Consider the following 115343-nt stretch of genomic DNA (forward strand, 5'->3'; position numbering starts at 1 on the left):
ACAACGCGCCGCCGGTGGCTGCGAGCGGCGAGGCGACCGTCACCTCGAGTGCCACCGATGCGATCTCGGAGGAGGCCGCGAAGGCTCGCAGTGTATGCGCTCCCGCCGCCGCATCCGCAGGGATGGTGACCGTCGTTTGGAAGGATCCGTCAGCCCCGGCGGTCGTGTTGCCCAGAACCACGGGCACCGAGTGCAGCTCCAGTCGCAGCTGAGCGCCCGGAGCGAAGCCGGCGCCGCTCACCGTCACCGGGTCACCCGCCTTGACGGTCTGTGCCGACAGAGACAGCACCGCTGTGGCAGCCGGAGGCTCCTCGCCGCCGGGCTCCTCCCCGCCGGGCTCTTCCCCGCCACCGGGGGCGTCGCCCGCGACGGTGACCTCGAGCGCATCCGTCGTCGTCTTCACGCCTCCCGCATCCGTCACCACGGCCGTGAAGGCGACCTTGGTGCCCTTGTCGACCTCGGCGGCCTGCCAAGAGAAGGCGTAGGGCGAGACACCCGTCCGGCCGACCGACTGTCCGTTGGCGAACAGCTCGACGGACATGACCGCGAAGTCGTCCTTCGCCCGCACGAGCGGAGTGACGGTGTCGCCGACCTCGATCGTGAGGCCTGCACCCGGGTCAACGATCGCCGCCACCGGCGCCGCGTTGTCCACGGCGCCCACGGTGGTGGGTACGCCGGCCGGCTCGACCGCCTTCGGGTCGAGGACCGTCACAGTCGACCCGTCGGCCGAGAGACCGTCGACGAGGCTGCCGCGCACCGTGACGGGCGCTTCGGTACGCGGAGCCGTCCCCGACGCGTCGCGGTTCGCCACGCCCACACCGTTGCCGGTCACGACCGATCCGCGCACCTCGACGGCGCCCGAGTCACGCAGTTCGACCCCGACAGCCGACGTGGGCGCCGCGTCGAAACGGTGTCCGGTGACGCGACTCGACGCGACGAACCCGTCGAATCCGCTCGTGTAGCGCACGCCTACCTGGGGCTGACCCGCGTTCGAGGCGCCCTCGATGACGGTGCCGGTCACATACCCGTGCTGGCGGATACCCGCCCGCAGCAGATTCGCCGCGTCGCCATCGGCCCCGCGCGCACCGTCGAACAGGATGCCGCCCGACTGGAAGCCACTCACACGGCTGTCCGCAATCGTGAGTTCGGTCTCCACCGTCCCGGCGCCGGCTCCCTGCAGGAAGTTGGTCTTCACGACGCCCCAGCCGTGCGGGTGCGCAGCGCGCTCTTCGGGGGTCGTGGCCGTCTTCAGCGGCCCGATCACGCTGTCGCTGATCCGACCGGCCGTGTTGACGAAGGCGACGCCCGCCTCGGCCCACACCGAACCCGAGGTGATCGTGACGCCGGAGATGTCGACGAACAGCTCGTTGGTGTCCGTCGAGCCCAACGACTGCCGCGACACTGTGATGACGTTGCCGCCCGTGTCGCGCAGATACGGCGTCGAGCCCTCCAGCGTTGCGAGCGATTGAACAGGCATGATCGTCACTTTGTCGGCACCTGCACCCTTGATCTTGAGCGACTTGGCGATCGTCAGACCGTTGATAGCCCCGGGTGCGAGCGCAGAGACGGGATTACGCCCGGCGATGGTAGGCGTCGAGCGCTCCTGGTACGTCCCCTCGCACACCACGATCGTGTCCCAGGGCGATGCGAAGTCGACCGCATCCTGGATCTTCGTGAAGTTGGCGTTCGGGCACTGCACCTTGTCGTCGTCGACGACCCACGTCACGTTCGACGCGGGATCGGCCACGGTATCGGGCAGCGCGAGGGCGCCTGCGGTGATGTCCGTCATCTCGAGGAAGGCCTTCGGGCTCGGCCCCGAGGCGGGCTCACCGAATCCGGCACCCGTGTTCTTCGCCGTGCCGTCCGAGAGGATCATCGGCGCGGCCGTGGCCGCCTCCTGGAACCGCACGTCGGCCAGCTGGATCGATCCCGATTCCGGCGTACCGTCGACTCCGAATCGCAGTTCGAGCTTCGCGAGTGAGGACACATCCACACCCTGCGCGGTGAACTCCGTGAGCGGCACGCGGATCTGCTCCAGCACGATGTGGGTCGACGGTGTCATCGTGCCCGTCGCCATGTGGAGTGCGTTGCCCCAGCGCGGGTCGCCGGCGTGCACCGACGCCGCCTTGCCCGCGGTGTCGGTCAGCACGATGTCGAAGTCCTGGCTGGATGCGGAGGGGTTCCACATCACATCCGCCGCCGGCGCTCCGGGCTCTCGTGACGCGTAGCCGGGGTTGCGCGGATCGAAGAAGTTGACGTCCGCCGACAGCGCGAGGGACTTCATGCCGCTGACGTCCTTCGAGGCCGCCGGGATCTGGGCGGTCAGCGTCGCCGACGAGCCCTTCTCCCACGCGAGCGAGAGCTGACGGCCGTAGGACTGGTTGATCGGCGAGTTCTCACGAGTGCCGTTCTGTCCGCCGACCTCCGCCTTCCCGGGCAGCGGGCAGGCCTTGGCGCCGGTCGGCTGACCTGCGATGCCGAGCACGCTCGTCGAGAACTGGTTCGGCTCAGGGTTGCACCAGTCGTAGCCCAGCGTCGGCTGAGGACGCGGGCTCACGCCGTCGTTGTCGAGGTACGGGTTCGCAAATCCCGTCCCGCTGAGCGAGCCGCCCAGCGCGTTGAGCGTGAGCGGGTTCTCGACCTCGGGCCGGATGATGTCGATGCGCTCGTTGGACGGAGCGAAGTACGTCGTCGACACACGATCGGCGCAGGAGATCGCCGTGTCGCCCGCGGTGATGCTCGGACACGCGGATGCGGGCACCTGGTTGTGCGTGGTCGTGTTCGACAGCTCGCCGGTCATGTACGGCTCGAAAGCGCCCTCACCACCGACGTAGCGACGGAAGAAGGCGGCCATCGTCGCGAGCCCCAGCTTCTCTTGGGCTCCCATGCGCGCCGGGTCGCCGGAGATCTTCGTGTTCACGAGGGGGTTGTAGGTGTCGGAGTTGTCGACCCGGTACGACCACGGGTCGTAGCTGGCGGCACCGCTGAGACGGTGGTTGGTGGGCGCGACTTTGCTGGTGCTGGAGGGTCGCGTGTCACCGCATCCGGCGTCGCCGCTGGTGTTGCCGTCCTGGCCGTCGGCGAACCACACGGAGTTGTACCAGTTGTGGTTGGCGCCCAGGTGCGAGACCTGGATCGATGGGAAGGGGTTCTCGCCGTTGATGTACTGGCTGCGCTCGAAGAATCGGGCGCCCTGGAGGTTGGAGACGTCACCGTCGCACCAGGGAAGAACGGACATGAAGGGCACGCCGTAGGGCGCCTTGCGCTCGTAGTCCACGGGCGCGAGCGCAATGACGCCGCGCAACGGGTACCGCGGCCCATCGGTGCGGATGCGGTTGTAGTCGATGAAGCTCGTGACGGCGTCGCCGCCGCGGGAGTGACCCATGAGCCCGATGCGGGTCATGTCGAGCTTGCCGACGAGGGTCGTACCGAGCGTGGTGTGCTCGTCGGCGGGCAGGCCCCCCGGCTGGTTGGCCGCGGTGAGCGCGTCGAGCGTCGCGGCGATGAGGAGCCGACGCTGGTGCATGCCTTTGCCGCTCGTGTTGTCCTGGCGCATCATGAGCTGGTCCTGAGACACCGAGAAGACCGTGTACCCCCAGGTCGCCAGGTTCTCACCGAGGTACGCGTATCCCGCCTCGTTGCGCTTGAACTGGTTGCACGAGAGCGTCGCGTTCGAGCCGGCGATGTCGCATGAACCGTGGTTGCCGTGCACCAGGACGAGAACGGGCGAGGGCTCCCGGCGGTCGCTCGGGTAGTACAACGCTCCCCGGATCTCCATCTCCTCGGCCGCCTGCGCAGAGCCGGCCGTCGGCGCGTTGCCCTGGGAGTTGGGCTCCTGCAGCGCGACGGTACCCAGCTTCGTCTCCTGGATCGTCGCGGGGGCGAACGGCCCGCGCGCGGTGGGGTCCGGCAGCGTGTCCGGATCGAGCATGTCCCCCGCAGCGGCCGGAACGACCGCCGGAGCGGAGGCAGCGACCGCGGGCGCGGCGGGGAGAAGCAAAGCGGCGATGATGGGGATCGTGGCGAGCGCGCGCCAGCGCGCGGAGCCGAGTGCCTTCACGGCGTCCTCTTCCTGCGTTCGGGTGACGGACGGATACGTCCACCCCGGAACTTAGAGAGGCGGTGTTTCTCGGATGCGCTCCTGTGTTTCCGCTGTGTAAAGGCTCAGCGCAGGCTGAGTATTTACACTCAATCGGAATGCTCGATCCCGTTCACGATGAGGTCGATCGCGAAGGCGCGGCGAGCGTCCTCCCCCGGACCGGTCAGCAGCGCGGCGGACCGCGTGACCCGGGGGAACCGGTCGGGGTCGGCCTCCTGGTACGCCGCCCGCACCCGCCCCCGCTGCACAGCCCCGCGAGGATCCTCGTGACGCACAGCACGCTCGATCGCGGTGGATGCCGCGAACTGGGCGATGAGGTCGACTGCCAACGCGGCGCGATCGTCCGGCACGCCCCCCGCCTCCATGAGAGTCAGCTCGTGCTCTGCGAGCCGCAGCGCACCCGGCAGCGTCGGAATGGTCCCGAGCGCGACGGCTCCGAGTCCCGGGTAGTGGCCGAGAGCGTCGATGGTGTTGCCGATCGTGGCGGCGAGCGCCTTCTTCCACCCGTCGCCCGCGATCTCGACAAGCTCCACCTCGCCGTAGGCCGCATCGAGAAGGTGTTCCAGCAGCACGTCACGGTTGGCGAAGTACGCGTACAGGGATGCGGGCCCCGTCTCGACGCGATCCGCGACCTGCCGAAGGGTCAGCGCGTCGACCCCGTGATCGCGCACCAATTCCTTCGCCGCATCCAGAATCGCCTGCCGAGAAAGGGGAGCCTTGGCGGATCTGCCGCGGCGGGTTCGCCCATCGCCTGTCGAAGCCATACGCCGAGAGTATCAGTTGACACGAACATCGTTCGTAACGAATACTGTTCGCGAACAATGTTCGTGATCGAGAGGGGTACGTGATGTCGGTTCTGGTGGTGGGTGCGAGCGGCGCCGTGGGCGGCGCGGTGGTCGAAGGCCTCCTCGAGCGCGGAGCGGAGGTTCGTGCCACCAGTCGTTCGCCCGAGAGGCTGGCTCTGCCCGCCTCTGTGCCGACCTTCGCCGCGGACCTCGACGATCCCGCATCCTTCGCCGACGCTCTCGTGAACGTCGATCGGGTGTTCCTCTACGCAGACCTCGCTGCGCCGAAGCCGCTGCTGGACACGCTTGCCGCCTGCCGCGTGCAGCATGTGGTGCTGCTGTCATCCAGCGCCGTCACCCTGCCGGGGGCTGCGGAGGACTTCAACGGCGGCCGCTTCCTTCGCGTCGAACGAGCAGTGGAAGAGTCGGGACTCGCCTACACGTTGCTCCGGCCGGGCGGCTTCGCCAGCAATGCGGCGCGGTGGAGCTGGAGCATCAAGAGCGACGGAGCCGTCCCGCTCCCCTATCCGGATGCGGTGCAGGCCCCCATCCACGAACAGGACATCGCGGATGTCGCCGTGATCGCCTTGACCTCCGACACTCTGATCGGGCGGGCGCCGTCGCTCAGCGGCCCGGAACGCCTCACGCTGCGCGAGCAGATCGAGATCATCGGCGACGTCATCGGACGGCCGCTCTCGGTGACCGAGCAGACGGAAGCGGAGTCGGCGGCGATGCTCTCGCGTCATGTTCCCGAGGTCTGGGTGCACCAGATCATCAAGGACTGGCACGAGGCGGTCGGGGCCACCCCTCCCCTGTCGGATGAGTACACCCGCATCACCGGCAAGCCGTCTCGCACGTTCCGTCGATGGGTCGAAGACCACAAGGGCCTCTTCCAAGGGGAGAACAGCGCCGGCCGCGTCAGCGGCGGCGGGTCCACCCCAGATTGAGGGACGCCATGATCAGACCGAGCCCCACGAACGCGAGCAGCGCACCGCCGACGAGAATGAGCACCGAGGGGATCATGACGTCGAGGTACTCGGGCCCGAATCGGATCAGCCAGGGAAGGAGTGCCGTCTGAGCCAAGAGGTAGGCCACCCCGTGTCCGGCGATGACGAACCCGCCTGCGATGCTGGCAACGCCAGCGACGATGAGGAGAACCCGCGCCAACAGGCGGGAGCGCCCGTCGGTCGTTGCCTGCTCCAACGGCTCGGAGACACCCCCGGCGTCGCCGTCCTGAATTCCCAACCCAGCCAGCACCTCGTGTGTCGCGAGAGCGTTCTCGTCTCCCACCTCACCACCCCCAGGTCCGGTTGATGCACCGCATCGAGATCAGTGTGGCGCGACCCGCGCGTCACGGCAATCCTCAGGGCTACCCACCCCGCGCACGCCGTACGATCCGGGTATGCAAGAGCGAACGGCCCGCGCGTGAGCACCCCGGCCAGGGACTTCTCCTCGCGCCGCCACCGCGCCGGGTGGCGGGTCACGGTCCTGTTCGGCGTGTTCTTCGTCGTCACCGTCGCCGTGGGACTGACATCTTCGTGGATCTATGCCCCCGCCATCGGCTGGATCACGGGGGCCGGCACCTTCTCACTGTGGGTGTGGCTCGGCATCCTGCGTCTGGATGCCGCCCAGACCGAGCAGCACGCCACCCGCGAGGACCCGACCCGGACGACCGCGCAGACCCTGCTCGTGCTCGCCAGCCTCGCGAGCTTCGGCGCCATCGCGCTCGTGCTCGTCGAGGCGGGCACCGTGAGTTCGAACTCCGCCCGGCTGGAGTTGGCCGGCATCGCGGTCGTCACGGTGGCCGCGTCATGGTTCCTGATCCACGTACTCTTCAGCCTCCGCTACGCCGCGCTGTACTACGCGCAGCACGGCGGCATCGACTTCAATCAGCCCGATCCCCCCGACTACCGCGACTTCGCCTACCTCGCGTTCACGCTCGGTATGACGTACCAGGTGTCGGACACCACCATCACCAGCAGCACCATCCGACGCGAGGCTCTTCGCCATGCGCTCCTATCGTTCCTGCTCGGCGTCGTGGTCGTCGCCGCGACGATCAACCTCGTCTCGAGCCTCGCCCGCTGACCGAGCGGATGCGGTCATCCACAGCGGTTCTGGACCCCGAATCCACGGTGTTATCGTCTGATCAGGACGCAGATCGCGCCCGGGCGCACCGGCACGAGGCATCCGATTCCCCCTCGGCCCCGACCGACTCTCCTCAGGAGTGACATGTCTGAACACGTGCCGTTCACCGACAACTTCAGCGACCTCTCCAACGCCGACGGCTACCAGTTCGAATTCCGCTGCGAGCGCTGCGGCAACGGCTACCGTTCGGCGTTCCGTCGCGACCCCCGAGCAGCCGGACAGAAGATCGCCCGCGGTCTCGGCAACCTCTTCGGGGGTCAGCTGTCGCAGTTCACCTCGATGGCGGAGAACCTGCTGGATCGCAGCACCAACTCGCCCGCGAAGGATGAGGCGCTGCGCGCCGCCACCGCGGAAATCGGCCCGCGTTTCCACCAGTGCCGCGGATGCAGCGACTGGGTGTGCGGCGACGTGTGCTGGAACGACCAGGTCGGGCAGTGCGTGCGCTGCTCCCCCGCCCTCACCGAAGAGCTCGCGCAGCTGCAGGCCGAGGCCCGACGTCAGCAGATGCGCCAGCGGCTGGAGACCGTTGACCTGGTCGGCGGAGTGGACCTCGGCCGCCAAGCTCAGCCACGCTGCCCCTCGTGCGGCGCCCAGTCGCACGGTGGCAAGTTCTGCGGCGAGTGCGGGGCTTCGCTGGTGAACGTTCGCGTGTGCGGGGGTTGCCGCGCCGAGAACCCGGGCTCGTCCCGCTTCTGCGCGGAGTGCGGGACGAGCCTTATCGCCTGACCCCACGTCGCGAGGCGATTCCGGCCGGCTTCGCAAGCCCCTCCGGCCGTCGGGCCCCATCGCGTACGTTCGTGACATGACGGCGCCTATCCCGACGGCTGCCGCCTCGATTCGAGGGCGGCGCGAGCGTGCCTGAGCGCGTGGACGCGGAGGTGCAGCGGCTGCTCGGGCTCGACAGCGCCATCGTGGTGCGCTACACCGACGCCATCACCCCCGACAGCTTCTCGCTCAGCTACCGCTCCCTGTACCTCCACAGCTCGCATCGAGAGGCCATCGAGGCGATCTGGGCGGCGCGACGCCAGGAAGGAGAGGCCCCATGATGACGACGGACCCGAACGCTGCGGGCGTCGTGTGGGCGCGCGTCGAGGACGGCTTCCACGTCGGCAGCAGGTGGGGAGAGTTCCTGGGCTACATCGAGCGACAGGGCGACGGCGGGTTCGCCGCCTTCGACATGCATTCGCGCCCCGCGGGGTGCTTCACCGCAATCGCCCACGCGATGAGCGCACTCACCGCACAGCCGCCGCGCCCACGTCCTGTGCGTCGCTGAAGGAGCCCACCACCGTGACCGACCCGTTGATCTCCGTCGTCTACACCAGTCACGCGCGCGCCCCCTTCACCGACCCCGATCTGGAGCAACTGCTCACCACCAGCCGCGCGTCGAACCGTCGCCGCGGAATCACCGGCATGCTCCTGTATCGGGCGGGGCACTTCATCCAGATCCTCGAGGGCCCGGATGCGGCGGTGCGCGAGCTGATGCGGGTCATTCAAGCCGACCCGCGGCACGGCGATGTGCGGATCGTCCGGGACGAGGAGATCGGCGAGCGACGGTTCCCAGAGTGGAGTATGGGCTACGAGCCCATCTCGCCGCCCTCGCATCCGGCTCCCGACGGCTTCCGCGACACGTTCGACGACCTCGGCGACGAGGCTGACCCGGACAACGTGCTGCGGGCGATCGGGGAGCTCACCCTGTGGTTCCGGGTGCGCAGCCGGCATCAGAGGGACTGACCCGCGCCGCACGCTCCGATGTGTCAAGCCCCCTTCGCCTGGGCGCAGGAACGGGTGAGATGCAGACGTTCCCCCGAACGATCGGAGCACTCGTGTCACTGACCGCCATCCCCCGGGCGACTCTGCCCGGTCTGCCTTTCGCCGCCCGCGGGCCGATGAGCGAGGCCGTCGCACGGCGCCTCACCTCCGCTGCCGCAGGCGGCGATCTGGGCGCACTGGCCGCGGAAGCCCTCTCGATGACGACGGACATCGTCCGCGACGATGACATCCAACTCGCGCTCTTCTGCCTCTACGCGAACGCCTACGGCTCGCTCGACGGCCTCGACGCGGCGCTGGAGTGGGATGCGGAACTCCTCACCGTCCGGCAGCTCCTCGAGTCGACGTTCGAGGCCGCCCTGCGTCGAGAGGTCTCCGTGCCCGCCCTTCCGACCCCCAACGCCCCCGACGTCGCACAGGCGCTCTTCACGCTGACCTCCGATGACAGCGGTCCGAGCCTTTCCCGCTACCTCGCCCGCAAGGCGACCGACGAGCAGGCCCGCGAGTTCCTCATCCAGCGCACGATCTACACGCTGCGCGAGGCCGACCCGCACTCGTGGGCGATCCCCCGGCTACGCGGGCGCGCGAAGGCTGCACTCGTGGAGATCCAGTCCGACGAGTACGGTGGGGGCCGCCCCGACCGTGTGCACGCCGAGATCTTCGCGCGCACGATCCGCGCCGCCGGCCTCGACGATCGCTACGGCGCGTACGTCGACGACGTCCCCGCCGCGACTCTGGCCTCGCAGAACACGATGTCGATGTTCGGGCTGAACCGTCGTCTGCTGGGCGCCATCGTGGGCCACCTGGCCGCCTTCGAGATGACGTCGTCGATCCCCAATCGTCTCTACGGCGACGGTCTGCGCAGGCTCGGCTACGGCGACGACGTGACCGACTACTTCGACGAGCACGTCGAGGCCGACGCCGTGCACGAGCAGATCGCCGGCCGCGACCTCGCAGGCGCCCTCGCGGAGGACCGCCCCGACCTGCTCGCCGACATCATGTTCGGCGCTGCGGCGTGCCTGGCCGTCGACGGCTGGGTTGCGCAGCACATGTACGACGCCTTCACGAACGGTGTGTCCTCGCTGCGTGGCGGTGCCGCATGAGCGATGAGCCCGTGACGATCACGGCCTACCCGGACGGCCCGCTGCTCGTGCGAGGCGCGGCGCAGATCGTGGATGCGGCCGGCAACGCTGTCGAACGCCGTCGCCGCACGGTCGCGCTGTGCCGCTGCGGACTGTCGAGCATCAAACCGTTCTGCGACGGCACGCACAAGGCGGCGGGCTTCCGCACGGACGAGTGACCCGCCCGTTACGAGAGGATGGGGGCATGGACACCGCACGCGACGACGACGTCGCCGCCGACTACCTGAGCGCGGCGCTCGTGCCGCGCCCCTCGAACTGGGTACGCGCGGGGGTCGATGCCCTGCTCGGTTCCGGCGTGCTCAACATGTACGACGTCGAGGTACGCCGCCTCGACACCCAGGCGCTGGTGCTCCGTATCCCCACCGACGCCAATACGGCGTCGCATCTGTTCGGCAAGATCGAGCTGGAGATGGAGACGCTCACGGTCTCCGCATTCCTGGAGTCCTGGCGTCCGATGCAGCGCTGATCGGAGGCGATCCGGCAGGGTGGGCTAGGCGGGGCCCCTCTCGCTCGCCCCGACAGGCCCCGGATGCGGCAGACTTCCTCCTGGGCATTCGCCCGTGATCCCGCTTCCGCGCCCGGGAGGAGCCCGATGACCCGCGTCGAACTGCACCGCAGCGGCCCCGCCAAGAAGAAGCGCCGGCCGATCGCCCCGGACCGTCTGTCGGCAGCCCTGATGCTGATCGCCACCGCTCTCGCCATCATCTGGGCGAACAGCCCCTGGGGTGCCGGCTACGAGCACTTCTGGGAGACGCCGATCGCCATCGCCGTGGGCGACGTGCAGATCGACTCGAACCTCCACGCGCTCGTCAATGACGGGCTGATGACGCTGTTCTTCTTCCTCGTCGGCCTCGAGGTCAAGCGCGAGCTGACCATCGGCGAGCTCACCGACCGCGCTCGTGCCACGCTTCCGATCGCGGCGGCGGTCGCGGGACTCGTGGTACCCGCGGCGATCTTCATCCTCTTCACCCTCGGCACCGACGAGACGCACGCGTGGGGCGTCGTGATCTCCACCGACACGGCGTTCCTGCTGGGGGCCCTCGCCATCATCGGCCCGAAGTTCCCCGCTCGCCTACGCGCGTTCCTGCTGACCCTCGCCGTCGTCGACGACATCGGGGCGCTCCTGGTGATCGGCGTCTTCTACTCCGACAGCCTCAACCTGGTGGCCCTCCTGGTGGCCGTCGTGCTCATGGGGCTGATCGCCCTCGTGCGATTCCTGCCCTACGGCCGCGGCTTCTCCTACGCGGCCCTGGGCATCGCCCTCTGGATCGTTGTGCTGCTGTCGGGCGTGCACGCGACCCTCGCCGGCGTCGCCATCGCGCTCCTCATCCCGGTCTTCCCGCCCCGGCGCAGCGATGTCGAGCGCACCGCTGAGCTCACGCGCGCCTTCCGCGAGTCGCCCAACACGGTCTATGCGGCCGCGGTGCAGCGCAGCCTCCGCGACTCGCTCTCGATCAACGAACGCGTGGATGCGGGATGGCGCCCCTACATCTCCTTCGGCGTGCTGCCTCTGTTCGCGCTGGCGAACGCGGGCGTCCACCTCGACCCGGCAACGTTGAAGGAGGCCTTCACCTCACCGTTGACCTGGGGCATCATCGTCGCTCTCGTCGCCGGCAAGTTCGTCGGCATCACGGGCGCGACCTGGCTGCTGCGCGCGACCGGCAAGGGCGTTCTCGCCCCCGGCCTCGGGATGACACGGATCGCCGGCGGCGGGGCCCTTTCGGGCATCGGATTCACGATCGCGCTCTTCCTCGTGCCCATCGCGATCGACGACCCGCACACGCAGGACCTCGCCCGCGTCGGCGTGCTCACCGCATCCGTGCTCGCGTTCCTCGCCGGATGGGCGATCATCTCGATCGGCGACCGCCTGCGTCCGCCCGTCGCCGTGGGCAAGTACCTGAACCGGCCCGTCGACCCCGCGCGCGACCACATCAAGGGGCCGAAGGACGCGCCGCTCACGATCGTCGAGTACGGCGACTTCGAGTGCCCGTTCTGCGGCCGCGCGACCGGCTCCATCGACGAGGTCTTCGCCGCGCTGGGCGACCAGGTGCGGTGGGTGTGGCGGCACCTTCCGCTCGACGCGCCGCATCCGCACGCGCAGCAGGCAGCGCAGGCATCGGAGGCCGCGGCGGCGCAGGGCCACTTCTACGAGATGACGCGCAAGATGTTCGCCCATCAGGATCAGCTGGAACTCTCGGACCTGATCCGCTACGCCGACGAGCTCGGGCTGGACACCGATCGCTTCGCCGACGACCTGCGCTCCCCCGCTGTGCTGCGCCACATCCAGGATGACCGCTTCGACGCAGAACTCATGGACCTGCATTCGACGCCCACGTTCTTCATCGGCGGGATCCGCCATGTCGGCCCCTGGGACTCGGCCTCCCTCATCCGCGCCCTCGAGGCCTCCCGCGGTCGGGTCATCGAGCCGCACCCGTAAGTCGGCTCCTGCTCCGAGCGGTTGCCGCCCGTTCGACAGCCGTTTGCCCGCCGCCCCTAGGGTTCGCGTGTGCTTACCACCGTCGTCCGTCGTGCGCGGAAGAACCGCCTGGCGGCCATCGCGCTCGCGGTCCTCCTGCTGGTCCTCGTCCTCGTCGTCCTGCCCACGCAGCGCGCGGCAGCGCATCCCACGGGCTCGACCGGCGTGTTCCTCACGGTCCGCCAGGATGCGGTGGATGTGAAGATGCAGATCCAGAAGGCCGGCTTCGTGGCGGCCACGGGCTACGACATCGCCACCGAGCAGTCGGAGCTCGACGCGATCTCCGACAACCTCATGACGTTCCTGCTCCACCGCGTGCGCGTCTCGGACGAGCAGGGCGCACTGACCGCCTCCGTGCTCGAGAAGCCGACCTTCGCGACGGTCAACGAGGAGGATGCGATCGAGACGACGCTCCGCTTCGCTGCGGGACGCCCGCTGCAGGGTGCACTGACGTTCACAGACGACTTCATCATCGACGTCGTCCCCTCGCATCAGGTCTACGTCGCGCTGATCAGCGACTGGGACGACGGCCAGATCAACGAGGGCGACCCGGAGGTCATCGGCGTGCTGGGCGGCGGCGTCACGCACCTCACGTGGGAACGCAGCGACACCGACCCGCTACATGGCCTGCTCGCGGTGATCCGCCTCGGGATGCTGCACATCGCCGAGGGCACCGATCACCTGCTGTTCCTGACGACGTTGCTGATCGTCGCCCCCTCGCTCGCCACGAGGGCTCGGCGAGGATGGCGCTGGAAGCAGCCCATCCCCGTGAAGAAGACCATGGGTAGGGCAGCACTGACGATCACGGCGTTCACCGTCGGACATCTGATCACGCTCGCGCTCGTGTCACTGGGACTCATCTCCTTCCCCGAGAAGCCGGTGGAGATCCTCGTCGCCGTCTCGATCGCGGTCGCTGCCGCGCACGCGCTGAAGCCGCTGCTCCCGCGTGGGGAGCTGCTCATCGCGGGAGTGTTCGGGCTCGTGCACGGCACGGCGTTCGCCACGACGATCCTCGAACTCAATCTCGGGTTCGGCGAGACCCTCGTCGCCATCATCGGCTTCAACGTCGGGGTTGAGCTCGCACAGCTCATCGCCGCACTGCTCGTGCTCCCGCTCCTCATCTGGCTTTCCCACGCGCGCGCGTTCGCCGGCTTCCGCACCGCCGTCGCGATCGCCGCGATCGTGGCCGCCGCCGCGTGGATCGGCGGAATCCTGACCGATCAGGACTCGGTGCTGCAGCCGGTGTTCACCGGGATCGCGAGCTTCCCCGTCGTGTCGTACCTCCTACTGGTGGCCCTGGTCGCGGCACTCTGGTACTTCACGCGCACCACGGCATCCTCGCGACGGATCGAGGTGGGACGGTGACCGCGCCCCAGCAGCGGGCCCGGGCATCGCTGCTGGGACGAGGCTCCGTGGCCCTGACCGTCGCGACGCTCCTCCTGGGCACGGGAGCCTCGGTCGCCAACGCCGCGGAGGACGACCCGGATGCGGGAACGCCAGCGGGCGGAGAGATGGTGATCACCGTCGACATACCTGACCATGCGGGGGCCGCATCCCCGTCCCCGACCACCGAACCGTCGCCGACCGCCGCGCCGTCCCAGACGCCCACCGGCGCGCTGCCCGCGACCGGCGACGATGTGCAGCGGCTTCTCCCGTGGCTCCTCGGCGGGTTGGCTGTCACGAGCGTGGGCGCAGCCCTCATCTCTCGCCGTCGTCGCGCCTGAGCCGCTTCCACGACAGAGCGCCCCCGGATCGCTCCGGGGGCGCTCTGTCGTGGTGAGGCTCAGTCGACCGACGCGGCCCCGGCGGCGGCCCTCGCACGCTCTTCGGCGAGAGCGCGGGCGACCGCGTCCTCCACGCGCGCATCGGCGCGCTGCTGGGCGGCCTTGCTGCGGTGGCGACGCGAGCGCAGCAGCAGGACGATCGCGGCCGCGACGAGCAGGACGATCACGAGCAGTGTCCACGGGACGGCGGCGCCGATCGTCTGTCCCGTCACCGTCTCGAGCGGAGTCGTCGAACCGGACGCATCCGTCACGACAGGCACCACGTTCACGCCTGCGATGAGAGCGAACACGGGAGGAACTCCCGGAACGGAAACCGTCTGGGTCCACGACTCGCCCGGAAGCAGCGCCGGCACGTCCTGTGCCGCGGCGGCGTCCGTGCCGAAGAGGTCGAAGATTCCACTGACACGCGCCGTCGGCTGGGCTGCGATCGAGGCGTTGCCGGTGTTGTGCAGGGTGTAGGTCACGGTGGCGTCACCGCCGGCGAAGGGGCTCAGCCCACCGTTCCAGGCGACAGACATGTTCTCGACCGCCAGGGAGGGCGCAAGCTCGCCACCGACCCGCAGGTTGACGCGGATCCCCAGCCTCCGATCGACGGTGACGCCGTTCTGGGCATCCGGCGCGCTGAGCGAGGTGACCACGCCGCCGGCGTAGTCACCGGGCGTAGCGTTCTCGGGGACGGAGAGGGTGAACGGGACGGTGACCGTCTCGCCGGCCGCCACCGTCACGGTCGCCTGCTGCGGAACGATCCAGGCGCCGATCGCATGGGACGGATCTCCCGCGACGAGCAGCGACAGCTGACCTTCCTCGGACGTCGAGCCATCGGCGGCGTAGACCTTGAGGTCCAGTGCCTCGTCACCGTGGTTCGCGATCGTGACGGCGTCCGAGACGGACCCGCCCGGATCGACCGTGTACGTGTAGTTCGTGCGCTCCGAGCCCAGGTTGTTGGAGGCGGTCCGGACGGTCCAGGTGACCTCATCGCCCTCGGCGGCCTGAGCGGGTGCGGCGAAGGCGAGGACCGCGAGCACGGCGAGCATCGCGGAACTCAGCGCGATGAGGCGAGGATGCGGAGGAGTCGAGCGTGGGTTCACGGAGATCTTTCGGGTCGTGGCGGAATGGGGATGTCCGTGGGAGAGGGCAGGCGCCCCCTCCCACGGACGGAAGGTGCCGCGGGCGTCAGCCGGCGAGCGCGGTGAGGGTCAGGGTCGCGCGATAGCTGCCCTTTGCCGTCTCGGTCGGCAGCTTGAGATCGAGCGCCGCTCCCAGCAGCGCCGATCCCTTCGTGTGCCCCTGCGCCGCAGAGCCGAGCACGCGGCTGACGGCCAGACCGTCACCGGTGTCGTAGCCCGAGGAGACAGGTGCACCGGCGGTGGCCCCGGCGCCGTCGGTGACGACCTTCGGCGTCCAGCCCAGGTAGCGTCCGGAGAACGTCTTGTCGCCGTCCTTGAAGTCGCCGAGCACCGAGGTGAGCGACCACGGAGCCAGCGAGGAGCGCGTGTCGGTGACGCTGATCGGGTTGATCTCGCCCGTCGCCTCGAAGTAGTCGCCCTTCTCCTCGGCGGTCCCGAGGTCGACGAGACCGTTCTGTCCGTCGATCGTCCAGCCGAACTCGCCGGGAGCCTGGTTGGGAACGTCGACCTGGATGTCCTGACCGTCGCCGTGGAAGGGGTGGATGGTGACCGAGTCGATCAGGGACCCGACGCCGTCGACCGCTGTGCTCGAACCCGGCGTGCCGCACCAGCCGACCTTGCCCTGCTCCACCGCAGCGTTGGGCGCGTCGCAGGTGCCGGAGCGGATGCCCTCGACCACGAGCTGATCGGCGCGCACCTGCACCTTGACGTAGCTGCGCACGTGCTCCTGGTTCTGCACGGAGTTGTACCAGTAGTCGCTCGGCTTCAGCGGGTCGGGACCGTTGCCCGCTCCCGTGGTTCCGCTGTTGTCGGGCGCCGTGATGTCGTAGTACTTCGAACCCGATGCCGAGTTCGCCGTCATGTAGATGACGCCGCCCTCACCGACGAAGACATCGTTCTGGCCGGGCTGCTCGGCAGGATTGGCCTTCTCGCCGTTCTTGATCTCGTAGCTGCGGGTGTAGACGTGGTCGTGGCCCTGGAGCACGAGGTCGACGCCGAGCTTCGAAAAGGTGGTCGGGAAGTCCACGCGACGCACCTTGTTGTCGGCGTCCTTCGCGTGGTCCGCGGCGGAGTAGATCGAGTGGTGGTACACGAGCACGGTGTACTTGGCGTCGGCGCCGTGCTGGTTCACCACATCCGTCACGTACTGCACGTGGGCCGCGTCACCGCCGCCGTTCGCCGAGTCGTAGCTGTTGCTGTTGAGGTCGATGAACAGCACGTCCTTGTAGATGTACCAGTAGTCGCCGCCGGACGTCGTCGCCGTCTTGGTCGGGTCCTTGTAGTAGGCCGAGGAGTAGTCGGTGTTGGGCGTGTAGAAGTGCTGCTCGTACGCCTTGCCGCCGACGTCGTGGTTACCGATCGTCGCGGCCCAGGGGTACTGGCGCAGCTGGTCGGGAGCGAGGAACGCGTCCCACTGCGGCTCGGTGTTGGCCGACTCGACCTGGTCGCCGCCGGAGACCAGCAGCTCCGCGTTGGGGTTGGCGGTCAGCGCGACGTTCATGGTGTCGGCCCAGCCGGCGCCGTCCTTCGCGACGTTGCCCGAGGACCCGATCTGGGGGTCGCCGAAGAACAGGAAGTCGAAGTCGCCCTCGAAGGACTGCGTCTTGAACGAGTAGGTCGGCGACCAGTTGCCATCGGATCCCACACGGTACGAGTACTGCGTGTTCTCCTGCAGCCCCGACAGGACGGCGTGGCGGTTGTAACCCGTGGTCGAGACGTTGGTGGCGCCGGTGGCGGCGAAGGTCGTCACGGAGGCGACGAACTGACCGTTCACCACGGCAGAGGTGGGGGCCAACTGCACGACCTGCGACGTGTCGGCGGAGGTGTACCACGACACCGTGCGCTGCGTCTCGTTGGAGGCCACGCCCAGCACGATGCCGGTGTAGCCCGCAGGGTCGTCGGCGTGCGCCGCGGGGGCGACGAGGGCGCCGCTGAGCATCAGCGCGGCGCCGACCGCCGCCGCCGAGGCCCACAGGGCCGCGCGACCCGTGGGTCGCGAGGGTGCTGCAAGGAGCATGTGTCTTCCGTTTCTGGAGAGGAAGTGGATGTGGGTCAACCAGGCAGACGCACGGATCCCGGCGCCTGGAAGCAGACTGGCTCGACGAACTTTCCTGGGAGTGAACGATCGATGGCTTACGAATCGGCTGTCGGGAGAACAGATGAGGATCACGGGGTGTCCCGCCGGTGCGCCCGCCCGGTGAACGCCGACGGCAGATCCGAAGAACAATGCGCGAACCGGGGCTCGAGGATGCAGCGGCGTGCGCGGCGACCGGCATCCTGGTCTCGCCCCTCCGATCTCTACAAGGAATCTCCGTGCCGCATCGCCCCGCATCCCTCCTCCTCGGCGCGACCGGCTTCGCGCTCGTACTCGCACTGACCGGATGCGCGAGCGCCGACTGGAGCGTGCCGCGCGACGCGATCGGCGTTGTGGGGTCCCCCGCGTCGGGTTTCGCTCCCGAGATCGAGCCGACGCCGGAGGCGACGGTCGATCCGCGGAGCGGGTCGTGGGACGACGTGCATCCCGCCCCCGGCTACCGCGTTGTGCTCCTGACCTCCGGCGACGACGCAACGACCCAGACGCTGCGCGAGGCCGTGAGCGCATGGGCGGCCGACGAGCACGTCGATCTGCGAACGGTGGATGCGGGCGGCGACGCGATCACGGGCATCGTGCACGCGATGGATCTGAATCCCGAGCTCATCGTCGCGGCCGGCGAGGATCTCATCGATGCGATGGCGATGGTGACGCCGAACCACCTCGACATCGCGTTCCTGGTGCTCGGGGCGGAACTGGCCGAGCCCACCGAGAACGTCACCGCGGTCGACTGGACGGGCGCGGGATTCCGCGGCGAGGGCCTGGGGTCGGCCACGCACTTCGACGAGGCGTCGTTCACCCCCGAGCGCTGCGACGATGCGATCCGCGCGGGCGTCGCGGCCGTGCTGACCGGCATGACCGGCCTCGTGCTCTGGATCTCGTGAGCTCCGTGGGGGGCGCTCAGCGCGACGCGGTCACCTCGGCACCGGCGTGCGCAATCTCGGCGAGGGCCTTCTCGCTCGACTCCGCGTGAACTCCGGCCACGAGGTCGGTGAACACGCGCACGTGCCGCCCGGCCGCGATGGCGTCGAGGGCCGACGCGCGCACGCAGTAGTCGGTCGCGAGACCCACCACGTCGATGTCGAGGATCCCGTGCTCCTCCAGCAGCTCGATCGCCGTGCGGCCGTCGTCGGTGCGTCCCTCGAAGAGCGAGTACGCCGGCTCGCCCCGCCCCTTCTTGAGGTGGTGCGTCACGGCGGACGTGTCGAAGACTTCGTCGTACTCGGCGCCGAAGGTGCCCGCGACGCAGTGGGGCGGCCACGTGTCGATGAAGTCGGGCTCTGCGGCGAAGTGCCCGCCGTTGTCACCCTCGGCATCGTGCCAGTCCCGGGACGCGACGATGAGGCCGTAGTCGCCCGCATGCTCCGCGAGGTAGGCGGAGATCCGCTCGGCGACCGCGTCACCCCCCGCCACACCGAGAGCACCGCGCTCGGTGAAGTCGTTCTGGACGTCGACGATGAACAGCGCCTTGGTCATGATCCGAGCGTACGCCGGTACTCGGCGCGCGTCATCGGTGCCACATCCTTCGTCTCCGGTCCGGCACGCCACAGCTTGGAGGGCCACCACACCGCGCGCCCGATGTCGGATGCGAGCGCGGGCACCAACAGCGAACGGACGACGAAGGTGTCCAGGAGCACACCGAACGCGACGATGAACGCCAGCTGCGCGAGGAACAGGATCGGGATGACGCCGAGGGCAGCGAACGTCGCCGCGAGCACGAGGCCGGCCGAGGTGATCACCCCTCCGGTCGACACGAGGCCGCGCACGATGCCCGCGCGCGTGCCGTGGCGAAGCGACTCCTCCCGCACGCGCGACATGAGGAAGATGTTGTAGTCGATGCCGAGCGCGACGAGGAAGACGAAGCCGTAGAGCGGCACCGCGGGGTCGGCGCCGGGGAAGTCGAAGACGTGGTTGAACACGAGCGCGCTCACCCCCATCGCCGTGCCGAACGAGATGACCGTGCTCGCGATCAGCAGCACCGGCGCCAGGATCGAGCGCAACAGGAGCATGAGGATGATGAAGACGACGGCGAGGATGACGGGGATGATCACCGTGCGGTCGCGGATCGAGGTGGCGTTGGTGTCGACGTCAATGGCGGTCTGACCGCCGACGAGCGCCGCGCCTTCCCCGAGATCGCGGTCGAGGGTGTCGCGCAGCGCCACGACCGCGTCGTCGGCGGCGGCGGAGTCGGCCGCATCCGCGAGCGTCGCGATCAGCAGCGCGTCGCCGTCGACGGTGGTGGCCGAAGGTTCGGGGGTTCCGGGCGGGCCGACCGCGGCGAGCTCGAGCGCACCTTGCGAGACGGTGACCGACGCCTGACCCGTCGGCGAGTCCGCGGCGGCGATCGCCACACTGTCGATGCCCTGCGCATTCGACGTGGCGGTGACGGCCGCGGCCGCATCCGACTCGGAGACCACGACGTAGACCGGGCTGCCGGAGCCTGCCGGGAAATGCTCCGCGAGCACGTCCTGGCCGTCGCGCGCCTGCGAGTACCCCAGTACGAGGTCGCTGGAGGGCACGCCGTCGGCCTTGAGCTGCGTGATGCCCGCGGCTCCCACGAGCAGGACGACGGTGCTGATGATCCACACCGGACGAGCGCGCCGCGTGACGAATCGCGCCACCCGCGGCCAGAGGCCCGACACGGGCGCGTTCGGGTCGTCGGACGGAACCGGCGCGGGGTGCTTCGGGATGAAGGGCCAGAAGGCGGCGCGTCCCACGAGCGCGAGCAGCGCGGGCAGGAAGGTGAGCGCCGAGAGCATCGCGAACGCGATGCCGATGGCCGCGATCGGGCCGAGCGCGCGGTTGCTGGCGAGATCCGAGAGCAGCAGGCACAGCAGTCCCGCGATGACGGTTCCGCCGGAAGCGAGGATGGGCTCGAAGGCGCCGCGCCAGGCCTGCACGGTCGCCGGCCATCTCGTCTGCCCCTCGGCCACCGCCTCGCGATATCTCGCCACGAAGAGGAGCGCGTAGTCGGTGGCGGCGCCGATCACGAGGATGAAGAGGATGCCCTGCACCTGGCCGTTCAGCACGAAGATCCCGGCCTTGGCGAGCCACCACACGGTCAGCAGCGCAACGCACAGCGCGAAGACGCTCGTCAGCAGCACGAGCACCGGCAACAGCGGGGATCGGTAGACGATGACGAGGATCACGAAGACGGCGATGAGCGCGACGCCGAGCAGCAGCCCGTCGATGCCGAGGAAGCCCTCGACGAGGTCCGCGGTGAATCCGGCGGGACCGGTCACCCATCCTTCGACGCCCGAGGGCGCCTGTGAGGCGACGACATCGCGGACCGCCTCGACGGTGTCGGGCACCTCGCCCGAGGCGTCGATGGGCACGAAGATCTGCGCGGCGAGACCGTCGTCGGACACGATCGGCGGCGAGATGCCGTCGAGGACCCCCGGCGTCCGCGCGATGTCGTCGGCAACCGTCTGCAGCTCGGTGAGCTGCCCGTCGCCGAGCTTCTGGTCTGCCGAGAACACCACGACGGCAGGGATGCTGTCGCCGGCCAGGAAGTCGGGAAGCCGCTCGTTGACCTGCGTGGAGGCCGCGCTCTGCGGCAGGAACGTCGACTGGTCATTGGTGGAGACCTCGTCGACCTTGCCGAAGTACGGACCACCGATCGAGCCCACGACGAGCCAGACGAGCACGAGCAGTGCGGGGATGCCCACCCGGAGCCAGCGTGAGGGTCGGGGCGAAGTCGAGGATGCGGCCATGTCGCTAGCTTATCTAGCTATATGGCCGCCGCGCCACTCTCTTTCTTTCGCCGCCGGTTCAGGCCGCGAACATGGTCACCAGCGACAGGACGAGCGCGAGGACGCCGACCGCGAACAGTCCCACCGTGAACCACCCGGTCAGTCGTACGAGCGGAGACCGGGCGATGAACCGCATCCGATCGTCCGTACCGGCGCGGTAGTAGATGGCCGCCTCATCCGCACCCGCGAGGTGCGCCTCGTCGGCGTCGCTGAGCACCGCACGCCCCACGCCGCCCTCCGCGGTGAACCAGTGCGCGACGCGCCCGGTCTCGCCCGGTTCGATGATTGCGTGCGCGGCAGTCCAGGTGCCGTCCACCAGCAGCAGAATCAACCAGATGACTCCGACGGCCACCGCGCCGAGGAAGCCGACCCAGGTGAACGTCTCCAGCAGCACGTCGACGGTGTGACCCACCATCAGATCATCCCATCCCCCCCTCGCCCGCTCCGCCATCCCCTTCCGATCCCGCGAGACTGCATGTCGATCACGAGATCACGGGTAAACACAGTGAACTCGTGACGAAAGTGCAGTCTCGCGGGAGAAGCGAGCATCGACGCGGGCGAGCGAGCGGATGCGGGCGGCCGGAGAACAGAAGAGGGGCCCCTTCCGGGACCCCTCTTCTCGTGCTGAGCCGCCTAAGGGAATCGAACCCTTGACCTATTCATTACGAGTGAATCGCTCTGCCGTCTGAGCTAAGGCGGCGCGCGTCGCTTCCGCGATGCACAAGCAACGATCTTACATGCTCGAACAGGCGGCCGCGAACGCTCGGGAGGCGCTCACTCGCAGCGCAGGCCATCCTGGGGCACGGTGCCGTCGATGAAGTACGCCTCCACCGCGTCGTCGACGCAGGTGTTGCCCTTGTTGTAGCCGGTGTGGCCCTCGCCGACCCGCGTGATCAGCACGCCGGAGGCGAGCTGATCGGCCAATGCCACCGACCAGTCGTAGGGGGTGGCGGGGTCGTTCGTGGTGCCGATGACGACGATGGGCGCGGCGCCCTGGGCGGTCAGCGCCTTGCGCTCACCGCTCGGCGGGAACGGCCATGAGGCGCACGAGTCGACGTCGCTCGACCAGTACGGCGCCACGGTCGGCGCGCGCTCCGCGAGCAGGGCCTTCGACGCGGCCTCCTGCTCCGGTGTGGCGTCGTCCGGGTAGTCCATGCAGTTGTAGGCGGTGAAGGCCTCGGTGGAGTTGTCGCTGTAGGCGCCGCCGCTGCGGTTGTAGTAGAAATCGGCGAGCTGGAACGCGACCGACGGATCTCCCTGCATCGCATTGGAGAGTGCCGTCGTCAGATACGACCAGCTGTCCTGCGAGTAGAGAGCCGCGACGATCGCGGTCATCATCGAATCGGCGCCCATGCGGCGGCCGTCCGCGTTGGGAAGCGGATCGCGATCGGCGCTCGCGAGCAGCGTACTGAGATCCGCCATGCCGTCGTCGACCGTGCCGGTGAAGGGGCAGTCGGAACCCTGGAGGCACGAGGCCATGTAGGCCCGCAGCGCCGACTCGAATCCGATGCCCTGCGTCGTCGACACATCGAGCTGGGAGGTCTCGGGATCGATCGCGCCGTCGAGGACGAGGCGGCCGACACGCTCCGGAAAGAGCTGCGCGTATGTCGCGCCGAGGAAGGTGCCGTAGGAATAGCCGAGGTAGTTGAGCTTCTCGTCGCCCAACACACCGCGCAGCAGATCCATGTCGCGGGCGGACTGCTCGGTGGTGATGAACTGCAGGATGCCGTCGCTGTTCGCCTCGCATGCCTGGGCGAACGTCTGGTTGCGTGCCTCGAGCTGGCTGTTCCACTCCGCGGAGCCACGGGTGCCTGTGGGGATGTCGAACAGGTAGCGGTCCATGTCGGGAGCGTCGAAACAGCGCACCGCGCTCGACTCGCCGACACCGCGCGGGTCGAACCCGATCACGTCGTAGTCGCTCTGGAGAGCATCGCCGACCGCGAACGAGAGCGAATCGCGGATGAGCGCGACACCACTCGCGCCGGGGCCGCCGGGATTCGTCAGCAGCGACCCGAGGGGATCTCCGTCCGTGGCGAGGTGTCGCACGACGGCGAGCTCGATCTCGCCGGCCGACGGGTTGTTCCAGTCGAGAGGGGCCGTGACCGTGGTGCAGTCGAGCCCGGTGCCGCACGGGTTCCACGAGAGCTCCTGGCCGTAGAACGGCAGCAGCTCCTCGGAGATACCGGTCGTGTCGGGCTCTGCGCTGCGGGTCGGCGAGGGCGCGACGTCAACCTTGAACGCGCACCCGGCGAGGGCGGCGAGGGTGACGACGACACCTGTCACAGCGATCAGGCGACGGATGCGGGGGGCGGCGCTCATGACGAGCTCCTTCCGGTGGCGACGGCGACCAGCAGGCTCTCGAGCGCCAGCGCGGGGGCCGCATTGCGCTCGAGGTTCCGCCGGGTCAGGGCGATCTCGTCGAGGACGAGAAGGGTGCGAGCCGGCTCCCATGCCGCCGCAAGGGCGTGCAGGTCGTCGGACAACTCGGTGTTGATGAGGCCGTCGGTGCGGCCGAACTGCACCATCACCACGTCGCGGAACAGCGACTGCAGATCGGTGAGGACGCGGTCGATGCCGTCGCGAAGACTGCGCGTCGCGCGCCGCTTCTGCTCGTCGGCGAGCGCGTTGAGCTGCGATCGGACGGCGGGCGGTACGGCGGCGCCCTCGGCGAGCCCGACGGTTCGCAGCAGCGATGCCCGTTCGGCCTCATCGCGCTCGACGGTGAGAGCCTTCGCATCATCGGTGGCGACCTGCACGATGCGGGCGGCCGCATCGACCGCGTCGCCGACCCCGCGCACGGCCAGTGCGCTGCGCAGCGTCTCATCGCGCCGACGGCGCGCATCGGCGTCCGTCGCCAGGCGCTGCGCCATGCCGATGTGGCGCTGCGCGTGGCGCGCGGCCTGCTCGGCGACGGCTGCTTCGACCCCGGTGCGCTGGGCGATCAGACGGGCGACATCGGACACGTCCGGCTCGCGCAAGCGCACAGTGCGCACCCGGGAACGGATGGTGGGCAGCAGATCGGCGTCGCTCGGCGCGCACAGCACCCAGATCGTGCGCTCGGGCGGCTCTTCGAGCGCCTTCAGCAGCACGTTCGAGGTGCGCTCTGCCATGCGATCGGCGTCTTCGACCACGATCACGCGGTATCGACCCAGCGAGGGCGAGTAGTACGCGCGCTCAACGAGCTGGCGCGCCTCCTCGATGCGGATGACGACCTGCTCCGTGCGCAGCGCGGTGAGGTCGGGATGTGTGCGAGCGAGCACCTGGCGCACGGCCGCGTCGTCGCCCGGCTCGGCGATGAGCGCCGCCGCGAACCCATAGGCCAGCGTCGAGCGGCCCGAGCCGGGAGGGCCGGTGATCAACCACGCGTGCGTGAGCTGGGCGGGATCGGATGCGGCCGCCTGCAGCAGCTGCACCGCGTCGTCCTGCCCCCACACGTCTTCCCAGGGGAGAGACGACGTGGCGGTGTGCATGCGCCCAGCCTATCCGCGGCCGTCGACGCTCCCGTCAGCGTCCACAGGAGGCAGCAGGCTCGCGACGCGCTCGCGGATGACGGTGGCGATCTCGTCGACGCCCACGGTTGCATCGATGACGAGGAAGCGCTGCGGCTCACCGGCCGCGAGGTCCAAGAAGGCGGCACGTACCCTCGCGTGGAACTCGTCTTTCTCCGCCTCCAGGCGATCGAACGGCTTGTCGGCAGCATCGAGGCGGGATCGTGCGGATGCGGGGTCGAGATCCAGCAGCACGGTCACATCCGGCAGCGCGCCCCCGGTGGCCCAAAGCGACAGCTGGCGGATCTCCCCCGCATCCAGCACGCGTCCGGCGCCCTGGTAGGCGACGGACGAGTCGAGGTAACGGTCCTGCACCACGATCTCGCCGCGCGCCAGGGCGGGCCGCACGAGCGTCTCGACGTGCTGCGCGCGATCGGCCGCGTAGAGCAGCGCCTCGGCCCGCGCCGCGACCTCGCCGCGGTGATGCAGCACGATGTCGCGCACGAGAACGCCGACCTCCGTGCCGCCGGGTTCGCGCGTCCGCACGACCGTGCGGCCCGACTCGCGCAGCCACTGCTCGAGCAGGGTCGCCTGCGTGGTCTTTCCCGAGCCGTCACCACCCTCGAAGGTGATCCACAGACCCGACGGCGTCGCGGTGGTCACTTCTTCGCGGGCGTCTTGCGGGTCGTCGTCTTGCGCGCCGAGGTGCGCTTGGGCGCGGGGCCCTTGGCGCGCTTGTCGGCGAGCAGCTGCTTCGCCCGCTCGAAGTCGACATCGTCGACCGTCTCACCGCGCGGGATGGTGGCATTCGTCTCACCGTCGGTGACGTAGGCGCCGAAGCGCCCGTCCTTGATCTTGATCGGCTTGCCGCTGACCGGGTCCGCGTCGAACTCCTTGAGAGCGCTGGACGCGCGCCGCGCACCATACTTGGGCTGCGCGTAGCGCTCGAGCGCCTCTTCGAGGGTGATGTCGAAGATCTGCTGCTCGGAGTCGAGCGATCGTGAGTCGGTGCCCTTCTTCAGGTACGGGCCGTAGCGGCCGTTCTGAGCGGTGATCTCCTCTTCGGTCGCCGGGTCCACACCGACGACGCGCGGCAGTTCGAGCAGCTTGAGCGCGGTGTCGAGGTCGACGGTATCGACCGACATGCTCTTGAACAGAGAGGCGGTGCGGGGCTTGGGTGCGGCTTCCTTCTTCGCGCCCCGCTTCTTGGGCGCTTCGGCGACCTCGCCGGTCGCTTCGTCCACCGCATCCGGGTCGACGGGGTCGACTTCCTGCACGTAAGGCCCGAAACGGCCGTCCTTGACGACGATGAGCTTGCCGTTGTCGGGGTTCTCACCCAGCACACGATCACCGGCGATCGGAGCATCGACGAGCTCCTGCGCCTTCTCGGCGGTCAGCTCATCGGGCGCCAGCTCGTCGGGGATGTTGATGATCCGGGGCTTGGCCTCGGGGTCCGCCGGGTCGACCACCTCAAGGTACGGACCGTACTTGCCGAAGCGGAGCGTCGCCGTGTCGGTGATGCGGGTGGCGTTGAGCTCACGTGCATCGATGTCGCCGAGGTTGTCGACGATGTGGCGGAGTCCGACGTGGTTCTCGGAACCGAAGTAGAACTCCCGCAACCACTGCTCACGTCGCTGCTCGCCGCGGGCGATCGCATCGAGGTCGTCCTCAAGCGCCGCGGTGAAGTCGTAGTCGACCAGATCGGAGAAGTGCTGTTCGAGCAGACGCACGACGCTGAAGGCGAGCCAGCTGGGCACGAGGGCCTGGCCGCGCTTGGAGACGTAGCCGCGGTCGAGGATCACGTCGATGATGCTGGCGAACGTGGAGGGACGACCGATGCCCTTTTCTTCCAGCGCCTTCACGAGGCTGGCCTCGGTGTAGCGCGGCTTCGGCGACGTGGAGTGCCCCTTGGGCTCCACCTCGCGCGTGGCCAGCTCGTCGCCGACGCTCAGGGCGGGCAGTGACTGGTCGTCGGCCTTGTCGGCATCGGCGCGCTTCTCGTCGCGGCCCTCCTCATAGGCCTCCAGGAAGCCCTTGAAGGTGTAGACGGTGCCGGATGCGGTGAACTCGAGCGCCTTCTTGTCAGCCGTCAGCGCGAGCGTCACGGTGGTGGTCTCGTACTTGGCGTCGGCCATCTGGCTCGCGACAGTGCGCTTCCAGATCAGGTCGTACACACGCTGCTCGTCGCGGTCGAGGTGGGAGGCGACGGATGCGGGGGTGCGGAAGTGCTCGCCGGAGGGGCGGATGGCCTCGTGCGCCTCCTGCGCGTTCTTGCTCTTGCTCGCGTAGACGCGCGGGTTGGCGGGCACGGCGCGATCGCCGTACAGGCTCACGGCCTGCTCGCGCGCCGCTTCGACCGCCTGCTTCGAGAGCGAGGTCGAGTCGGTGCGCATATAGGTGATGTACCCCTTCTCGTAGAGACGCTGGGCGACACTCATCGTGTGCTTCGCGCTCATCGAGAGCTTGCGGCCGGCCTCCTGCTGCAGGGTCGAGGTCGTGAAGGGTGCGCGGGGGCTGCGGCTTCCCGGCTTCGATTCGAGCGCGGAGACCTGTGCCGTACCGACGCTCTCGATGGCCGCGGCGAGCGCGCGCACGTCCTCCTCGGTGAGGACGACGACCGCCTTCTTCAGCTGACCTTTGTCGTCGAAGTCGGTGCCGCGCGCGAGCGGTGCGCCATCGATGCGGGCAAGACGCGCGGTGAAGGACTGGTCGCCCTTGACGGCGAGCGTCTCGATGTCCCAGTAGCTGGCCGAGACGAACGACATGCGCTCGCGCTCGCGGTCGACGACAAGACGAGTGGCCGCCGACTGCACGCGACCGGCGCTCAGGGCCGCGCCTTCACGACCGCTGCCGACCTTGCGCCACAGCACGGGCGAGACGTCCCAGCCGTAGAGCCGGTCGAGCACGCGACGCGTCTCCTGGGCGTCCACGAGGGCCAGGTCGAGCTCGCGCGTGTTCTCGGCGGCCGCACGGATGGCGTCCTTGGTGATCTCGTGGAACACCATGCGCTTGACGGGGACCTTGGGCTTGAGCACCTCGAGCAGGTGCCACGCGATGGCCTCGCCTTCGCGGTCTTCATCGGTGGCGAGCAGGACCTGGCTCGCATCCTTCACCGCCCGCTTGAGTTCGGCGACGGTCTTGGTCTTGCGGTCGTTGACCACATAGAACGGGTCGAAGCCGTTGTCGACGTCGATCGAGTACTTGCCGTACGCGGCCTTCTTCTCGGCCGGAATGTCCTTCTTGCTCGCGAGGTCGCGGATGTGCCCCACGGAGCTGAGCACCTCGTAGTCGTCACCCAGGTAGCCCTGGATCGAGGTCATCTTGGTCGGCGACTCGACGATCACGAGCGTCTTGCCGCTCTTCGTCGTGGTCTGAGAACCCTTTGCCAACGGTGGTCCTTTCGTCGCTGTCACCATACACACCTCGGGACGGTGGTCGGCTGGAGGGCCGGTTCACCCGTCGTCGCGCGGCTCGGGCGCGGGACCCGCGCGGGCTGCGGCCTGGGCGGGGAACGGACCGAAGGCGCTGCTGAGGCGCACGGTCGCGATGAGACCCTCCACCTCGCAGGATACGACCTCCGCGGATGCGGTGGCTGCCAGCTGGGCGGCGCGCTCGCACGGAACACCCGTCACGGCACCGGATGCGGCGTCCGCCGCGGCGAGCGCCGCCGCATCCGTCGCCGCCGACAGTCGCTGCGCGTGCACGCTCGCCGCGCCGACCACGCTGAGACCCGCGACGAGAGCTGCGAGCGCGCCGATCGCGCCCACCGTCGCCGCCGTGCCGGGCATCAGCGCCCACCCGACAGGGCGCACGAGCGGGCACTGAGCGAGATCGCGGACAGCGGCGCAGGGGCCGATGCGGTCACGCACACGAGGTCGCCCTCCTCTCCGATCGTGCCGCTCGCGCCCGAGACGGCGTGGGTGAGGAGTCCGAGCGCCCGCACGGCGTCCTCGCCCCGCGCCGCGAGCCGCGCCGCGTCCGCTGCGGCATCCTGCAGGCGCACCTGAGCGGATGCGGTGGCGAGCCCGCCGACGCCGAGGGCCAGCACGAGCAGCACCGCCGGCACGGCGACCGCGAACTCCGCCGCGGCCGAGCCGCGATCGCCGAGCCGGGATCTCATTCGACCGTGAGAGCGCGGCGCACGAGATCCTCCAGGATCCCCCGCACCTCATCGGATTTCATGATGACGACGAGAAGTCCCGCGAAGGCGACGGCTGCCATCGTCGCGATCGCGTACTCGGCCGTCGCCGCTCCCGAGTCGTCGCCGAACAGCTCGGCCGCACGGCGGCGGGTGAGCGTCGGGAGGCGCCGTCGGGCGTCGGTGGTGGGGGTCATGTGTTGCTCCTCTCTTATGGGCACCTGCGGGTGGGCACGCGGTCACAGCGGGAGTGCGGATGTGCCGAGCACGCTCATGAGCATCGGCGCGACCCCCAGCAGCAGGAAGGCGGGGAGGATGCAGACCCCCAGTGGCAGCAGGAGGGCGGCGCCGAGACCAGCCGCCCGCATCCGGCCGTCCGTGCGAGCGCGGTGGCGGGCGAGAGACGCGCCCGCGCGCAGGAGCTCGACGGCGGGGACCCCGGCGGAGCGCGAGAGCTGCAGCAGCGCGTCGAGCCCCGGGTCCGGTGCGTCGACCTCCGGATCGGCCAACGCCCGGGCGCGCTCGATCGACACTCCGCCGGAGAGCGCGATCGCCACGAGCTCGGCGTGCAGGCCCGGCATCGCAGGAGGCGGCGTCGCACGGCGGGAGAGCGCACCGGTCCAGACGCGGGCCACGATCATCAGGGTGATGCCGGCGATGAGGCATCCGATGCCGATCGGGCTGCCCATGAGGACGCCGATCGTGTCGAAGCCCAGCGCGACGCCCAGGCCGATGGACACGAGCGGCAGCCAGGCCATGAGTCGCGCGGTGGCCGCGGGCTCCGCGAGCGCGACACGCACCTCGTCGCGGCACTCCTGCGCGTCGCGGACGGCGGCCGCGACCGCCCGGAGGCTCTCGGCGAGCGGGGCGCCGACGGCGGCGGCCACCCGCCAGGTCGCGGCCAGCGGACGCCACCGATCGCCTCGGGCCGCGATGGCAGCGGGGATCGCCTGTCCGCCGTTGTGCGCCGCGTGGATGGCGACCGCATCCGCGTCCCCCGTCGCAGCGAGGAAGGCCCAGGCCGACGCCGGCGAGATACCCGTGCGCAGCAGCACCGACAGGCGCTGGGCCGCCTCCCCCACACCGTCGGGAGCCGGTCGGCGCCGTGCGATCAGTCCCATGGGATCGGCTCCATCCCGAGCCGCCCGTCGAGCAGGACCGGACGCGCGATGCCCGCCACGCGCCGCATGCCGCCGCTGTCACGGGCGACGTGGATCACGACACCGATCGCGCTGACCACCTGGCGGGCGAGCGCGGCGTCGCCGAGGCCGGCGAGCGCCCCCAGCGCTTCCAGTCGTGCCGGCACATCGTCGATGCCGTTGGCGTGGAGCGTGCCGGCTCCCCCGTCGTGCCCGGTGTTCAACGCCGTCAACAGCTCGCGTACCTCGCCGCCGCGGCACTCGCCCACCACCAGTCGGTCCGGCCGCATGCGCAGCGCCTCGCGCACCAGGCGGGCGAGATCGATGCCGCCCGCGCCCTCGAGGTTCGCCTGGCGCGCCTCGAGACGGACGTGGTGCGGGTGATGGATGCGGAGCTCCGCCACGTCCTCGATCGTCACGATCCGCTCGTGCTCGGGTGCGCACGAGAGCAGCGCCGCCAAGAGGGTGGTCTTGCCGCTGCCGGCCGCTCCCGTCACCAGCAGGTTCTCGCGAGCGACGACGAGCTGTTGCAACGCGCGCTCACTCCGCGCATCGAGCATGCCCGCCTCGCGCATGGCGGCCAAGGATCCCAGCTGACGCCGCGGCACGCGGATCGAGATCGTCGTACCGTCCGCGCTGACGGGCGGCAGCACGGCGTGCACCCGGATGCCGCCGTCGAGGCGCACATCGACGCACGGCGTCGCATCGTCGATGTGTCGACCGCCCTGCGCGATGAGCCCCGTCGCGATCTCGCGCACCTCGCTCTCCGCCGCGTGCCAGTGCGGCACCTGCTCGGCACCGCGGCCGCGGTCCACGAACAGACCGTGCTCGCCGTTGATGAAGATGTCGGTGACCTCCGGGTCGCCGAGATGCACCCGCACCGGATCCCACGCCGCGACGGGCAGTCCGCCGAGCGCCGGTTGCGGCGCCTCCCCCGCCGGCTCGACCGCCTTCATCGCAGCCCCGCCGGATGCGGGCGCGCCCCGCGGAGCGACGACGAAGGGTTGCGGCATGACGACGACGCTAGGCGCGCACCTGCCGCGGACGCCGCGGACGGGAACGCCCGGTTGAGGAACCGCGGGCCTGAAGCGTCTGGGGAGATCCGAGCGCGCCCGACGTCGCGGATCGACGCACCGCCCGCGGGCAAAGGAAAAGGCGGCATCCCATTGGGGGGTTGGGATGCCGCCGAGCACAGCCCCGCAAATTGGGGGTGATGAGGGCCGTGCTCCCCGCCGCGAGGGCGGGCGCACACGAGCATACGCAACCTCACACCGGCGGCCAAACGGCAGGCCGGGCCAATCGCATTGATATATCGGTGTCCGCCCCCCTTCTAATGGAGGTATCCCCCGCGACCGGAGCGGGTGATGATGTGCGAGACGTCCCGCACGTCATCCCGAACAGCGCGCAAAGGAGCGAGCCATGAGCAGCCAGATCGACCACCTGCTGAACGAGACCCGTCGTTTCGCCCCCAGCGCCGAGTTCGCCGCGAGCGCGGTCGCCACCGCCGAGCTCTACGAGCAGGCCGCCTCCGACCGAGAAGCCTTCTGGGCAGACCAGGCACGCGAGCTTCTGCACTGGCACACCCCCTTCTCCGAAGTGCTCGACTGGTCGAGCCCTCCCTTCGCACGGTGGTTCGGCGACGGCGAACTCAACGTCGCCTACAACTGCCTCGACCGCCACGTGCTCGCCGGCAACGGCGACCGTGTCGCCCTGCTGTGGGAGGGCGAGCCCGGCGACGAGCGCCGCGTCACCTACGCGGAGCTGACCGACGAGGTCAAGCGCACGGCCAACGTGCTGACGGAACTGGGAATCGGCGAAGGCGACCGCGTTGCGCTCTACCTGCCGATGATCCCCGAGGCGGTGGCGGCGATGCTCGCGGTGGCGCGAGTCGGCGCGATCCACTCCGTCGTCTTCGGCGGATTCTCCGCAGACAGCTTGCGCGCACGCATCGACGACGCCGGCGCGAAGCTCGTGATCACGGCGGACGGCGGCTATCGCAAGGGAAAGGTCTCACCCCTGAAGCCCGCCGTGGATCAGGCCCTCGCCGACCGTGGTTCGGGCGCGCAGGAAACCGTCGAGCACGTGCTGGTCGTGCGCCGCGGCGGCAACGACGTGGACTGGACGCCGGGGCGCGACATCTGGTGGCACGACGCGGTGGCAGCCGCATCCGCCGAGCACGAGGCGAAGCCGTTCGGCGCCGAGAACCCGCTGTTCATCCTGTACACCTCCGGCACGACCGGAAAGCCCAAGGGTATCCTGCACACGTCCGGCGGTTACCTCACGCAGGCCGCCTACACGCACCGCAACGTCTTCGATCTGCACCCCGAGCGCGACGTCTACTGGTGCACGGCCGACATCGGCTGGATCACCGGACACAGCTACGTCACGTACGGTCCGCTCGCGAACGGCGCCACGCAGGTGATCTACGAAGGCACGCCGGATGCGCCGCATCCCGGCCGCTGGTGGGAGATCGTCGAGAAGTATGGGGTCACGATCCTCTACACGGCTCCCACCGCCATCCGCTCGTTCATGAAGATCGGACGCCAGGTGCCGCAGGAGTTCGACCTCTCGTCGCTGCGGCTGCTCGGCTCCGTCGGCGAACCCATCAACCCCGAGGCGTGGATGTGGTACCGCAACGTGATCGGCGCCGAGCGCACGCCGATCGTGGACACGTGGTGGCAGACCGAGACCGGCGCCATCATGATCTCGGCCCTTCCCGGTGTCACCGAGACCAAGCCCGGGTCGGCGCAGGTGCCGCTCCCCGGTATCTCCGTGGACGTCGTCGACGAGTCAGGCGCGGAGGTCGGCAACGACGCCGGTGGACTGCTCGTGGTCACCGAGCCGTGGCCCAGTATGCTGCGCGGCATCTGGGGCGACCCCGACCGCTTCGTCGAGACATACTGGGAGAAGTTCGCCGACCGCGGCTACTACTTCGCCGGCGACGGCGCCCGCCGCGATGAAGACGGCGACATCTGGCTACTCGGCCGCGTGGACGACGTCATGAACGTCTCCGGGCACCGCCTGTCGACGGCCGAGATCGAGTCCGCGCTCGTGGGCAACGAGGCGGTCGCCGAGGCGGCGGTCGTGGGAGCGAACGACGAGACCACCGGCCAGGCGGTGGTCTCGTTCGTGATCATCAAGGAGAGCTACCTGCGCCAGCACTCCCCCGAGGGCCTCGCCCAGGCCCTGCGCGCCTGGGTCGGTGAGCAGATCGGCCCGATCGCCCGGCCGCGCGACGTCTACATCGTCACCGAGCTCCCCAAGACCCGCAGCGGCAAGATCATGCGACGCCTGCTCCGCGACGTCGCCGAGGGGCGCGAGGTCGGTGACACGACCACTCTCGCCGACACCATGGTCATGTCCACCATCCAGGCCAAGCTCTCGACCAAGTAGCACGAACGAACGGGCCCCGCGTCCCTCCAGGCATGCGGGGCTCGTTCGTTCGCGATGGAGCTCAGAGCATGGGCTCGGACGCCGTATAGATGAGCTCGCCGCCGGACAGCACGAGCACGACGGCGAGGCCGATCAGGGATGCGGCGGCCACCGCCCCGCCTGCCCAGAGCACTCCCCTGGCCCGATCGAACCGGCCGGTGGTCGCCACCAGACACAAGAGCGCGAACCCTGCGATGTGCGCGATGACGAGCGGCGCGACGCCCAGCAGCAGCGTCGTTCCGGCCATCGTCGTTCCCGCGGCGAGCGCCTTCGACTGCTCCGTGCCTTCCTCGAGAGATGCGAGAGCGAGGAGGAACCACGCGCCCGTCATCACGAGCACGCCCACGACGGTGAGGAGCCAGAAGAGCGCGGCGACGATGTCGCTGCGCCAGCCGCGTTCCGGGATCGGCGCGGGGTACGGCATTGCGGCGCTCATAAGACGGATGCCCGGCGCGCGACGACGCCGAGGTGCAGAGCCACCGAGGGGCGGGCGCCGGAGAACAGAGCCATGGGCGGGAGATTCGGCGACGGCATCCGATCCCGGGCGATCCCGTGCCGGATGGCGGGCGTCAACGAGAGCGCCACGAAGCTCGCGATCAGCTTGTCCAGCAGCGACGTGATGAGATTCGCCGTCGCGATCGCGAGCGGGAGCACCAGGCCCGCGTCGCGGAACCGCGCCGTCAAGGAGTTTCCGGCGACGTGAGCGCTGAAGCCGCCATAGACGAGCTCGGTGATCGGGGCGGCGACGATCGTACAGGCGACGGCGACGACCACGCTGAGCAGCAGGAACCGCGAGAGCGAGCGCCCCCACCCCCAGCGGTGCACGCCGTAGCCCCACAGGAGCGCCCCGACCACCGCGACCGGCGTGAACGGAAGACCCAGAGTGCTCTGGCCTGCCAGAGCACCGCCCAGTTGGGTGATGACCGCCGTCGCAACGGCGTACCACGGACCGAGAGCCAGCGCCACGACCGCGGTGCCGACCATGTCCAGGTAGAGCGGTAGATCGAGCCAGAGCACGATTCGGCCACCCGCCACGTTCAGGAGCACGGCTCCGATCAGAACGCCGATGACGAGAACGACGCGACGCCCGCCGCGACGAGGCGCGTCGAAACGGAGCACGGAAGCCGCACTCACCGGCGGCGCCTCGGCACCGGGTGCCGCAGCCAACCGCGACGAGCGCCGCGGTGCGGCGGGCTTGGCTGCGATGCACCGGTTGCGCCAGTCCTCCGCATCCGTCTCGGTGGCTCCGAGACTGCGCACGATGTCGACGACGAGATCGGCATCGAGTCGAGTCCGGCCGGGCCGGAAGGCGTCGTACACCGTCGAGCGCGACACGGGGACAGACGAACGGCCGGAGCGAATCGCCCTCAAGCTCGTGACACGCGTCGCGATCTCGGCGTAGCTCACACCCCCGGCCTCATGACGCAGCCGCTGGAGATCCTCCGCGACGGACATCAAGGATCCGATGCCTGACACACGACCGACGCCGTCGTCCTTCATCCTGCCCCCCGATTACCCCAGACGCTCATTCTGGCGCACACGCGGGAGCCCCGCGACCTTGGGGGGCGCGGGGCTCCCGCGTGTCTGATGTCTCAGGCGAGGGTGAAGACGACCTCGACCTCAACAGGACTGTCGAGCGGGAGCACGGGCACGCCCACGGCGGAGCGGGCGTGGCGCCCGGACTCGCCGAAGATCTCGGCGAGCACGTTGCTGGCGCCGTTGATGACGCTGGGCTGTCCGGTGAACTCCGGCACCGACGACACGAAGCCGGTCACCTTCAGCACGCCGGTCAAGCGGTCGACGCCTCCCACGGCGGCCGCGGCCGCGGCCACCGCGTTCAGTGCCGACTGGCGGGCGTACGTCGCAGCGTCCTCCGGCGCAACGAGCCCCTCCCCCTCGCCGACCTTGCCGGTCGCGGGGAGCTGACCTGCCACGAACGGCAGCTGGCCGGCGGTGTGCACGAGGTCACCGAACGCTTTGGCGGGAATGTAGGACGCCACGGGCGGCACGACCTCCGGCAGATCGATCCCCAGTTCCGCGAGTCGATCGGACACTGTGCTCATGCGTTCTCTCCTTCGAACTGGCGCGCAGCGACCTGCGCCGCACCGAGACCTGCGTTGGCGGCGGCATCCGTACCGACGGGGCGCTTGAAGTAGGCGACAAGACCGCCTTCGGGGCCCTGCACGACCTGAACGAGCTCCCAGCCCTGCTTGCCCCAGTTGTTCAAAATGGCGGCGGTGTTGTGAATCAGCAGCGGAGTGGTGAGGTACTCCCAGGTGGTCACGGCGTCTCCCGTTCGTGGGTGAGGACGGGGCCTGAGCCCCGGAAACAGCGGGAACCGGATGCCGTGCCATCGAGTGTTCGCCCAGCATCCTGGCTTACGATCACCCTATGCCCGATAAGAAACGCACGGCCACCGGTGTGCTCTCCGGCCTGGCCGGACTCGTCGGCCTGAGCGTCGTCGCCGGTGTTCTCATCACCGCCACGGTCACGCCCGCCATCGCCGTCACCGGCGCTGCGACATCGCAAGCCATCAAGCTGTTCGACAACATGCCGAACTACCTCGAGATCGACGACATCATGGAGCCGTCGACGATCTACTGGAAGGACGGCTCGGGCAACTACGTCCCGCAGACCTCGTTCTACGACCAGAACCGCTCGCCGGTGACGTTCGACCAGATCGCAACCGTCATGTACGACGCGATCCTCTCCAGCGAAGACCCCCGGTACTACGACCACGGCGGCGTCGACCTGATCGGCACGACGCGCGCCGTGCTCTCCAACCTCGAGGGCGGCGGCGACACCCAGGGCGGATCGACGATCAGCCAGCAGTACGTCAAGAACATCCTCATCCAGCGCTGCGAGTGGAACGCCCAGAACGAGGACGAGCGGCAGTCGTGCTTCCTGCGGGCGACGGACTCCTCGGGCTCGAGCGGCATCGAGCGCAAGCTCCAGGAGATGCGCTACGCGATCGGACTCGAGCAGAAGTACTCCAAGAACGACATCCTGCTCGGGTACCTGAACATCGCCAACTTCGGCGGGATCACGTACGGCATCGACGCCGCCGCCCGCTACTACTTCGGTGTTCCCGCCGCCAACCTCAGCCTCAGCCAGGCCGCGACCCTCGCGGGCATCGTGCAGAACCCGAACACGTACCGCATCGATCAGCCCGATCGCGAGACGAACGGCGCGGCCGACGGCTATGCCCTGACCAAGAAGCGACAGACGTACGTGCTCGACCGTATGCTCACCGACGGCAAGATCACACAGGAGCAGCACGACGCCGCCGTGGCGGAGCCCATCACTCCGCAGATCACGCAGCCCACCTCGGGCTGCGCGTCGACCGGTGCACCGTACTTCTGCCAGTATGTCGTCTCCGTCGTGAAGAACGACCCGGCCTTCGGCGCCACCGCCGAGGATCGCGCGATGGCGCTCCGCCGCGGCGGCCTGCAGATCTACACGACGCTCGACCCCGATCTGCAGCACACCGCCACGATCAGCATGCGCGACAACGCTCCCGCGTCCGTATCCGGCATCGACTTCGGAGCATCGACGGTGAGCATCGAGGCCTCCACCGGGCGTATCCTCGCGATCGCCCAGAACACGAACTTCTCGGAAGAGGCCAATGCCGGCGAAGGCTTCAGCTCGCTCGTGTACGCCGGTAACTCGACGTTCGGCAGCTCCGGCGGTTTCCAGGCCGGTTCGACATTCAAGCTGTTCACGCTCGTCGACTGGCTCGAGCAGGGCAGGTCGGTCAACGAGGTGCTCGACGGCCGGATGCGGGTCTTCAAGAACTTCACCAACTCCTGCACCGGCAACATCGTCAACAGCACCCCCATCAACAACTTCGGCAAGGTCAGTGGCGGCGTGGGAACGCCGATGTCCTTTACGGCGCAGTCGCTGAACACCGGCTACCTCGCCATGGCGTCCGAGCTCGACATGTGCGACATCGCCAAGGTCGCGAAGAAGATGGGCGTCACGACCGGCGACGGCCGCGACATCACGATGTCGAACCCGGCCGAGGTCATCGGAGTCGACAACATCTCCCCCATCGCCATGGCGGGCGCCTACGGCACCATCGCGAACAACGGAACCTACTGCCAGCCACAGGCGATCGACCGCGTGACGGATACGGCCGGCAATGAGCTCAAGAGGCCCGATCGCCAATGCTCTCCCGTGATCTCTCCCGAGGTCGCCGCGACGGCCGCCTACGCGCTCCGAGGCGTCATGAACGGCGGAACTGGCTCGGGAGCGAACCCCTACGACGGCACCCAGCTGATCGGTAAGACGGGAACGCACGAGGCTCTGCAAACCTGGATGATCGAGTCGAGCACCCGCGTTGTCAACGCCGCATGGGTCGGTACGGTACAGGGCGACAACGACATGTTCGGCCGCGGTCTGCAGAACATCCGTTACACGCTCGCCAAGAACCTGCAGCGCACGGCAGACCAGATCTATCCCGCGGGCGACTTCCCCGCCCCGGACCCCAACCTGACCAAGCGCGTGCTCAAGGACCTGCCGAACGTGCTCGGGCAGACGATCGAGCAAGCGCAGACCACGCTGCAGAACGCCGGCTTCGAGGTCAGCGTGGGCGATCCGGTGGACTCGGATGCGCCGACGAACATCGTCGCCGCGCAGAACCCCGGCGCGGGTCAGGTCGCGGGCGGCACGACCGTCACGATCAACCCCAGCAACGGTCAGGGGGCGACCGTCCCAGCCGTCAGCGGCAAGGTGCAGGACGCGCAGAAGACACTCCAGGATGCGGGATTCACCTCCATCGCGCTGGGGACCTGTACCCCGGACGACAAGCTGCCCGACAACCAGGCGACAGCCACGGGAACGAATCCCGCCGCCGGCACCGCTGTCAACCGCGGCTCGCAGGTCTTGATCAACTACTCCAAGAAGACCTGCCCTTGACCGGCAGCCCGCGCCGTTCCGCCCTCACCGCTGTCGCAGCGGTGGGGGCGGTCGGCGTGGGCGCTGCGGTGTGGGGCATCGGCGTCGAGCGGTACCTGTTCACGCTGCGCGAGCACACGCTGCCGATCCTGCCCGCAGGCGCGCGCGAGCTGCGCGTGCTGCACCTGTCCGACGCGCACATGGCGCCGTGGCAGCAGCGCAAACAGGAGTGGATTGCGCGCCTCGCGGAGCTCGCACCCGACCTCGTCGTCAACACGGGCGACAACCTCGGCCATGCGGAGGGGTTGGCCGGCATCCGGCACGCCTTCGCGGGCCTGCGGGGTGTTCCCGGGGTGTACGTGCACGGGTCGAACGACCTGTACGCACCGTCCCCCCGCAACCCGCTGCGCTACTTCACAGGGCCGTCGAAGGCGCACCGATCTGCCGAGGCACTCGACACGGGCGCCCTCGACCGCTTCCTGACCGACGAACTGGGCTGGCACGCGCTCGACAACACCGCGGCGACCCTCGACGTGGCAGGCCTGCGCATCGATGCCTTCGGCGTGAACGATGCCCATCGGCGCTGGGACGACACCGCCGCCCTCACCTCGACGCGCGCCGAACAGCGCGCAGCCGGCGAGGCCGACCTCGTGCTGGGCGTGACGCACGCGCCGTATCGGCGGGTGCTCGACGCCTTCGTCGACCTCGACGCCGATCTACTGTTGGCCGGGCACACGCACGGCGGCCAGGTTCGCATCCCGTTCTCCTCGAAGGCGCTCGTCGCCAACTGCGATATCCCGCTCGATCAGGCACGAGGACTGAGCACCTGGGCACACGGCGGACGTCGTGTCCCCCTGAACGTCAGCGCCGGCATCGGCCACTCGATCTTCGCGCCGGTGCGCTTCGGCTGCCGCCCCGAGGCGTCCCTTCTGACGCTGGTTCCCGCGATCTGACGGAGAGGGCCCGGTTCTCCACAGCCGGATGCGGCGCGCGCGCCGTCCCCGTTCGCGGGCTTCAGGCGATGCCGGCAGCCGGCATCACCCGAGCATCGGGACATGAAACGTGTGCTCGCCGCTCTCCTCGTCCTCGCCGCCGCCGTCGTTGCCGCCGTGGTCTCGATCATGCCCGCGTCCGCCGCATCCCCCGGAACCGGGTTCGGAGAGTGGGCGAGCTCCACCCGCTACGGATGGCACGGGTCGATGGCGATCAACGGCACGCACACCTACTGCATCTTCCCCGGGCGTCCGCTGCCCACCGGCGACAGCATCGACAACGGGCTGAGCCCGAATGCCGCGGGCCTCGATCCGCAGCGACTCACGGCCATCAACATGCTCGTTTCGACCTACGGGCAGACCGGCGATCCGGTGCAGGCGGCGGCGGTCGCCTGGGCGGTCAAAGCGATCGCCAACTGGAACGAGTCACTGCACCACTTCGGCTACCCCGGTGACACCTTGCAGGGTGCGATCGACTGGGTTTTCCGTCACGTCGCGCCAGACCACAACGGCGCAGTGCAGAACCTCGCAGCCGCGTACTACGCGGAGGCGATGGCGCTGCCCGCCGGACAGATGACGGCCACGGGCTTGCTGCAGTTCGCGACGGATGCGGCTTCTCCTCTGCGGGGCACGGTGACCGCGATCGCGGATGCGGCCGGCGCCCGCGGACGGATCACCCTCCAGAACGCCGTGTTCGCCGATACCGGTACGGCCTCGCGAGACGACGCCGAGATCGGTGTGGCGTACGACATTCTGGCGGCCGCCCCTGCCGGAGGAACCCGCTTCCGCGTCTCCGGCGAGGGACAGTTCGTCGGCGGGTTCCTGCCCGTTGTCCGGCACTTCACCACGCCCGGCGGCCAGGACACGGCGGGACCGGGTGGCCGCCTCGAGTTCCCGCTCGCGGGCGCCGACGAGCAGGAGCGCGACACGACGTTCGACCCACTCGTCACGACGCAGGTGGCGTCGCGCTACGTCCCCGGAGGCTCCTACGTCGACGACGTGACGTTCGCCAGCTCCCGCGGAGCCTGGGGACGCACGGTCGACGGCGGCTACCTTCCGGTCACGGCCACCGCGACCCTGTATCGGACAGAGACGGAGCCACAGCTCACGGATTCTCCCCCGGCCGATGCGGAAGAGATCGCCGAGCTCGAGGTGACCACCGACCCCGCCATCGGACCGACGGCACCGTACCGAGTCGAGTCCGCCGAGCCGCTGCCCGGTCCCGGTTTCTACACCGCGGTCTGGCGCATCGAACGATCCCGGCAGAGCCAGGAGACCGCCGCAGCGTTCACCGCCGATTACGTGTGGCAGGAACGTTTCGGGGTGCAGAGTCAGATCACGATGGTTCCGCAGGTGTCATCGAAAGCCGATGCCCTCGTGGCGGTCGGCGACCGGATGTCCGACGAGGTGATCGTGGCGGCACCCTTGCCCGCGTCGGGTGTCCTCGTGACCGCATCCGTGTTCCGCGTTCCCGACGGCATTGCGGCGACGGAAGCCTGCACGTCGGAGAATCTCGTCTGGCAGGGACCGGAGGACCCGGTGCGCGTAGCAGAGCCTGGTTCGGTGCGCGTCGCCGGGCCCGTCGTCCCCGACTTCGGCACGTACGTGTGGCGCGAACGCGCCACCGATACGGAGGGCCGACTCATTCACGAGGGTGCGTGCGGGGTCGAGAGCGAGACGACCCGTGCTCCCCTGCCGACGGTGTCGACGCGGGCGGTCAGCACCGTGGGACTCGGCGGCGCCGCGGTCGACACCGCCGTGGTCGAGGGCCTCGTGCCCAGATCGGGCGCCACATGGTTGAGCTTCGAGATCTTCGAGGCTCCCGAGGGCGTGGCTCCCGCGGAGGCGTGCACGACCGAGACGCGTGTCGCGGACACGTTCGGGTCTCCCGTCGTCGTGACCGCCGCGGGCGAGTACGCGTCACCCGCGGTGCGCCTCCACCGCCCGGGCGTTCACTACTGGATCGAGTCGCTCTGGCACGCGCCGGCGGGCGGCGAGGCTCGCCTGCTCGCTCGCGGATCCTGCGGGCTGGCTGAGGAGACCACGGTCGTCGAGCAGCCCTCGGTCACCACGCGCGCGGTGGAACACGCAAGCGTCGACGAACCGTTCGTCGACCGGGCCACGGTCACGGGGCTCGGCGAGGGCGTCGATGCGCAGCTGGTGTTCTCGGTGTTCCACAACGAGCCGGGCACCGAGCCGCGCTGCGACGCGGAGACGCTCGAGCATCGGACCGAACCTGTGGCGGTTGCCGCATCCGGCGAGCACATCTCCCCCGACGTCACCTCGGACGAGGCGGGGACGAAACTCTGGATCGCCGAACTCTCCTACCGGCCCGCACCGGGCGCAGAACTCGTCGTGCTGCACACCGGTACCTGCGGCGAGGAGGGTGAGACGACCTTCGTTGACATGCTGGCGATCAGCGGCGGACCCTCGATGCGCACGGTCGCAGGTCTCGGGGTCGGTGCCCTCGCGCTCGGGTTCGCGGCCGCATCCGTCGTTGCACTCCGACGACACCGGGAGCAGCGTCGCTGACGCGCCCGCGATTCGGGGAATCGGTCGGGCTGGGGTAGACTCGAACGGTTGCCACGGGGTGTGGCGCAGCTTGGTAGCGCGCTTCGTTCGGGACGAAGAGGCCGCAGGTTCAAATCCTGTCACCCCGACCGCACAGCAGAAGAGGTCGACCTTCGGGTCGGCCTCTTCTCGCTTTCCCGGCCTGCCGCGTCCTCACCGCGAGACTGCATCTCCCGCACGAGATCACGGGTATTACCCGTGATCTCGTGCTCGAAATGCAGTCTCGCGGTTGGGGGGTGGGGGTGAGGGGCGTGAGAGAGGTGGGCGCGCGGTGAGGGCCGGCGGGCGCGCACGGCGGATGCGGCGGGCCCCGATAGGATGGCGGAAGCCGCGCCGCCGCGCTCAGATTCTTCCGCCGGGCCGCCGGCAGAACCCGACACCCGCTGGAGAGCCGTCATGACTCAGCCGCCGAAGCTCGTTGCGTTCGATCTGGACGACACGCTCGCCCCGTCCAAGAGCGCGGTCGATCCGCGGATCGCGGACCTGCTGCTCGCTCTCGCCTCCCGCGTCGAGGTCGCGATCATCTCCGGCGGCCAGCTCGCCCAGTTCCGCACCCAGGTCGTCGAGCAGCTGCCCGACACCACCGACGACATCCTCGACCGGATGCACCTGCTGCCCACCTGCGGCACCCAGTACTACCGCCTCACCCCCGAAGGCATCACCACCGTCTACGCCCACAGCCTCACCGACGACGAGAAGACCCGCGCCCTCGCCGCCGTCGAAGAAGAAGCCAAACGCCTCGGACTCTGGGCGGAAGAGACCTGGGGCCCCATCCTCGAAGACCGCGGCTCACAGATCACCTTCTCCGCCCTCGGCCAGTCCGCACCCCTCGACGCGAAGACCGCGTGGGACCCCACCGGCGAGAAGAAGAACACCCTCCGCGAAGCCGTCGCCGCCCGCATCCCCGACCTCGAAGTCCGCTCCGGCGGATCCACCAGCGTCGACATCACCCACCGCGGCATCGACAAGGCCTACGGCATGCAACGCCTCGCCGAACACACCGGCATCAGCCTCGACGACATGCTCTTCATCGGCGACCGCCTCGACCCCGACGGCAACGACTACCCCGTCCTCGCCCTCGGCGTCGCCTGCCACGCGGTGGCAGGCTGGCGAGACACCGCCGACTACCTCGACACCCTCATCCCCACTCTCCCCACCCGCTGAGCCTTCCCTGCGCCGCCGTGCGCGCGCTACGGTGACGTCATGGGCGCTCTGGGGATGGTCGTTGTGCTCGCAGGTGCCGTGTGCGCGCTGTGCTGGGTTCTCTCGCTGATCACGAAGGACACCTCGTGGGTCGACCGGATCTGGTCGATCGTGCCGGTCGCCTACGTCTGGATCTTCGCGGGGGTAGCGATCGCAGGAGGTCTCGACGCAGCTCGCCTCATCCTGATGGCCGTGCTCGTGACGCTCTGGGGTGCACGCCTCACGTTCAACTTCGCCCGCAAGGGCGGCTACAGCGGCATGGAGGACTATCGCTGGGCGATCCTGCGCGCCCGGATGCGGCCGTGGCAGTTCCAGGTCTTCAATCTGTTGTTCATCGTGCTGTACCAGAACGCGCTGCTCGTGCTCATCACCCTGCCAGCGGCGGCCGCGCTGCTGAACGCGGCGCCGCTGAACGCCTGGGATGCGGTGTGGGCGCTGCTGTTCCTCGCCTTCCTCGCCGGTGAGTGGCTCGCCGATCAACAGCAGTGGAACTTCCACCGCGCCAAAGCCGCAGCCGGCGGCGAGCTCGCCCCCGGCTTCGTGACCACGGGACTGTTCCGCTACAGCCGCCACCCCAACTTCTTCTTCGAGCAGGCGCAGTGGTGGGTGCTGTACCTGATCGGCGCCAACGCGGCACTGAGCGCAGGCGCCGGCATCCTGGGCGGAGCGATCAACGTGACGATCGTAGGGCCGATCCTGCTGACCCTCCTGTTCATCGGCTCGACGGTGTTCACCGAATCGATCTCCGCCGGCAAGTACCCGGCCTACGCGGAGTACCGGCGCACGACCTCGATGTTGGTGCCGTGGCCGCCGCGCAGCCGTCAGACGGCGGGCGCGCTCAGCTGAGGCGTCCGCCGGATGCGGTCAGGTAGCACTGCGCGCACATCGACTCGTACGTGACCTTCTCGTGACTGAGCTCGTCGATGGCGACCTGGTCCCCCTCGAAGACGAAGCGGCCGCCCACCAGCCGCGCGTTGAAGAGGGCCTTACGACCGCAACGGCAGATCGTCTTGAGCTCCTCCAGGCTGTGGGCGAGCTCCATGAGGCGGCGGGAGCCGGGGAACGCGTGCGTCTGGAAATCGGTGCGGATGCCGTAGGCGAGGGACGGCACACCGTCGAGCACCACGATGCGCAGCAGATCGTCGACCTGAGCGCGCGTCAGGAACTGCGCTTCATCGACGAGCAGACAGGCCACATCCGCGCCGTGTTCGGCGAGAACCCGCGCCCGGTGCGCCGCGAACAGCTCGCGTAGGTCGTCGCCGGGTCGGATGAGGAAGTCCACACCCCGCGACATCCCCAAACGGCTCGAGATGCGTTCGGCGCCCTTCGTGTCGATCTCGGGCTTGGCCAGCAGGACGTGCTGTCCGCGTTCCTCGTAGTTGTACGCGGCCTGCAGCAGCGCCGTCGACTTGCCGGAGTTCATCGCCCCGTAGCGGAAGTAGAGCTTGGCCACCTAGCGATTCTAGGCGGCTCCCGGCATCCGCCTCGGGCAAGCGCCCGAATCAGACCGTGAGGTGCAGCTCCTCGGCCGTCGCGGCGAGGGACGCCTCGGCCGCGGCCGGATCCTGGTTCAGCGTCGTGCCGTAGCTGGGGATGAGCTCCCGCAGCTGCGGCTCCCACTCGTCGATGCGGTCGGGGAAGCAGGACTTCAGCAGGCCCAGCATGATCGACACGGCCGTCGAGGCTCCCGGGGAGGCGCCCAGCAGTCCCGCGATCGATCCGTCCGCCGCGGCGACGACCTCGGTGCCGAACTGCAGCTTGCCGCCCTTCATGACCTGAGCGCGCTGACCGGCGTTCAACAGCTCCCAGTCCGCGCCGTCGGCGGACGGCATGAACTCGCGGAGGCTGTCGACCTTCTTCTTGTGCGTCTTCAGCAGCTCGCTGACGAGATACTTCACGAGGTTGAGGTTGGTGGCGCCGGCCGTCAGCATGCTGCCGAGGTTCGAGAGGCGCACCTGGGCGACGATGTCCCAGGGCGAGCCGTTCTTCAGGAACTTCGGGCTGAACGTCGCGAACGGACCGAACAGCAGCGAGGTCTCACCCTCGACCACGCGGGTGTCCAGGTGCGGCACCGACATGGGCGGCGCCCCGACGGATGCCTGGGAGTAGACCTTGGCCTTGTGCTGCGCGACGAGGGCGGGATTGCTGGTCTTCAGCCACTGTCCGCCGATGGGGAAGACGCCGTAACCCTTCGCCTCGGGGATGCGCGAGCGCTGCAGCAGCTTGATCGCCCAACCGCCCGCTCCGATGAACACGAAGCGCGCGTTGATGCGGCCCGGCGTCCGGCCCACCGTGTGGCGGTAGCCGACCTGCCACGAGCCGTCCTTCTGCCGCTTGAGAGAACGCACCTCGCGGCCCGTGAGGACCTCTGCACCACCCCGCTGCATCGAATCCAGCAGCTGACGGGTGAGCGACCCGAAGTCGACGTCGGTGCCGCTGGGCACCCGCGTCGCGGCGAACGGCTCGCCCTTGCGACGCTGCTGCATCAGCAGAGGTGCCCACTGGTTGATGACCCGGGAGTCGTCGCTGTACTCGATGCCCTCGAACAGCGGCTGCTGCTTCAGCGACTCGTAGCGGCGCTTGAGGTAGGCCACATCCTTCTCACCGCGCACGAACGTCATGTGGGGCGTGCGGTTGATGAATGTCTCGGGAGCGGCGAGCACACCGCGCTCGACGAGCGTCGACCAGAACTGCCGGCTCTGCTGGAACTGCTCGTTGATCGCCACGGCCTTGGCGGGATCGACCGACCCGTCGGGGGCGGCCGGCATGTAGTTCAGCTCGCACAGAGCGGCATGTCCCGTTCCGGCGTTGTTCCACGCGTTGGAGCTCTCCTGGGCGACCTCGCCCAGGCGCTCGAACACCGCGATCTTCCAGTCCGGCTGGAGCTGCTGCAAAAAAGTCCCGAGTGTGGCGCTCATGATGCCGCCACCGATCAGGAGGACATCGACGTTTCCTGTCACCCGACAAGTCTAAAGCGGCGCGCGCGGCCCCTCCGCCAGTGGGAGGGGCCGCGCGCGGCAACTTTCGCGGTTCTTGCCGCGGGCGCGGCTCAGGCGGTGGCGCCCAGGCGGGCGGCGACGATCTCGGCGATCTGCACCGCGTTGAGAGCGGCACCCTTGCGGAGGTTGTCGTTGCTGATGAACAGCACGAGCCCCTTGCCCTCGGGCGCCGACTGGTCGCGGCGGATACGACCGACGTAGCTGGGGTCGCTGCCCGCGGCCTGCAGCGGCGTGGGGACCTCCTCCAGCGCGACGCCGGGGGCTGCGGCGAGCAGCTCGCGGGCGCGCTCGGGGGTGATGTCACGCGCGAACTCGACGTTGATCGACAGCGAGTGGCCCGTGAACACGGGGACGCGCACGCAGGTGCCTGCCACACGCAGTTCGGGCAGTTCGAGGATCTTGCGGCTCTCGTTGCGGAGCTTCTTCTCCTCGTCGGTCTCGTTCTCACCGTCATCGACCAAGTTGCCGGCGAACGGGATCACGTCGAACGCGATGGGCGCGATGTACTTCTCCGGCTGCGGGAAGTCGACCGCCGACCCGTCGTGCACGAGACGCAGGGTGTCGCCCTGGGCGAGCACGCCCTCGACCTGCCCGAGCAGCTCCTGGGCACCGGCAAGACCCGACCCGGATACGGCCTGGTAGGTGCTGACGATGAGTCGCTCGAGGCCCGCCTCGGCGTCGAGGACCTTGAGCACCGGCATGGCGGCCATCGTGGTGCAGTTCGGGTTCGCGATGATGCCCTTGGGGCGCTCATCGATCGCGTGCGGGTTTACTTCGCTGACGACCAGAGGAACCTCGGGGTCGTTGCGCCAAGCGCTCGAGTTGTCGATGACGACAGCGCCGGCCTCGGCGAAGCGCGGCGCATGCGCGCGACTGCCGGTGGCGCCCGCGGAGAAGAGGGCGATGTCGATGCCGCCGGGGTCGGCCGTGGCGACGTCCTCGACGATGACCGTGTGACCTGCGAACTCGACGGCGGTACCGGCCGAGCGCGCCGTGGAGAACAAGCGCAGCTCGCCGATCGGGAAGGAGCGCTCCGCGAGAATCTCCCGCATGACGGTGCCGACCTGGCCGGTGGCGCCGACGACGGCGACGGAGAGTCCGGATGCGGAGATGCGGGTCATGTCTGTTCCTCGGGATGTCGCGGGGCGCGCCGCATCCGAGACGGACAGGGCGCGGGGTTGGCCGATTCTATCGTGCGCCCGTGCAGGACGCGGCGCGGAGCCGGGTACCGGGGTCAGCGCCCGCTGCCGGCGTAGACGACAGCGTCGCCCTCGCCGTCGAGGCCGTAGGCCGTGTGCACGACCCGCGCTGCCTCGGCGATGTCGTCGGCACGCAGCACCACCGAGATGCGGATCTCGGAGGTGGAGATCATCTCGATGTTGATGCCCGCCGTGCTCAGCGCCTCGAACAGGGTCGCGCTGACGCCCGAGTTCGTGCGCATACCCGCACCCACGACCGACAGCTTGCCGATCTGGTCGTCGTGCACGAGCGCCTCGAAGCCGACGTCCAGCTGATCGGCGGCCAGCGCCTTCAGCGCGGCCGTCGCATCCGACTTGGGCAGGGTGAAGGAGATGTCGGTGCGGGCCGTGGCTGCGGCCGACACGTTCTGCACGATCATGTCGACGTTGGCGCCGGACTTGGCGACGATCTTGAAGATCTCGGCGGCCTTGCCGGGCACGTCGGGAACACCGATCACGGTGATCTTGGCCTGGCTGAGGTCGGTGGCGACGCCGGCGACGATCGGCTCTTCCATGGCTTCTCCCTCGGGGATGTAGGCGGAACGCTGCTGCGCGTCGAGCACATAGGTGCCCTCGCTGGAACTGAAGGTGGACCGCGCGTGGATGACGACGCCGTGGCGGCGCGCGTACTCGACCGCGCGGATGTACAGCACCTTCGCGCCGTTGGCGGCGAGCTCCAGCATCTCCTCCGTCGAGACGACGGGGAGCTTCCTGGCGCGCGGGACGACCCGCGGGTCGGCGGTGAAGATGCCGTCGACGTCGCTGTAGATCTCGCAGACGTCGGCGCCCAGGGCGGCTGCCAGCGCAACGGCCGTGGTGTCGGAGCCGCCGCGGCCGAGGGTCGTGATGTCGCGGGTGTCGCGGTTGAAGCCCTGGAAGCCGGCGACGATGACGATCGCGCCTTCGTCCAGCGCCTCGCGCAGGCGCACGGGGGTCACATCGACGATGCGGGCCGCACCGTGCTTCGCGTCGGTGATCATGCCGGCCTGGCTGCCGGTGAAGGAGCGCGCCTCGAAGCCCATCGAGTGGATCGCCATGGCCAGCAGCGCCATCGAGATGCGCTCGCCGGAGGAGAGAAGCATGTCGAGTTCGCGCGGCGCGGGGATCGGCGCAACCTCGTTCGCCAGATCGAGGAGCTCGTCGGTCGTGTCGCCCATCGCGCTGACGGCCACGACGACGTCGTGGCCGGCGCGACGGGTGTCGACGATGCGCTTCGCGACGCGCTTGATGCTCTCGGCGTCGGCGACCGACGACCCGCCGTACTTCTGGACGATCAACGCCACTGTGCTGCTCCCGGGGATGCGCCGTGTCCGGCGCGACGACGATGGAACGCTCGGATGCGGCGTCCAACGCTCCATCTTAGGCAGCCCGGCATTCCGTCCCCGCCATGTGACGGCGCTCTCGGACCTCGCCGGTTACGCTCGAGAGGACACCGCCGACACGGAGGCCGACGCACTCGATGTCCCCCCGCCCCGCCCTGCCGAGGTTCTTCAGGCCCGCGCGCCGACGTGTGGAACCGCCCGCCGACACGACGGACCTCCTGCCCGTCGTCGACGACGCCCTCAGCGTCCGCATCCTGGATCTCGCGGTCCGGCTGGGCGAGACGATGCTCGTCGCCGGCGCTCCGGCGAGCGAGGTCACCCTGACGATCGTGCGCGTGTGCGAGGTCTACGGCCTCACACCGGTGCACGTCGACGTCACGTACAACTCGATCACCGCGGCCTACCATCGCTCGGGCGCCGCCCGCCCCGTCACGCTCCTGCGCGTCGTGCGCGGCAGCACCCCCGACCACGACCGCCTGATGCGGCTGCAGGCTCTCGTCGCCGACATCTCCGCCGGGATGGGTCTCGATGATGCGCAGACGGCGGCGCGCCGCATCCGCCGTGCCCCCTTCCGCTATCCACCCGCCGCGGTCATCACAGCCCAGGGCGCACTCGCCGTCGGCGTGGCGGTCATGTTCGGCGCGAACTGGCTGCTCATCGCACTCGCGTTCACGGGGGCGGCCTGCGCCGCCCTCACACAGTTCGCCCTCGCGAAGGCGCGCGTGCCGTACTTCTTCAGCCAGGTCGCCGGCGCCTTCGTGCTCACGGTCATCGCGGCGATGAGCCGTTTCCTCGCGGTGCTCGGCGTCCCCGGCGCGGACGATATCCGCCCTTCGGTCATCGTGGCCGCCGGCATCGTGCTCATGCTCGCCGGTCTCACCGTGGTCGGAGCCGCGCAGGACGCGATCGACGGCTTCGCCCTGACGGCCACCGGCCGCATCCTGGAGCTCGTCACACAGACGATCGGCGTGGTGATCGGCATCCTCGCGGGACTCGAGACCGTGCGGGTGATGGGGCTTGCGATGGAGCCGCCCGACACGGCTCTGCCGCTCGGGCCGCCGGTCATGCAGTTCGTCGGCGCATCGATCATCGCGATCGCGGTCGCCGTCTTCAACGGCGCCGGCGGGCGAGTGGTCGCCGTGAGCGCGCTGCTCAGCCTGGTCGCGTGGGGCGGTTACACGATCGCTGCGGCAGCGGGACTGGAGGTCGCCGCGGCAAGCGGTATCGGAGCCTTCGTGGCGAGCTTCGTGGGCATCGTGATCGCCTTCCGCCTCCACGTTCCGTCCGTGGCGGTGACGACCGCCGCGATCCTGCCGATGGTGCCGGGTGCCGCGGTGTTCCGTGGGCTTCTCGGCGTCGTCGAGTCCGCGGGCGACACGGCGGTGATGATGACCGGGTTCGCGACGCTCGTGAACGCGGCCGTCATCGGGATCAGCCTCGCCGTCGGCGCCTCGCTCGGCCTGTACCTCGGGCAGCCCCTGCGGGCGTCGCTGTCGGGTGTGACCCGCTCGCGCGCGAAGCTGCGACGCTACGACGGGCCGGGGCGCGGCCACTGAGCCCGCTCGCTCAGATCGCGCGGCGGCCTTCGAAGGCCCGCCCGAGCGTCACCTCGTCGGCGTACTCCAGGTCGCCGCCGACCGGCAGGCCGGAGGCGAGCCGGGTCACGCGGATCGACAGCGTCGTGAGCAGACGGCTCAGATAGGTCGCTGTCGCCTCGCCCTCCAGGTTCGGGTTGGTGGCGAGGATCACCTCCTGCACGGTTCCGTCGGCGAGGCGCTGCATGAGCTGCGTGATGCGCAGGTCGTCGGGCCCGACGCCCGCGATCGGGCTGATCGCGCCGCCGAGCACGTGGTAGAGCCCGCGGAACTCACGGGTGCGCTCGATCGCCGCCACATCCTTCGCGTCTTCGACCACGCAGATGAGGGTCTCGTTGCGTCGCGGGTCCCGGCAGATCGCGCACCGGTCCTGCTCCGACACGTTGCCGCAGATCTCGCAGAAGCGCACCTTCTCGCGCACCTCGACGAGGAGCTGGGCGAGCTGGGAGACATCGAAGTTCGGCGTCTGCAGGATGTGGAACGTGATCCGCTGCGCGGACTTCGGACCGATCCCGGGCAGACGGCCGAACTCGTCGATCAGGTTCTGGACGATGCCGTCGTACATCAGGAGAACCTCGTCGGCTGCTGGTAGGGCTCTTCACGCACGAAGCGCGCGTCGAGGACTTGGCGCACCACCGCTTCGCCGTAGCGCTGGATGCCGTCGGTCGGCGCGGGGCGCACGGGCGCCGGCGGCGGGACGACGGGCGGGATGGCCGCCACATCCGTCGGATACATCTCTTCGTCGGCGGGATCGACCGGCTCGTCGGGGTCGAACGAGGTCGCCACCTCGGCCGCGGGCAGCACGGCGCCCTCGGGCGGTGCCACGGTCAGCGTGCGCGTCGCAGACGCCTGGGCGTCTTCGGGCTCCTCGTCGACGGCCAGCTGGGCGACGGGCGCCGCGGGTGCGTCTCCCGCATCCGAGGTCGGGATCGGCGCGACGGCCCACTCGGTGACCGGAGCCGCGGAGGACGCACGAGCAGGACCCGGACGCTCGGCCGTCGGAGCGGACGGTTCGGCACGGGGTGGGGCGGGGGGCGCTGCGGGAGCCGCGGGCGGGGGCGGGGTCGGGTCGGTGTCCTGGTCGTGGCGCGCGATGTACTTGACCCGAATGCCGAGCACGCCCTGGATCGCCTGACGCAGGTCTTCGCTGGGCCCGGCGCCGGCCGTGCGCTTCTTGAACGCGGCGATGTCGCTCTGGCTGCGGAAGCTGAGTGTGAGGATGTCGCCCTCGAGCGCGGCGACGCGAGCAGCCGTCGCGATCAGCCACGAGCTGCGGCTGATGGTCTCCAGACGGCCGAGAACCTCCGGCCATGCGTCACGCAACCGCTGCACCGTGACAGGGCCTGCCGGGATCTCGCGCGCGGACGCGGCCTGCGCCGCCGGCTCGGCGGAGGGCGCGGAGGGGGCATCGGCGGAGGGGGCGGACGCGGGCTCCGCGACCGGGACGGGAGCCGGCGGAACCGGCACGGCCGCAGCCTCGGCCGCACGGGGGGCGACGGCCGGGGCTGCCGGAGCCGGACGCGCCGCCGCGGGAGCAGCGGGAGCCGAGCCGACGGTGGGAGCGTTCGCGAGCACCCGGGCGACCATGAGCTCCAGCTGAAGGCGCGGCGACGTGGCTCCCGACATCTCGTCGAGGGCGGCCACGACGATGTCGGCGGTGCGCGACAGGCGCGCCGTTCCGATGATCTCGGCCTGACGCGACATGCGCTCGAGCTCGTCGGCCGGGATGCCGCGCAGCACGGCGGACGCGCCCGCGCCGGTGGCGGCGATGACGATGAGATCGCGAAGACGCTCGAGCAGGTCTTCGACGAAACGCCGCGGGTCCTGCCCGGTCTGGACGACCCGGTCGACGGCGGCGAAGGCGGAGGCGGCATCGAGATCGCCGAAGGCGGTGACGACCTCGTCGAGCAGCTCGGCGTGCGTGTAGCCCAGGAGGGCGACCGCACGCTCGTAGCCGATCGCCGCGTTCTCGGAGCCGGCGATGAGCTGGTCGAGCAGCGACAGAGTGTCTCGCGGCGACCCGCCGCCCGCGCGCACGACCAGCGGCAGCACCCCGGGCTCGACCGAGACGCCCTCGGTCTCGCACATCTGCTGCACGTACTCGAGCATCGCGGCGGGCGGCACGAGGCGGAAGGGATAGTGGTGGGTGCGCGAGCGGATGGTGCCGATGACCTTCTCGGGCTCGGTCGTGGCGAAGATGAATTTGACGTGCGCGGGGGGCTCCTCGACGAGCTTCAGCAGGGCGTTGAACCCCTGCGGGGTGACCATGTGCGCTTCGTCGAGGATGAAGATCTTGAACCGGTCACGGGCCGGGGCGAAGATCGCGCGCTCGCGGAGATCGCGCGCGTCGTCGACACCGTTGTGGCTGGCCGCGTCGATCTCGACGACGTCGAGGGAACCGCCGCCGCCGCGGCCCAGCTCGACACAGCTGTCGCACGTGCCGCACGGGGTGTCGGTGGGACCTTCGGCGCAGTTCAGGCAGCGCGCGAGGATGCGGGCGCTCGTCGTCTTGCCACAGCCGCGCGGGCCGGAGAAGAGGTAGGCGTGGCCGATGCGGTCGCCGCGCAGGGCCGTCATGAGCGGATCGGTCACCTGGGACTGCCCGATCATCTCGCCGAACGCCTCGGGACGGTAACGGCGGTAGAGGGCTGTGGTCACCCCAGTAGCCTACGGCGTGCCACCGACGTGGCGGGGGGGGGGTTCGCCCCCCGCGACGTCGGGTCAGGCATCGAAGTGCGCCTCGTTCTCGCCGATGAGGGTCGGCCCGGTCACGACGGGAAGCGAAGCGGTGAGCGTGGGCACGGATGCGGACAGCAGCGTGCCGTCCTCGCGCCTGACATCGGCGAACATCTGCAGCGTGGGCCGCCCCGCGCGCACGGGGCCCTGCGTGGGCAGCGGCACGACGAGCTCCTCATCGGGGGAGATCGTGTAGGCGACACCGCGCACGGAGAAGGCGACGTCCTCTCCCCCGGCGCGGTTGCGCACGATCATCTCGTCACGACGCAGCGTGATGTCCAGGTGCGACGCGTGCCACGTGAGCGCGTACGAGAGCTCGGGCCACGCGGCGGGCAGCCGCGGATCGAACGTGAGCTCGCCGTAGTGATCGCGCATCCCGCCGAAACCGGAGACCAGCGACGCCCACACGCCGCCCGCGGAGGCGACGTGCACGCCGTCCGCCGCGTTGTTGTGGAGGTCGGCGAGGTCGACGAAGATCGAGTCCAGGAAGTACTCCAGTGCGAGGTCCTGATAGCCGACCTCCGCCGCCAGGATCGACTGCACGACGCCCGAGAGGGTCGAGTCACCGGTGGTCAGCGGGTCGTAGTACTGGAAGTCGGCGAGCTTCTCGGCCTCGGTGAAGTGGTTGCCCTGCAGGAACAGCGCGAGCACCACATCCGCCTGCTTCAGCACCTGGTAGCGGTAGATCACGAGCGGGTGGAAGTGCAGCAGCAGCGGGCGCTGCTCGTCCGGAGTGTTCTCCAGGTCCCACACCTCGCGCTCGAGGAACACGGCGTCCTGAGGATGGATGCCGAGCGCCGGACTGAAGGGGATGTGCATCGCATCGGCCGCCTTCTCCCAGATCTCCGGCTCGTCCGGATCCAATCCCAGCCTGTCGGCCATGAGACGGTACGCCTCAGGAGCGGCAAGCTCCATCTCGCGCACCGTGCGGGCGGCGAAGCGCAGGTTGAATCGCGCCATGACGTTCGTGAAGAGGTTGTCGTTGACGACCGTCGTGTACTCGTCGGGACCGGTGACCCCATGGATGTGGAACGAGTCCGCACCGTCGACCTCGTCGCGCCAGAACCCGAGCGAGTTCCACAGCCGCGCGGTCTCGACCGCGATGTCGACAGCCTCGCGGTAGAGGAAGTCGACGTCGCCGGTGGCGCGCACGTACTTGGCGAGCGCGAAACTCACGTCGGCGTTGATGTGGTACTGCGCGGTTCCTGCGGCGTAGTAGGCCGAAGCCTCCTCGCCGTTGATCGTGCGCCACGGGAACAACGCCCCCGCCTCGTTGAGCTGGAAGGCCCGGCGGCGCGCGTCTGGGAGCATGTGCACCCGCATCCGCAGGGCGTTGCGCGCCCAGTGCGGGCTCGTGTACGTGAGGAAGGGCAGCACGTACACCTCGGTGTCCCAGAAGTAGTGCCCGCTGTATCCCGAGCCCGAGACGCCCTTGGCGGGCACGCCCAGACCGTCGGCACGGGCCGCCGCCTGCGCGAGCTGGAAGAGGCACCAGCGCGTGGCCTGCTGCAGGTCGTCGTGTCCGGCGATGCGCACGTCCGAGCGGTCCCAGAAGGCCTCGAGCCACGCGCGCTGCACGGCGTACTGCTTCGCCACGCCCTCCTGGAGGGCGCGGTCGAGCGTGCGGCGGCACCGGTCGACGAGCTCGGCCGCGGGCACCCCTCGCGAGGTGTGGTAGCTCACGAGCTTCGTGACCTTCACGGGGACCCCGGCCTTCGCCTGCACGCGGAACACGTTCTTGGCGATGTCGGGCTGGATGAGCGTGCGCGCGGTGTACTCGTTCGCGGTCTCGACGATGTGGTCGGCGGCGACGGCGAGCGTCATCTCGGAGTGCGTCACCTTGTAGCTGAGCACGGAGCGCGCGCCGTCCTGCCAGAACTCCTGCGGCTGCAGCACCCGCTCCTCGATGCGCTCGGCGCGGCGCGGGTCGAAGCCGGCCTTGAGCTTGCTCGCCGGCCGACCGCCGTACACGTCCTCGCCGTCCTGGCGGTTCACGAGCTGGCAGCTGATGGTCACGGGGGCGTCGGCGTTGAGCACGGTCACCTCGATGCTCATCAGCGCGAGGTGCTTCTCCTCGAACGAGACCATGCGCTCGAAGTCGATGCGCACCTCCTTGCCGGAGGGCGTGCGCCAGAGCAGGTGGCGGCGCAGGACCCCGTCGCGCAGGTCGAGGATGCGCTCGTACTCGAGGATCTCGGCGAGATCGAACGAGAGCGGTTCGTCGTCGACGTAGACGCGCATGATCTTGGCATCGGGGGCATTGATGATCGTCTGGCCGACTTCGGCGAACCCGTAGGCCTGCTCGGCGTGACGGATCGGGAACACCTCGTGGAAGCCATTGATGAAGGTGCCCTGCTCGTGGCCGAAGCGCCCTTCCGGCTGGTTCCCCCGCAGCCCCAGATATCCGTTGCCCACGGTGAACAGCGTCTCGGTGACGCCCGCCTCGTCGATGTCGAACGAACGCTCGACGAGTCGCCACGGGTCGACCGGGAAACGGTCTCTATCGATCATGAACATGCCTTCCGCCGATGACACGGCCGGGGATTCGGGTGAGGAAGATGCGATCGGGTATCGCGACAGAACCGGCTCAGTCTACGAAGGCGGCGAGGTCGTCGACGACCACATCCGCGCCGGCGGCGCGCAGCGCCTCGGCGCCGACGCCGCGATCGACGCCCACGACCAGGGCGAAGCCCGCGGCCTGAGCGGATGCGGCACCGCTCAGCGCGTCTTCGACGGCGGCGCTGCGCGCGGGATCGACTCCGAGCATCCGCGCGCCGCCGAGGAACACGTCGGGTGCAGGCTTGGACGCGAGGTTCTCGCGCTCGGCGACCACGCCGTCCATCACGACGGCGAACCGGTCGCGGATGCCGGCGGCGGCGAGCACCTCTTCCGCGTTCTTCGAGCTGGAGACCACGGCGACGGGCACGCCGCGCTCGCGGAGCTGGTCGACCAGGTGCAACGAGCCGGGGTAGGGCGCGATCCCCTCGCTGCGCAGCACCCTGGCGAAGACCTCGTTCTTGCGGTTGCCGATGCCGCAGACCGTGTCCGCCGACGGATCGTCGTCGGGCTCACCCCAGGGCACCTCGACGTCGCGCGAGCGCAGCAGGCTCGCGACGCCGTCGTAGCGCTTCTTGCCGTCCAGGTGCAGGAAGTAGTCCTGCTCGGTGTAGGGCGGGGTGATGCCCCACGCGGCGAACAGCTCCTCGAACATCGTCTGCCAGGCGTGCATGTGCACCTCGGCCGTCGGGGTGAGCACCCCGTCGAGGTCGAAGAGCACCGCGTCGTAGGAAGACAGATCGGGCAGGTCGGTCACGAAGCCTCCAAGATTGCGCTCGACCGGGCGCACCCAGCGTAGTCGCGGCAGGTTACGCGTCGGTGTCGCGGACTCAGGCGACGCGGGCGACGGCCAGTGCCTGCCGCGCGATCTCCAGCTCCTCGTTCGTCGGCACCACGAGAACGGTCACCGACGAGTCCGGGGTGGAGATCGTGCGGATGCCCTTGCGTCGCTCCTCGTTGGCGGCCGCATCCAGCTCGACGCCGAGGAAACCGAGCGTCTCCAGGGCCGCGGCGCGGATGAGGGGCGAGTTCTCGCCGACGCCCGCCGTGAAGGAGATCACGTCGACGCCGCCGAGCTGGGCGATGTAGGAACCGATGTAGGCACGAAGGCGGTGGATGTACACGTCGAAGGCGAGCGACGCGGGACCGTCGCCGGCCTCCCGGCGGTCCTCGATGTCGCGCATGTCCGACACGCCGGCGAGCCCCAGCATCCCGCTGCTCTTGTTCAGGAATGCGTCGAGCTCCGCCGGAGACATCTCTTCGCGTCGCGCCAGCACGAGCAGGATCGAGGGGTCCAGGTCTCCCGAGCGGGTGCCCATCACGAGCCCCTCGAGCGGGGTGAGACCCATCGACGTCTCGACCGAGTGTCCTCCGTCGATGGCGGTGATGGATGCGCCGTTGCCGAGGTGGAGCACGATCTGCTTGAGACTGCGCAGCGGTCGGTCGAGGTACGCGGCGACGGACTCCGAGACGAACTTGTGGCTCGTGCCGTGGAACCCGTACCGGCGGATGCGGTGCTTGCGGGCGATGGCGCGATCGATGGCGTACGTGTAGGCAGCCGGCGGCAGTGTCTGGTGGAAGGCGGTGTCGAAGACGGCGACGTGGGGCAGGTCGCCGAAGGCCGCACGCGCCGCACGGATCCCCTGCACGGCGCCGGGGTTGTGCAATGGGGCCAGCACCGAGAGCTCATCGATGTTGATCTCGACGAGGTCGGTGATGAGCGTCGGCTGGAAGAAGCGCGCACCGCCCTGGACGACCCGGTGCCCGACGGCGACCGGGGCGTTCTCGATCAGCGACGGACCGTGCTCGGCGAAGGCGTCGAGCATCACCTGGAAGCCGACGGCGTGGTCGGGGATCGGCAGCTCCTGCGTGTAGGTCGCATCGACCGCCGCCGCCCCCACACCCGTGAAGTGCACCTTGTGGCTGGCCGCTCCCATGCCTTCGCCGATGCGCTCCACGAGCCCGGACGCCAGCGCCGTCTCGGTCTCGACGTCCAGCAGCTGGTACTTGAACGAGGACGAGCCACTGTTGATGACGAGAACGACGCTCACGTTCATGCCTTCCCTTCGGATGCGGGCGCATCGCCCTGAGCCTGGATCGCGGTGATCGCGATGGTGTTGACGATGTCCTCGACCAGCGCGCCGCGCGACAGGTCGTTGATGGGCTTGTTCAGACCCTGCAGGACGGGGCCGATCGCGATCGCCCCGGCCGAGCGCTGCACGGCCTTGTAGGTGTTGTTGCCGGTGTTGAGGTCTGGGAAGACGAAGACCGTGGCGCGGCCCGCGACGGGCGAGCCCGGCATCTTCTTCGAGGCGACGGCGGCGTCCGCCGCCGCGTCGTACTGGATGGGTCCCTCCACGGGAAGCTCGGGCGCCCGCTCGCGCACGATCACGGTCGCCTCGCGCACCTTCTCCACATCCGCTCCCGACCCCGACTCGCCGGTCGAGTAGGACAGCATCGCGACGCGCGGCTCGATGCCGAAGCGGTCGGCGGTCTCGGCCGAGGAGACGGCGATGTCGGCCAGCTGCGGCGCCGTCGGGTCGGGGATGACCGCGCAGTCGCCGTAGACCAGCACGCGATCGGCGAGCGCCATGAGGAAGACGCTGGAGACGACGCCGACGCCCGGACGCGTCTTGATGATCTCGAAAGCGGGACGGATGGTGTGGGCCGTCGTGTGAGCGGCGCCCGAGACCATGCCGTCGGCGAGGCCGAGATGCACCATGAGCGTGCCGAAGTACGAGACGTCGGTGACGGTGTCGGCGGCGCGCGCCATCGTCATCCCCTTGTGCTCGCGAAGACGCGTGTACTCCTCGGCGAACTTCTGCACCAGGACGGGATCGAACGGGCTGATGACCTGGGCCGCGGCGATGTCGATACCGAGTTCCAGAGCGCGCGAGCGGACCTCGACCTCCTCGCCCAGGATGATGAGGTCGGCGATGCCGCGGGCGAGGACGGTGGCGGCGGCGCGCAGCACCCGGTCGTCGTCGCCCTCCGGCAGCACGATGCGGCGGCGGTTCGAGCGCGCCCGTTCGACGAGCCCGTACTCGAACATGAGGGGGGTGACGACGGTGGGCTTGGCCAGGCCCAGCAGACGCGTCAGCTCGGCGCCGTCGACGTGCCGCTCGAACAGCGAGAGCGCCGTGTCGTAGGAGCGCTGCGAGTCGGCGGCCAGCCGGCCGCGGGTGTTCATGATGCGCACAGATGTGTCGTAGGTGTCGCGGTCGGTCGCGATGATCGGCAGCCGCGACCCGAGGCCGTCGATCAGGCGATCGATGTCGGCCGGCAGCGGGAACGGACCGTTGAGCACGATCGCCGACAGCGACGGGAACGTGCCGGAGGCGTGCGCGAGCAGGGTCGCGAGCAGCACCTCGGTGCGGTCGGCGGGGATGACCACGACGGCCCCGTCGCTCAGCCGCGGGAGCACGTTGGCGGGGCTCATGGCCGCGACGATCACGCCGAGCACCTCGCGGGTCAGCAGTTCCTCGTCACCCTTCACGAGCTCTCCATCGACGGAGCGCATGACGCCGCGGACGGTCGGGGCCACCAGGAAGCGGTCCTCGGGAAGGGCCCACACAGGCACCTCGATACCGGCGGGGACGATGTCGCGGACGGCCTCGATGGTCTCGTCCAGCATCGCGGGGTCGACGCGCGTGGCGACCACGGCGAACAGCTCCGCGCGGGCCTGGCGCAGCTCGCCGACCGAGAGCTTCGCGATCTGGGCGATGTCGGCGGGCGTGCGCGGATCGCTCGTACCGAGCTGCTCGCTCTGGCCCTGCTGGGCGCGACCGCCGACGACCAGCAGCACGGGGGCGCCGAGGTTCGCGGCGATGCGGGCGTTGTAGCCGAGTTCGGCGGGGCTGCCCACATCCGTGTAGTCGCTGCCCAGGATGACGACCGCGTCGCACTGCGCCTCGACGGTCTTGTACCGCTCCACGATGCGCGCGAGGGCCGCATCCGGGTCGGCGTGCATGTCGTCGTAGCCGACGCCGATGCAGTCGTCGTAGGCGAGGTCTACGCCGTCGTGATCGAGCAGCATCTCGAGCACGTAGTCGCGCTCCGTCGTCGAACGGGCGATGGGACGGAAGACGCCCACGCGCGCGGTCGCATGGCTGAGCGCTTCGAGCACTCCCAATGCGATCGTGGACTTTCCCGAATGACCTTCCGCGGACGTGATGAGGATGCTCTGAGCCACCCGATCAGCCTAGGCGCGCCTCATGTGAGGAGCCAGATGAGGCGTCCGTGAATAAAATCCGCTCCCCCGGCAGCCCCTCTCCCCGCCTCCCATCCCGCTCACGTATCCACCCTCCGGCCCTCACTTCCCGCGAAACAGCATTTCCGCCACGAGATCACGGGTAAGGACCTTGATCTCGTGCGGGATATGGGCCCACGCGCCCAGAGGCTCCGAGTCCGCGCAGCGGGCGTGGAGAGGGCGTGGGGACAGTCTCGCGGGGAAGAGGGCGGATGCCGGGACGGGAATGAGGGGCGGTTCACAGCCAGGCGGGCGGGTCGCCGCCGAGGCGAGTGGCCACATGGTCGAAGCGCAGGGTCGTCTCGCCCACCCGGAATGGGGGCGGCGCGAGCAGGAGCGCACCGTCGTGCGTCTCGATCCGTTGTTCCGCACCGAACACGGAATCGGCGCCGCCGGCGGAGGCGGAGGCGGCGCCCTCCCTCGTGAGCGTCGTGAGCGCATGGGCGGTACGGGCGAGCGACAGTCGCCACGTGCTGCCACGCCCCGAGACCTGACGGCGGGTGATTCCGGCGACGGCAGCGGCGGCCGCGAGGTACCCCGTCGTCCAGTCGAGGGCCTGCACGGGCAACGAGACAGGCGTCGCCGTATCCGCGCGCCGCCTGCCGATGTCTGCGATGCCGGTCGAGAACTGCACGAGCGAATCGAATCCGCGTCGACCGGCCCAGGGTCCGCTCCATCCGTACGCGCGGACCCCGACCTCGACGAGTCCGGGGCGCAGGCGCCGGCGTTCGCCCTCACCCAGCCCCAGATGGTCGATAGCCCCCGCGCGGTAGCCGTGCACGAGCACGTCGGCGGCAGCCAGCAGGTCGGCGAGCGTGCGCCGCCCGGCGGGAGTGGTCGCGTCCAGGCGGGCGGAGCGTTTGCCCGCCATGACGTACGGCAGTACGGCGGGCTCGTCCCACGTGTCGGGGTCGATGCGGAGCACGTCGGCACCGAGGCCTGCCAGCACCTGCGTGGCGGCGGGCCCCGCGATGACGCGGGTCAGATCCAGCACTCTCAGTCCCGCGAGGGGTCTGGCCGGCTCGGGATGCCACATCGAACCCGCGCGCGCCGGGCCCGTGTCCGTGCGGGCGATCAGGGGCTCCGCAGCGACGGCGGAGCCGGGCACGGACCGCATCCACTCCGCCGGGCTGCGAAACGCTGCCGCCGCACCGCCCGCCGCGACGATCGCCGACTCGAGCTCGTCCGCGCCGCGGGAGGCGATCGCGGCGGACAGCTCCTCGACGGTCTGCGGGTCGGACAGCGCCAGTGCGACCAGAAGGGCCGCCCGATGGTGCGGCGCGTTGGCGTGCGTGCGGATCCACGACCCGTCGGCCGTGGGGAAAGCCCCCGAGAAGGGATCCCATGGCGAGGGGAACGACCCCTGCGCGGGTCGGATGTGACGGCCGAGCCACGTGTCGACGAGCGCGCGATCCACGCGCGCCTCGAGACCGGGCTCGCCAGAAGTTCGCCGCAGCAGCGCATCGACGGCCGCGGCGAGCGCGCTCATCGCCGTCGTTGCGAGGGCCGAGACCCGCAGGGCGCCGTCGAGGTCCGCTGCCCCGCTCACCCGGACGTCGCCCGGGACGCCGTCGCCCGCGACGCCGAGGATGCGGCTGAGCTCATCCTGCAGGGTGTCCCGGTGCACGGCGCCACCCTACGCTCGCGACACATCGACGGGAAAAGAAAAGACTCTCCGCGAACCCGGCAGAGCCTGGTTACCCTTGCTACGTTTCCGTCCTGGGGGAGTTGGCCTGGATGCCGCCTCGCGGAGAGCTGTCACAAGTCTAACCCAGCCCGCATGCGCTCGCTCACGGCGAATACCCCGCCCCATGCTCCGCGGCGCACGTTACGATCGGGACACGATCGCGCCGACGGGAAGGCATCCGGCATGACCGATACCGCACGAGTCCTCACCGACGAGGTCGATTCCGCGATGGACGCCGAGCGGTTCACCCGCTTGACGCGCGCGATCGGCAAGAGCGTCGCCACCGTCATCGACGGCAAGCCCGATGCGGTGCGGAGCGCGCTCGTGGCGCTGCTCGCCGAGGGCCATCTGCTCATCGAGGACGTTCCCGGCGTCGGAAAGACGATGCTCGCGCGTGCGCTGGCGGCATCCGTGGACGCGACCGTACGCCGCATACAGTTCACTCCGGATCTGCTTCCCGGCGACGTCACGGGCGTGTCGGTGTTCGATCCCGTCGCCCGCGAGTTCGAGTTCAAGCGCGGCGCGGTGTTCGCGCACATCGTCATCGCCGACGAGATCAACCGTTCCTCCCCCAAGACGCAGTCCGCGCTGCTCGAGGCGATGGAGGAGCGCCAGGTGACGGTCGACGGCGAAGCGCACCACCTCCCGGATCCGTTCCTCGTGGTCGCGACGCAGAACCCTCTCGACATGGAGGGCACGTATGCACTGCCGGAGGCGCAGCGCGACCGCTTCATGATGCGCATCTCCATGGGGTACCCGGATGCGGCCGCAGAGGCGCTCATGCTCCGCCAGCGCGAGACCGAGAACCCGCTGTCCCATCTCCGCCCCGTCGTGCACGCGGACCAGGTGCTGGAGCTCATCGCCTGGGCCCGACGCATCCACGTCGCGCCCGCCATCGAGGAGTACGCCGTGGCGCTGGCCCAGGCCACGCGCACGCATCCGGAGGTGCGCCTCGGGGCGAGCCCCCGGGCGACCCTCCAGCTGGTGCGGGCCGCGAAAGTGTGGGCGGCTCTCGAGGGGCGCGCGTTCGTCATCCCCGACGACATCGCGGCGCTCGTCGTGCCCGTCTTCGCGCACCGGATCATCGCGACGCGCTCCTCCAGCACCCGCGGCTCGGACTCACACTCGGTACCGAAGATCCTGGAGCGGATCATCGACAGCGTCCGCGTTCCCCTCGCCGCACGCGCCTGAACGCATGAGACGCAGCTGGCCGCTCACGGCGCGGGGAACCGGTGCCGTCGTGCTCGCGCTCGCCTGCTTCGCCGCCGCGAACCAGCTTGGCCTCGTCGAGCTGGTGTTCGTAGGGCTCCTCCTCGTCTCGCTCGTCATCGCGGCACTGGTGGCCGTGTTCGCCACGCGCGGCCGTGCCGACGTCACCCGCGCCGTCGTGCCCGCCGTTCCGGATGCGGGCGATGAGGTCGAGGTGACCGTGCGGGTCGGGGCACGAACGGCGCTTCCGACCTCTGGCGGCCGCTGGCGAGACACGATGCCGCAAGGCATCGAAGGCGGTGGTCCCGGCACGTTCCCCGCCGTCTCCTCGGGGTTGAGTCGCGATGACCGAGAGGTCGTCGTGGGCTATCGGGCCAGGGTGCTCCGCCGCGGCATCCACTGGATCGGCCCTTTCGAGGTCAGCTCCCTCGACCCGTTCGGCATAGCCCGTCGCACGGTCGCCCAGGGCGAGCTGACGCGCCTCGTCGTCACGCCCGCGGTCGAGGAGCTCCTCTCCCTGGCGGGCGTGGCCGGCTCCTCCGGCGGCAGCCTCTCTCGCGCGACGAACCGGCTCGGGCAGGGCACGGACGACGTGATCGCCCGCCCGTGGGCACCTGGCGACTCCATGCGCCGCATCCACTGGCGGGCCTCGGCACACCGCGACGAGCTCATGGTGCGCCAGGAGGAGCAGGAGAGCTCGCCCGAGGCGACGATCGTCTTCGATCGCGCGCTGGGTCGCTTCTCCCCCGAGGCGACGGAGGCAACCGGCTCCGATCCCGCCTTCGAGGCGGCCGTCGGCGCTGTCGCCTCGGCGCTGGCACGACTCGTCGCCGACGGCTACACCGTCGCCCTCGTCGAGCCCGACGGCGCCCCGCTGTGCGACGACGTCGAGCCGGCGGATGCGCCGGCGCTCGAGGCGGCGATGTTGATGCTGGCGACGGTGCAGGCACGGCTGGACGACCGTCTCGGTGCGCTGGCGGGCCTGTTCGTGGGCGAGGCGACGGGTCCGCTCGTGCTCGTCACCGGCGTGCTGTCGCCCACGGATGCGGCGATGCTCGCCACCGTGGGCCACCACAGCGCCTTCCCGGTGCTGCTCAGCACCGCTCCCGCGCCCGGGGCGTTCGACGCGGCGACCGGCTGGACGGCCGCGGCGCTCGGCCGAGACGTCGCCGACGCGTGGCGCGACGCGGTCTCGGAGAGGCTCCCCCATGCCGGCTGAGAAGACCGCGCGCGCGCAGGGGCAGGCGGCGCTGGCCGTCGGCGTCTTCGTGGCGCTCATCGCCACGACGCTTCCGGTGATGCGCGTGATCGCACCCGGCGCTTGGGTCGCGGCGGGTTTCGGGCTGGCCGCCGTCATCCTTGCTCTGGGCGCCGTGCTGCGCCGCGTCGGCGTCGCGGGACTCGTGGTCACCGGCATCGACGTCGTCGTCTGGGTGCTCGCGCTGACCCTGCTGTACCTGCGCGACAGCGCGTGGGGCGGGCTCGTCCCGTCCCCCGCGTCGTTCGACGCGGTGAGCGCGCTGATCTCCTCGGCCGTTCAGGAGATGGCGGTGGGTGCGGCGCCCTTGACCGCGACGCCCGCACTATCGTTCTTCGTCGTCGCCGCGATCGGGGCGCTCACCATCGTGCTCGATCACGTCGTCATCACGACGCGGATGCCGCTGCTCGCCGCGATCGCCCTCGTCGCCGTCGCTGTCGTTCCCACGATCGCGGTGCCTGCGGCGATGGACGTGTTCGCCTTCGTGCTGCTGGCCGCCAGCATCCTGTTCCTCCTCGCGACCGACACGCGGACCCGCCGCGGCAGGACCGGCCCGCGTGGCGCACCGGCCGCCGTGTCGGCCGCCCTCATCGCGGTCGCGTCGATCGCGGTGGCGGTCATCGTGACGCCGCTGCTGCCCGCCCCCGACGGCGAGGCAGCGGTCAGCGGGGCCGGCAGCAGCGGCATCAACCCCACCCTGCGTCTCGGTGACGACCTGCGCCGACCGAACCCCGTCGAGGTGCTGCGGGTGCGCTCTTCGGAGCCCCGCGCGCCGTACCTGCGCGCCGTGACGCTGTCGAGTTTCGCGGGCGAGGTCTGGCGACCGGACGAGCGCGATGCGACACCGGTGGGCGGAGGGCCCGGGTTCGGCCCGGTGCGCACCGACCCCGATGTCTCTCGCGTCAGCGCCGACACGAAGATCGACATCGTGAAGCTGAACACCCCATACCTGCCCATCCCCTTCCCCGCGACGGCGATCGGCGGGCTGACGGGCGACTGGGGCATCGTGGCCGACAACCGCACGGTCGTCAGCCAGGACGGGGATTCACGCGGCCAGAGCTACGAGGTCATCACCGAGACGCCCACCCCCACGCTGGAGCAGATCCGTGCCGCGACCTCCCGCGGCGCCGACGTCGATCCCGAGCTTCGCGAGATCCCCGACGACACCCCGGCGAACGTCTCCGAGCTCGCCCGGGCCGTCACCGCCGAGACGAGCAACGACTACGACGCCGCCTTCGCTCTGCAGCGCTGGTTCCGCTCGAGCGCGTTCACCTACTCGCTGGACGCACCCGTTCAGGAGGGTTTCGACGGAGCGGGCGTCGACGCGATCGGACAGTTCCTCGAGGTGCGCAGTGGCTACTGCGTGCACTTCGCATCCGCCTTCGCCGCCATGACAAGGTCTCTGGGGATGCCGACGCGCATCGTGATCGGCTACCTGCCCGGCACGGCCACGACGGATCGGATCGACGGCGACCTCGTGTACTCGGTCTCGAGCGACCTGCTGCACTCCTGGCCCGAGGTGTACTTCGAGGGCATCGGCTGGGTGCCGTTCGAGCCGACCAACAGCCTGGGCGTGCCGACCGTGTTCTCCAGCGGCGTGGGCACCTCGCCGGATCAGATCGACTCCGCATCCCCCGAGCCGACCGAGGCCGCCACCCCCACTGCGGCCGCGACCGAACGTCCTGACACCCCGGACAGCCCGCAGGCGGGCACCGTCAACGACAGCGCCGGAACCGGCGCGATCATTCCCGCCGTGTGGGTGACGATCGCGGCGATCCTGCTGCTGGCCGCGCCCGCACTCGCGCACGCGCTGCGTGGCCGCCGGCGCCTGCTCCTCGGCGCGCGGGGCGATGCGAGCGCCGCGTGGCTGTTCGTCGAAGAGGCCGCGATCGATCTGGGACTGCCGGTACCCGCGAGCGCCTCCCCGCGAGCGCTGGCGGAGCGCCTCATCGCGGCGGGGGCCCCGGCGGGGGATCTGCGGCCGCTCGTCGACGCCATCGAGCACGCCAGCTACGCGCCCGCATCCACGGCGTCGAGCCATGACGGCAGCAGCCTCGCCGCAGCGGCTTCGCGCGTACGTCGGGGGCTGATGGATGCCGCTGCAGCCCCGCGCCGCATCCTCGCCGTCGTCGCGCCGCGCTCTCTCGTCATCCGTCCCGGCACGACCGCTGCCGGCGCGGGCTGGCACGAGCACGCTCGACGACCGCTGTAGACCGCGGCGACGTCCTACCCGAGGCTGGCGATGAGTCTCTCGACGCGGCCCTTGATGTCGTCGCGGACCTCGCGCACGATGTCGACGGGCTGACCGGCCGGGTCGGTGAGCTGCCAGTCCTCATAACGCTTGCCGGGGAAGATCGGGCATGCATCCCCGCATCCCATGGTGATGACGACATCCGCCTGGCGCACGGCGTCCGTCGTGAGGATCTGCGGGGAGGCGCCGGAGAGGTCGATCCCCTCTTCGGCCATGACGGCGACGGCGGCGGGGTTGATGACGTTGCCGGGCTCGCTTCCGGCGGAGAAGACATCGATGCGATCGCCGGCGAGGGCTCGGAGGTAGCCCGCGGCCATCTGCGAGCGGCCGGCGTTGTGCACGCAGACGAAGAGGACGGCGGGCTTGGTGGAATCGGTCATGACGTTCTCGGTTCGGATCAGGAGCGGACGGGCGTGATGGTGGTGAGGGGGATGAGTTGTACGGCCGGTGCGCAGCATGCGCCGCCGATCGATCCGTCTGTCGCGTCGAACGACCCGGCACCACCGCACACTCCGGTTTCGGGGAGGATCAGCTCGATGCGTCGTGCTGCCTCGTGGTCGCCCGCCAGCTCCGCGACGACGCTGCGCACCTGCTCGTAGCCGGTGAGGGCAAGGAAGGTCGGAGCTCGGCCGTAGGACTTGGCACCGACGATGAAGAAGCCCGGTTCGGGGTGAGCCAGATCGGCGGCGCCCGTGGCTGCGACCGAGCCGCAGGAGTGCACGTTGGGATCCACCTCGGCGGCGACACGGACGGGAGCCTGCAGCACCGGGTCGAGCTGCAGGCGCAGCTCCGAGAGGAACGACAGGTCGGGGCGGAAGCCGGTGAGCACGATGACCCGATCAGCGACGAGGCGACGACCGTCTTCGGCGATCAGCACCACGCCCTCGTCGTCCGCGGCCACACGTTCCGTGCGGAACCCGGTCACGAGCGAGACCAGACCGGCATCCACGGCTTCCTTCGCGCGGATGCCGAGGGCTCCGCGCGCGGGGAGCTCGTCCGCATCACTGCCCCCGAAGGCATTCCCTGCGTTTGTGCGGCGCACCGCCCACGTCACGAGGGTGGCGGGGTCACGACGAGCGATCTGCGCCAAGGCCAGCACTGCGGTCACCGCGGAGTGCCCGGATCCGACGACGACGGTGTGCCCACCCGCGAACCTCGAGTCGGTCCGCATGTCGGGAATCCGGTACGACAGCCTGTCGACCACATCGCGCTCACCGAGAGCGGGGAGGCCGTCTGCGCCTGCTGGATTGGGAGAAGCCCAGGTGCCCGACGCGTCGATGACAGCGCGAGCGAGCAACCGATACTCCTCGCCCTGGGTCGGCCGGACGTGCACGGTGAACGGTCGGTCACCACGTCCGGCGTCGACGAGTCGGTCGCGGCCGAGGCGGGAGACCCCGACGACGCGCGCACCGTATCGGACTCGATCGCCGAGGAGGTCGGCGAGCTGAGCGAGATAGCCACTGATCCACTGCGCTCCGGTGGGGTGGCCCGTCGACGGGGCGGTCCACCCGGTCGTGGTCAGCAGCCGGGCGCCCGCGGCGTCGACCAGCTCGGACCAGTCCGAGAAGAGACGCACATGAGCCCACTCGAGCACCGCAGCGACAGGCGCGCCGCCGGCTTCCAGCACCACGAACGGGATCCCCCGCTCAGTCAGATGGGCGGCGGCGGCCAAGCCCTGAGGGCCGGCGCCGATCACGACGACGGGAAGTGCTTCGTCCACCGTTACTCCTCGTCCATATCGACGTTCGTCGATGAGAAGAGGTTCCGGCATCCATCGACAGATGTCAATACGAGGTGCACAATCGAAGCATGCCGACTCCGCTCCCGCTCCTGCCACCCGATGCTGTCGAGTGCTGTTCCACACCGGCCGGAGACGCGCTGACACCCGCGGAGGCGGAATCGATCGCCCGCACCTTCAAGGCGCTCGCCGACCCCACGCGGGTGCGCCTGCTGTCGCTGATCGCCGCATCCCGCGACGGCGAAGCGTGCATCTGCGATCTGACGGAGCCCGTCGGACTGTCTCAGCCGACTGTTTCCCACCATATGAAGGTGCTCGTCGACGCAGGTCTCGCCACGCGTGAGCAGCGCGGTCGCTGGGCGTACTTCCGCGCGGTCACCGACGTGCTCGACAGCGCCGCGAGCGGGCTCCGCCCGTGAGGACGGGCGGCATCCGCGCGATGCGGCCCGGGGACTGGCCCGCCGTCGAGGCTATCTACGGCGAGGGCCTCGCCACGGGCAACGCCAGTTTCGAAGCCGAACCGCCGAAATGGGATGCGTTCGACGGCGGCAAGCGAGATGCCGGCCGGCTCGTCGCGGTGGACGCGGAGGGCGTCGTCGTCGGCTGGATCGCGGCATCCGCCGTCTCGACCCGCGCGGTCTACCGCGGGGTCGTGGAGCATTCGGTGTACGTCGCGGCGAGAGCCCAGGGAAGCGGCGTGGGGCGGGCTCTGCTGGGATCGTTCCTCGACGCGATGGACGACGCGGGCGTCTGGACGGTGCAGTCGAGCATCTTCCCGGAGAATCTCGCGAGTCTCGCGCTCCATGAACGCGCCGGCTTCCGTCGCGTCGGGCGGCGGGAGCGGATCGCTCTCATGGCTTACGGCCCGTGGGCCGGCCAATGGCGTGACACCGTTCTGGTCGAGCGGCGCCGCAACGATTGACCACCGACACCATGCGAGAACCCCGCCCGAACAGTGGTTCGGACGGGGTTCTCCGTGGCGGAAGTGACAGGATTTGAACCTGCGAGGCGAGTTACCCCGCCTACATGGATTCCAGCCATGCTCCTTAGGCCGCTCGGACACACTTCCAAGGAGCGATCCTAACACGGGCGGTCGCCGTCGCCCGCGCGCGGTCGCCGCTCACCCCGCGTCGCCCCCGGGCTCATCGCGCTCCGGAACGAGCACGATTCCCCCCGAGGAGTGGGCCGAGCGGGCGAGCTCCTCGATCCACTCGCGGCTGATCTCGGCGGGCTCCGGGTCGTCGAACACGAAGCGCAACGGGATGGAGGGGGCGAACCAGAGGGTGCTTCGCCCACCTTCTTCACTGTCCGGATGCGTGAGCGACACCGTGAAGCTCTCGCCGCGGCGAAGCTTGGTGGCGATGACGACTTTGAGATGGGCGAGGGCGCGATCCTCGATCTCCACCGCCGTCTCGCCCGCCCCGTAGAAGATCTGTCCCATGCCGTTCACGGTATGCGAGCGCTCCCGCGCGCCCGCGGAGTCCACTCCGAGCGCGCACGAAATGTCCCCGACGCGCGCTCAGCGCCGCAGCGTGTGCGAGGGCGGCTCGCCGTAGGCCTCCGCATACAGGTGCGCGAAGCGGCCCGTATGGGCGAAGCCCCACCGCGCGGCGATCTCCCGCACCGTGCGGGCGCCCGCATCCGCCGCCATCAGATCGGTGTGCGCGCCCTCGAGCCGGATGCGGCGCAAGAACGCCGACGGCGACATCTCGTACGACCGCCGGAAGGCCAGCTGCAGACCGCGTACCGAGGTGCCTGCAGCAACCGCGACGTCGCCGATCGTGATCGGGTCGGCGACGCGCTCCTCCATGAACGCGATCGCCCGCCGCACGGTGCGCGGGGACGAGTGCGCGCGCGTCCGCGAGTGCTCGCCCAGCAACGGGAACGACGTCGCGATGGCGGCGACCAGCTGGTGGGTGAACTGGGCGCGCAGAAGCGGCGAAGTGGCCACGGTCTCGTCGGCGAGCAGGGTCGCCTCGATGAAACGCAGCGTCTCCGCGACGATCACGTGGCGTTCCGCGGCGCCGTTGACCCGATCGGTCCGAAGACGCGGCGGCTCCTCCCCCAGCATTGCGCGCAAGACTCGATGGAACGTGTCGGCGTCGATCGTGACGGCGCGCAGCTGCAGCTGCGAGAAACGCGCCTCGAACCTCGTCCCGGGCGGGACCAGGAACGGGATGCGACCGTCGCCGCTCTCCTTCCCCACCGACCACCGATGACGACCCGCCACCGCATGGGCGACGATGAACTCGGGGAACTCCTCCGCGCCTGTGCGGCTCGATCCACCGAAGCGGAGTGCCGTGGCCATGAGGCTGCCGTCGCTCACGGCGGCCATCTGATACCGGAATCCGGTCGGAGGGTCGGCGGTCAGAACCATCGCGGTGTTGAAGAGCTCACTCACCGACTCCTGCGCGCGTTGCGGGTCATCCGTCTGCAGTCCACGGCGAGAGGGCGCCCCCTCCCTCACGCCCCGTCACCTGAAACGACAACCGCGGAATCCACCCTGCCCAACTGCCCTCCTCGCGCGCCGATCACGGGCGCATCCCCACCCTGTGCGATCCCCTCCCGGCGGGCTCGGTATCGATCCGATCCACGCGGGAAGTATCCGCCACACGCAGCCGTGTGGCAGCAATGAGAATGGAGGTCGTTCGTGCACGAAGAAAGAGGGTTGACACCGGATACGCGATCTGGCATATCCGCATCGCGCCGAGCGCGCTCAGCGGGCGGTGCCGTCGAGAAGCATCGTCACCCGGTCGAAATCGAGCGTCTGCGCGATCTCCTCCGCGCGGTCGTAGCGAGCTCCGGCGAGCACGACGAACACGGCGCCGACCACGTCGACGAAGCCGACGCACGTCTCGCCCCGCAGGGCCCGATAGCGTTCCGGAGCGATGCGCTCCCAGCGCAGCTCGTGGACATCAGGACTCTCGGCGGCGGTCTCGGCTGCGGGAGTGCGCTTCTCCGGCATCATCTGCAGCGTCATCGTCGCCTCCTGCTCCGTGGGGTATCCCCACTGTGCGCCCGGGCGGTAGCAAACAGCTGAGGCTTGACTTATCGTCTGCCGCTCGCCTAAGCGTGCGCGGGCGACCCGGAAGGATCGCCCGCGCATCGCCTCAGCCGAGGAAGGGACGCAGGTCGGGGTATCCGCTGGTCTGCCAGGCGCCGTCGACGACGACGTTCTCGCCGTTGACGTACGAGGCGTCCTCCGACGCCAGGAACAGCGCCACGCCGGCGATCTCCTCGGGCTCGGCCGGACGCCCGGCCGGGATGCGGGCCATGTACGCCTCGGAAACACCGGGCATGCTCATCAGGCCTCCGGTGAGCGGGGTCGCCACGAGACCCGGCGAGACCGCATTGACGCGGATGCCGTCGCCGCCGAGTTCGAGTGCGGCGTTCTTCGTGAGCATCACGACACCGGCCTTGGCGGCCGAGTACCCCGCGCCGAAGTGCATCGGAACGAGCGAGTTGAGCGATGCGATGTTCACGATCGCACCCTGCTGCCGCTCCGCGAGGAAGTGCTGCGCGCCGAGCTTCGTGCCCAGGAACGCGCCGTAGAGGTTCAGTCGGATGTTGAAGTCCCACGTCGCGAGGTCCATGTCGACGACGCGGCCGGGTCGGGATCCGCCCGCGACGTTGTACACGGCATCGATGCGTCCGAAGCGCTCGCGCGCGCCGTCGAAGAGCGCCGTCATCCCGCCTTCATCGGTGACGTCGGTCGCGAGTCCCGCCACGCTGTCGCCGAACGTGACGCCGGCGGCGGCGACCGCCTCGGAGTTGATGTCGGCGACGAAGACCCGAGCACCCTCATCCACCAGGCGACGCGTGATCGCCGCGCCGATTCCGGAGACACCTCCGGTGACGATCGCGACCTTGCCGTCGAAACGTGCCATGACTGCCTTCCCGCGACGACCGGGCGGCGTCGCTGCTCGACAGAAGTCTAGAGAAACTATCTGACATATGTCTTATAGATTCCCCGCTCGGGTCAGAGCTGCCACCAGCCGGCGGACGCCGCCAGGATGACCGCGACCGCACGATCGAGGTCCGCCATGTCCGTTCGCAGCCACTCTTCGATGGCACCCACCGTCCCGGCCGCGGCATAGGCGACGGCGAGCGAGACCGCGGCGACATCGCCCGCGATCGCCGCGGGGACGATGCCGGGACGCTGCTGCACCCACTGCTCCAGTCCCTGCCGCAGGCTCCGCTCGAGCCCCGCGCGCACGGGCGCCGCCAGCAGCGGCTCCATCGCCGAGCGGTAGACCGCGGCCCGCCTGCGGACGTGCTCCAACAGCATCCGCTCGCCGTCGCCGATCGCCGCGTCCGCACCGAGGGCGGCCGTCACCTCCTGCAGCTCCGCCGCGAGCGCATCGGCCGTCAGCTCCGCGACACCCACGGCATGCCGATAGAAGGTGTCCCGGGTGACGCCGGCGGCGCGGCAGAGGTCGGTCACGCTGATCTGCGACAACCGCGTGGTGGATGCCAGCTCGATCGCCGCAGCGCGCAGGCGCTCCTGCGTGCGACGCACCCGCGGATCCATTCGCCCATGCTAAGGGCACACGCGGAGACGGCCGCCCGGTGTCCGGACGGCCGTCTCCCCCGCGAAGGTCAATGCACCGGCATCCCGCCGGTCACGGCGATCGTCTCGCCGACCACATAGCTGGATTCCTGAGAGGCGAGGAAGACGAACGCCGGGGCGAGCTCGACCGGCTGACCGGCCCGCCCGATCGGCGTCTGCGAACCGAACTCCTCGATCTTCTCGTTCGGCACGTACGCGGGCTGCAGCGGCGTCCAGATCGGACCGGGAGCCACCCCGTTGACGCGGATCCCGCGTTCGATCAGCTGCTGCGACATCGCGCGGGTCCAGTTGGCGATACCCGCCTTCGACACCGCGTACTCGGCGAGCGAAGGCGAGGGCTGGAACCCCTGCACGCTCGAGGTCGTGATGATCGCGGCCCCGGGCTTCAGGTGCGTGGATGCGGCCTTGGTCAGCCAGAACAGCGGATAGATGTTGGCCTTCACGACGTGGTCGAGCGTGTGCGTCTCGAAGTCGTCGATGCTGTCGACGGTCGGCATCGTGCCGGCATTGATCACGAGGATGTCGAGGCCGCCGAGCTCTTCCACAGCGCGCTCCACGACATCGATGTTGGTCTGCTCCTGCTGGAGGTCTCCGGGAAGCAGCACGGCCCTACGGCCCTCCTTCTCGATCAGCGCCGCAACCTCCTCGGCCTGTGCCTGTTCCTCGGGCAGATAGCTGAGTGCCACATCTGCGCCCTCACGGGCGTAGGCGATGGCCACCGCGCGGCCGATGCCGGAGTCGGCGCCGGTCACGAGCGCCTTGCGCCCGGGCAGTCGCCCGAAGCCGATGTAACTGGTCTCGCCGTGGTCGGGTGCGGGATCCATCTCGTGGATGTCTCCCGGCGCACTCTGCTGCTGGGGAGGGAAAGGCGGTCGGGGGAACTGGGTGGTCGGATCCTGGGCGTCGTACATGCTCATCGTGCGGCCCCTCTCAGCGCGCCGCCGGGGCGCGGTTCTCGGCACTGACCATCCACGCGAGCTGCTCGAGGCGCTCCAGGACCGCGTGCAGGATGTCGGCGCTCGTCGGGTCCTCGTCGTCCACCTCGTCGTGCACGTCGCGGCAGGTGCCGATCGTGGCCTCCAGGCGCTCGGTGATGAGGTCGATGACCTCGCTCGTGTCGATCTCGCCCTGCGGGAACTCCGGCAGCGTGGTCGTCTCGGCGACCGTGTCGCTGCGGCCGTCCGGAAGCGCGTGCAGCGCCCGCATCCGCTCCGCGACGGTGTCGCTGAACTCGCGGGCGGCATCGATGACCTCGTCGAGCTGCAGGTGGGTGTCGCGGAAATTGCGGCCGACCACGTTCCAGTGCGCCTGCTTGCCCTGCAGCGACAGCTCGATCAGGTCGACGAGCACCTTCTGCAGGTTGTCGCTGAGTTTCTGGGATGCGGTGAACCCGCTCTCCGCGTTCTGCTCCTCGGTGAGCCCGGCTCCTGCCCCGCCCTTCGCGGGGCGGCGACGGTTGCGCGTGGTGCTCGATGCGTTCGTGGCGGCCATGTCGTCCTCCTTCGTCGTCGAGGACGGGTCGTGCCCGTCGCTCGGTGTCTGACGGGTGCGACGCTAACCCGGGTGCGGCGCACGCCGGCGGGGGTTGTCCGCCCCGCCGCGGGTTGCTAGCGCTCGTGCGCCCGACGGCACGTAACCCGCTCGCGCCCCGCATGCAAGCCTGCCCCCGCGGACCGGGAGTCCGCCTAGCGTGGCTGCGTGCCCCGGCCCTTCTCCGACCTCTCGTCCTACGCCGCGATCGGCGACGGCCGGACGATCGCTCTCGTCGATCGCCGCGGCAGCATCGACTGGCTGCCGGTGCCCAACCTCGATTCCGTGCCGGTCTTCGCACGCATCCTCGATGCTGAGAACGGCGGATGCCTGGAGATCACGCCGGTGGGCGAGTTCGAGGTGCGTCGTCGATACGTCGCGCGCACGAACGTGCTGCAGACGACGTTCGTCACCCCTACGGGTACCGCGCGCCTGACGGACGCGATGGTGACGGGCGTCGCCGGACGCCTTCCCTGGGCGGAGCTGGCGAGGCGCGTGGAGGGCATCGACGGCGACGTCGCCTTCACCTGGCGCGTGCAGCCGGGAACCCGCCTGAACACGGCGGCGCCCTGGGCGGAGCAGCGCGACGGTGCCACCGTCCTCCGCGTCGGCGAGACGTCGCTGGCGATGGTGGGAGAGGACCATGGCACGCCGACCACCGTCGATGACGGCGCGGGCCCGCGGGTCGAGGGATCCTTCACGACCTCGCCCGAGTCGCGCCACCTGCTCGTGGTCGTCGCGACCGACGGTGAGCCGCTGCACCTGCCGCATCCGCAGAACGTCGACCGCAGCATCGACCGGACGATCGAGGGGTGGCGCGCCTGGTCGCGGGAGTTCGGCTACGACGGCCCGTGGGCGGCCACCGTGCAGCGCAGCGCGCTCACCCTGAAGCTGCTGGTCTACTCCCCCACCGGAGCCATCGCCGCGGCCGCGACGACGTCACTGCCCGAGAACCCGCGAGGTGGCAAGAACTGGGACTACCGGTTCGCGTGGGTACGCGATCTCGCCTACACCGCGCACGCGCTCGTGCGCTTCGGCCTCCGAGAGGAGACGCACGCCGCGATCTCGTGGCTGCTGCGTACCATCCGCGACAACGGGCCCGACCTGCACGTGCTGTACACGCTGCGCGGCACGCTCGCGCAGAACGTCACCGAGCATGAGGCGCCGGGCTGGCGCGGGATCGGCCCGGTGGTGACCGGCAACCCCGCACACGGACAGCTCCAGCTGGGCGTCTACGGCGATCTCTTCGCCATCTGCCGCACGTACGTGGATGCGGGCAACGTGCTGGATGTCGCCACCGGCCGCATGCTCGCCGCCATGGCCGACCGCACGTGCGACGAATGGCGCCAGCCGGACTCCGGGATGTGGGAGCTTCCTGAGATCCGCCACTACACCTCGTCGAAGATGGGCTGTTGGCAGGCGTTGCGCGATGCGGTCGTACTCGCCGAGGCGGGCGCGATCCCCGGCAGTGCCGAGCGTTGGGCATCGGAGCGGGACCGCATCGCGGCGTGGATCGCCGAGCACGGCTGGTCGGAGGAGATCGGGGCGTACGTCATGCACCCGGGCTCGACGGATGTCGACACCTCGGTGCTCCTGCACGCCGAGAGCGGATTCGACCGCGGCGAGCGGATGTCACGGACCATCGACGTACTCACCGAGCGGCTCGGCGCCGGAGACCTGCTCTATCGCTACACCGGGATGGATCAGGAGGAACACACGTTCGTCGCCTCCGCCTTCTGGCGTGCCGCCGCGCTCGCGTGCGTGGGGCGCCACGACGAGGCCGTCGCGGCCATGGACGACCTGGTGGCCCGCGCCAACGATGTCGGCGTCTTCGCCGAGATGATCTCGGAGCACGACGGCTCGTCGTGGGGCAACATCCCCCAGGCGCTCAGCCACCTGGCGGTGATCGGGGCCGCGCTGACGATCCGCGACCTCGTCCCCGAGGAGGAACTCGATGGGCACTGAAGCTCGCATCTTCCGCCGCCTCGACGCGATCCTCGTCGAGAGCATCTTCTGGGACGACCGCACCGACGAACTCGTCTGGGTCGACATCACGCGGGGCACGATGCACCGCGCGCGTCTGGACGATCCGGAGGACGGCTCCCGCGACACGATCGTGCGACTGCCGGCACCCGTGAGCGCCGTGCAGCCCGCCGCATCCGGTGGGTTCGTCGCCGCGTTGAAGGATCGTGTCGTGCTGCTGGATGCCGTCGGCACCGTCCGGCGCACCGTCGCTGTGCTGCCCCACGCGCACGCGGGGATCCGCAGCAACGAGGCCAAGGTCGACCCGTTCGGGCGTTTCGTGGTGGGAGCGATGAACGTGACCACCGGTGAGCCCGATGCGGGTCTGTACCTCGTCGAGCCCGCGGGCTCGGTGCGGGCGCTCCGCGGCGGGTTCGGCGTCGCCAACGGCTTCGAATGGTCCGAGGATGCGCAGACGATGTACGTCACCGACACGGCCACGCGGACCGTCTACCGCGGCGCGTACTCCCCGCAGGCTGAGGCGCTCGGCGAGCTGGTGCCCTTCCTGGTCGGCGAGGACTCCGACGGCCTCACCCTCGACACCGACGGACGATTCTGGAACGGCGTCTACGGCGCGGGACAGGTCGTGCGGTGGACTCCCGACGGACGCGTCGAGGCCCGCATCCCCATCCCGGCACCGCAGGTGACCTCCGTCGCCTTCGGCGGGCCGGCGCGGAATCTGCTGTTCGTGGGAACCGCTCGCGAACAGCTCACCGAGCAGCAGCTCGTGGCCGCGCCCCTCAGCGGATCGATCTTCGTGATCGACACGGATGCCGAAGGGCGCCCGGCACACACGTTCGGACCGATCCCGTCCGACGGCGAATGAAAGGAAACGACATGGATCTCGGCATCGCAGGCAAGAATGCTCTCATCACCGGGGGCGACTCGGGCATCGGGTTCGAGACCGCCAAGCTGCTCCTTGCTGAGGGCGTGACGGTCGTGCTCACCGACCGCGATGCCGACAAGCTGGAGCAGTCCGCCGCCGAGCTCGACGCACCCGAAGGCCGACTCCACGCCTTCGCCGCCGACATCACCGACGTCGCCTCCGTGGCCGAGCTGCACCGCAAGACGACGGATGCGGTGGGCGCCATCGACATCCTGGTGCAGTCCGCCGGCATCACCGGCGCGCAGGGACTGTTCCATGAGATCGACGACGAGGGCTGGACGTCGACGATCGAGACCGATCTGCTCGGGCCGGTCCGTGTCATCCGGGAGTTCCTGACGGATCTGCGCTCCGGCGGGTGGGGGCGGCTGGTGCTGCTCGCCTCGGAGGATGCGGTGCAGCCCTACGACGACGAGCTGCCGTATTGCGCGGCGAAGGCCGGCATCCTGGCGCTCACGAAGGGACTCTCGCGCAGCTACGCATCCGAGGGGCTGCTCGTCAACGCCGTCTCCCCCGCCTTCATCCACACGCCTATGACGGACGCGATGATGGAGAAGCGCTCGAAGGAAAGGGGCGAGTCGTTCGACGAGGCGATCGCCTCGTTCCTCGACCAGGAGCGGCCGTACATGGAGCTCGGTCGCCGCGGCGAGCCGGAAGAGGTCGCGTCGGTGATCGCCTTCCTCTGCTCGACGCGCGCCTCCTTCGTCAACGGGTCGAACTACCGCGTGGACTCGGGGTCGGTCGCCACCATCTGACGCTCAGTCGTCCTGTCGCTCAGTCGTCGGCGGCGCCGGAGTCGGTGAGCTCCTTGCGCAGGAACACCTCATCGGCACCTCCGGCGCCGCCGGCGGCCTCCGCGACCACGTATCCCTGCCGCTCGTAGAGGCGGATGTTGGCCTCGCTCAGCCGGCCGGTGAACAGCTCCGCCGTGCGGGCGCCCGCGCGACGACCGCGCTCCTCGACCGCGTCCAGCAGCGCGGAACCGATGCCCTCTCCCTGCTGGTCGGGCGCAATGGCGAGCCGTCCGACGAGCAGCACGTCGCCGTCGATCCGCGCGCGGACCGCGCCGACCATCCGCCCGGCGCGCCGTGCCACCTGGCCGAGATTGTCCCGCAGCTCGTAGGCGACCTCCTCGAGCGTCTGGGTGAACACCGGCATGTCGACGTCGCGGTAGATCAGCGCCTCCTGCACGAAGGCGGCGCGCTGGAGAGTCAACACCTCTCCCGCATCGTCGGGCGAGATCGGATGGATGTCGATGTCGTCGGCGCTCATGCGTGCTCCTGTCGGTCGAGGCTCGCCACCATCCTGCGCACACGCAGCGGGGCCGGGCCAGCTGTGCGCTGTCCCGGCCCCGGTGGTGTAGGAGCGTCGCCTAGCCGCAGGTGGTCGACGGCACGACGGCGCTCTTCGTCGTCGTGCGCCCGTCGGCGGCCCTCGCCGTCACGGTCACCGTCTGCGCGGGCGTCGCCGTCAGCCGCGTCGTGAAGGCTGCCGATGCCGAGGCACCGGCGGCCAGCGTCAGCGCCTTGCTGCCGTAGGCACCGACGATCGTCGCCGTGACCGTCGACGGATCGCTGTTGACGACCGCAACGGAATGTACGACCTTCCCTGCCAGGCACTTCGCGGCGACGGTGGTCGTGAACGCGACTCCGAGCGTGACCGCCGCCGAACTCGACACGCTCACGCGTCCATCCCGGTACCCGTCGTAGGTGGCGGTGACGGCACCTACCTGGGCGGGAACCTCGACCGAGGCGACCCCGTCGGCGAGGATCGCGCTCTGGCTCCATCCGCCGCCGGCGAAGGTCACCGTGCCGGCGACCTGACCGGCGTCCGCGGCGACGACGTGCGCGGTGGCGGTGCGGCCGGACGCGGTGAGCGTCGTCGTCGAGGCGACGGCGGCCACATCCGTCCATCCGTGCAGGGCCGTCAGAACGGCCTGCGACACGTTGACGAACGAGCCGTGACGCGGGCTTGCGGGCAAGCCCCCCACCGGGCGCACGTTCCAGTCGGCCCGGCGCGAGAGGCGGTCGCCCTGGTTGCTGCTCGCGATCTCGTCACCCGTCGTGACGAACGCGCGGTAGCCGCCGGAGCCGTAGTTGTCGACGAGGAAAACGTACCCGTCGTCGTCCGCGGTGTTGTTCGGGTCGCCGTCGTTGAGCTTGACGATCTGCGGTCCCTCACCCGCTTGCCCGGTCTCGAGGCTGGTCATGGCGGTGTCGATCAGTTGCCAGCCCGTCTCGGGGTTCGCGTTCCAGTCCGAACGGGTGGTCTTCGCGGTGAGCACCTTCGAACGCTCCAGGAAGATGTCCTTTCCGCGCTCGAGGCCGTCGGCGGCGCCGCCGTCCTCGTTCTTGGTGAACCGATAGTAGTAGTCCCCGATCTTCTGCACCGTCGAGTCGATCCGGGCGTAGCCGGTGTTCTGCCATTCGACGGGCGGGTACGTGAAGGTGCGGAAATCGCGGGTCAGGACGGTGAAGACACGGGCGTGCAGGTTGTCGTTGTTGGTCTTGGACGCATCCGAGTACAGCCGCGACGAGAAGTGCACGACGTAGGACTGCAGCTCGTCATCCCAGTACGCCTCGGGCGCCCACGTCATGCCGGCGGCCGGCTGGTTGATCGTGATGCCCGTGTTCGCGTCGTTGGTGCGCTTCCAGTGCACCATGTCCGTCGACTCCCACACCTCGATCTTCAGGCTGCCCTCGGATTGAGCCGGGCCCCAGCCGGTTCCGCAGCTGATGCAGAGATCGGTCGCGACCATGTAGTACTTGTCGCCGTCCTTGGAGCGCAGCACGTACGGGTCGCGCAGGCCCTTCGTGTCGGTCGTCGAGGTGATGACCGGGTTTCCACCGTTGACCGCGGAGAAGGTGAAGAAGTCGTTCCCGCTGGTGGCGGCCTGATAGATCTTCTCGTCACCGTCGGACTTGAAGTACGCGGCCGCGTAGCCGGCATCCGGTGCCCACCGGCCGTGCTCAGCGACGGTGACCTCGAACGTGCGCTCGGCAGAACGGCCGTTCAGCGTGGCCATCGCGGTGAGCGTGACGTTGCGATCGCCCGTGCCGTATGCCGGCCTCGAGACGATCCCGCCGCCCGCGAACGGGTCCGCCGAGCCGGCCGCCGGTGCCACGTAGGCCGGGTCGGTGCCGGTCACCAGCGTCGGGTCGGAGGAGGTCCAGGTGATGGTGGCGCCGTTGACGGCGCCCTTCGTCGCCAGCGGCAGGTTCTCGGTGGTGCGCGTCGCCAGCACGATCGCGTCGAGATCGCTCGACACAGACGGAGCGACGACGGTGACGTCGAAGGTCAGCGTGCCCAGCGAGCTGGTTGCCGTCAGGGTGACGGGGGTGTCCTGCGCGATGGAGCGGGAGACCACGCCGGTCGTGGACACGGTCTGGGGCGAGGAGGAGGCCCAGGTGAGCGCGACGCCGTTGACCGTGGCCGCAAGCGTCAGGTTCGTCGACACCCGGTCGAGCGAGGGGTTGGCCCCCAGCATCGTTGCGAGCACATCGCCGCGGAGCAGCGCAGCAGTGGCCGCGCTCTTCTCCTGAGCCGTCGGCATGCTGGCGCGCACATCGTCCGCCGTGAGGGCTGCGTCCCAGAACTTCACGTCAGAGACATCGGCGCGCAGCAGCGCGTCGCCCTGGTAGAGGGAGCGTCCGAGATACCCGAGGACGTTGCCGCTCGGGATGATCGAGCTCAATGAGCGGGTGTGGGTGAGCGTCGAGATGACGACGCCGTCGCGGTACAGCGTCAGCGTGTTGCCCTGGCCCACCATCGTGAGGGTCGTGAACCCGGGGTTCAGCCCGCCGCCGGCCGGCATCCGTGTCTCGCCGTTGTCGCTCGCGGACTTCACCCGGATCGCGGCGAGCGCCTGGTTGACGTAGCCGCCCTGCGACGAGCGCGGGCTCAGGAAGATGTGGTTGCCCAGCTGGGTCGTGTTCCACGGACCCACGCCGTCGCCGATGACCCAGCCGAAGTGGTTGGCTGCGGTTTGTGTGGCAACGGTGTACTCGACGGTGAAGTCGTTGTCAGTACCGGTCACGAGCCCCTTGGGCAGCGATGCGTACCCGTCGGCCCGGAAACGCAGCACGGCGTCGCCCGCCGCATCCGCGAATGACGCGTCGGTGAAGCCGGTGAGGGTGGCGTTGCGACCGTTGCCAGACACATCGATCAGGGACGGGCCCTGGTGGGACATGTCGTAGTGGGCCGTGGGGGTCGGGATGTCCGCGGCCTGTGCGGCGAGGGGGACGCCGAGACCGGTGACGGTGAGCGCTGCGCCGAGCACGGAGGCGGCGAACGCACGCGCGCGTCCACGATGCCGTGTCGGGGCGACGGATACGGGCGGGGAGTTTCTCGTCATCGAGAGTCCTGTTCGTCTCGAGCGACCGGGCCGTGTCACGGCCGACGTCGCGTCGGATGCGGTGTTCAGTTGTGGATCCGCCCGCGTGCGGGCGCGACACGGCGTCGGAACGGGCCGCGTGCCCGCCCCGACGCCGTGTCGGGGTTCATCTCCGTCGTCTGGCCGTCAGCACACGCTGCAGGAGCACGAAGACGAGCAGGATGCCGCCGGTGATGATCGTGAGGTACTCGGGGCGGATGGTGCCGTCCTTCGTGATGATCATCCAGAGCGTCGCGAGCACGAGCGATCCGACCACGGAGCCGAGCACGTAGCCCGCGCCGCCGGTCAGCAGCGTCCCGCCGATGACGACGGCCGCGATCGCGTCGAGTTCCCAGCCGATGGCCGTGACGTTCTGAGCCTTACCACCGACCTCGGCCGTGTAGACGACGGCGGCGAGACCTGCCAGCGCACCGCTGATGATGTAGATCGACACCCGGGTGCGGGCGACCGGGAGGCCCATCAGCTGCGCCGACGATTCGGCACCGCCGATGCCGTAGATCGTGCGTCCGGAGCGGGTGCGGTGCAGGAAGAAGAACGCACCGATCACGACGAGCACGGCGATGAAGAACCCGGGCGTGAGCACGAGGTCGTTCACCTTGGGTCCGTCGACGAGCTTGAAGTCGGTCGCCAGGAGCAGGATCGGCGAGTCGTCGGGCGCCTGGACGGGCACGGTCGACAGGATCGACGCGAGCCCGCGGGCCAGGAACATCATGGCCAGCGTCGCGATGAACGGCTGCACGTTGAAGTACTGGATCAGCACTCCGGAGATGAGACCGAACAACGCGCCGAAGACGATCATGAGCACGATCGCCAGCCATCCGTTCACGCCGATGTTCATCAGCATGACGCCGGCGACCGAGGTGAAGGCCACGACGGCGCCGACCGAGAGGTCGATCCCGCCCGAGAGGATGACGATCGTCATCCCCACGGCCAGGATGATCGTCGGCGCGAAGCTGACGAGCAGGCTCGACATCGTGCCCATGTGGAACACGCGGCCGTACGCGAGCTCCGCGTACACGAGCATCGCGATCAGCAGCAGGACCGCCGCGAGCGACGGGATCACCGACTGGCTGCGCCCCCAGATGCGGGCGAATCCGCGGGAGGGGACCTTGTCGAGGTCGATGGACGAGGTCGAGACGGACGCGCTCACGCGACAGCCTCCTTTCGGGAACGGGTGCGCCCGAGCCGCAGGACGTAGCCCCGCACCCGCTCGGACTGCAGGAGAACGAGCACCACGATGACGATCGCCTTGAAGGCGGGGGTCGCGGCGGCCGAGATCCCGAGGAAGAGGACCGTCTTGTTGAGCGTCGCGATCAGCAGCGCGCCGACTGTGGAGCCGAGGATCGAGAACTTACCGCCCGCGAGCGACGTCCCCCCGATCACGACAGCGAGGATCGCGTCGAGCTCCATCTGGTAGCCGGTACCTGAGACGTCGACGGTCATGACCTCCGAGACGGTGAACAGACCGCCTGTGGCCGCCAGGACGCCCGAGAGGATGTACACCGCGATGAGGATGGGCCGCGGTCGGATGCCGGCGAGACGGCTCGCGGCCGGGTTCACACCGATGGACTCGATCATGAGCCCCAGCGCCGTACGCCGCATGATGACCGAGACGAGGACAACGATCACGATCGCTGCGACGAAGCTGATCGGCAGTCCGAGGATCTGTCCGTTCGCGATCTGCCGGAACGGCTCGTTGGTGGCGTTGGTGTTCTGGCCTCCGGTGATGACGCGGGCGATACCTCGGCCGGCGAGCATCATCACGAGCGTGCTGATGAAGGGCTGGAGTCCGATGACGGACACGAGCAGGCCGTTGACGAGACCGAGCACGGCACCCAGCAGGAGTGCGATACCGATCGCCGTCAGCATGGCTCCCACGGACGTCGGCGCACCGGCTGCGGACAGGCTCTCCATGGCTGCGGCGCCGCCGACGGCCATGATCGATCCCACCGACAGGTCGATTCCCTTGGTCGCGATGACGAACGTCATGCCGAGGGCGATCATGATGATCGGCGCCGACACGCGCAGGATGTCGAGGAGGTTGCCCGCCAGCATCCCGGTCGTCGGGTTGATGCCGACCGACAGGTAGGTCGGGTCTTTGATGACGTTCAGCGTGAGCAGCAGGACGATGCCGACGATGCCCCAGAACCAGGGCGTGCGCACGAGCGTCTTCAGGAAGGACGTCATGAGAGCTCTCCTTCGGCGAGCGCCTCGGTCTGGGCCTCGGCCTTCTCTTCCGTTTCGGCGGCGATGATCGAGACGATGCGCTCGGCGGTCACGTCGGGTCCGTTGACGACCTCGCCGATCTTGTCGTGGTCCTTCAGGATGACGATGCGCTCGGACAGGCGGACGACCTCCTCCAACTCGGACGAGATGAAGACGACGCCCATGCCGCCCTCGGCGAGCTCGGCGACGGTCTCCTGGATGTCGGCCTTCGCACCGACGTCGATGCCTCGCGTCGGCTCGTCGAGCAGCAGCAGCTCCGGCTCCGTGGCCAGCCAGCGGCCGAGAAGGACCTTCTGCTGGTTGCCGCCCGAGAGCAGCCGGATCGGCCGGTCAGGGTCGTTCGGTCGTACGCTGAAGCGCTCCATGTAGGTCTTGACCAGCGCGTCGACCTCGCGGGCGGGCACGCGGCGCAACCAGCCCCGCTTCGCCTGCAGCGCCAGCATGATGTTCTCGCGGACGCTCAGGTCGCCGATGATGCCGTCGTCGCGGCGGTTCTCGGTCGAGTAGGCGATCCGGTTGGCGAGGCCGGCGACAGGAGAGGCGATGCTGGCCTTCTTGCCGCGAATGCGCACCGTGCCGGAGTCGGCACGGTCGGCGCCCATGATGAGCCGGGCGAGTTCGGTGCGACCGGCGCCCAGCAGTCCCGCGAAGCCGACGACCTCGCCGCGGTGGATCTCGATGTCGGTCGGGTTCAGCGCGCCCTTGCGCCCCAGACCCTCCGCGCTGTACACGGGGGTGTCGGTGCGGTCGCGCTCGTCGACCTGACGGTTGGAGCCGAGGGCTCGCAGCGCGTCGAGATCCTTGCCGATCATCTTCGAGATGAGCTGCGTGCGGTCGAGTTCGTGAGTGAGGTACTCCCCCACGAACGCTCCGTTGCGCAGGACCGTGATGCGATCGCTGATCGCATACACCTGGTCGAGGAAGTGGGAGACGAACAGGATCGCGACGCCCTGGTCACGGAGACTGCGGATGACGCCGAAGAGCACTTCGACCTCGGCGGAGTCCAGGCTCGAGGTCGGCTCGTCCAGGATCAGCACCTTGGACTCGGTGACCATGGCACGGCTGATGGCCACGAGCTGCTGGAGAGCGATCGAGATGGAAGCCAGCGGCGCGCGGGGGTCGAGGTGGCCGAGGCCCATGCGGGTCAGGGCTTCGGCGGCCCGGGCGTGGGTCTTGCGCCAGTTGATGCCGAGCGGGCCGCGTACCTCGTGGCCGAGCATGACGTTCTCGCCGATGGTGAGGTTCGTGCAGAGGTTGACCTCTTGGTAGACCGTGGAGATCCCGGCATCCTGCGCGGACTTGGTACCGGTCAGGTGGCGCTCGACGCCGCCCACGAGGATCGCACCCGAGTCGATCTGGTACACGCCGGTCAGCGCCTTGATCAGCGTGGACTTGCCCGCGCCGTTCTCACCCATCAGGGTGTGCACCTCTCCGGGGAGGAGGCGGAAGTTCACGGCGTCGAGCGCTTTGACGCCGGGGAAGGTGATCGATGCGCCGCGGACTTCGACGATCGGGGGTGATTCGGTCATCACTGACGAGCTTCCTCGCTACGGGGCTGATGCCCTTGGGGGCCGGACAGAGAGCGGGGATCGCCCGGGGCGATCCCCGCTCTGCCTGCCGGCGCGGTTTAGTGCGTGCTTCCGGCGCTCAGAACGCGAGGCCGTCGGCCAGCGCCTTGTCGGCCGCCTCCGGCGAGTCGAACGTGGCGCTCTTGACGATGATGGTCGAGTCGACCTTGTCGCCCGCGAGGGCCTTCTTGACGGCGTCGACGGCGTCGGTGCCGAAGAAGGGGTTGTACTGAGCGACGAAGCTCAGGTCACCCTTGGACAGGGCCTCGAGCGCGCCCTTGGTGCCGTCGATCGTGGCGATCTTCACGTCGGTGCCGGGCTTGAGACCCGCCGCCGTCACGGCCTGCGCCGCGCCGATGCCCATCTCGTCGTTCTGGGCGAAGATGAACTGGATGTTGTTGTTGTTGGCCTTCAGAACAGTCTCGATGACCGACTTGCCCTCGTCCGTCTTCCAGTTGGCGGTCTGCGCGCCGACCTTGTTCCAGCCGGACGCGCCGCCGAGCGCCTCATCGAAGCCCTCGTTGCGCTCGTTGACGACCGAGAGGCCGGGAACGCCCTCGAGCACGAAGTAGTTGGCGCCCTCCGGGAACGCGGTGGTCGCCCACTCGCCGACCGACTTCGCGACCTGCACGTTGTCGGGCGCGATGCGGGTCACGTAGAGGTCCTCGGGAGCGTCGACACCGCGGTCGAGCAGGATGACCGGGATCTCGGCTTCCTTGGCCAGCTTGAGCGAGTCCTCCCAGCCCGACGCCTCGGTGGCGGTGAGCAGGATGACGTCGACCTCGTCGTTGACGAACGTCGAGAAGGCGTCCAGCTGCGACTTCTGGTCGCTCGGGCTGGCGGCCGGGGCGTACTTGAGCTCGAAGCCGGCATCTTCGGTGAAGGCGTCCTTGATGGCCTGCTCGTTGGCGTTGCGCCAGCCGCCCTCAGGACCAACTGCAACGAAGCCGACCGTGGTGAGGTCGCCGCTGCCGCCGCTCGCGTCGCCGCCGGCCTCTGCGTCACCGCTCGAGCAGCCGGCCAGACCCAGCGCGAGAGCCCCCACGCCGATGAATCCCAGCATGCCCAGTGCGCGCTTGTTGTGTGCCATGTGATCTCCTCCTTGAGACTCCCCGACGCTCATCGTCGAAGAGGTGGTCCGTGTGCCCCCCAGCGGGAACGTCGGGTAGCCACATTGTGCGCGCTAACAATGCGTCTTCGCAACTCTTTCGGGGCGATTCGTTACTTTTCCGTTACCGCGAACATTTGTTGCGCCTAACAACGCGTGGCATCGATTCAGTCGCGCGGTACGGATGCCGTGGACGAGCGCACGACCAGGACCGGCGCGATGCGATCGTGCCGAGTGTGATCCTCGCCGTCGATGGCAGCGATCACGAGTTGCAGAGCGAGCTCGCCGAGAGCGAAGAAATCCTGGCGGACGGTCGTCAGCGGGGGCAGGAAGTGCCGCGCATCCGGGAGGTCGTCGAAGCCGACGACGCTGACGTCCTCCGGCACCCGCAGGCCCTGATCGACAAGGCCGTGCACGAGACCGAGCGCCATCTGGTCGTTCGCAGCGAACACGGCCGTCGCACTGCCGGGATCGAACGCCTTGCCCACCTCGTAGCCGTAGTCCGAGGTCCAGTCACCGATGATCGCCTCGCCCCCCTCGAGGCCGGCAGCGGCCAGCGATTCGCGCCAGCCCTGCTCGCGCTCGCGTGCGTCGTACCAGTCCAGCGGTCCCGCGAGATGCGCGATACGTCTGTGGCCGAGTTCGATCAGGTGGTCGACCGCCAATCGTGCCCCGCTGCGCTGATCGACGGCCGCGGTGTGCCACACGTCGTCGGTCTCGGCCTTGATGACGATCGTCGGCAGACCCGTGCTCTTCTGCCGGAGCAGTTCGAGCGAGGATGCGCGCGGGGCGATGACGCACAGAGCGTCAACGCCCTGCGTCACGAGCTCCACGACCCCCGCATCCAGCTGCGCATCATCGTCGTCGTCGATCGAGAACGCGCTGATCGCGTACCCGAAATCGCGCGCGGCGGCCTCCAGGGCGCGCAGCGTGCTGTTCGGACCGAACTGCACCGGCCCGTCGACCAACACTCCGATGCGCATCGCCCGCCGCGTCGCCAGCGCCCGCGCGATCGAGCTGCGGGTGTAGTTCATCTCCTCGATCGCCTTCAGCACGCGCTGACGTGTCGAGTCGCGGATGTTGGGATGGTCGTTGAGGACCCGCGAGACGGTCATATGAGACACGCCCGCGTGTTTGGCGACGTCGTAGATGCTGGGCCGCTGCCAGCCGCGCGTCAGCTCTGACACGCACCGTCTCCGGAATCGGATGCGGGCGCCGGCTTCGCGCGGCGGGAGACGGTGACGCGCAGGGCCAGAGCGGCGCCCAGCGCCAGGAGCAGGGTGGCTGCCCACAGGACCGGCTCCATCGGCGCCAGACCGCTGGCGGCCAGGGAGCCGACACCCTCGACCCCGGCGCCGCATCCGCTCGCACATTCGATCGGGGTGATCTGGACGCTGACGCCGATGCTCCCTGGATCGGCGTCGATGTCGGCCGCGTGGGCGGGCACCGCCGCAATACCAACCGCGACCGCGCTCACGACCGTGGTCAGCACCGCGCCCCAGCGCCTCATGATGCCCCCACCCGGTCTGTCATCTCGTTGCGTCCCTCTTCACGCCCTCGCTGGAGTGCGTCGTCGATCATGGCGGAGATCCGCCTCCGGGAGCGTGATCGTCGCCACAGGATAGCCCAGACGACGAGACCCGCCCCCAGCAAGATCGCCAACTGCGGCCACGGTACCGCCCAGATCGCCACCTCGGCGGAAATCGGCGCCATGGTCGCATCCGTGTCGGAGATGGTCAGGACCTCCGGCGTGAGGGTCACGGTGGTGGTCAGCAGCACCCAGGGCCACACCTCGTCCACCTCGACCGTGATCTCGCGACGATCACCGGGCAGCAGTTCCTGCGCCTGCTGGCCCGGTGCGGGGAAGGCGACGCTCCGACCGCCGACCGCCACCGTGCCCACGGCAGCGACGCGCGTGTTGCCGTCGTTCACGACCTCGAACGAGACCTGCGCCTCCCCGGGGCGCAGCGGATTCCACGACAGTCGGTAGTCGCCGGCGAGCGCATCGAGCGAGGCTGCCGGGGTGATCTCACCCGTCACCCGCGTCAGCACGCGGAAGCCCACCCTGCTCTCGACGCCCACGCTCGCCCCTCCCGCGGCGCTGCCCGCCGAAAGGATGGACGCCGTCACGCCCGCCGCGTAGTCGCCGGGCTCCGCGCGCTCGGGCACGGCCAGCGAGAAGGGGACGACGACGCTCCCACCGGCGGGGACGGTGACCGCGTCGGGCGCCGTGATCCACGTGCCTGCCGCGGTCGACGCGGCCGCATCCGCGAGGATGTCGAAACGACCCGTCTGCGTGAAGAAGCCGTCGGCGGCCGTGATCCGGAAGGTGATCTCCTGCTCGCTGAGGTTGCGCACCGCGAAATGCTCGTCCACGCGCTCCCCCGGCGCGAGTTCGTGCTCGACGGCGCGCCGACCGTCCGTCCCATCCGCATCCGCGGGCGCGACCGACCAGCGGACGGGATCGTCGTCGGCCGCGGCGGCCCCGACCGGGGTGAGAGGCACGAGCAGGGCCGCGAGAGCGGCGATGGACAGAACAGACGCCCGGATTGCGGACGGCGGGGTACGGAGGCGTGGGAACACAGCGGTCATCCTGGGGGAAGGGGCGGAGGAGCCGTCACCGGCTCCTCCGCGTGGGACGTGCGCGAGGCGGGGTCGCGACCTCAGGACAGCTCCTCCCACAGGGTCAGCGTGATCGTGCCGGAGTAGCTGCCGGGCGTGACATTCTTCGGGGTCTTCAGCAGCAGATCGGCCGTGGCGTCCCAGGTGCCGGCGGCGCTCTGCGCATCGAAGGCGATCGCGAGGAACTCGGCGTCCACGAGCCCGACGTTGTTGGGCCCTCCATCCAGCACGGTATCGACGTCCGGACCTTCCGCGACGTCGGCGCTCTGTGTCAGCAGCTTCGGCTTCCAGCCCAGGTGCCCGGGGTCGATCGAGGCGTCGCCGGACGTCAATGCGCTGGCCTGGCCCGTCACGTACCAGGCGGAACCGGCCGGGATGGCGTCGCGGTCATCGGTGACGGAGACGGTGGGGAGCGTGCCTTCGAAGACGCGCTGGTCGGGGTCGGCGGACTCCCCCTCGGTCAGGACGGCGGAGCCCGGGGCGACGCTCAACGTCAGAGCACCAGCATCGGGCAACGCCGCGATGTCGACGGTCACGTCGACATCGTCATTGCCGATCTCGTCCGCGACGGCCGCTCCCGCGGCGCCGATGAGAAGTGCGCCGCCGACCAGGCCGACGGCTGTCCGGGCGAGAAGGCCCTTCTTCATGGTGTGTCTCCGATCTCCGGCGAGGCGACAGCGCTCCGCCGAGCTCCAGGACGGCCGGGCTCTCCGGTCGCCAGATTGCCCGAGAGGGATGCGGCCGCAGCCGGACGCCTCTCGGCGAAAGGGACGATGTCGCCGCGTGCGGTCGCGACGTCGGGCCGTGGGCCGGCGTGCGCAGCGAGCATCGTGCACCTTTGCTGTGACCCGACGATGGGTCACTCACTCGTTGTTCGACGTGGTCAAGTCGTCACCGGTGCACGCCACAACGCGCGCAAGTGATGCGGGAGCGTCGAGCGGGGTGCGGATACGCGACATCGCGTGTTAGCGGTACCAGTGACTTGTGCTCGATGTTAGCGCGAACGCACGGCCTGTCAAGCTCGCCCGTGCCGCCCTCTCTCGGCGAACACCGAGCATCACACCGACCCGTCCTCGTACGCTGGTGCGATGACGCACTCTGGCGATTCCTCCGACAGTCATAGTCCGCGCGCCCGGGTGACCCCGGGCGTCTGCCTGCACATCGAGGAGGTCGGCCGTTGAACGGCGACCTCCTTCTCAATATCGCGCTCGTCATCGTCTTCGTCCTGATCGGCGGCGTGTTCGCCGCCACGGAGATGGCCCTGGTCACCCTGCGCGACAGTCAGGTCAATGCCCTCGCGGCGCGGGGCAAGCGTGGTCGTAAGGTCGCCGAACTCGCCCGGAATCCCAACACCTTCCTCTCCGCCGTCCAGATCGGCGTGACGGTGGCCGGATTCGCCTCGGCCGCGTACGGCGCCTCGTCGATCGCCCCGTCGGTGACGCCGCTGTTCGTGTCGCTCGGACTCGCCGAGTCCGCCGCGGCGACCGTTGCGACGATGGTGCTCACCCTGGTGATCGCCTACCTCTCGCTCGTGCTCGGTGAACTCGTGCCCAAGCGTCTCGCGATCCAGCGCAACGCGCAGTTCGCCTACGCCGTCGCCCCGGTCCTCGGCGGATTCGCGCGGTTCATGCGTCCCGTCATCTGGCTGCTGTCGGTGTCGACGAACGCTCTCGTGCGGCTGCTCGGCGGCGACCCGGACAAGACCGCCGATGAGCTCACCGATGAGGAACTGCGCGACATCGTCTCGAGTCATGAGGGCCTGCCGGAGGACGAGCGCCGCATCCTCGACGACGTGCTCTCGCTGCGCGACCGCCAGATCAGCGAAGTCATGCGACCCCGCCCCGAGGTCGTCGCGCTCGACGCCCACGAGTCGATCGACAACGCCGCCGCGCGGGTGAAGGACCTGCCGCACTCGCGATATCCCGTCATCGACACCTCGATCGACGACATCGTCGGGTTCGTTCACGTGCGCGACATCTTCGACGCCGCGTCCGCATCCGACCGCGGCGAGCTCGTCTCCCTCGCTCGCGACATCCCGTATCTCCCCTCTTCCGCGCGTGTCCTGCCGACCCTCACGGGGATGCGGGCGCAGGGGCACCACATCGCGGTCGTCGTGGACGAATACGGCGGCACGGACGGCATCGTCACGCTCGAGGACCTGGTGGAGGAAGTCGTCGGCGAGATCTTCGACGAGTACGACACCGACGCGGTCGCCGAGGTTCTCAGCGCCGAGGGCGGCACGGTCGACGGCCGGCTCAACCTGCAGGACTTCGAAGAGGCCACCGGTATCACCATCCCCCGCGGCAGCGCCGATACCGTTGCCGGCTACGTGGTCGAGAGGCTCGGGCGCCTCGCCCGCGTGGGCGATGTCGTCGACGTCGACGACGCGATGATCCGCGTGAGCGCGATCGATCGACGCCGGATCAGTGAACTGCACGTGACGCGCGCACCGGCGTCCCGCGAAGAGGTCCCGAACTGATCGTGCTGGCGGGGGACGGGGCGCCCGGCCCCCGCCAGGTGATCTACCGTTGTAGAGGCAGGATCCGCGCACCCGAAGCGCGCCCGCCAGGAAGGACCCCGTGAGGATCGCATCGTCATCGGACTGGCGGCAGAACATCCCCTTCGAGACCCCGCTGCTGGTCGCCGACATCGCGCCGGGCGAACCGGGTCGCTGCGCATCCTGCCCCGCCGACGCACCCATGCGTGAACGCACGGAACTGTGGGCCGTCAAGCATCGCCACCCCAACAACCACGACGGATTCGTGCGCTTCTACTGCGCTGAGCACCGCCCCGAGCCGCCCCGCGCACCTGCGCCCGCAGCGCCCGCGGTACGCGCGAAGCGCAGCGCGACTCGTCAGGATGCGCCCGCCCGCCGGGCCGCGCCGAAGCCCGTTGTGCCCGAGCGCGTGCGCGCCGTGTGTCCCACGTGCTTCCTCGAGGCGAACGCCAACGGCGTGTGCGGCATGTGCGGCGAGCAGATCGCCTGAACCCGCTCAGCGAACGCGCAACGCTCCGACCTCGACACTGACCGCGAAACCGGTCACCTCGCCGACCTCTTCGCCGTCGATCTCGAAGGCGCACGGCTCGGACAGCTCGACGCTCAGCCGCTGCGCCTGTGCGTGGCGCGCGGATTCCGTGCTCGTCGCCGAGCGCTCGCGATCGAACAGGCGAAGGATGCCGTTGTCCCACATCGCGGTGCGCAGCGTCTCGAGCCAGTCGCCGACGCCGGCCGCGCTCATCACGAGCACATCGAGCAGCCCGTCATCCAGCTGCGCGTCGGGGAAGAGAGTGACCCCGCCCTGGATGGCACCGCAGTTGCCGACGAGCAGCGTGTGCGCCTCGACGCTCTGCGCCGGCTCGCCATCGAGCGCGAGGCGCACATCGATCACGCTCGATGACGACAGGGCGCGCCCCATCGCCGCCACGTAGGCGAGCCATCCCGCCTTCGACTTCAGATCGTCGTCTGTCTCGGCGAGCATCTGCGCGTCCAGACCGAAGCCGACCATCACGACGAAGGCGTGGCGCTCGGTGCCGCTCTCCCGGGTGAGGTCGACCCAGCCGATGTCCATCGAGCGCGACTCCGATGTCAATGCCCGGCGCATGGCGGCCGGGAGACTCAGCAGCGGCACGCCCAGGTTGCGCGCCAGCAGGTTGCCGGTGCCACGGGGCACGATGCCGAGCGCGACGTCCGTTCCGGCGAGCCCCTCCGCCACCGCCCGCACGGTGCCGTCGCCGCCCGCGGCGATCACCAGATCGCACCCGGCTTCGATCGCCGCGCGCGCCGGCCCCTGCCCCGGATCCTCGGGAGTCGTCTCGAACCACTCGGGCTCTGCTTCCGCGCTGACACCGGCCCACGCGCGCGCGAGATCCTCGCGCTTGGTCTTGCTCGGGTTGTAGATGACGGCGGTGCGGGATGCGGGCATGCACACATGCTCTCACCCCCGCGCAGCGCAGGTCGCCGCTTGCCGTGGGACCGGTTGTGGTGCTCTCCCGCAGGAGCCGTGGATAACCCACAAGGCTCACCGCACGAATGCGCGACCCCGACTGTAGAACCTCGGAAATGTTGTGGTCTGACCTTTCAATTTCATCCGAAAACATGAACAATGAAGACATGACCCGCCCCGGCTACAGCGCGATCTCCAGCTACTCGCGCGTCCAGATCCTCCACGTTCTGCAGAAGCGCGGACAGCGCACGGTCGCCGAGCTGTGCGAGGCGACCGAGCTGCACCCGAACACGGTGCGCGAGCACCTGCAGCGCCTGCTCGACGGCGGCTACATCGTGGCCGAGACCGAGCACCGCACCACCCGCGGACGCCCGCGCGTGCTGTACAGCACCACCTCGGACCGTCAGGGCATCAGCGTTATCTCACAGCGCAAGGTGCGCGAGGCGGCGCAGCGCGGCGACCTCATGCGCCGCATCATGCCGTGGACGAACGTGTCGGACACCGGGCTCACTCCCGATGCCGTGCACCAGATCGACGCTCTCGTCGAAGACCTCGGCGATGCCGGCTTCGAGCCGATCGTCGACGAGGCCGAGCTCACCGTCGACATCTCCCCCTGCCCCAATGCGGGCGCGGATCCCGACCACCGCGAGACTCTGTGCGATGTGCACCTGGGGCTCATGGACGGTGTTCTCGCCGAGGCCGGAGGCCCGCTGCGCGTGGACAAGATGGCCGCCTCGTGCGATCCGCGCAACTGCGTCGTCAAGCTGATGCTCGCGCAACGGGTGACGCTACCGGCATGAACGAGCGGCCCTCAGCCGCCGATCGCGTTCATTCCCCGCGACGGCTGCAGGAACGAGGGGTCATCGATGGCGTGCCCAGCGAGCTTGCCCGCGATACACGAACGCAGCATCGCGTCGACCTGAGCGTCGGACGCGCCCCCGCGCAGCAGCGGCACGAGGTCGTACTCACTCGTGGAGAACAGGCAGTTGCGCAGCTGTCCGTCGGCGGTCAGCCGCATCCGGTCGCAGTCACCGCAGAACGGCGCCGTGACCGACGCGATGACACCCACGGTGTGCGGTCCGGCATCGAGCGTCCAGCGTTCGGCGGGCGCGCCGCCGCGGCCCGGCACGGGGGTCAGCTCCCACCGGCGGCCGAGCGCTTCGAGGATCTCCTCGCGGGTGACCATCTGCGATCGGTCCCAGGTGTGGCCCGCATCCAGCGGCATCTGCTCGATGAAACGCATCTGCGCGTCATGCGCGACGGCGAACTCGACCAGGTTGACCAGTTCGTCGTCGTTGACCCCGCGCATCGCGACGGCGTTGAGCTTGAGCGGACGGAGCCCGGATGCGGCGGCTGCGGCGATCGCCTCGCGTACCTCTTCGAGCCGGTCGCGGCGCGTGAGCTCGGCGAATCGATCGCGCCGCAGCGTGTCGATGGAGATGTTCAACCGGCTGAGTCCCGCCGCAACGAGGTCGGGCAGAAGCTCGGGCAGTCGGATCCCGTTGGTGGTCATCGCGATCGCGACCGGCCCCTCGGGGGATTCGATGCGCGCCAGGCGCGCCACCACGTCCACGATGTCGCGGCGCAGCAGAGGTTCACCGCCGGTCAGCCGGAAGGTGCTGATCCCGTCGGCGGCGGCGACGCGGGCGACGCGTTCGATCTCGTCGGTCGTCAGAATGCTGTTGCGCGCGAGCCACTCGTTGCCCTGCTCGGGCATGCAGTACGTGCAGCGCAGCGAGCAGCGGTCGGTCAGCGAGATGCGAAGGTCCCGATGCACCCGGCCGAACGCGTCGACGAGCGGATCTCCCTGTCGTTGCCGCCCCGCATCCACGGGCGGCGTCCGGCGCAGCTGGAGCGGAATCGCCGTCATCCGCTCACCTCCGCCGTTCGATCGCCCATGACACGAGGGTACGTGCCGCGCTCGGACCCCCGGCGCGCATCGGGGCGCAATTTCCTCGCCATTATTCACGGCCGCCCCCTGCGGCCATCTCATTTCGAACTGCGACACTGTGCCGCAACCTCTCATCCGGCCGGTCCCGCGGCCCGGAGTCGAGGCGAGGGCTCTGAAGGGGACGCTCATGGATTTTCTTGATCCGCTCGCGCTCGCGCGCTGGCAATTCGGTCTGACCACGCTGTACCACTACCTGTTCGTCCCGCTGACGCTGGGCATGGGCCTGATCGTCGCGATCTTCCAGACCTGGTGGGTGCGCACGGGCGAGACCAAATGGCTCCAGCTCACCCGCCTGTTCGGCAAGATCTTCCTGATCAACTTCGCCATGGGCGTGGTGACCGGCATCGTGCAGGAGTTCCAGTTCGGCATGAACTGGTCGGCGTACTCGCGCTTCGTCGGCGACGTGTTCGGCGCTCCCCTCGCCTTCGAGGGCCTGCTCGCCTTCTTCTTCGAGGCGACCTTCATCGGGTTGTGGATCTTCGGCTGGGATCGCCTGTCGAAGCGTGTGCACCTGGCCACGATCTGGTGCGCCTGGATCGGCGCGACGCTGTCGGCGTACTTCATCCTGGCCGCGAACTCCTTCATGCAGAACCCCGTCGGCTACACCATGTCGCCCGACGGCACCCGCGCCGAGATGACCGACTTCTTCGCGGTGCTCACCAACCGCGTCGTGCTCGCGACCTTCCCGCACACGATGTTCGCGGCCATCATGTTCGCCGCCGCTGTCGTGGTCGCCGTCGCCGCCTGGCATCTGGCCCGCGGGAAGCACTTCGAGTCGATGCGTCCCGCCCTGCGCTTCGGGATGTGGACGGTCATCATCTCCTTCGCCGGCACCGCCATCTCCGGCGACCTGCTGGGCCTTCAGATGGTCGCCACCCAGCCGATGAAGATGGCGGCCGCGGAGGCGCTGTACAACACGGCGTGCGGAGCGGATGCCTCGTTCTCGATCTTCTCGCTCGGCACCCCCGACGGCACGAGTGAGATCTGGTCGCTGCGTGTGCCCTATCTGCTCTCGTTCCTGTCCACCCACACGCTCGACGGCTGCGTGGAGGGCATCAACAACCTGAACGCCGAGTACACCCAGAACTGGCCCGTGTTCGCCGACCAGCTGGGCGGCGACCTGCCCTTCGCGCCCACCATCTGGATCACCTACTGGTCCTTCCGCTGGATGATCGGCTTCGGCGGCATCGCAGCGTTGATCTCCGTGGTCGGCCTGTGGCTCACCCGCAAGAAGGCGAAGCGCGCTGTCCCGCAGTGGGCGTGGCGCGTGGCGATCTGGTCTGCACCGCTGCCCATGTTCGGCAGCCTCGTCGGCTGGCTGTTCACCGAGATGGGGCGTCAACCCTGGATCGTGTTCGGTCTCATGCTGACCCAGGACGGTGTCTCGCCCAGTGTTCCGGGATGGAACGTGCTGATCTCACTGATCGCCTTCACCCTCACCTACGCGGCTCTGGCCGTCGTGGAGTTCGGCCTCATCCTGAAGGCCGCGAGAAAGGGGCCCGAGCCGATCCCCGAACCCGGGGACGGCCAGAGCGCCGACGACGATGCCCACCGCATGACCACGGTCTACTGAGGAGCTCGCCATGGATCTCGCATACGTCTGGTTCTTCATCGTCGGCGTGCTGTTCGTCGGATACTTCGTGCTCGACGGCTTCGACTTCGGAGTCGGGATGTCGCTGCCGTTCCTCGGCAAGGACGACATCGGCCGCCGGCAGATCATCAACACGATCGGCCCCGTCTGGGACCTCAATGAGACGTGGGTCATCGTCGCCGGCGCGTGCCTGTTCGCGGCCTTCCCGGAGTGGTACGCGACGCTGTTCAGCGGGTTCTACCTGCCGCTGCTGCTCATCCTGCTCGCTCTCATCGCCCGCGGCGTCTCCTTCGAGTACCGCCATCAGCGCGACTCGCTGCGGTGGAAGAAGGGCTTCGACACGATGATCGTCGTCGGCTCCGCGCTTCCTGCGCTGCTGTGGGGGGTGGCGGTCGCGAACATCGTGCAGGGCGTGCCTCTGGACGCACACCACGAGTTCACGGGTTCGCTGCTGACGCTCCTGAACCCGTACGGCCTGCTCGGCGGTCTCACCACGCTGCTGCTCTTCTTCACGCACGGCGTGTACTTCGTCGCACTCAAGACCGACGGCCAGGTGCGCACCGACGCCCGCAAGCTCGCCCGCACCTCGGGACTGCTGACCGTCGTCGTCGCCGCCGCGTTCCTCGGCTGGACCGTCATGAACGCGATGGGCGCCCAGGCTCCCGCGCTGCCGCTCGTGATCGTCTGCGCCGTTCTCGCAGCCGTGCTGCTGATCGCATCCGTGCTGGCCAATGCGACCGACCGCGAGGGGTGGGCATTCGCCTTCGGCGCGGGCACCGTGGCGTTCGCCGTGCTGACGCTGTGGCTCGCGCTCTTCCCGAACGTCATGCCGTCCTCGACGGATCCCGCGGGCACCCTCACGATCGAGAACGCCTCGAGCACCGACTACACCCTCACGATCATGACCTGGGCCGCGGTGGTCTTCCTGCCGCTCGTGCTGCTCTACCAGGGCTGGACGTACTGGGTCTTCCGCAAGCGCGTGATGCGCTCGCGGATCGAGAAGGCCGCAGCGGTCGTCCACTGACTGCTCGCATCCGCTCCTCCCCTTCGGAGCGGATGAGGGCACACCCCCGTCGGACCGGCGGATGCTCCCGGGCATCGGCCGGTCCGCCGGCACATGAGGCAGGATCGAAGAGTGAGTACGGACGCCGCCACCCGCGCGTCGGGCAGCAATCGCCCGATCGATCCGCGGCTGCTGCGATACAGCTCCGCGTCGCGCCACTTCCTGCTGATCACCGCCGCGATCGTGCTCGCGCAGACCGGCGTGATCATCGGCTTCGCCTGGCTCCTGACGACGGCGTTGGTCGGCGCGATCGCCGGCGAGCCCGTCGAGACCCTCCTTCCGGCCCTCGGTGGTGCTGCGGGGCTCGCGCTCCTGCGAGGGCTGCTGATCGCCGCATCCGAGCGCACGTCGGCGGTGGGCGCAGCGCGGGCGTCGCTCCAGCTTCGTGCGGCCCTGGTGTCCGCCGTCGACCGACTGGGCCCCGCGTGGCTGTCCCGCCGCAACAGCGCGGCGCTCGCGGTCACGGCGGGCCACGGTCTCGAGGCGCTCGACGCCTATTTCGGCCGCTACCTGCCGCAGCTGGTCGCCACCGCGATCACGATGCCCGTGTTGATCGTGACGATCCTCGTATCGGATCCTCTCTCGGGCCTCATCGTCGTGCTCACGATGCCCCTCATCCCGCTGTTCATGGTGCTGATCGGTCTGGCCACACAGACCGTGCAGCGCCGGCAGTACGGAACCCTGCAGCATCTGGCGTCCCGCTTCGCGGACACGGTGGCGGGCCTCGGCACGCTCAAGGTCTTCGGACGCCAGCACCGCGCCGCGCGCAGCATCGAGACCGTCACCGCCGACTACAAGCGCGAGACGATGGCAGTGCTGCGCGTCTCGTTCCTGTCCGGCTTCGCGCTCGAGTTCCTGGCGTCCATCTCCGTCGCGATCATCGCGGTCGAGATCGGCTTCCGGCTGCTGGGCGGACAGATGCCGCTGCTGGTGGGGCTGTTCGTGCTCCTGCTCGCGCCGGAGGCGTACCTGCCGTTGCGGCAAGTGGGTGTGCAGTTCCACGCCGCGGCCGAGGGCGTCGCCGCGACCGACGAGATCTTCCAGACTCTGGACGACGCCCGCGCGCTCTCGCCGGCAGCGTCCGTCGCCCCCGCCGCGACCCCGCCGGCGACAGCAGGACCCCTGCTTCGCCTGGACGATCTGCGCGTGCCGCGCGGGGATCGCGAGATCGGCCCGATCGACTTGGAACTGTCGGCCGGAGAGGTGGTGCTGCTCGAGGGCCCCAGCGGCGCGGGCAAGTCGAGCATCCTCGCCGCCCTCCTCGGCTTCGCCGACTACACGGGGCGTATCGAGGTCGCGGGCACCCCGGCGACGGATGCGGCCGCCCGCGGCATCCTGGCGTGGGCGGGTCAGCGGCCGGGACTGGTGACCGGCACCGTGGCGGAGAACGTCGCGCTCGGCGACGAACATCCCGATGAGGCTCTCGTGGCGCGATGTCTCACCGACGCGGTCGCGGACGTCGACGGCGCAACGACGCTCGGCGTCGCCGGGGCGGGACTGTCGGGCGGTCAGGCGCAACGCGTCGCGGTGGCACGCGCCCTGTACCGGATGCGGCACCGCGGGACGCCCGTCCTGGCACTGGACGAGCCGACGAGCGCCCTCGACGCTCAGACCGAGGCCGCTCTGTGGCAGACCGTGCGTCGCGCGGCCGATACCGAGGGCGCCGCCGTGCTTCTGGTCTCTCACCGGCCGACGGCACGGACGATCGCCGACCGCGTCATCGTCGTGTCGTCCGCCGCCGCTCTCGATTCCGCGCTGGATGCGTCCGGGGAAGGGGGCGCGGCGTGAGAACCTCCGACGTCCTGCGGTCGGCGCAGCCGCCGCTGCGCAGCTTCTGGTGGGCGCTCGCGGCCGGCACGGGAACCGCCGTCAGCGCGATCGCCCTGCTCGCGGCCAGCGCGTGGCTCATCACGCGTTCCGCCGAGCAGCCCGCCGTCATGTACATCACCGCGGTGGTGGTGGCCGTCCGCGCCTTCGCGCTCGGACGCGGTGTCTTCCGCTACCTCGAGCGGCTGAGCGGGCACGATGCCGCGCTCGGACGCCTCGCCACCGTGCGCGCCGGCCTCGTGCGCCGCATCGTGCCGCTCGCCCCCGACGGGCTGGGGACGACCCGGCGCGGGGCGCTGCTGTCCCGCCTCGTCGACGACGTCGACGAGTTGCAGAATCTGCCTCTGCGTGTCGTCATGCCCCTCGCGACGGCGACCCTCGCCGCCATCGCGAGCGTCGTGTTCACGGCCTTCCTGCAGCCGATCGCCGCCGCCGTGCTGGCCGTATGCCTCGCAGCGGCCTTCGCACTGGCCGCGTGGGTGGGCTGGCGCGCCGGCGCACGGGCCGAGAACCGCATCGCGCCGTTGCGCTCCCACCTCTCCGACGCGCTCCTCGACCAACTGACGGCCCTCGACGTGCTCACGGCGTTCGAGGCCACGGATGCGGCCCGCACCCGCATCCGTCACGCCGACGAGCAGCTGCGCCGGGCCACCGTGCGCCGCGCGGGCGCGCAGGGGCTCACCTCCGGCGCCGTGTCACTCGTCGCCGGGATCGCCTCGCTCGCCACTCTGCTCGCCTCCGCCGCCCTGCTCGGGCAGGGCGGCTTCGACGGACCGGCCCTGGCCGTGGTCGTCCTCCTGCCGATGGCGGTGTTCGAGGTCTTCGGAACGGTCCCGCTGGCCCTCGCGGCGTGGCGCCAGGTGCGCACGGCCGCGCAGCGCGTGGCGGAGACGGTGCCCGACGAGGTGCCCGCCGGGCTCCCCCGGGACGAACCGTTGGCCACGGGAGACGCCCCGCCCCTCGGCGACGGACTGCGTCTGTCGGGCGTCTCGGCGCGTTGGCCCGACCGCCTGGGCGCGCAGACGTTCCCGGACGACGCCGCAGCCGCATCCGTCGACGATGCCGGCCGGCTGGCGGAGATCGATCTGGACGTACGCCCCGGCGAACGCGTGCTCGTGACCGGCCCGAGCGGCGCGGGCAAGACGACCCTCGCGCACGTTCTCGTCCGCTTCCTCGACTACGAGGGCTCTTACCGCATCGGTGGCCGCGAGGTGCGAGAAGTCTCCGGCGATGATCTGCGCCGGACGATCGGTCTTTGCGAGCAGTCGCCGTACCTCTTCGACGAGACGCTCCGACAGAACCTGCTCTTCGCCCGCGACAGTGCCGAGGATGCGGAGCTGTGGGACGTGCTGGGGCGCGTCGGTCTCACCGGCTGGGCACGCGAGCGGGGCGGCCTCGATGCCGACCTCGGCGAGCGCGGCGTCCTCGTGTCCGGCGGGCAGGCGCAGCGGATCGCGCTCGCACGGGCGCTGCTCGCGCGGTTCCCGGTGCTCGTGCTCGACGAGCCGACGGCGGGCGTGGATCCCGCGGCCTCCGATCGGCTGCTGCGCGACCTGCTGGGCGCCGTGGAGGCCGACCGCGCCGTCGTGCTGATCTCGCACGTCGCGCCCCCGGACGGGCTGGTGGACCGGGAGGTGCGTCTCGAGAACGGCCGGTTGGCGGCATCCGCCTGAGGTCTAGATCTCGAGCGTGAACAGCTGAGCGCCCTCGGGTGACGTGGCGCGCGCGAATCCCAGGCGGTCGTAGAAGGCCAGTGCTCCCGCGTTGCGGGCGTCCGCGCCGAGGTGCAGGCCGCGCACACCCCGCTCGCGCAGCGCCTCGACGAGGGTGTCGACCAGGCGCCGCCCCGTGCCCTGTCCCTGCAGCGCGGGGAGCAGATCGATGTGCAGGTGCGCGGGGTGGGTGGCCCGCAGGGCGCTGCTCTCCATGCGCGCATCCGCTTCGGCGACGATCGCCCACTGCCTGGCGTTCGCGTCGGTGTGCGCGTAGCGGGCGCGGTGATCCGGCCACCAGTGCTCCGCGAACCAGGCGTCGAAGGCGATCGTGTCGTCGGTCGCGACGATGTATCCCGCCGGCCGCCCCTCGGCGTCCTCGGCGACGAAGGCGAGGTCGGGATGACGATCGAGGTAGGGCGACAGGTACAGGTCGGCCCAGAGACCGTCGTCGGTCAAGATGCCCGCACCGTCGGAACCGGCCGCCGCCGTCGCGAGACAGACCGCCGCCAGTGCGTCTTCGTCACCCGGACGGAACGGACGGATGACTCCCATGCGCCGAGCGTACCTCCGGCAGGATACGGACGCGCTCGGAGGCCACAGACAGCGTGACCTCCACCCCCGCACGCAGGCCGCGCGCCGCGAGCTCATCGAGCGAGACGTCAACGGCTATCCCGCCGATCGCGGTGTGCACGCGCGCGCCCGCGATCGTGGGTTCGACCCTCACCACCCGGGTCGCCCACGATCCGGGTGTGCCGTCGCCCACGATCCGCACGTCTGCGGGGCGGAACACCGCCGCGCCCTGCGCCGCGTCACCCACGTCACCGCGCCCCTCGATCAGCACCCCGTCGACCCTCACTCCGCCGGCGTCCGCGGCGCCCACGATGCGGTTGAGTCCGGCCAGCGAGGCGACGAATGCCGTCGCCGGCGCGCCGAGCACGTCACGCACCGCACCCTCCTGCGTGAGTCTGCCCGCCTCGATGACCGCGACCCGATCCGCAAAGGCGACCGCATCCACCGCGTCGTGCGTCACCAGCACACACGTGCGTCCCGCGAGGTGCTCGGCCAGCAGCGCTCGGATGCCGTCCGCCGTCACCGGATCGAGCGAGGTCAGCGGCTCGTCGAGCAGCACGAGCCGGGGGGATGCGGCGAGCGCACGCGCGATGGCGACGCGCTGCTGCTGTCCTCCGGACAGGTCCGCGGGTCGCCGTTGGCCCGCGCCCGGGAGCCCCACCCGCACCAGCCACTCCTCCGCCAGCGCCCGCGCCGCGCGGGCCGACACCCCGGCGGCGCGGGGCCCGAACGCGACGTTCTCGCGCGCGCTCAGGTGCGGGAAGAGGTGGGGGTCCTGCCCGAGCAGCACGGTCCCGCGGCGGGCGGGCGCGAGTTGGAATCGCGGGGTCGAGACCTCGTCCTCGTCGAGCATGATCCGTCCCCCACTCAGCGGCACGAGACCGGCCAGCGCGTCCAGCAGCGTGGACTTGCCGGCGCCGCTCGGGCCCATGATCGCCACCGTCTGGCCGGACGCCACCGAGAGGGGGACGTCCAGGCCGAATCCCGGCCGCGAGACGTGGATGCGGGCGTGCACCGCGGTCATCGCACAGCCCCCGGCCGCCACGCCCGCACGAGCAGCAGAACCAGCACCGCGGTCGCCAGCAGCAGCAGCGACAGCGCGACGGCGGCGCTCTGTGACACTCCTGCCCCGTTGAACGCGGTGTAGATCGCGAGCGGCATGGTCTGGGTCACGCCCGGCGCGTTGCCGGCGAACAGCGCGGTGGCGCCGAACTCGCCGATCGCCCGGGCGAAGCAGAGCACGACGCCGGCGACGAGTCCGGGGGCGGCCAGCGGGAGGGTGACGCGGCGCAGCACCGCCCACCGGCCGGCGCCGAGGGATGCGGCGGCACGCTCGTAGCCCGTGCCGATGGCACGCAGCGACCCCTCGACGGCGAGCACGAGGAACGGCAGTGCCACGAAGACCTGCGCCATGACGACGGCTGTCGTCGTGAACGGCACGCGCACCCCGATCCCGCCGAGGGCGTCGCCGAGCACCCCGTTTCGTCCGAACAGGTACAGCAGCGCGACACCGCCGACCATCGGCGGAAGCACGAGGGGCACGGTCACGAGCGCGCGCAGCACCGCGGCGGTGCGGGGAGCCGCACGCGCGATGAGCAGCGCGAGCGGCACACCGACGACGACGCAGACGGTCGTGGCGATGACCCCTGTGCCGAGCGACAGCGTGAGCGCGCTGAGCGCGGCCGGCGAGGTGACGTCGGAGAGGAAGGTGGACCAATCGACACGGGCGATGAGCGCGAGCAGAGGCAGCAGCAGGAACGCGAGTCCGACCGCCGCAGGGAGGGCGAGGGAGCGCGGCAGGTGGCCGCGCGGGGCACCGCTCACGGTGCGCCGAAGCCGTGTGCGGCCAGGACCGCCTGCCCCCGCTCGCCACGGACGTACGCGACGAACGCGGCGGCGACCGCCGCGTCGGGCGCGTCCTTCAACACGGCGATCGGGTACCGGTTGACGACGGCTCCCGCGCCGTCGGGCGTGAGCGAGTCCACATCGTCGCGGCCCTTGACGTCGGTCGCGTAGACCAGGCCCGCGTCGGCCTCGCCCGCCGCCACCTTCGTCAGCACCGCGGTCACGTTCTGCTCCTGGCTGACCGGGGTGACGGTCACGCCGGCCGCGCTCAGCAGCTTCTGGGATGCGGCGCCGCACGGCACCTCCGGCGCACACAGGACGACGGTCGCGCCGGGCTTGGCGAGGTCGCCGAGCGACGCGATGCCGGCGGGGTTTCCCCGGGGCACCGCGATGACGAGTGTGTTCGTGGCGAAGACCTGCGGATCCCCGGCCAGGCCCGCATCCACCACCTTGTTCATGTTGTTCTCGTCCGCCGACGCGAACACGTCGACGGGCGCGCCGCCGATGATCTGCGTCGCGAGGGTCGACGATCCGTCGTACGAGATCGGCGGGATCTGCACGCCGGGGTGCTCCGCCTCGAAGCCCTGGGCGATCTCGTCGAATGCGGCACTCAGAGATGCGGCGGCCGAGATCGTGAGTGTTCCGGTCAGCTCCGCGGCTCCGGACGCGCTCGGTGCCGGCGTCGGCTCGGCCGTCCCGGCGCAGCCGGCGAGCAGCAGGCAACCGGCGACGACCAGGCCGATCAGGGAGAGGCGGCGAGCGGGCATGTCAGTCCTTCGGGGTCTCGACGATGACGGTAGTGGCCTTGACGACGGCGACGGCGAGGGATCCGGGCTCGAGAGCGAGGTCCCGGGCCGACTCCGCCGTCATGAGCGAGACGACCCGGTGCGGCCCGGCCTGGATGTCGACCTGCGCCATCACCCCGTCGATCTGGACCCGCGTGACGAGGCCCACGAAGCGGTTGCGCGCACTCGAGAGAACGTCGCTCGGGTCCTCGGATGCGGCAGCGAGCTCGCTCGCTCGCGCGGCGAGCGCGTCGCCGGGGACTTCCACGGGGGTGGCATCGGTCGTCGGCAGGATGCCCTGGTCGATCCACCGCCGGACGGTGTCGTCGCTGACACCGAGTAGCCGCGCGGCGTGGGACACCTTGAAGGAGCGCATGCCTCTCACGATATCCGCATTCGCGGTGTATCAGCGCCGATTCCGCCGCATCCGCGCCCCGCGATTCGGTGACGTCGATCGACGGCGAGGTCAGGGTCTTCGAACGGTTCTCGGTCGCCGGCGATCCTCACCTCGCGCTCGAGACCGGCGACGCGACGATGGCCACGACGCTTCTGAACCCCCTCGAGGCGTTCCTGTCCCGTCGCGCGCTGTGGGAGCGGGCAGCCACCGATGCGGTGGTCGTCGAGTTCGGTTCCGAGGACCCGACGCAGGCCGAGCTCGACGAGGCGGCCGACGACCTCAAGGCCGAGCAGATCGTGGTCTTCCCCGACGGCGCCGTCACGGTTCACTTCACCGACACGTGCGGTCAGCACTTCCCGGACGGATACTGGCCCGCCGTTCACTTCGACCCCGACGACGCCATCGCGAAGGTGACCGTCGAGTCCTGAGGATGCGGCGTCGCCCCTGACCCCGGCCGATCCCATGCCCGCCGGCCGCGACTACCCTGGGGTCATGCCCCTGCCCGCGCTCGTCGAGCCGGTTGCCGCGCTGTCGGAGTTCGAGCGCGCCCGCACCGCACGCCATGCTGTCCTGGCCGGATTCGGTGAACTCGGTCAACGCCGTCTGGCTGCCGGCCGTGTCGCCGTCATCGGCGTCGGCGGACTCGGGTCGCCCGTCGTGCTCGCACTGGCCGCCGCTGGCGTGGGTGAGCTGATCGTCATCGACGACGACGAGGTCGAGTTGACGAATCTGCAGCGTCAGGTGCTGCACCGTGTCGGGGATGTCGGCGCGCCGAAGATCGACAGCGCCCGCCGCGCCGCCGACGACCTGGGCTCGGCCACCGTGGTCACCGGCATCCGTGCGCGCATCGACGAGGCGAACGCGGATCGGCTGCTCGCCGACGCGCACCTGGTCATCGACGGCAGCGACACCTTCGCCACCCGCGCGGCGGTCGCCGCGGCCTGCGAGCGCCGCGGCATCCCTCTCGTGTGGGGAACCGTGCAGGAGTTCGCGGGCCAGGTGACCGTGTTCTGGTCGGCACCACCGAAGGGCGTCGCCGCCGTCGTACTGTCCGATCTGTACCCGCCCGAGACGGTGGGCGAGGTACCGTCCTGCTCTCAGGTCGGCGTCCTCGGGGCCCTGTGCGTGCAGGTCGGCGGAGCGCTCGCGATCGAGGCCGTCAAGCTCATCACGGGTATCGGCGAGCCGCTGCTGGGCCGCATCCTGCTCATCGACGCCCTCACCGCCCGCGTCCGCGAGGTCCCGCTGCTCCCGAGCGGGCAAAGCCCGGCGCCGGCGCCCAAGCCACTCCCCGAGATCGCAGAGATCGACATCGCGGAGTTCGATGCGCGCCGCGCCGCCGGGGTCGCCGTGCTCGACGTGCGCGAGCCCGAGGAGACGGACCTGGGTACAGTTCCCGGCGCGCAGCTGGTGCCGCTGGCCGCCGTCCTCGAGAATCCTGCCGCGCTCGGCGTCGGCCCCTATGCGGTGGTATGCAAGGCCGGGATGCGGGCGCGCCGCGCCGCACGCGCCCTCGCTGCGGCGGGAGCCGACGTCGTGGTGCTCGCCGGTGGTATGGATGCGTGGAGCAGAGGCCGCGCATGAGCATCCGTACCGTGGAGGAACAACTCGCCATCGTGCTCGCCGAGGCGGCGACCCTGCCCGCTGAGCGGGTCGCGCTGTCCGCCGCGGCGGGCCGCACGACCGCCGCGCCGGTGCACGCCGGTGTCGACATCCCCGTCTTCGAGAACTCCGCGATGGACGGTTTCGCGGTGCGCTTCGCCGACGTCCGAACGGCCACGGATGCCGAGCCGAGTCGGTTGCGCGTCATCGCCGACCTGCCCGCCGGGACCGCCCTCGACCCCGACCTGCGGCCCGGTGAGGCCGCACGCATCATGACGGGCTCCCCCGTGCCCACCGCTGCCGACACGATCGTGCCGTTCGAGCACACCGCCGGCGGGCTCGACGATTCGCTCGGCGACATCGCCGTGCTCGTCGCCCCGTCCGCATCCGGCGCACACGTGCGTCGACGCGCTGCCGACCTCTCCGCCGGCGATGTCGTGATCGGAGCCGGCGTTCTGCTCGGCCCGCTCCAGATCGCGGCGATCGCGGCGGCGGGTGTCGGCGAGGTCGAGGTGACGCGGATCCCGCGCGTCGCGGTCGTCTCCACCGGCGACGAGCTCGTCGCTCCGGGGCTCCCCCTGCGACGCGGACAGATCCCCGAGTCGAACAGCATCCTGTTGGCCGGCCTCGCGGCGGCCGCGGGCGCCGAGGTGGTGCTGCGTGCGAGCGTCGACGACACGGACACGTCGCTGCTCGAGGTCCTTCGCGATGCGGACGTCGCCGGCGCGGACGTCGTGATCACCTCCGGCGGCGTCAGCGCAGGGGCGTACGAGGTCGTCAAGAACGCGCTCAGCGGCGACATCGCCTTCCCCAAGGTCGCCATGCAGCCGGGCAAGCCGCAAGGCTTCGGGCGCCTCGCTGCGGGCCCCCTCCTCTTCGCCCTGCCCGGCAACCCCGTCTCCTCAGCCGTCTCCTTCGAGGTGTTCGTGCGCCCGGCGCTGCTGCAGCTGCTCGGTCGCACCGAGCTGCACCGCGATACCATCCGCCTTCCCGCGGCCGCCGGATGGCGCACGCCGCCCGGCCGCCGCCAGTACCTGCCCGCGGCGATCGACCGCTCCGATGCCGCAGCCTGGCGCGTGGGACCTGCCACCGCCGGCGGCTCGGGCTCCCACCTCGCCGGCGGCCTCGCGCGCGCCGAGGCCTACGCCGTTGTGCCCGCGGAGGTCGTGGAGGTCCGCGAGGGCGATCTCGTCGATGTCATGCTGATCTCATGAGCTTCACCCACCTGGATGCGGCGGGCCACGCCCGCATGGTCGACGTCACAGCGAAGCAGCCCACCGTCCGTTCGGCGACGGCTCGGGGCTTCGTCCGCGCCTCCGTCGACATCGTCGCGGCGTTGCGCGACGGCTCGGTCCCCAAGGGGGATGTGCTCGCCGTCGCACGGATCGCCGGCATCCAGGCGGCAAAGCGCACCCCCGACCTGCTGCCGCTGGCGCACGTGATCGGGGTCCACGGGGCGGTCGTCGACCTCGCCGTCGTGGACGAGGGCGTCGAGGTCGAGGCGACGGTGCGCACCGCCGACCGCACCGGCGTGGAGATGGAAGCGCTCACCGCGGTGACCGTGGCGGCGCTGACCGTCATCGACATGGTCAAGGCGATCGACAAGTCCCCGTCGATCGAGAACGTGCGGATCGTGCGCAAGGAGGGCGGCAAGTCCGGGACCTGGCACCGTCCGGGCGAGGCATGAGCGACCTGCAGGCGATCATCCTGACCGGTGGCCGCGCGGCACGCCTCGACGGGATCCCCAAGGCGCTCGTGCGCCTGGAGGGCGCCACCCTGCTGGAGCGCGCGGTCCACGCCGCCCGTGCCGCGGGCGCCGCCGACATCATCATCGTCGGCCCCGCGATGGACCCCGCCCCCGATCGGGTGCGATGGGTGCGGGAGGCCCCGGCCTTCAGCGGACCCGCGGCTGCGCTGCATGCTGCGATGTCCACCGCCGCGGAGGATGCGGCCTGGACGCTCGTGCTCGCCGTCGATCTCATCCGTCCGGCGGAAGCCGTCGCGCGCCTGATGGCGGATAGAGAGCTGTGGCCCGCCGACACCGACGGCGTGTGCCTCGGCGATGCCTCCTCACGCCCGCAATGGCTGACGGGGCTCTACCGCACCGCCGCCCTGGCACGCGGAGCCGCATCGCTCGACGACGAAGGCAGAGACCAACCGGTGCGCCAGATCATGGCCGAGCTTGCCATCGCGGTCGTGCGCGCACCGGACGACGTCGTGGCCGACATCGACACGTGGCAGGATCTGCAGGATGCGGGAGCCGTCGCGCCCCGCGCCGAGAAGGAGGACGACCGATGAGCGAGCACCTTCCACCGGAGGCTCTCGACGAATGGGCGGCGCAGATCGCCGACCGTCTTGGCCTCACGCCCGAGAACCTGCCGATCTCGGCCGTGCTGGATCTGGCAGGCGTGGTCGCGCGGGGAGTCGCACGCCCCGCGGCGCCCGTGAGCACTTTCGCGGCGGGGCTGGCGGCCGGACGAGCCGGCGGCTCTCCGGAAGACGTGCGCCGCGCGATCGCCGAGATCACCGATCTCGTGGCCGAACGCGAGGCGTGATGGCACACGTCCGCTACTTCGCTGCCGCCGAAGAGCTCGCCGGGCGAGCCGAGGAGCACCGGACGGAGACGACGGTCGGAGAGCTCCGACGCGCCCTGGCCGAGGAGCGCCCGGGCCTCGGCGGCATCCTGCCACGGTGCGCCGTGCTGGTCGCCGGAGCGCGGCGCGACGACGATGCGCCCCTGCACGCCGACACTCTGGTCGACGTGCTGCCGCCCTTCGCGGGCGGCTGAGTCAGCCGCCCAGGCCCTTCCACGCGGTCGTCCCGTCGGACTCGACCTGGCGCTTCCAGACCGGCAACTCGCGCTTGATCTGCTCGATCACCTCGCGGCACACGGTGAAGGCCGCATCGCGGTGCCCGGATGCGACGGCGATGACCACCGCGGCGTCGCCGACCTCCAGCCGGCCGATGCGGTGACTGACGGCAACGAGCGCGCCCGTGTCGCCGATGGCCTGCTCGGCGATCCGGTGCAGGAACTGCTCCGCATCCGGGTGAGCCGAGTACTCGAGCGCCACGACCGCGGTCCGTGCATCCGGGTCGTTGTCGCGGACGCGGCCCACGAACGTGGTGAGCGCGCCGGATGCGGCGTCGTGCACGGCGGCGAGGTGCGCGTCGAGATCGAGGGGCTCGGCGCTCACGCGGGCGATGACGACGGGCATCAGTGGTCTCCTCCGGCGAGCTGGTCGACGACGTGATCGGCGACGGCGATGATCAACGGCATCCCCTCCGCGACCGCTGCCGGCTTTCCCGGCAGATTGACGATGAACGCGCCTCGCGCCGTTCCCGCCAGACCACGGGTGAGCAGGGCCGCAGGCTTGCTTTCACCACCGCGACGGCGCAGCTCCTCAGCGATGCCCGGCAGCTCCCGCTCGATGACGCGCGCGCTCCCCTCGGGCGTCTGATCCCGGGGAGAGACACCCGTTCCGCCGGAGGTGACGACGAGTCGCGCTCCGTCAGCGAGCGCAGCGCGCAGGGCGCTCTCGACGCTGTCGGCGCCGTCGGCGACGACACGAGCCGGCGGGCACTCCCACCCCGCGGCGCGCAGTCGCTCGACCGCGACGGGTCCGGATGCGTCCTCTCGCTCGCCCGCAGCGGACCGATCGGACACGGTGATGACAGCCGCCAGACGCATACCGGCCAGCCTACGGCGCGCGTCAGAGCTCGCGCGCTTCGGCGGCCGCGATGATGTGCTCGGCCATGCCGCGGAAGACGAAGCCGTGGAACGGCAGAACGGCGAACCAGTACAGCCGGCCGCTGAGCCCGCGGGGGAAGAACACCGCCCGCTGGTCGTAGCGCGACCCATTCGTCTCGGGCGTCACGGACAACTCGAGCCACGCGAGGCCCGGCACCTTCATCTCGGCGCGCAGCCGCAGCATCCGTCCCGGCTCCACCGCTTCGACGCGCCAGAAGTCGATCGCGTCTCCGACGGCGACGCGGGTGCGGCTGCGGCGGCCCCGGCGCAGGCCCACCCCGCCCACCGCGCGGTCCATCCACCCGCGCACGGCCCAGAGGATCGGCGTGGAGTACCAGCCGTTCTCCCCTCCGATGCCCGCGACCACGCTCCAGAGATCTTCCGGCGATGCGGTCGTCACGGCGCTGCGCGCATCGGTGTAGACCGTGCGCCCCGCCCACTCGGGATCACTCGGCAGCGGGTCGCTGGGAACCCCGGAGACCTCGGCGTCCTGCCAACTCGTCTCGATGTCGTCGGCATCCACGCGTCCCAGCGCGAGCTGCACGGCGCGCCGGTACGACGTCAGACCGCCCTCCGGCGGCGGGATGACCTCGTCGATCGAGCGGTCCTTGATGACGCACTCGTTCTGCAACGAGGCGATGAGGGGTCGCGCGATGGAGCGGGGCACCGGCGTGACGACATTGACCCAGTGCGACGCGAGTCCCGGCGTCAGCACGGGCAACGGGGCGATGGGCCGTTGCGGGAGGCCCGCCTCCACGGCGTAACCGTTCATCATCTGGCCGTAGCGAGGGGCGTCGGGACCGCCGATGTCGAACGCGCGGTCGACGTCGGGGGCAAGACGGGCCGCTCCCAGCAGGTAGTACAGGACATCGCGCACCGCGATCGGCTGCACGCGGTTGCGCACCCACTTCGGCGCCGGCATGTACGGCAGCACCTCGGTGAGGTGGCGGATCATCTCGAAGGATGCGGAACCCGAGCCGATGACGATGCCCGCCTGGAGCACGGCGGTCGGAACCGGACTGTCGAGGAACACCTCGCCGACCTCGACCCGGCTCGCGAGGTGCGGCGACAGCGGAACGCCCTCGGGATGCAGCGCACCCAGGTAGACGAGGCGTGAGACGGATGCGGCGGCCGCCGCATCCGCGACCGTACGCGCGGCGGCCAGGTCGGTGTCTTCGAACCCCTTGCCCTGCCCCATCGAGTGCACGAGGTAATACACGACATCGACCCCGTCGCAGGCCGCAGCCATGGCTTCGGGGTCGGTAACGGAGCCCTCGACGATCTCCACGTCGCCTCCCCACGACAGGGCCCGCACGCGCTCGGCGTCACGGGACAGCACACGCACCCGGTAGCCGGCGGCCAGCAGGCGCGGGGTGAGCCGCCCACCGATGTACCCCGTGGCGCCCAGCACCAGCACGAGCGGCGTCGTGCCGTCCTCACGGTCCAGGGCGCGCAGGGCGGACTCATGCCCGGTGGGCGAGGAGAGCGTCGTCATGCTGCGAGGGTAAGCCCGTCCACCGTGTCGGGGGTCGGCTCTTGACAGGGCCCGCGGGAAAGCCGCCTCAGCGGCGCTCGGGTTCGAGGCGGCGCCCGAGAAGCGCGGTGCACACCAGCGCGACGCCCACGCCGACGGCGATGCCGCCGATGGCGTCCGTGAGCCAGTGGGCGTGTAGGTAAGTGCGGCTGAACGCCATGAGCAGTACCCAGGCGGCGGCGACGATGATCGTCCACACCCGCGGCAGCAGCACGACGAGCATGGTCGCCACCGTGGCGGCGTTCGCCACGTGGCCCGAGGGGTACGAACCGAAGTCGCTCAGCACCGACATGTCGGCGGGACGCCCCCGTGCGAACACGTTCTTCAGGATCTGCACGACCAGAGCGCTCGCCGCGATCGCGATCACGAGCGTCGCGGCCGACCAGGGACGCCGCGCCAGCATCAGGATCGTCACGCCGACGACAGGCACGACGAGCGAGCCGACGAGCGTTCCGCCGGCGACATTGAGGAACAGCGAGAGCTGTGTCAGAAACGGCGAGGCGGCCGCGGCGAGCAGGTCGTTCCAGGCGGTGTCGATGGCGAACGGCGCATCGCCGCTCAGCACGATCCACACCCCGATCGCCACCCCGAGCGCGACGAGCCCTCCCCCGAACCACAGGATGCCGCGGCGGGCAGAGGCGCTGGGCTGGCTCATCGCGTCAGTCTGGCACGCGCATCCGGGATCCGCGGGGTGGAACGCGACGGTGTCTCAGGGCGCGAGCTGGGCGACCGTGCGCGGCCGCACGATGAGCCAGAGCGACAGCGCGGCGATCACGCCGCATCCGACCATCACCGATGCCATGGTCGTGGGCGAGATGGGCGCCCCGTGCGACAGCCCGCCCACCAGCGGGGAGATGATGCCGGCGACGCCGAAGTTCGTGGCCCCGATGATGGACTGCGCGGTTCCCGCGGCGTTGCCGTGCCGGTCGAGTGCCAGCACCTGCACGCACGGGAAGGTGAATCCGCACGTCGTCATGAAGAGGAACAGCGGCACGACGGTGCCCCACACTCCCAGCTGCAGCTGGTCACCGACGATGATGGCGGCGCCGGTCAGTACCAGAGCCGCTGTCGAGAATGCCAGCACCCACTGCGGCCCGAAACGGGCGGCGAGCCGGGATGCGGTCTGCACGCCGATCACGAGGCCGACCGAGTTGGCGGCGAACAGGAGGCCGTACTGCTGCGCGTCGAAGCCGTAACTCTGCTGGAAGAGGAACGAGGACGCCGACAGGTAGGAGAACAGCCCGCTGAAGGTCATGCCGCCGATGATCAGTACGCCCACGAAGACGCGGTCGCTGAAGACGCTCCGGTAGCGCTGCCAGATCGTCGTCGAGCCCCGCTCCTGACGGCGAGCGCGCGGGAGGGTCTCGGGGATGAAGATGAGCGCGGACACGAGCATGACGACGCCGTAGACGGCGAGGACGACGAAGATCCCGCGCCAGGGCATGACCTGCAGGAGCCAGGAGCCGACGAGCGGCGCCAGCACCGGTGCCACGCCGGAGACGAGGGCGAGCCGCGAGAGCATGACCACGAGCCGACGTCCGCCGAACAGGTCGCGCACGATCGCGGCCGCGACGACACCGCCGGCCGCGGCGCCCGCGCCCATGAGCACGCGGGTCACGCCCAGGCTCACAAGATCCGGCGCGAAGGCGGCGGCCGCACTCGCCACGATGTGAAGGCCCGTCACGATCAGCAGGGGGATGCGGCGCCCCAGCTTGTCGCTCAGGGGTCCGACGACGAGCTGGCCCAGCGCGAATCCGATCGTCGTCCCCGTCAGGGTCAACTGGATCATCGCCGCCGTCGTGTCGAAGTCCGCTTCGAGGATGGGGAACGCCGGCAGGTACAGATCGATCGTGAACGGCCCGAGCGCGGTGAGCGCGCCCAGCAGCACGATGTAGAGCACGCGACGCCAGGTCGCCATGGCATCGCCGGGGTGCAGCACGATGGGGGCCGTCGCCGGGTTCGAGCCGAGCGTGCGGATGGCGCCCGTCGCCGGGCGCGGCACGCGCACCGAACCGGTGGCGGTGGTCTCGTTGCGGTCGAAAGCGGGGGCGTCAGACAAAGGGGTACCAGTTCGCAAGAGGAGGAGGGCGCCGATCGGCGGGCCGCAGTCGAAACGATTCGAGCGGCAGGTCGATTCTATCCGAGCTCGTTCGACACCGGCCCGGACGACTTCCCAGCCCCCACAAAATGCGTTCGCATAGAATCCTCCCGGGCCGGCAGCATGGCCCGTGTTCCGCCCTTCCGTGCCCGCACCCACCCGAGGACGTACATCGCATGACCCCGACGCCCGACAAGCGCCAGAGCGGCAATCCCGCGACCCAGGCGAAGATCGCCAGTTCGCAGAAGCAGGAGCGCGAACAGCGCCGTCAGGAGAAGCTCGCCGAGTACCAGCGCCAGCTGGCCAAGCGCCGGCGCAGCAAGCTCGTGTGGTGGGTCGTCGGCTCGGGGGCAGCGGTCGTCGTCGTCGCGCTCGTGGTCGCCTCGATCGTCTTCACTCCGAAACCGGTCACGTACCAGGCTCAGAACTCCACGGGCGCGGTCATCGACGGCGTGGAGACCTTCTCGAACACCACGAATCACGTCGAGGGTCCGGTCGAGTACCCGCAGACCCCGCCTGCGGGCGGCGAGCACAACCCGTTCTGGCTCAACTGCGGCATCTACACCGAGCCCGTCCCGAACGAGAACGCCGTGCACTCGATGGAGCACGGCGCGATCTGGGTCACGTACGACCCGACCAAGGTGGGCGATGACGAGCTCGCGACCCTGAAAGGCTTCTTCCCGCAGACGTACACCCTGCTGTCGCCGTACGAAGGCCTCGACTCCCCCATCGTGCTGAGCGCGTGGAACGCGCAGCTGAAGCTGGACGCCGCGGACGACCCCCGCATCCCCGAATTCTTCACGGAGTACTGGCGCAGCCAGAACGCCCCCGAGCCCCTCGCCGCGTGCAGCGGCGGCGTCGACGCGCCCGGCCGTCAGTGATCCGATGACGGGAGTCGCTCAGCGCCGGCCGGGCCGGTGGATCGCCGTCGGCCTGGCCGCGCTGGCGGTGATCGCCGTCGGCTTCGCGATCGGGCGCTTCTCGCTCTTCGACAACGGTCCGGCCGTCCCCAACGCTGCCGACATCGGATTCGCACGCGACATGCAGGTACACCATGATCAGGCCGTCGAGATGGCGATGATCGCCTACCAGGGAACCCGGGACGACACGGTCAAAGCCCTCTCCTACGACATCGCCACGGGCCAGGCCGCTCAGAACGGGATGATGTTCGAGTGGCTGACGCAGTGGGGCGTGCCGCAGCAGGGCGCGCTCATGAGCTGGATGGGCGACGCCGACGGTCACGGCTCGCACAGCACGGCAGCGAGCGCCGACCCGGCCGAGGTCCGCGCCTCGATGGGGATGGCCACCGACGCAGAGCTGGCCGAGCTCCGCAGCGCGACCGGCACTGCGCTGGACTGCCAGTTCCTGACGCTCATGATCCGTCACCACGAAGGCGCCATCCCGATGGCCGATGCCGTGCTCGAGCGCGGCAGCATCCCCCGGGTACTCCAGGTCGCGGAGACGATGAAGACGAACCAAACGGCGGAGATCGACGCGATGCGCGCCTCGCAGGCACGACTGGGCTGCTCGGCCGGCTGAGCCGAGCGGCCGCTATGGTGGTCGCGTGAACCAGCAGCACGTCCGCCGCCCCGTCGCGGTGACCCTCGCGGTCGTGCTGGTCTCCCTCACCGGGGCATACGACGTCGCGCTCGGCATCCTCGTGCTGCTGAGCCGCTACGACGTCGCCGCCGCCGACGTGCTGGCCGTCTCGCTCATCGGCGCGGGGATCATCCTGTTCGGGCTCCTGACACTGGCAGTCGCCTCGGGAATCGCGCGGGGCAGCCGGCTCTCCCGACTGCTCGTCACCGTCTACAGCGTCATCCAGCTCACGCTGCACGTGATCACCATCGTCACCAGCGACGCGTGGGACGGCCTGCTCTTCGTG

At 69.9% G+C, this 115343-nt stretch carries 108 protein-coding genes, 3 tRNA genes and 1 other RNA gene (2 of these 112 only partly in view); 46 read left to right on the forward strand and 66 right to left on the reverse strand.

Annotated elements, in window-relative coordinates:
• Both SK224_RS00315 and SK224_RS00320 read right to left on the reverse strand, forming a co-directional pair.
• Positions 1-4060: the 5' portion of an Ig-like domain-containing protein gene (locus SK224_RS00315; protein ID WP_320432870.1), read on the reverse strand. 92 nt of this gene lie to the left of the window's left edge; only the first 4060 of its 4152 coding nucleotides appear in the window; it begins with the start codon at positions 4058-4060; the stop codon falls past the left edge of the window.
• Between the two features lie 128 nt (positions 4061-4188).
• Positions 4189-4863 (reverse strand): TetR/AcrR family transcriptional regulator, encoded by a 675-nt coding sequence (locus SK224_RS00320; RefSeq protein ID WP_320432871.1) that lies wholly within the window; start codon positions 4861-4863, stop codon positions 4189-4191.
• 83 nt (positions 4864-4946) lie between these two features.
• Here SK224_RS00320 and SK224_RS00325 point away from each other — a divergent pair, with 83 nt between their 5' ends.
• Positions 4947-5831 carry an SDR family oxidoreductase gene (locus SK224_RS00325; RefSeq protein ID WP_320432872.1) on the forward strand — a complete coding sequence of 295 codons (885 nt, stop codon included), beginning with the start codon at positions 4947-4949 and terminating at the stop codon, positions 5829-5831.
• On the opposite strand, the gene SK224_RS00330 is transcribed toward SK224_RS00325, so the two are convergent.
• Positions 5803-6174 carry a hypothetical protein gene (locus SK224_RS00330; RefSeq protein ID WP_320432873.1) on the reverse strand — a complete coding sequence of 124 codons (372 nt, stop codon included), beginning with the start codon at positions 6172-6174 and terminating at the stop codon, positions 5803-5805. The two genes, SK224_RS00325 and SK224_RS00330, sit on opposite strands and share 29 nt — an antisense overlap.
• A 135-nt stretch (positions 6175-6309) precedes the next feature.
• Between SK224_RS00330 and SK224_RS00335 the strand changes: the two genes are divergently transcribed.
• From SK224_RS00335 to SK224_RS00385, 11 genes are all read left to right on the forward strand, one after another.
• The gene (locus SK224_RS00335) at positions 6310-6969 is read left to right on the forward strand and encodes a DUF1345 domain-containing protein (protein ID WP_320432874.1); all 660 of its coding nucleotides are present in this window, start codon (positions 6310-6312) and stop codon (positions 6967-6969) included.
• A gap of 156 nt (positions 6970-7125) precedes the next feature.
• On the forward strand, positions 7126-7755 hold the full coding sequence (locus SK224_RS00340; RefSeq protein ID WP_320432875.1) for a zinc ribbon domain-containing protein: 630 nt from the start codon (positions 7126-7128) through the stop codon (positions 7753-7755).
• A 128-nt stretch (positions 7756-7883) separates the two neighbouring features.
• Positions 7884-8075 carry a chemotaxis protein CheY gene (locus SK224_RS00345; RefSeq protein ID WP_320432876.1) on the forward strand — a complete coding sequence of 64 codons (192 nt, stop codon included), beginning with the start codon at positions 7884-7886 and terminating at the stop codon, positions 8073-8075.
• On the forward strand, positions 8072-8302 hold the full coding sequence (locus tag SK224_RS00350; protein WP_320432877.1) for a hypothetical protein: 231 nt from the start codon (positions 8072-8074) through the stop codon (positions 8300-8302). Before SK224_RS00345 ends, SK224_RS00350 begins: the two co-directional genes overlap by 4 nt.
• A 14-nt stretch (positions 8303-8316) precedes the next feature.
• Entirely contained in the window at positions 8317-8760 is a 444-nt protein-coding gene (locus tag SK224_RS00355; protein WP_320432878.1) for a BLUF domain-containing protein, read from the forward strand.
• A 155-nt stretch (positions 8761-8915) separates the two neighbouring features.
• Positions 8916-9899: an iron-containing redox enzyme family protein gene (locus SK224_RS00360; protein WP_320433771.1), complete on the forward strand. Its 984-nt coding sequence runs from the start codon at positions 8916-8918 to the stop codon at positions 9897-9899.
• Positions 9896-10096 carry a CDGSH iron-sulfur domain-containing protein gene (locus SK224_RS00365; protein WP_320432879.1) on the forward strand — a complete coding sequence of 67 codons (201 nt, stop codon included), beginning with the start codon at positions 9896-9898 and terminating at the stop codon, positions 10094-10096. Before SK224_RS00360 ends, SK224_RS00365 begins: the two co-directional genes overlap by 4 nt.
• Positions 10097-10122: 26 nt before the next feature.
• Positions 10123-10404, forward strand: coding sequence for a hypothetical protein (locus SK224_RS00370; protein WP_320432880.1), 282 nt, complete (start codon positions 10123-10125; stop codon positions 10402-10404).
• 126 nt (positions 10405-10530) lie between these two features.
• Positions 10531-12375, forward strand: coding sequence for a Na+/H+ antiporter NhaA (gene nhaA / locus SK224_RS00375; protein ID WP_320432881.1), 1845 nt, complete (start codon positions 10531-10533; stop codon positions 12373-12375).
• 69 nt (positions 12376-12444) lie between these two features.
• Positions 12445-13779, forward strand: a complete 1335-nt coding sequence (locus tag SK224_RS00380; protein ID WP_320432882.1) for a HupE/UreJ family protein — start codon at positions 12445-12447, stop codon at positions 13777-13779.
• Positions 13776-14138 carry an LPXTG cell wall anchor domain-containing protein gene (locus SK224_RS00385; protein WP_320432883.1) on the forward strand — a complete coding sequence of 121 codons (363 nt, stop codon included), beginning with the start codon at positions 13776-13778 and terminating at the stop codon, positions 14136-14138. The genes SK224_RS00380 and SK224_RS00385 overlap by 4 nt, the downstream gene beginning before the upstream one ends.
• A gap of 59 nt (positions 14139-14197) precedes the next feature.
• On the opposite strand, the gene SK224_RS00390 is transcribed toward SK224_RS00385, so the two are convergent.
• A complete protein-coding gene (locus SK224_RS00390; protein ID WP_320432884.1) occupies positions 14198-15286 on the reverse strand; it encodes a WxL protein peptidoglycan domain-containing protein in 1089 nt (362 codons plus the stop codon).
• Between the two features lie 85 nt (positions 15287-15371).
• Positions 15372-17342: a metallophosphoesterase family protein gene (locus SK224_RS00395; RefSeq protein WP_320432885.1), complete on the reverse strand. Its 1971-nt coding sequence runs from the start codon at positions 17340-17342 to the stop codon at positions 15372-15374.
• 296 nt (positions 17343-17638) lie between these two features.
• Between SK224_RS00395 and SK224_RS00400 the strand changes: the two genes are divergently transcribed.
• On the forward strand, positions 17639-18301 hold the full coding sequence (locus tag SK224_RS00400; RefSeq protein WP_320432886.1) for a hypothetical protein: 663 nt from the start codon (positions 17639-17641) through the stop codon (positions 18299-18301).
• Between the two features lie 16 nt (positions 18302-18317).
• On the opposite strand, the gene SK224_RS00405 is transcribed toward SK224_RS00400, so the two are convergent.
• From SK224_RS00405 to SK224_RS00465, 13 genes are all read right to left on the reverse strand, one after another.
• The gene (locus tag SK224_RS00405) at positions 18318-18893 is read right to left on the reverse strand and encodes an isochorismatase family protein (RefSeq protein ID WP_320432887.1); all 576 of its coding nucleotides are present in this window, start codon (positions 18891-18893) and stop codon (positions 18318-18320) included.
• Positions 18890-21130 (reverse strand): MMPL family transporter, encoded by a 2241-nt coding sequence (locus SK224_RS00410; protein ID WP_320432888.1) that lies wholly within the window; start codon positions 21128-21130, stop codon positions 18890-18892. The genes SK224_RS00405 and SK224_RS00410 overlap by 4 nt, the downstream gene beginning before the upstream one ends.
• A gap of 58 nt (positions 21131-21188) precedes the next feature.
• The gene (locus SK224_RS00415) at positions 21189-21584 is read right to left on the reverse strand and encodes a hypothetical protein (protein WP_320432889.1); all 396 of its coding nucleotides are present in this window, start codon (positions 21582-21584) and stop codon (positions 21189-21191) included.
• A gap of 212 nt (positions 21585-21796) precedes the next feature.
• Positions 21797-21869, reverse strand: a tRNA-Thr gene (locus SK224_RS00420).
• 74 nt (positions 21870-21943) lie between these two features.
• Positions 21944-23488: an alpha/beta hydrolase gene (locus SK224_RS00425; RefSeq protein WP_320432890.1), complete on the reverse strand. Its 1545-nt coding sequence runs from the start codon at positions 23486-23488 to the stop codon at positions 21944-21946.
• Positions 23485-24639 (reverse strand): DNA polymerase III subunit delta', encoded by a 1155-nt coding sequence (locus SK224_RS00430; protein ID WP_320432891.1) that lies wholly within the window; start codon positions 24637-24639, stop codon positions 23485-23487. Before SK224_RS00430 ends, SK224_RS00425 begins: the two co-directional genes overlap by 4 nt.
• Positions 24640-24648: 9 nt before the next feature.
• Complete coding sequence (tmk, locus tag SK224_RS00435; RefSeq protein WP_320432892.1) at positions 24649-25320, reverse strand: dTMP kinase; 672 nt, start codon at positions 25318-25320, stop codon at positions 24649-24651.
• Positions 25317-28046, reverse strand: coding sequence for a type I DNA topoisomerase (gene topA, locus SK224_RS00440; protein WP_320432893.1), 2730 nt, complete (start codon positions 28044-28046; stop codon positions 25317-25319). Before topA ends, tmk begins: the two co-directional genes overlap by 4 nt.
• 63 nt (positions 28047-28109) lie before the next feature.
• On the reverse strand, positions 28110-28445 hold the full coding sequence (locus SK224_RS00445; protein WP_320432894.1) for a helicase: 336 nt from the start codon (positions 28443-28445) through the stop codon (positions 28110-28112).
• The gene (locus SK224_RS00450; protein WP_320432895.1) at positions 28445-28777 is read right to left on the reverse strand and encodes a TadE family type IV pilus minor pilin; all 333 of its coding nucleotides are present in this window, start codon (positions 28775-28777) and stop codon (positions 28445-28447) included. The genes SK224_RS00445 and SK224_RS00450 overlap by 1 nt, the downstream gene beginning before the upstream one ends.
• Positions 28774-28992: a DUF4244 domain-containing protein gene (locus tag SK224_RS00455; protein ID WP_320432896.1), complete on the reverse strand. Its 219-nt coding sequence runs from the start codon at positions 28990-28992 to the stop codon at positions 28774-28776. The genes SK224_RS00450 and SK224_RS00455 overlap by 4 nt, the downstream gene beginning before the upstream one ends.
• 42 nt (positions 28993-29034) lie before the next feature.
• Positions 29035-29916, reverse strand: a complete 882-nt coding sequence (locus tag SK224_RS00460; RefSeq protein ID WP_320432897.1) for a type II secretion system F family protein — start codon at positions 29914-29916, stop codon at positions 29035-29037.
• Positions 29907-30947, reverse strand: coding sequence for a TadA family conjugal transfer-associated ATPase (locus tag SK224_RS00465; RefSeq protein WP_320432898.1), 1041 nt, complete (start codon positions 30945-30947; stop codon positions 29907-29909). The genes SK224_RS00460 and SK224_RS00465 overlap by 10 nt, the downstream gene beginning before the upstream one ends.
• 406 nt (positions 30948-31353) lie before the next feature.
• On the opposite strand from SK224_RS00465, the gene acs reads away from it, so the two are divergent.
• A complete protein-coding gene (acs, locus tag SK224_RS00470; protein WP_320432899.1) occupies positions 31354-33327 on the forward strand; it encodes an acetate--CoA ligase in 1974 nt (657 codons plus the stop codon).
• A 61-nt stretch (positions 33328-33388) separates the two neighbouring features.
• Here acs and SK224_RS00475 read toward each other — a convergent pair whose 3' ends face one another.
• The 4 genes from SK224_RS00475 to SK224_RS00490 form a co-directional block, all read right to left on the reverse strand.
• Positions 33389-33802, reverse strand: a complete 414-nt coding sequence (locus SK224_RS00475; protein ID WP_320432900.1) for a hypothetical protein — start codon at positions 33800-33802, stop codon at positions 33389-33391.
• Positions 33799-34701: a hypothetical protein gene (locus tag SK224_RS00480; protein ID WP_320432901.1), complete on the reverse strand. Its 903-nt coding sequence runs from the start codon at positions 34699-34701 to the stop codon at positions 33799-33801. Before SK224_RS00480 ends, SK224_RS00475 begins: the two co-directional genes overlap by 4 nt.
• Before the next feature lie 257 nt (positions 34702-34958).
• Positions 34959-35429, reverse strand: coding sequence for a RidA family protein (locus tag SK224_RS00485; protein ID WP_320432902.1), 471 nt, complete (start codon positions 35427-35429; stop codon positions 34959-34961).
• A complete protein-coding gene (locus SK224_RS00490; RefSeq protein ID WP_309735621.1) occupies positions 35426-35650 on the reverse strand; it encodes a hypothetical protein in 225 nt (74 codons plus the stop codon). The genes SK224_RS00485 and SK224_RS00490 overlap by 4 nt, the downstream gene beginning before the upstream one ends.
• Positions 35651-35757: 107 nt before the next feature.
• Here SK224_RS00490 and SK224_RS00495 point away from each other — a divergent pair, with 107 nt between their 5' ends.
• From SK224_RS00495 to SK224_RS00520, 6 genes are all read left to right on the forward strand, one after another.
• Positions 35758-38283, forward strand: a complete 2526-nt coding sequence (locus SK224_RS00495) for a transglycosylase domain-containing protein (protein ID WP_320432903.1) — start codon at positions 35758-35760, stop codon at positions 38281-38283.
• Positions 38280-39215 (forward strand): metallophosphoesterase, encoded by a 936-nt coding sequence (locus tag SK224_RS00500; protein WP_320432904.1) that lies wholly within the window; start codon positions 38280-38282, stop codon positions 39213-39215. The genes SK224_RS00495 and SK224_RS00500 overlap by 4 nt, the downstream gene beginning before the upstream one ends.
• A gap of 102 nt (positions 39216-39317) precedes the next feature.
• Positions 39318-41786, forward strand: coding sequence for a hypothetical protein (locus SK224_RS00505; RefSeq protein WP_320432905.1), 2469 nt, complete (start codon positions 39318-39320; stop codon positions 41784-41786).
• A gap of 54 nt (positions 41787-41840) precedes the next feature.
• Positions 41841-41914, forward strand: a tRNA-Pro gene (locus SK224_RS00510).
• A 307-nt stretch (positions 41915-42221) separates the two neighbouring features.
• Complete coding sequence (locus SK224_RS00515) at positions 42222-42989, forward strand: HAD-IIB family hydrolase (protein WP_320432906.1); 768 nt, start codon at positions 42222-42224, stop codon at positions 42987-42989.
• Between the two features lie 39 nt (positions 42990-43028).
• Positions 43029-43874, forward strand: a complete 846-nt coding sequence (locus SK224_RS00520; protein ID WP_320432907.1) for a DUF1295 domain-containing protein — start codon at positions 43029-43031, stop codon at positions 43872-43874.
• On the opposite strand, the gene SK224_RS00525 is transcribed toward SK224_RS00520, so the two are convergent.
• The 4 genes from SK224_RS00525 to SK224_RS00540 all read right to left on the reverse strand — a co-directional run bounded on the left by SK224_RS00525 (position 43867) and on the right by SK224_RS00540 (position 48548).
• Entirely contained in the window at positions 43867-44481 is a 615-nt protein-coding gene (locus tag SK224_RS00525; protein ID WP_320432908.1) for a thymidine kinase, read from the reverse strand. The two genes, SK224_RS00520 and SK224_RS00525, sit on opposite strands and share 8 nt — an antisense overlap.
• A 49-nt stretch (positions 44482-44530) precedes the next feature.
• Positions 44531-45988, reverse strand: coding sequence for a malate dehydrogenase (quinone) (gene mqo, locus SK224_RS00530; RefSeq protein WP_320432909.1), 1458 nt, complete (start codon positions 45986-45988; stop codon positions 44531-44533).
• An 89-nt stretch (positions 45989-46077) separates the two neighbouring features.
• Positions 46078-47148: an aspartate-semialdehyde dehydrogenase gene (locus SK224_RS00535; protein WP_320432910.1), complete on the reverse strand. Its 1071-nt coding sequence runs from the start codon at positions 47146-47148 to the stop codon at positions 46078-46080.
• Positions 47149-47261: 113 nt separating this feature from the next.
• A complete protein-coding gene (locus SK224_RS00540) occupies positions 47262-48548 on the reverse strand; it encodes an aspartate kinase (protein ID WP_234074807.1) in 1287 nt (428 codons plus the stop codon).
• Positions 48549-48724: 176 nt separating this feature from the next.
• Between SK224_RS00540 and SK224_RS00545 the strand changes: the two genes are divergently transcribed.
• Positions 48725-50143 carry a threonine/serine ThrE exporter family protein gene (locus SK224_RS00545; protein WP_320432911.1) on the forward strand — a complete coding sequence of 473 codons (1419 nt, stop codon included), beginning with the start codon at positions 48725-48727 and terminating at the stop codon, positions 50141-50143.
• 10 nt (positions 50144-50153) lie between these two features.
• On the opposite strand, the gene recR is transcribed toward SK224_RS00545, so the two are convergent.
• The 8 genes from recR to ffs all read right to left on the reverse strand — a co-directional run bounded on the left by recR (position 50154) and on the right by ffs (position 61483).
• The gene (gene recR / locus SK224_RS00550; protein ID WP_137417744.1) at positions 50154-50747 is read right to left on the reverse strand and encodes a recombination mediator RecR; all 594 of its coding nucleotides are present in this window, start codon (positions 50745-50747) and stop codon (positions 50154-50156) included.
• A complete protein-coding gene (locus SK224_RS00555) occupies positions 50747-52840 on the reverse strand; it encodes a DNA polymerase III subunit gamma and tau (protein WP_320432912.1) in 2094 nt (697 codons plus the stop codon). Before SK224_RS00555 ends, recR begins: the two co-directional genes overlap by 1 nt.
• Positions 52841-52903: 63 nt before the next feature.
• Positions 52904-55429 carry a glycoside hydrolase family 65 protein gene (locus SK224_RS00560; RefSeq protein ID WP_320432913.1) on the reverse strand — a complete coding sequence of 842 codons (2526 nt, stop codon included), beginning with the start codon at positions 55427-55429 and terminating at the stop codon, positions 52904-52906.
• A gap of 76 nt (positions 55430-55505) precedes the next feature.
• The gene (locus SK224_RS00565) at positions 55506-56231 is read right to left on the reverse strand and encodes a beta-phosphoglucomutase family hydrolase (protein ID WP_320432914.1); all 726 of its coding nucleotides are present in this window, start codon (positions 56229-56231) and stop codon (positions 55506-55508) included.
• A 73-nt stretch (positions 56232-56304) separates the two neighbouring features.
• Positions 56305-57525, reverse strand: coding sequence for an acetate kinase (locus tag SK224_RS00570; protein WP_320433772.1), 1221 nt, complete (start codon positions 57523-57525; stop codon positions 56305-56307).
• 2 nt (positions 57526-57527) lie between these two features.
• Entirely contained in the window at positions 57528-59666 is a 2139-nt protein-coding gene (gene pta, locus SK224_RS00575; RefSeq protein ID WP_320432915.1) for a phosphate acetyltransferase, read from the reverse strand.
• Positions 59667-59961: 295 nt separating this feature from the next.
• Positions 59962-61350, reverse strand: coding sequence for a CoA transferase (locus SK224_RS00580; protein ID WP_320432916.1), 1389 nt, complete (start codon positions 61348-61350; stop codon positions 59962-59964).
• A gap of 36 nt (positions 61351-61386) precedes the next feature.
• Positions 61387-61483: signal recognition particle sRNA small type (ffs, locus tag SK224_RS00585), an RNA gene on the reverse strand.
• Positions 61484-61593: 110 nt separating this feature from the next.
• Here ffs and SK224_RS00590 point away from each other — a divergent pair.
• The 3 genes from SK224_RS00590 to SK224_RS00600 are packed head-to-tail and all read left to right on the forward strand — an operon-like array spanning position 61594 to position 66089.
• Positions 61594-62601, forward strand: a complete 1008-nt coding sequence (locus tag SK224_RS00590) for an AAA family ATPase (RefSeq protein WP_413816745.1) — start codon at positions 61594-61596, stop codon at positions 62599-62601.
• Positions 62602-62605: 4 nt separating this feature from the next.
• Positions 62606-63838 carry a DUF58 domain-containing protein gene (locus SK224_RS00595; RefSeq protein WP_320432917.1) on the forward strand — a complete coding sequence of 411 codons (1233 nt, stop codon included), beginning with the start codon at positions 62606-62608 and terminating at the stop codon, positions 63836-63838.
• On the forward strand, positions 63828-66089 hold the full coding sequence (locus tag SK224_RS00600) for a DUF3488 and transglutaminase-like domain-containing protein (protein ID WP_320432918.1): 2262 nt from the start codon (positions 63828-63830) through the stop codon (positions 66087-66089). The genes SK224_RS00595 and SK224_RS00600 overlap by 11 nt, the downstream gene beginning before the upstream one ends.
• A 14-nt stretch (positions 66090-66103) precedes the next feature.
• Here SK224_RS00600 and SK224_RS00605 read toward each other — a convergent pair whose 3' ends face one another.
• A complete protein-coding gene (locus SK224_RS00605; protein ID WP_320432919.1) occupies positions 66104-66508 on the reverse strand; it encodes an arsenate reductase ArsC in 405 nt (134 codons plus the stop codon).
• Between the two features lie 17 nt (positions 66509-66525).
• Positions 66526-67848 carry an NAD(P)-binding domain-containing protein gene (locus SK224_RS00610; protein ID WP_320432920.1) on the reverse strand — a complete coding sequence of 441 codons (1323 nt, stop codon included), beginning with the start codon at positions 67846-67848 and terminating at the stop codon, positions 66526-66528.
• A gap of 89 nt (positions 67849-67937) precedes the next feature.
• Here SK224_RS00610 and SK224_RS00615 point away from each other — a divergent pair, with 89 nt between their 5' ends.
• Together SK224_RS00615 and SK224_RS00620 are read left to right on the forward strand one after the other, a co-directional pair.
• On the forward strand, positions 67938-68285 hold the full coding sequence (locus SK224_RS00615; protein ID WP_320432921.1) for a metalloregulator ArsR/SmtB family transcription factor: 348 nt from the start codon (positions 67938-67940) through the stop codon (positions 68283-68285).
• Positions 68286-68305: 20 nt separating this feature from the next.
• Entirely contained in the window at positions 68306-68788 is a 483-nt protein-coding gene (locus SK224_RS00620; RefSeq protein WP_320433774.1) for an N-acetyltransferase family protein, read from the forward strand.
• Between the two features lie 55 nt (positions 68789-68843).
• On the opposite strand, the gene SK224_RS00625 is transcribed toward SK224_RS00620, so the two are convergent.
• The 8 genes from SK224_RS00625 to SK224_RS00660 form a co-directional block, all read right to left on the reverse strand.
• Positions 68844-68935: transfer RNA gene (locus SK224_RS00625), tRNA-Ser, on the reverse strand.
• 51 nt (positions 68936-68986) lie between these two features.
• Entirely contained in the window at positions 68987-69307 is a 321-nt protein-coding gene (locus SK224_RS00630; protein WP_320432922.1) for a hypothetical protein, read from the reverse strand.
• Between the two features lie 78 nt (positions 69308-69385).
• Positions 69386-70267: a helix-turn-helix transcriptional regulator gene (locus tag SK224_RS00635; protein ID WP_320432923.1), complete on the reverse strand. Its 882-nt coding sequence runs from the start codon at positions 70265-70267 to the stop codon at positions 69386-69388.
• A gap of 315 nt (positions 70268-70582) precedes the next feature.
• Positions 70583-70846: a hypothetical protein gene (locus tag SK224_RS00640; RefSeq protein ID WP_320432924.1), complete on the reverse strand. Its 264-nt coding sequence runs from the start codon at positions 70844-70846 to the stop codon at positions 70583-70585.
• 130 nt (positions 70847-70976) lie between these two features.
• The gene (locus SK224_RS00645; RefSeq protein WP_320432925.1) at positions 70977-71753 is read right to left on the reverse strand and encodes an SDR family NAD(P)-dependent oxidoreductase; all 777 of its coding nucleotides are present in this window, start codon (positions 71751-71753) and stop codon (positions 70977-70979) included.
• A gap of 92 nt (positions 71754-71845) precedes the next feature.
• Positions 71846-72397, reverse strand: a complete 552-nt coding sequence (locus SK224_RS00650; protein WP_320432926.1) for a hypothetical protein — start codon at positions 72395-72397, stop codon at positions 71846-71848.
• A 68-nt stretch (positions 72398-72465) separates the two neighbouring features.
• Positions 72466-73353 carry an SDR family oxidoreductase gene (locus tag SK224_RS00655; protein WP_320432927.1) on the reverse strand — a complete coding sequence of 296 codons (888 nt, stop codon included), beginning with the start codon at positions 73351-73353 and terminating at the stop codon, positions 72466-72468.
• A 13-nt stretch (positions 73354-73366) separates the two neighbouring features.
• Positions 73367-73927 carry a DNA starvation/stationary phase protection protein gene (locus SK224_RS00660; RefSeq protein WP_320432928.1) on the reverse strand — a complete coding sequence of 187 codons (561 nt, stop codon included), beginning with the start codon at positions 73925-73927 and terminating at the stop codon, positions 73367-73369.
• Positions 73928-74134: 207 nt separating this feature from the next.
• On the opposite strand from SK224_RS00660, the gene SK224_RS00665 reads away from it, so the two are divergent.
• Genes SK224_RS00665 through SK224_RS00675 form a run of 3 tightly spaced genes read left to right on the forward strand, consistent with a single transcriptional unit; the run spans position 74135 to position 77626 of the window.
• Complete coding sequence (locus SK224_RS00665) at positions 74135-75931, forward strand: glycoside hydrolase family 15 protein (protein ID WP_320432929.1); 1797 nt, start codon at positions 74135-74137, stop codon at positions 75929-75931.
• Positions 75921-76814 carry an SMP-30/gluconolactonase/LRE family protein gene (locus tag SK224_RS00670; protein WP_320432930.1) on the forward strand — a complete coding sequence of 298 codons (894 nt, stop codon included), beginning with the start codon at positions 75921-75923 and terminating at the stop codon, positions 76812-76814. The genes SK224_RS00665 and SK224_RS00670 overlap by 11 nt, the downstream gene beginning before the upstream one ends.
• A gap of 11 nt (positions 76815-76825) precedes the next feature.
• Entirely contained in the window at positions 76826-77626 is an 801-nt protein-coding gene (locus SK224_RS00675; RefSeq protein WP_320432931.1) for an SDR family NAD(P)-dependent oxidoreductase, read from the forward strand.
• A gap of 19 nt (positions 77627-77645) precedes the next feature.
• On the opposite strand, the gene SK224_RS00680 is transcribed toward SK224_RS00675, so the two are convergent.
• From SK224_RS00680 to SK224_RS00725, 10 genes are all read right to left on the reverse strand, one after another.
• Positions 77646-78143, reverse strand: coding sequence for a GNAT family N-acetyltransferase (locus tag SK224_RS00680; RefSeq protein ID WP_320432932.1), 498 nt, complete (start codon positions 78141-78143; stop codon positions 77646-77648).
• A gap of 100 nt (positions 78144-78243) precedes the next feature.
• Positions 78244-81225: an immunoglobulin-like domain-containing protein gene (locus SK224_RS00685; protein WP_320432933.1), complete on the reverse strand. Its 2982-nt coding sequence runs from the start codon at positions 81223-81225 to the stop codon at positions 78244-78246.
• A gap of 145 nt (positions 81226-81370) precedes the next feature.
• Positions 81371-82414 (reverse strand): ABC transporter permease subunit, encoded by a 1044-nt coding sequence (locus SK224_RS00690; protein WP_320432934.1) that lies wholly within the window; start codon positions 82412-82414, stop codon positions 81371-81373.
• Complete coding sequence (locus tag SK224_RS00695) at positions 82411-83451, reverse strand: ABC transporter permease (RefSeq protein WP_243231604.1); 1041 nt, start codon at positions 83449-83451, stop codon at positions 82411-82413. The genes SK224_RS00690 and SK224_RS00695 overlap by 4 nt, the downstream gene beginning before the upstream one ends.
• On the reverse strand, positions 83448-85019 hold the full coding sequence (locus SK224_RS00700; RefSeq protein ID WP_320432935.1) for a sugar ABC transporter ATP-binding protein: 1572 nt from the start codon (positions 85017-85019) through the stop codon (positions 83448-83450). The genes SK224_RS00695 and SK224_RS00700 overlap by 4 nt, the downstream gene beginning before the upstream one ends.
• A gap of 118 nt (positions 85020-85137) precedes the next feature.
• On the reverse strand, positions 85138-86148 hold the full coding sequence (locus SK224_RS00705; protein WP_320432936.1) for an ABC transporter substrate-binding protein: 1011 nt from the start codon (positions 86146-86148) through the stop codon (positions 85138-85140).
• A 185-nt stretch (positions 86149-86333) separates the two neighbouring features.
• Positions 86334-87353, reverse strand: coding sequence for a LacI family DNA-binding transcriptional regulator (locus tag SK224_RS00710; RefSeq protein ID WP_320432937.1), 1020 nt, complete (start codon positions 87351-87353; stop codon positions 86334-86336).
• Positions 87341-87676: a hypothetical protein gene (locus tag SK224_RS00715; protein WP_320432938.1), complete on the reverse strand. Its 336-nt coding sequence runs from the start codon at positions 87674-87676 to the stop codon at positions 87341-87343. Before SK224_RS00715 ends, SK224_RS00710 begins: the two co-directional genes overlap by 13 nt.
• Complete coding sequence (locus SK224_RS00720) at positions 87673-88749, reverse strand: hypothetical protein (RefSeq protein ID WP_320432939.1); 1077 nt, start codon at positions 88747-88749, stop codon at positions 87673-87675. The genes SK224_RS00715 and SK224_RS00720 overlap by 4 nt, the downstream gene beginning before the upstream one ends.
• A gap of 80 nt (positions 88750-88829) precedes the next feature.
• Positions 88830-89435: a hypothetical protein gene (locus SK224_RS00725; RefSeq protein WP_320432940.1), complete on the reverse strand. Its 606-nt coding sequence runs from the start codon at positions 89433-89435 to the stop codon at positions 88830-88832.
• A 530-nt stretch (positions 89436-89965) separates the two neighbouring features.
• Here SK224_RS00725 and SK224_RS00730 point away from each other — a divergent pair.
• Positions 89966-91267: a hemolysin family protein gene (locus SK224_RS00730; RefSeq protein ID WP_320432941.1), complete on the forward strand. Its 1302-nt coding sequence runs from the start codon at positions 89966-89968 to the stop codon at positions 91265-91267.
• A 100-nt stretch (positions 91268-91367) separates the two neighbouring features.
• Entirely contained in the window at positions 91368-91775 is a 408-nt protein-coding gene (locus SK224_RS00735) for a glucose-6-phosphate dehydrogenase (RefSeq protein WP_320432942.1), read from the forward strand.
• 6 nt (positions 91776-91781) lie between these two features.
• Here the strand turns inward: SK224_RS00735 and SK224_RS00740 are convergent, their stop codons facing one another.
• On the reverse strand, positions 91782-92711 hold the full coding sequence (locus tag SK224_RS00740) for a diacylglycerol kinase family lipid kinase (RefSeq protein WP_320432943.1): 930 nt from the start codon (positions 92709-92711) through the stop codon (positions 91782-91784).
• Between the two features lie 188 nt (positions 92712-92899).
• On the opposite strand from SK224_RS00740, the gene SK224_RS00745 reads away from it, so the two are divergent.
• A complete protein-coding gene (locus SK224_RS00745; RefSeq protein WP_137417775.1) occupies positions 92900-93532 on the forward strand; it encodes a helix-turn-helix transcriptional regulator in 633 nt (210 codons plus the stop codon).
• An 11-nt stretch (positions 93533-93543) separates the two neighbouring features.
• Here the strand turns inward: SK224_RS00745 and moaA are convergent, their stop codons facing one another.
• Positions 93544-94602, reverse strand: coding sequence for a GTP 3',8-cyclase MoaA (gene moaA, locus SK224_RS00750; protein ID WP_320432944.1), 1059 nt, complete (start codon positions 94600-94602; stop codon positions 93544-93546).
• Between the two features lie 208 nt (positions 94603-94810).
• Between moaA and SK224_RS00755 the strand changes: the two genes are divergently transcribed.
• The 4 genes from SK224_RS00755 (at position 94811) to cydC (ending at position 100837) form a co-directional block, all read left to right on the forward strand.
• Positions 94811-96256 carry a cytochrome ubiquinol oxidase subunit I gene (locus SK224_RS00755; RefSeq protein WP_320432945.1) on the forward strand — a complete coding sequence of 482 codons (1446 nt, stop codon included), beginning with the start codon at positions 94811-94813 and terminating at the stop codon, positions 96254-96256.
• 10 nt (positions 96257-96266) lie between these two features.
• Entirely contained in the window at positions 96267-97298 is a 1032-nt protein-coding gene (cydB, locus tag SK224_RS00760) for a cytochrome d ubiquinol oxidase subunit II (RefSeq protein WP_320432946.1), read from the forward strand.
• A 111-nt stretch (positions 97299-97409) separates the two neighbouring features.
• Positions 97410-99125, forward strand: coding sequence for a thiol reductant ABC exporter subunit CydD (gene cydD / locus SK224_RS00765; protein ID WP_320432947.1), 1716 nt, complete (start codon positions 97410-97412; stop codon positions 99123-99125).
• Positions 99122-100837, forward strand: coding sequence for a thiol reductant ABC exporter subunit CydC (gene cydC / locus SK224_RS00770; protein ID WP_320432948.1), 1716 nt, complete (start codon positions 99122-99124; stop codon positions 100835-100837). Before cydD ends, cydC begins: the two co-directional genes overlap by 4 nt.
• A 3-nt stretch (positions 100838-100840) precedes the next feature.
• Here cydC and SK224_RS00775 read toward each other — a convergent pair whose 3' ends face one another.
• From SK224_RS00775 to SK224_RS00795, 5 genes are read right to left on the reverse strand one after another with little or no spacing between them, the layout of a single operon-like run.
• Positions 100841-101431, reverse strand: a complete 591-nt coding sequence (locus tag SK224_RS00775) for a GNAT family N-acetyltransferase (protein ID WP_320432949.1) — start codon at positions 101429-101431, stop codon at positions 100841-100843.
• Complete coding sequence (locus tag SK224_RS00780) at positions 101400-102473, reverse strand: ABC transporter ATP-binding protein (RefSeq protein ID WP_320432950.1); 1074 nt, start codon at positions 102471-102473, stop codon at positions 101400-101402. Before SK224_RS00780 ends, SK224_RS00775 begins: the two co-directional genes overlap by 32 nt.
• Entirely contained in the window at positions 102470-103273 is an 804-nt protein-coding gene (locus tag SK224_RS00785; RefSeq protein WP_320432951.1) for an ABC transporter permease, read from the reverse strand. The genes SK224_RS00780 and SK224_RS00785 overlap by 4 nt, the downstream gene beginning before the upstream one ends.
• Positions 103270-104061, reverse strand: coding sequence for a molybdate ABC transporter substrate-binding protein (modA, locus tag SK224_RS00790; RefSeq protein WP_320432952.1), 792 nt, complete (start codon positions 104059-104061; stop codon positions 103270-103272). Before modA ends, SK224_RS00785 begins: the two co-directional genes overlap by 4 nt.
• A 1-nt stretch (position 104062) precedes the next feature.
• Positions 104063-104455 carry a TOBE domain-containing protein gene (locus SK224_RS00795; protein WP_320432953.1) on the reverse strand — a complete coding sequence of 131 codons (393 nt, stop codon included), beginning with the start codon at positions 104453-104455 and terminating at the stop codon, positions 104063-104065.
• Between the two features lie 68 nt (positions 104456-104523).
• Between SK224_RS00795 and SK224_RS00800 the strand changes: the two genes are divergently transcribed.
• The 7 genes from SK224_RS00800 to SK224_RS00830 all read left to right on the forward strand — a co-directional run bounded on the left by SK224_RS00800 (position 104524) and on the right by SK224_RS00830 (position 108866).
• On the forward strand, positions 104524-104904 hold the full coding sequence (locus tag SK224_RS00800) for a hypothetical protein (protein ID WP_320432954.1): 381 nt from the start codon (positions 104524-104526) through the stop codon (positions 104902-104904).
• Positions 104905-104968: 64 nt separating this feature from the next.
• Positions 104969-106060: a ThiF family adenylyltransferase gene (locus tag SK224_RS00805; RefSeq protein ID WP_320432955.1), complete on the forward strand. Its 1092-nt coding sequence runs from the start codon at positions 104969-104971 to the stop codon at positions 106058-106060.
• Positions 106057-107292, forward strand: coding sequence for a gephyrin-like molybdotransferase Glp (gene glp / locus SK224_RS00810; protein ID WP_320432956.1), 1236 nt, complete (start codon positions 106057-106059; stop codon positions 107290-107292). The genes SK224_RS00805 and glp overlap by 4 nt, the downstream gene beginning before the upstream one ends.
• Positions 107289-107765: a cyclic pyranopterin monophosphate synthase MoaC gene (moaC, locus tag SK224_RS00815; protein ID WP_320432957.1), complete on the forward strand. Its 477-nt coding sequence runs from the start codon at positions 107289-107291 to the stop codon at positions 107763-107765. The genes glp and moaC overlap by 4 nt, the downstream gene beginning before the upstream one ends.
• On the forward strand, positions 107762-108376 hold the full coding sequence (locus SK224_RS00820; protein WP_320432958.1) for a molybdenum cofactor guanylyltransferase: 615 nt from the start codon (positions 107762-107764) through the stop codon (positions 108374-108376). Before moaC ends, SK224_RS00820 begins: the two co-directional genes overlap by 4 nt.
• Complete coding sequence (locus SK224_RS00825) at positions 108373-108633, forward strand: DUF6457 domain-containing protein (RefSeq protein WP_320432959.1); 261 nt, start codon at positions 108373-108375, stop codon at positions 108631-108633. The genes SK224_RS00820 and SK224_RS00825 overlap by 4 nt, the downstream gene beginning before the upstream one ends.
• A complete protein-coding gene (locus tag SK224_RS00830) occupies positions 108633-108866 on the forward strand; it encodes a MoaD/ThiS family protein (protein WP_320432960.1) in 234 nt (77 codons plus the stop codon). The genes SK224_RS00825 and SK224_RS00830 overlap by 1 nt, the downstream gene beginning before the upstream one ends.
• Position 108867: 1 nt before the next feature.
• Here SK224_RS00830 and SK224_RS00835 read toward each other — a convergent pair whose 3' ends face one another.
• The 5 genes from SK224_RS00835 to SK224_RS00855 all read right to left on the reverse strand — a co-directional run bounded on the left by SK224_RS00835 (position 108868) and on the right by SK224_RS00855 (position 113419).
• Entirely contained in the window at positions 108868-109296 is a 429-nt protein-coding gene (locus SK224_RS00835) for a molybdenum cofactor biosynthesis protein MoaE (protein ID WP_320433775.1), read from the reverse strand.
• Complete coding sequence (locus SK224_RS00840; RefSeq protein WP_320432961.1) at positions 109293-109766, reverse strand: MogA/MoaB family molybdenum cofactor biosynthesis protein; 474 nt, start codon at positions 109764-109766, stop codon at positions 109293-109295. The genes SK224_RS00835 and SK224_RS00840 overlap by 4 nt, the downstream gene beginning before the upstream one ends.
• A 22-nt stretch (positions 109767-109788) precedes the next feature.
• Entirely contained in the window at positions 109789-111321 is a 1533-nt protein-coding gene (locus SK224_RS00845) for an SDR family oxidoreductase (RefSeq protein ID WP_320432962.1), read from the reverse strand.
• A gap of 67 nt (positions 111322-111388) precedes the next feature.
• Positions 111389-112015, reverse strand: coding sequence for a phosphatase PAP2 family protein (locus SK224_RS00850; RefSeq protein WP_320432963.1), 627 nt, complete (start codon positions 112013-112015; stop codon positions 111389-111391).
• A 54-nt stretch (positions 112016-112069) separates the two neighbouring features.
• Positions 112070-113419, reverse strand: coding sequence for a multidrug effflux MFS transporter (locus SK224_RS00855; protein WP_320432964.1), 1350 nt, complete (start codon positions 113417-113419; stop codon positions 112070-112072).
• Between the two features lie 215 nt (positions 113420-113634).
• On the opposite strand from SK224_RS00855, the gene SK224_RS00860 reads away from it, so the two are divergent.
• The 3 genes in view from SK224_RS00860 to SK224_RS00870 are tightly spaced (at most 25 nt apart) and all read left to right on the forward strand, a layout consistent with a single transcriptional unit that may run on beyond the window.
• Positions 113635-114339 (forward strand): DUF3105 domain-containing protein, encoded by a 705-nt coding sequence (locus SK224_RS00860; RefSeq protein ID WP_320432965.1) that lies wholly within the window; start codon positions 113635-113637, stop codon positions 114337-114339.
• Positions 114340-114343: 4 nt separating this feature from the next.
• Positions 114344-114997: a DUF305 domain-containing protein gene (locus SK224_RS00865; RefSeq protein WP_320432966.1), complete on the forward strand. Its 654-nt coding sequence runs from the start codon at positions 114344-114346 to the stop codon at positions 114995-114997.
• 25 nt (positions 114998-115022) lie between these two features.
• Positions 115023-115343 carry the 5' portion of a hypothetical protein gene (locus tag SK224_RS00870; RefSeq protein WP_320432967.1) on the forward strand. The gene runs 102 nt beyond the window's last position, so only the first 321 of its 423 coding nucleotides appear in the window; it begins with the start codon at positions 115023-115025; its stop codon lies off the right edge, out of view.

It is taken from the genome of Microbacterium sp. BG28, assembly GCF_034044005.1.
Classification (GTDB): Bacteria; Actinomycetota; Actinomycetes; order Actinomycetales; family Microbacteriaceae; genus Microbacterium.

What these genes read in the sequence shown, in the direction of transcription:
- SK224_RS00320 (WP_320432871.1), bottom strand. Translation starts at nt 4,863, where the DNA reads ATGGCTTCGACAGGCGATGGGCGAACCCGCCGCGGCAGATCCGCCAAG.
- SK224_RS00325 (WP_320432872.1), top strand. Translation starts at nt 4,947, where the DNA reads ATGTCGGTTCTGGTGGTGGGTGCGAGCGGCGCCGTGGGCGGCGCGGTG.
- SK224_RS00350 (WP_320432877.1), top strand. Translation starts at nt 8,072, where the DNA reads ATGATGACGACGGACCCGAACGCTGCGGGCGTCGTGTGGGCGCGCGTC.
- SK224_RS00360 (WP_320433771.1), top strand. Translation starts at nt 8,916, where the DNA reads ATGAGCGAGGCCGTCGCACGGCGCCTCACCTCCGCTGCCGCAGGCGGC.
- SK224_RS00365 (WP_320432879.1), top strand. Translation starts at nt 9,896, where the DNA reads ATGAGCGATGAGCCCGTGACGATCACGGCCTACCCGGACGGCCCGCTG.
- SK224_RS00370 (WP_320432880.1), top strand. Translation starts at nt 10,123, where the DNA reads ATGGACACCGCACGCGACGACGACGTCGCCGCCGACTACCTGAGCGCG.
- nhaA (WP_320432881.1), top strand. Translation starts at nt 10,531, where the DNA reads ATGACCCGCGTCGAACTGCACCGCAGCGGCCCCGCCAAGAAGAAGCGC.
- SK224_RS00395 (WP_320432885.1), bottom strand. Translation starts at nt 17,342, where the DNA reads ATGCTCCTTGCAGCACCCTCGCGACCCACGGGTCGCGCGGCCCTGTGG.
- SK224_RS00405 (WP_320432887.1), bottom strand. Translation starts at nt 18,893, where the DNA reads ATGACCAAGGCGCTGTTCATCGTCGACGTCCAGAACGACTTCACCGAG.
- SK224_RS00410 (WP_320432888.1), bottom strand. Translation starts at nt 21,130, where the DNA reads ATGGCCGCATCCTCGACTTCGCCCCGACCCTCACGCTGGCTCCGGGTG.
- SK224_RS00415 (WP_320432889.1), bottom strand. Translation starts at nt 21,584, where the DNA reads ATGGTGGGTCACACCGTCGACGTGCTGCTGGAGACGTTCACCTGGGTC.
- SK224_RS00425 (WP_320432890.1), bottom strand. Translation starts at nt 23,488, where the DNA reads ATGAGCGCCGCCCCCCGCATCCGTCGCCTGATCGCTGTGACAGGTGTC.
- SK224_RS00430 (WP_320432891.1), bottom strand. Translation starts at nt 24,639, where the DNA reads ATGCACACCGCCACGTCGTCTCTCCCCTGGGAAGACGTGTGGGGGCAG.
- SK224_RS00445 (WP_320432894.1), bottom strand. Translation starts at nt 28,445, where the DNA reads ATGCCCGGCACGGCGGCGACGGTGGGCGCGATCGGCGCGCTCGCAGCT.
- SK224_RS00450 (WP_320432895.1), bottom strand. Translation starts at nt 28,777, where the DNA reads ATGAGATCCCGGCTCGGCGATCGCGGCTCGGCCGCGGCGGAGTTCGCG.
- SK224_RS00455 (WP_320432896.1), bottom strand. Translation starts at nt 28,992, where the DNA reads ATGACCCCCACCACCGACGCCCGACGGCGCCTCCCGACGCTCACCCGC.
- SK224_RS00460 (WP_320432897.1), bottom strand. Translation starts at nt 29,916, where the DNA reads ATGGGACTGATCGCACGGCGCCGACCGGCTCCCGACGGTGTGGGGGAG.
- SK224_RS00465 (WP_320432898.1), bottom strand. Translation starts at nt 30,947, where the DNA reads ATGCCGCAACCCTTCGTCGTCGCTCCGCGGGGCGCGCCCGCATCCGGC.
- acs (WP_320432899.1), top strand. Translation starts at nt 31,354, where the DNA reads ATGAGCAGCCAGATCGACCACCTGCTGAACGAGACCCGTCGTTTCGCC.
- SK224_RS00475 (WP_320432900.1), bottom strand. Translation starts at nt 33,802, where the DNA reads ATGAGCGCCGCAATGCCGTACCCCGCGCCGATCCCGGAACGCGGCTGG.
- SK224_RS00485 (WP_320432902.1), bottom strand. Translation starts at nt 35,429, where the DNA reads ATGAGCACAGTGTCCGATCGACTCGCGGAACTGGGGATCGATCTGCCG.
- SK224_RS00495 (WP_320432903.1), top strand. Translation starts at nt 35,758, where the DNA reads ATGCCCGATAAGAAACGCACGGCCACCGGTGTGCTCTCCGGCCTGGCC.
- SK224_RS00505 (WP_320432905.1), top strand. Translation starts at nt 39,318, where the DNA reads ATGAAACGTGTGCTCGCCGCTCTCCTCGTCCTCGCCGCCGCCGTCGTT.
- SK224_RS00515 (WP_320432906.1), top strand. Translation starts at nt 42,222, where the DNA reads ATGACTCAGCCGCCGAAGCTCGTTGCGTTCGATCTGGACGACACGCTC.
- SK224_RS00520 (WP_320432907.1), top strand. Translation starts at nt 43,029, where the DNA reads ATGGGCGCTCTGGGGATGGTCGTTGTGCTCGCAGGTGCCGTGTGCGCG.
- SK224_RS00535 (WP_320432910.1), bottom strand. Translation starts at nt 47,148, where the DNA reads ATGACCCGCATCTCCGCATCCGGACTCTCCGTCGCCGTCGTCGGCGCC.
- SK224_RS00545 (WP_320432911.1), top strand. Translation starts at nt 48,725, where the DNA reads ATGTCCCCCCGCCCCGCCCTGCCGAGGTTCTTCAGGCCCGCGCGCCGA.
- recR (WP_137417744.1), bottom strand. Translation starts at nt 50,747, where the DNA reads ATGTACGACGGCATCGTCCAGAACCTGATCGACGAGTTCGGCCGTCTG.
- SK224_RS00560 (WP_320432913.1), bottom strand. Translation starts at nt 55,429, where the DNA reads ATGATCGATAGAGACCGTTTCCCGGTCGACCCGTGGCGACTCGTCGAG.
- SK224_RS00590 (WP_413816745.1), top strand. Translation starts at nt 61,594, where the DNA reads ATGACCGATACCGCACGAGTCCTCACCGACGAGGTCGATTCCGCGATG.
- SK224_RS00595 (WP_320432917.1), top strand. Translation starts at nt 62,606, where the DNA reads ATGAGACGCAGCTGGCCGCTCACGGCGCGGGGAACCGGTGCCGTCGTG.
- SK224_RS00600 (WP_320432918.1), top strand. Translation starts at nt 63,828, where the DNA reads ATGCCGGCTGAGAAGACCGCGCGCGCGCAGGGGCAGGCGGCGCTGGCC.
- SK224_RS00605 (WP_320432919.1), bottom strand. Translation starts at nt 66,508, where the DNA reads ATGACCGATTCCACCAAGCCCGCCGTCCTCTTCGTCTGCGTGCACAAC.
- SK224_RS00615 (WP_320432921.1), top strand. Translation starts at nt 67,938, where the DNA reads ATGCCGACTCCGCTCCCGCTCCTGCCACCCGATGCTGTCGAGTGCTGT.
- SK224_RS00620 (WP_320433774.1), top strand. Translation starts at nt 68,306, where the DNA reads ATGCGGCCCGGGGACTGGCCCGCCGTCGAGGCTATCTACGGCGAGGGC.
- SK224_RS00630 (WP_320432922.1), bottom strand. Translation starts at nt 69,307, where the DNA reads ATGGGACAGATCTTCTACGGGGCGGGCGAGACGGCGGTGGAGATCGAG.
- SK224_RS00640 (WP_320432924.1), bottom strand. Translation starts at nt 70,846, where the DNA reads ATGACGCTGCAGATGATGCCGGAGAAGCGCACTCCCGCAGCCGAGACC.
- SK224_RS00645 (WP_320432925.1), bottom strand. Translation starts at nt 71,753, where the DNA reads ATGGCACGTTTCGACGGCAAGGTCGCGATCGTCACCGGAGGTGTCTCC.
- SK224_RS00650 (WP_320432926.1), bottom strand. Translation starts at nt 72,397, where the DNA reads ATGGATCCGCGGGTGCGTCGCACGCAGGAGCGCCTGCGCGCTGCGGCG.
- SK224_RS00655 (WP_320432927.1), bottom strand. Translation starts at nt 73,353, where the DNA reads ATGAGCATGTACGACGCCCAGGATCCGACCACCCAGTTCCCCCGACCG.
- SK224_RS00660 (WP_320432928.1), bottom strand. Translation starts at nt 73,927, where the DNA reads ATGGCCGCCACGAACGCATCGAGCACCACGCGCAACCGTCGCCGCCCC.
- SK224_RS00670 (WP_320432930.1), top strand. Translation starts at nt 75,921, where the DNA reads ATGGGCACTGAAGCTCGCATCTTCCGCCGCCTCGACGCGATCCTCGTC.
- SK224_RS00675 (WP_320432931.1), top strand. Translation starts at nt 76,826, where the DNA reads ATGGATCTCGGCATCGCAGGCAAGAATGCTCTCATCACCGGGGGCGAC.
- SK224_RS00680 (WP_320432932.1), bottom strand. Translation starts at nt 78,143, where the DNA reads ATGAGCGCCGACGACATCGACATCCATCCGATCTCGCCCGACGATGCG.
- SK224_RS00685 (WP_320432933.1), bottom strand. Translation starts at nt 81,225, where the DNA reads ATGACGAGAAACTCCCCGCCCGTATCCGTCGCCCCGACACGGCATCGT.
- SK224_RS00695 (WP_243231604.1), bottom strand. Translation starts at nt 83,451, where the DNA reads ATGACGTCCTTCCTGAAGACGCTCGTGCGCACGCCCTGGTTCTGGGGC.
- SK224_RS00700 (WP_320432935.1), bottom strand. Translation starts at nt 85,019, where the DNA reads ATGACCGAATCACCCCCGATCGTCGAAGTCCGCGGCGCATCGATCACC.
- SK224_RS00705 (WP_320432936.1), bottom strand. Translation starts at nt 86,148, where the DNA reads ATGGCACACAACAAGCGCGCACTGGGCATGCTGGGATTCATCGGCGTG.
- SK224_RS00715 (WP_320432938.1), bottom strand. Translation starts at nt 87,676, where the DNA reads ATGAGGCGCTGGGGCGCGGTGCTGACCACGGTCGTGAGCGCGGTCGCG.
- SK224_RS00725 (WP_320432940.1), bottom strand. Translation starts at nt 89,435, where the DNA reads ATGAAGAAGGGCCTTCTCGCCCGGACAGCCGTCGGCCTGGTCGGCGGC.
- SK224_RS00740 (WP_320432943.1), bottom strand. Translation starts at nt 92,711, where the DNA reads ATGCCCGCATCCCGCACCGCCGTCATCTACAACCCGAGCAAGACCAAG.
- SK224_RS00745 (WP_137417775.1), top strand. Translation starts at nt 92,900, where the DNA reads ATGACCCGCCCCGGCTACAGCGCGATCTCCAGCTACTCGCGCGTCCAG.
- moaA (WP_320432944.1), bottom strand. Translation starts at nt 94,602, where the DNA reads ATGACGGCGATTCCGCTCCAGCTGCGCCGGACGCCGCCCGTGGATGCG.
- SK224_RS00755 (WP_320432945.1), top strand. Translation starts at nt 94,811, where the DNA reads ATGGATTTTCTTGATCCGCTCGCGCTCGCGCGCTGGCAATTCGGTCTG.
- cydB (WP_320432946.1), top strand. Translation starts at nt 96,267, where the DNA reads ATGGATCTCGCATACGTCTGGTTCTTCATCGTCGGCGTGCTGTTCGTC.
- SK224_RS00775 (WP_320432949.1), bottom strand. Translation starts at nt 101,431, where the DNA reads ATGGGAGTCATCCGTCCGTTCCGTCCGGGTGACGAAGACGCACTGGCG.
- SK224_RS00780 (WP_320432950.1), bottom strand. Translation starts at nt 102,473, where the DNA reads ATGACCGCGGTGCACGCCCGCATCCACGTCTCGCGGCCGGGATTCGGC.
- modA (WP_320432952.1), bottom strand. Translation starts at nt 104,061, where the DNA reads ATGCCCGCTCGCCGCCTCTCCCTGATCGGCCTGGTCGTCGCCGGTTGC.
- SK224_RS00795 (WP_320432953.1), bottom strand. Translation starts at nt 104,455, where the DNA reads ATGCGCTCCTTCAAGGTGTCCCACGCCGCGCGGCTACTCGGTGTCAGC.
- SK224_RS00805 (WP_320432955.1), top strand. Translation starts at nt 104,969, where the DNA reads ATGCCCCTGCCCGCGCTCGTCGAGCCGGTTGCCGCGCTGTCGGAGTTC.
- glp (WP_320432956.1), top strand. Translation starts at nt 106,057, where the DNA reads ATGAGCATCCGTACCGTGGAGGAACAACTCGCCATCGTGCTCGCCGAG.
- moaC (WP_320432957.1), top strand. Translation starts at nt 107,289, where the DNA reads ATGAGCTTCACCCACCTGGATGCGGCGGGCCACGCCCGCATGGTCGAC.
- SK224_RS00820 (WP_320432958.1), top strand. Translation starts at nt 107,762, where the DNA reads ATGAGCGACCTGCAGGCGATCATCCTGACCGGTGGCCGCGCGGCACGC.
- SK224_RS00825 (WP_320432959.1), top strand. Translation starts at nt 108,373, where the DNA reads ATGAGCGAGCACCTTCCACCGGAGGCTCTCGACGAATGGGCGGCGCAG.
- SK224_RS00830 (WP_320432960.1), top strand. Translation starts at nt 108,633, where the DNA reads ATGGCACACGTCCGCTACTTCGCTGCCGCCGAAGAGCTCGCCGGGCGA.
- SK224_RS00840 (WP_320432961.1), bottom strand. Translation starts at nt 109,766, where the DNA reads ATGCGTCTGGCGGCTGTCATCACCGTGTCCGATCGGTCCGCTGCGGGC.
- SK224_RS00845 (WP_320432962.1), bottom strand. Translation starts at nt 111,321, where the DNA reads ATGACGACGCTCTCCTCGCCCACCGGGCATGAGTCCGCCCTGCGCGCC.
- SK224_RS00850 (WP_320432963.1), bottom strand. Translation starts at nt 112,015, where the DNA reads ATGAGCCAGCCCAGCGCCTCTGCCCGCCGCGGCATCCTGTGGTTCGGG.
- SK224_RS00860 (WP_320432965.1), top strand. Translation starts at nt 113,635, where the DNA reads ATGACCCCGACGCCCGACAAGCGCCAGAGCGGCAATCCCGCGACCCAG.
- SK224_RS00865 (WP_320432966.1), top strand. Translation starts at nt 114,344, where the DNA reads ATGACGGGAGTCGCTCAGCGCCGGCCGGGCCGGTGGATCGCCGTCGGC.